This is a genomic window from Streptomyces sp. NPDC034086, assembly GCF_055575515.1.
The window spans coordinates 166,981-279,134 of sequence record NZ_JBVISM010000001.1 but is presented as its reverse complement, the minus strand read 5'-3'; the positions used below and the strand labels follow the sequence as shown (position 1 = coordinate 279,134).

Genomic DNA, 112,154 nt, shown 5'->3' with positions numbered 1-112,154 from the left:
ACGAAGCCGCCGAGGCCGATCAGCACGGCCCAGCCGGCCGCGAAGGCCCAGACGTGCGGCGGGAGGTTCTCCGGGCCGTATCCGTCGATCAGCGCGAAGCGGATCAGGTCCATGTAGATCGCGGCGGGGTTCCACTGGAGCACGTCCGCGATCCAGGCCGGCCTGTCCTTCAGCATCTCGTTGATCGAGAACATCACGCCGGAGGCGTACATCCACGTACGGGTGAGGAAGGGCATCAGCTGCGCGAGGTCGGGGGTCTTGGACCCCATCCGCGCGAAGACCAGCGCGAGCCCGGTGTTGAAGACGAACTGCAGGGCCAGCGCCGGGATCACCAGCAGCCACGACAGACGCGGGTAGTTCCCGAAGGCGACGGCGACGACGAGCACCACGATCATCGAGTACATGAGCTGCTGGAGCTGCTGCATCGAGAAGGAGATCGGCAGGGAGGCGCGCGGGAAGTGCAGCGCCCGGACCAGGCCGAGGTTGGAGGGGATCGCCCGGACGCCCGCCATCAGCGAGTTCTGGGTGAAGGTGAAGACGAAGATGCCCACCACCAGGAAGGGGATGTAGACCCCCTTCTCCATGCCGCGGCCCGCGTTCAGGATGAGGCCGAAGATCAGGTAGTAGACCAGCGCGTTGAGCAGCGGGGTCGCCACCTGCCAGAGCTGGCCGAGCTTGGCCTGGCTGTACTGCGCCACCAGCTTGGCCCGGGAGAAGGCCATGATGAAGTGGCGCCGCCCCCAGAGCTGCCGCACGTATCCGCCCAGGCTGGGCCGCGCGCCGCTGACCGACAGGCCGTACTTCCTGGCGAGCTCCTCGGGACTGAGCCCCGCGTCGTCGGACGGCGGCTTGCTCGTGGCGAGGGCGCCGTCGTGGGTTGTGTCACTCACAAGTTGAAACTTTCCGTCTTCAAGATGCGGCAGGAGGGGCATCGGGGGCTGGAACGCCGGACCCGTGGTGGGGCCCATGGTCCCAGACCCGAGCTTGTCAGATCACGGGCGGCCGGCCCAGCCGCGTCAGCCGCCAGACCGTGCGCCACCTCATCGGACGCCGGGGACCGCAGGGTGTGGTCCAGCCCTCCTTGAACCCGCCGAACCAGGCCTTGAGCGCGGGCCCGGAGGGCCGGCGCACGAGCGTCAGCGCGAGCCAGACGCCCAGGTAGACCGGGACCAGCGGGGCGGGCAGGTTCCGGCGGGCGAGCCACACCCGGTTACGGGCCACCATACGGTGGTAGACCGCGTGCCGGGAGGGAGCGGTCGCCGGGTGCAGCAGCACCATGTCCGCCCGGTAGTCGATCAGCCACCCGGCGTCGAGCGCCCGCCAGGCGAGGTCGGTCTCCTCGTGGGCGTAGAAGAACTCCCCGGGCAGCGTGCCGACCTGCTGGAACACCTTCGTGCGGACGGCGTTGGCGCCGCCCAGGAACGTGGTCACCCGGGAGGAGCGCATCGGGTCCGAGGCACGCAGCCGGGGCACGTGGCGCCGCTGGGTGGTGCCGGTCTCAGGGTCGGCGATGCGGAAGCTGACGATGCCCAGCCGCGGGTCCTCGGCGAAGGCCTGCCGGCACAGCTCGGCGGTGTCGGTGCGCTCCAGCAGCCCGTCGTCGTCGAGGAAGAGCAGGGCGTCGACCTCGGCGCCGCCGGGGCCGAAGGCCTCGATGCCGACGTTGCGGCCGCCGGGGATCCCCAGGTTCTCCGGGAGGGAGACGGTGCGCACGCCCTCCGGGAGCCCGGTGACCTCGACGCCCTGGCCGACGACGACCACCTCGACGGGGTCGCCCTCCTGCCGGGCGACCGAGTCGAGGAGCGCCTTCAGCTCGTCGGGACGGTTGCCCATGGTGATGATCACGGCGCCCAGCCGCATCGGGGCCGTCACTTGAGCCTGCTGGAGGCCAGGACCGACACCAGGTGCAGCAGGGTCTGGAGCAGGGCGATGCCGGCGAGTACGGCGACACCGAGCCGGGAGAAGAACAGGTCGCCCCGGACCTGGTCGGCGACGGCCAGGACCAGGATCAGCAGCGAGGCCTCGATGCCGAGGATCAGCCGGTGGAACTTGAGCGCGGCGGCGGCCCGGCGGGCGAGCGCCATGCCGGACGAGCGCGGCTCGGCGGCGGACTCCTGGACCACGGGCTTCCCGGCCTGGTGCCGGGCGACGCCGACCAGGTCGGTCTCGGCCTTGATCAGGATCGCGCCGAGCGCGGCGAGGGTGCCGAGGAAGGCCCAGAGCCAGTCGGTCCGCCCGCCGCCCCACAGGTCGGCGGCGCGCAGGCCGAAACCGACGAGGACGGCCGCGTCGCACAGGTAGGCGCCGACCCGGTCCAGGTAGACGCCGGAGAGCGAGTACTGCTTCTTCCAGCGGGCGACCTCGCCGTCGACGCAGTCGAGCAGCAGGTACAGCTGGACCGCGACCACGCCGAGGGCGGCGCCGAGCACGCCCGGCACCAGCAGGGCCGGGGCGGCGAGGACACCGGCGAGGGTCATCACGTAGGTCAGCTGGTTGGGCGTGACCTTGGTGGTGACCAGCAGGCGGGTGATGCGCAGGGAGACCTCGCGCATGTACAGGCGACCGCCCCAGTGCTCGCCACTGCGCCGGTCCTTGACGCCCGGCGGGTGAACGACGGGCCGGAGTTCAGCTACGGATGGTCTGGGCATAGTCGGCGTAAGCGTCCCTGATCTCGGCTGCGGACAGGTTGAGGTGCTCCAGGATGGTGAAGCGTCCCGGGCGGGTCTGGGGGGCGTACTCGACGGCGGCGACGAACTCGTCCACGCTGAACCCGATCTCCTCGGGCAGCACGGGCAGGCCGTGGCGGCGCAGGACCTCCGTGAACAGGCCGGACTGCTCGGCGGCCCCGCGCAGGTGCATGGCGAAGGCGGCGCCGATGCCGACCTGCTCTCCGTGGAGCGCGGAGCGCCCGGGGTGGAGCAGGTCGAAGGCGTGGCTGATCTCGTGGCAGGCCCCGGAGGAGGGGCGGCTGTCCCCGCTGATCGACATGGCGATGCCGGAGAGCACGAGGGCCTCGGAGAGCACGGTGAGGAACTCGTCGTCGCCGCATCCGCCGGGATGCCGCAGCACCGACTCGCCGGCGGTACGGGCCATGGCGGCGGCCAGGCCGTCCACGGACTCGCCGGTGACGCGGTGCGAGAGCTCCCAGTCGGCGATGGCGGAGATGTTGGAGATCGCGTCGCCGACGCCGGCACGGATGAAGCGGGTGGGGGCCTCGCGGATCACGTCGAGGTCGATCACCATGGCGATCGGCGTGGGCACGCCGTAGGAGCCCCGGCCGTTGTCGTTGTCCAGGATGGACACGGGGGAGCAGATGCCGTCGTGGGAGAGGTTGGTGGCGACGGCCACCATGGGCAGGCCGACCCGCGCCGCGGCGTACTTCGCCACGTCGATGATCTTCCCGCCGCCCAGCCCCACGACGGCGTCGTAGCGGCGGCCCTTTATGTCGTCGGCCAGTTTGACCGCCGAGTCGATGGTGCCGTCGACGACCGGGTACCAGTCGGCGTGCGGCAGGGCCGGCTCCAGGCGGGCGCGCAGCGCCTGTCCGGAGCCCCCGCTGATCGCGATCGCGAGCCGGCCGGACGCGGAGATCCGCTGGTCGGCGAGGATGCCGTCCAGCTTGTCCATCGCCCCGCGGCTGATGTCGACGACGACCGGCGAGGGGATCAGCCGCGTCAGTACTGGCATGCGATCGTCCGGCCCTTGGCGAGGTCGTCGTGGTTGTCGATCTCCACCCACTTGACGTCCCCGATGGGGGCGACGTCGATGGTGAAGCCGTCGTTGACGAGCTGCTGGTACCCGTCCTCGTAGTAGAGGTCGGGGTCGCGCTCGAAGGTGGTCTTCAGCGCCTCGGCGAGCTGCTCGGCGGCCTCGGGCTCGATGAGGGTGACGCCGATGTACTCGCCGGTCGCGTCGGCCGGGTCCATCAGCTTGGTGATCTTCCGCACGCCCTGTCCGTCGGCGGTGACGACCTTCATCTCCTCCTCGGCCAGGCTCTTGACCGTGTCGAGGGCGAGGATGATCTTCTGGCCGTTGCCGCGGGCGGCGAGCAGGGTCTTCTCGACCGAGACGGGGTGGACGGTGTCGCCGTTGGCGAGGATCACGCCCTGCTTGAGGACGTCACGCGCGCACCACAGGGAGTAGGCGTTGTTCCACTCCTCGGCCTTGTCGTTGTCGATCAGCGTGATCCTGACGCCGTACTTGGCCTCCAGGGCCTCCCGGCGCTCGTAGACGGCTTCCTTGCGGTAGCCGACGACGATGGCGACCTCGGTGAGGCCCACCTCGGCGAAGTTGCCCAGGGTGAGGTCGAGGACGGTGAGGCTGTCCTCCCGGCCCTCCGGGCCGACCGGCACGAGGGCCTTGGGCAGGGTGTCGGTGTAGGGACGCAGGCGGCGTCCGGCACCGGCAGCGAGGACGAGGCCGATCATGCTGGTTCTCCTTCGTCATGTACGGCGGGTGCCCCGGAGGAGACCCAGAAGCGGATGCTCTCGACGAGCACCACGAGTGCCACGAACACGGCCATGGCCGTGAGCGCGACGGGGAACGCGTCACGGGCGAGGACGGCGGCGAGGACCACGGTCAGCAGGACCCGGCCCTCGTGGCCGCCGGTCGTCCGCACCAGCCAGTGCGGCGGGGCGCCCGAGCCGCCACGGATCCGGTAGACCGTGTCGTAGTGATGGTAGGCGACCGCCGCGACCAGTCCGAATGCGGCCGGGAGGGCCCCGGGGACGTCCGCCCGGGCGGCCAGCGCCAGGACCGTCACGTACTCGGCGAACCGGAAGAGCGGCGGGACCAGCCAGTCGAGGGGGCCCTTGAGCGGGCGGGACACCGCCGCGCCGGCGAGGACCGCGTACGCGACGGCGGCCGCGATCAGCCAGGGGTCCCCGAAGCCGCGGGTCACGGCACCGCCGGCCATCAGCACCGAGCCGGCCAGTGCCCACCACAGCGCGGCGCGGCCCGGCCGCTTCCCGGGGCGCGGGGAGGTCCACGCGAGCACGCCCGAGTCGGCCAGGTCCGCGAGGGCCCGCGCGGCCCGGTCGGTACGGGTGGCCTTGCGGGTCACCGAGCGCAGCACCCGGCCGGCGGTGGTGTAGAGGGCGCCGAAGGCGCAGCCGATCAGCAGGGCGTGGAAGACGGTCCGCGGGGTGGTCACGGCGGTCAGCACCGCGATCATGGCCCAGCGCTCGCCGATCGGCAGGATGATCATCCTGCGGGCCCAGACGGTCCAGCCGACGCTGTCGAGCCGGTCCGAGAGGGCGGCCGTCGGACTGCCCGTGACGGACTTCCCGGCGGCGGTGGCGTCGTGGTTGGCCTCGTTGAACGAGAAGTCCACCACGTGCCGGCAGGTCATGAGGATCATCGCGCCGAGCGCGAGGGCCCAGACGTCGTCGCCGTTCCTGGCCGCGCCGAGCGCGAGGCCGGCGTAGAAGGAGTACTCCTTCGCCCGGTCGAAGGTCGCGTCCAGCCAGGCGCCCATCGTCGAGTACTGGAGCGAGTACCGGGCCAGCTGCCCGTCGGTGCAGTCCAGGACGAAGGAGACGAGCAGCAGCACGCCGGCGGCGACGTAGCCCCAGCGCTCTCCCGTGGCGGCGCAGCCGGCCGCGATCAGCGCGGTGATCAGGGAGGCGGTGGTCACCTGGTTCGGGGTCAGCCCCCGGCGGGCGCACCAGCGGGCGATGTAGCGCGAGTACGGGCTGATGAAGAAGGTGGTGAAGAAGCCGTCGCGGGACTTCACGGCCGTGCGCAGGCGCACCGCCTCGTCGTCCACGGCGGCGACGGCCGCGAGGGCCTGCGCGCGTTCCGCCTCCCCGTCGGGCACGGCCGCGACCAGGCTGCCGAGCTCGGGCCGCTGGACGGCGGTCCCGGCGGCCTCCACGGTCGCGGCGAGGCGGTCCGCGTACGGGCCGGGGCCCGCGGGGGCGAGGCCTGCGGCCTCGTCGAGGGCCGCGCGGGCCCCCGCCTGGACGGCGAAGGCGCCGGTCACCGCGCAGGCGTCGAAGCGCGGGTCGGTCAGCGCGAGGCGCAGGGCGTGCGGATGCCCGACGAAGGCGCTGTCGACGACCGCCACCCGCTCCCGCGCCGGGACTGCGGCGAGGGCGGCGGCGGTGTCTTCGGGACCGGTGGCCGGGCGGACGTCGAACCCGAGCGACCGGAGATCGTCCTCGAGCGGTGATCCGGGTACCGGCGGGCCGGTGAGGATGACGGTCGGCAGACGAACTCACTCCTTGCGACGGACATTCCCGACGGGCGGGCGCCCCGGGTGGGGGCGGCGGCAGCACGTCGGCAGGGCTGTCGGCAGAGGCTATCGGATGAATGGAAGGGCGCATTCACCAGCTCTTCCCGAGCGATCGGACCCCTTCGGAGGCGGGTGTTAGGCTGGACGGCGCCGCGCGCGTGATCAACCGGGCGCGCGTCGGAAGAACACCGGAAGCAGCATCGGAAGAACGTCAGAAGAGCGGCACGAGGGCCGGGTCCGCGGGAGGTGGGTCGATGACCGTCGCAGTGGTCGCCGCCGTGCGCGGCGAACTCCGGTACGCCCCCGTTTCCTTCCGGGTGTCCGGCCGGGTCTGACCCCTCACCGGTGAGCCCCGTCGGCCGGAACCCCCGTCTCCAAGGGTTCACGTTGACCGACCACGACGCTCCTCCTTCCCTCGCCTCCTCCACGGAGCCGCGCCGCGACCTGCCCCGGCGGTCCCCGGGCTCCGACGCCTCCACCCGGCGCCTCCTCTCCCTGTGCGGACCGCTGCCCGAGCGGCCCACCGTCCTCGTCCTGGGGCGCGCCCCGGGCCGCGACGCCCTGCTGCTCGCCGCCGAGGCGGGCGGGGCGGGCCTCGCCGAGGTGACCGCCGCCGGCCCCGACGGGCCCTTCCTCGACGAGCTGCGCGCGGCCGCCGCGGCGCGCGGGCTCGCCGGGCGGGTCCGCGCCGTACCGGCGGACCTCGGCGCACTCCCCCGCGCGGACTTCCAGGACGGCTCCTTCGACCTCGTGTGGGCGGAGGGTCCCGCCTTCCCGCCCGGCTCCCGCGGGGAGGCGGTCGCGGGCTTCGACCGGGCGCTCGCCGCGTGCGAGCGCCTCCTCGCCCCCGGGGGCCGCCTCGTGCTGGGCGCGTACGAGTGGACCGCCGAGGAGCCCCCGGCGGAGGCCCGGGCCCTCTGTGACCCGCGGCACTCGCCGCGCTCCGCCGCCCGCGACACCGCTGCCGCCCAGGCCGCCGGGTACCGGATCCTGGGTACTCTCGCGCAGCCCGGCGCCTCCCCGGCCGAGGAGCCCGCGCCGGGCCCCGAACGCGGGGAACCCGCCGTGCGGGAGCGGTACGGGCACGCGTACGGGTACACCGGCTACGTGCTGGCCCCGGTGACCGCCGGGGACGGGGGCCGCTGGCGGGCCCGCCCGGAGACCGCGGCCGACGTGGCGGCCGTACGGGCCGTCAACCTGGCGGCGTTCGGGACCCCGCTGGAGGCTGATCTCGTGGACGCGCTGCGCGCGGACCCGGACGCCTGGCTGCCGGGGCTCTCGTACGTGGCCGAGGGCCCGGACGGGTCGGTGGCGGCGCACGCCCTGCTGACCCGCTGCGCGGTGGACGGGGTGCCCGCGCTGGCCCTCGCGCCCGTGGCCGCCGATCCCGCCGTCCAGCGCTCGGGCGCCGGCGGTGCCGTCGTACGGGCGCTGCTCGCGGCGGCGCGGGCGCGCGGGGAGTCGCTGGTCCTGGTGCTGGGGCATCCGTCGTACTACCCGCGGTTCGGTTTCGTGCCCGCTTCGCGGTTCGGGATCGGGGCGCCCTTCGAGGTGCCCGACGAGGCGATGATGGCCCTGGTGCTGGACGATTCGGTTCCGGTGCCGGCGGGCACGATCTCCTATCCGGCCCCCTTCGGGATCTGATCCACCGGTGGACGTCCGCCCCCGCCGCCTACCACGCGGCGGGGGCGGACATGCGTGGATCGCCGAAGTGGGGACAAGCCGCTTTTGTACGGCAGACTGAAGGCCGAAGTCCGAAGCGAAGGATGGGTATGCCGACCACACCAGCCACCGACGCCACCAGCAGCGCGTCCGCCGGCACCGGAGCTCGAGAATCGATCATGCTCGAACTGGTCGACGAGTCCGGCAACACCATCGGCACGGCGGAGAAGCTCTCCGCACATCAGGCGCCCGGCCTGTTGCACCGTGCGTTCTCCGTGTTCCTCTTCGACGAGCAGGGGCGGCTGCTGATCCAGCGGCGCGCCCTCGGGAAGTACCACTCCCCCGGCGTCTGGTCGAACACCTGTTGCGGTCACCCCTATCCCGGGGAGTCGCCGTTCGCGGCGGCGGCCCGGCGCACCCATGAGGAGCTCGGGGTCTCGCCCTCGCTGCTCGCCGAGGCGGGGACGGTCCGCTACAACCATCCTGACCCGGCGTCCGGACTGGTGGAGCAGGAGTACAACCACCTGTTCGTGGGACTGGCCCAGGCCGCGCTGGAACCGGATCCGGAGGAGGTCGGCGACACCGCCTTCGTCACGGCCGAGGAGCTGGCGAAGCAGCACGCGGAGCAGCCGTTCTCCGCCTGGTTCATGACGGTGCTGGACGCGGCGCGCCCCGCGATCCGCGAGCTGACCGGCGACGCGGCCGGCTGGTAGCCGCTGCGCCGTTCAGGTGCGGACGCCCGGGTGCGGGCCGTCCGGGGCCGGTCCCCGGGGTTCAGGCCCCGGGCGTCCGGAGCGGCAGTGCCGCCCAGATCACCTTGCCGCCCGTCGCGGTGTGTTCGACGTCGCACACCCCGCCGGCCTCGCGGGTGATCTCCCGGACCAGCAGCAGGCCCCGGCCGCCGGTCTGGCCGAAGTCGGCCTCCAGTGCCTTGGGCCGGTACGGGTGGTCGTCCTCGACGGCCACCCGCACCCACTCCCGGCCCAGCGCCACCTCGACGGCGACCTCCGGGGAGAGCAGGGCCGCGTGCCGGACCGAGTTCGTCACCAGTTCGGAGACGATCAGCAGCAGGGAGTACACCAGGTCCTGCTGGGCCGGCACCCCCTGGCGGCCGAGCAGCTCGCGGACCGCGCGGCGGGCCTGCGGAACGGATTCTTCAACCGCTGGCGCGGTGAAGCGCCACACTCCCTCATAAGCGGGAGGGTCGGCCGGAGCCGACACCTCACCTCCCCCGGCCGGCGGGATGCTCCCGCTGTCGTTCATATTCCGGCCCCCGTCTTCACGCTCGATCGTCTCCACGCGTCCAGAGTGGAGAAGACGCCGGTGCCGACCGCGCTGCTGACCAGAAGTCAGCGTCAATCGGACGCTTTCTGACCACTGGCTTATGACGGAGTCAGTTGTTGGTCTGTTCCTGATCCGGCAGGCTCCGGTTGGCAGCGCCTGCCTCCTCTTCCCCGACCAGTCCGAGGATCCGGCGGGCTCCCAGACCCAGTCCCATCAGGCTGAGTCCGTCGAACAGCAGGGCGAGCGAGAAGAAGGTCCCGATCACGTACAGGCTGTTGCCCGGCCAGCCCGAGAGGATCAGGACGCCCAGCAGGAGACCGAAGGCGCCCTGGACCAGGGAGATCCCGAAGTTGGCGCCGCGCACCACCAGCGCCCCCACGAGGCGGAAGACGCCGCCGGTGAGGAAGAGCAGGGCCGCGAACATGGTCAGCGCCTCGGCGCTCGCCTCCGGACGGCGCAGGATCACGAAGCCCGCGGCCAGGTTGATCGCGGCGACGATGACGGCCAGCCAGAAGTAGCTCGTCCCGCGCGACTGCACGGCCTGCGCGAGGCCGACGACACCGCCGAGGAGCAGCAGCCAGCCGAAGAGGAACATCGAGGTCAGGGTGGCCACACCCGTGTAGACCAGGCCCACCAGGCCGGCCAGCACGAGGATCGTCCCGAGCAGGGCGAGCAGCCCGAAGCCGCGGTTCAGCTGCTTCTTCTGCTTCTGCCGCTGCTGCTGTGCGAACGGGTCGCTGCGGTCGGCGCCCATGGACGTGCCACCTCCTCGGCACCCCCCGGGGTCGTATTCCCCCCGATCATAGGATCGGCTGCCCGGGATAGCATCCGGCGCATGGACGCAGCCCTCCACCACACCGTCGCCGACGGGGTCGCCACCGTCGTCATCTCGCACCCCGCCAAGCGGAACGCCATGACCGCCGCGATGTGGCGGGCCCTGCCGGAGCTGCTGGAACCGCTCGCCGCCGACGAGGCCGTACGGGTGCTGGTGCTCACCGGGGCCGGCCCGACCTTCTGCGCGGGGGCCGACATCTCCTCGCTCACCGGCAAGGAGGACCCCCAGGCCCTGGCGGTGGCCGCGGAGGAGGCCCTGGCCGCCTTCCCGAGGCCGACGGTGGCCGCGATCCGGGGCTTCTGCGTGGGGGGCGGCAGCCAGCTGGCGGCGGCCTGCGACCTGCGGTTCGCGGAGGAGGGCGCGGCGTTCGGGGTGACCCCGGCGAAGCTGGGCGTCGTCTACCCGGCCTCCTCCACCCGGCGGCTGGCCTCGGTGGTCGGCCCGGCGTGGGCCAAGTACCTGCTGTTCTCGGCCGAGTTGATCGATGCCGGGACGGCCCTGCGGGCCGGGTTCCTGAACGAGCTGCTGCCGGCGGGCCGGCTGGACGAGCGGGTGGCCGAGTTCGCGGGGATCCTGGCCTCCCGCTCGCTGCTGACGCAGGCCGCCGCCAAGGAGTACGCGGACGGCCGCACCGGCCGGGAGGCGTACTGGGCGGGTCAGGCCGCGGCGAGCGGCGACACCGCCGAGGGTGTCGCCGCGTTCCTGGAGCGGCGTGCTCCGGAATTCAGCTGGCGTCCGTCAGGGGATTAGCGGCGCGCAGCCGGGCGACGAGCTCGGCCGGGGCCTTCTCCGGCGAACCGGCGTCGTAGGGCGGCTGGGGGTCGTACTCGCACAGCAGCTGCACCGCCTCGGCGTACGGGTCCCCGGCGATCCGGCCGAGCAGCCCGAGCCCCATGTCGATGCCGGAGGACACCCCGGCGGCGGTGACGTACTTGCCGTCGAAGACGACCCGCTCACCGGTGGGCTCGGCGCCGAAGGGGACCAGCCGGTCGAGGTAGAGCCAGTGGCTGGTCGCCCGCCGCCCGTCGAGCAGGCCGGCCGCGGCGAGGAGCAGCGAGCCGGTGCAGACGGAGGTGGTCCAGGTGGTGGTCGCGTCCACGGCCCGCAGCCACTCGAGCACGGCGGGGTTGTCCATCTCCGCTTCGGGGTTCGGCCCGCCGGGCACGATGACGACGTCCGGCCGGGTCACCTCCTCGAGCGCCTTGTCGGCGACGAGGGCGAGCGCCCCGTTGTCGGTGCGCACCGGGCCCGGGCGCTCCGCGACGAACACGGTCTCGGCGTCGGGCACCCTGCTGAGGGTCTCGTAGGGCCCGACGGCGTCGAGCGCGGTGAAGCGGTCGTAGAGCAGTACGGCGATCTGCATGGCTCCTCCGGAGCGGTGGGCCGCCCCCGGTCGTGGGGCGGGGGGTCGAGGTTGCGGGGCGCTGTGACAACGCCCGTGCGGGGCCGGGCGGCACGCCTTCCGACGCGCCGCGCGTCCTGCCGCGCCGCCGCGCGGAGCCGGAGCGCGCGGCGGCGGCTGAGCGGTGCGAGGACGCGCACCGGCAGGGGGCGGCGCCAGGAGGGGCAGCGGCCGGGGCCGCCGCGCCGGGCGGAACCGCGGGGCGCCGCGTCAGGAGGGGCGGCCGCGGCCGAAGCGGCGGCGGTACTCGGCCGGGGGCTGGCCCAGGGTTTTGACGAAGGCGCGGCGCAGTGCCTCCGGCGTCCCGTAGCCGCAGGACTGGGCGATCTGCGCGACGCCCTCGCAGCTGTCCTCCAGCAGCCGGCGCGCGTGTTCCACCCGTACCCGCTCCACGTACCGGCCCGGAGTCACCCCGGTCTCCGCCTGGAAGGCCCGCGCGAAGTGCCTCGGCGAGAGCGCCGCCCGTGCCGCCAGGGCCTCCACGCTCAGGTCCCCGCCCGGGTGCTCGTTGATCCACTGCTGGACGTCCCGCAGCGGCGCCCGCCGCGCCGTCTGCGCCGCCAGCTGCGCGCTGAACTGCGCCTGGTTGCCGGGTCTGCGCAGGAACACCACCAGGTGCCGGGCGATCAGCAGGGCCGCGTCCCGTCCCAGGTCCTCCTCCACCAGCGCCAGGGCCAGGTCGATCCCGGCGGTGACCCCGGCCGAGGTGGAGACGGGGCCGTCCCGGACGTAGATGGGGTCCGGTTCCACCGACACCCTGGGGTAGTCCCGTGCCATCCGCGCGCAGACCGACCAGTGCGAGGTGGCCCGGCGTCCGTCCAGCAGCCCCGCCTCCGCCAGCAGCAGTCCCCCGGTGCAGACCGACACCAGCCTGCCCGCACGGCGCCCGTGCGCGCGCAGCCAGTCGGTGAGCCTCGGCTCGAAGTCCGCCGTGCGGCGGCCGCCGGGTACCAGCAGCGTGGTCCCGGGGCCGGGGCGGGCGCTCTCCAGGTCCCCGTCGGACAGCAGGGTCAGTCCGCTGCTGGTCCGTACCGGCGCGCCTCCCGGGGAGACGGTGCGGATGGCGTACCCCTTCCGCCCCGGAAGGCGGCCGGCTCCGTCGAAGACCTCGACCGGGCCGGTCACGTCCAGGCTCTGCACCCCGTCGTAGAGGACGACGAGCACGTTTCGCGGTGACATGCCTCCATCCTGTGACCACGCTGGTCGTGGCCGCAATGACGGGTGTCCCACCTATCCGGACGGGCGGCGGCGGGGTGCGATCCTTGGGCGTTCCCCGTCCCGCCGTCCGGAGCGCCGCCCTGAACACCGTCCTCGCCGAGTCCCTGTCCGTCGTCCTGCTGCTCGCCGTGCTGGCCTTCGCCGTGCTGCGGCCACGGGGGCTGCCCGAGGCGGCGGCCGCCGTGCCGGCCGCCGGGCTGCTCGTCGCCCTGGGGGTGGTGTCCCCGGCCGATGCCTGGGAGCAGACGCGGGAGCTGCTGCCCGTGGTCGGGTTCCTGGCCGTGATCCTGGCCCTCGCCCAGCTGTGCGCGGACGAGGGGCTGTTCCGGGCGGCCGGGGCGGCCGTGGCCCGCCGGGCCGCCGGGCGCGGGGCGGCCGGGCTGCTGGGCGGGGTGTTCCTGGTCGCCTCGGCGGTCACCGCCGCGCTGAGCCTGGACGCCACGGTGGTGCTGCTGACGCCGGTGGTCCTGGCGACGTCCGCCCGGCTGGGCGCCCGGCCCCGCCCGCACGTGTTCGCCACCGCGCACCTGGCGAACTCGGCGTCGCTGCTGCTGCCCGTGTCCAACCTGACGAACCTGCTGGCCTTCACCGCGAGCGGGCTGACCTTCACCCGGTTCGCGGCGCTGATGGCGCTGCCGTGGGCCGTCGCGATCGTGGTGGAGTACGCGGTCTTCCGCCGCTTCTTCCGGGCGGACCTGGCGGCCCCGCCCGAGCACCGGCCCGAGGCGGCGGAACCGGCTCCGGTGCCGCGTTTCGCCCTGGCCGTGCTGCTGCTGACGCTGGCGGGCTTCGCGCTGGCCTCCCTCCTGGGGGCCAGCCCCGCCTGGGCCGCGCTGGCCGGGGCCGTGGCGCTGGGGGTGCGGGCCCTGCGCCGCCGCGAGACCACCCCGCGGCGGCTGGTGGCCTCCACCGCGCCGGCGTTCTGCCTGTTCGTGCTGGCGCTGGGAGTGGTCGTACGGGCCGTGGTGGACCACGGGCTGGGTGACGGGCTCCAGTGGCTGCTGCCCGACGGGGACTCGCTGCCGGCGCTGCTGGCCGTGGCCGGGGTGGCCGCCCTACTGGCCAACCTGATCAACAACCTGCCCGCGGTGCTCGCGCTGCTGCCGCTGGCCGCGCCCGGCGGGGCGGGGGTGGTGCTGGCCGTGCTGATCGGCGTGAACATCGGTCCGAACCTCACGTACGTCGGCTCCCTGGCCACGCTGCTGTGGCGGCGGCTCCTGCACGCGCACGGCGAGGACGTCCGGCTGGGCGCGTTCACCCGGCTCGGGCTGCTCACCACGCTCCTGTCCCTCGCGGCGGCGGTGACGGCCCTGTGGGCGGGGCTGCGGCTGATCGGCCGGTAGGGCGGCGGCGCGCCGATAGGATCGGGGCATCATGACTGCAACCCTCGTCGCCAAGAACCTCACCGCCGCGCACGGTGAGCGCACGCTCTTCGCCGGTCTCGACCTCGTCGTCGCGCCCGGCGACGTCATCGGACTCGTCGGCGTCAACGGCGCCGGGAAGTCGACCCTGCTGCGCCTGCTCGCCGGGCTGGACACCCCCGAGACCGGTGAGCTGCGGCTCTCCCCGCCGGGCGCGGCCGTCGGCCACCTCCCGCAGGAGCCGGAGCGGCGCGACGGCGAGTCGGTGCGGGAGTTCCTCGCCCGCCGGACCGGAGTGGCCGCCGCCCAGGCGGCGCTGGACGAGGCCACGCAGGGCCTCGTGGACGGCACCCCCGGCGCCGACGACGCGTACGCGGAGACCCTCGACCGCTGGCTGGACCTCGGCGGTGCCGATCTCGACGAGCGCGCCCAGGAGGTGGCGGACGAGCTGGGCCTGGCGGTGAGCCTGGACCTGCCGATGTCGGCGCTGTCCGGCGGCCAGGCCGCCCGGGCGGGCCTCGCCTCGCTGCTCCTGTCCCGCTACGACGTGTTCCTCCTGGACGAGCCCACCAACGACCTCGACCTGGCGGGGCTGGAGCGGCTCGAGCGGTTCGTGACGGGGCTGCGCGCGGGCACGGTGGTCATCAGCCACGACCGCGAGTTCCTGACCCGCACCGTCACGAAGGTCCTCGAACTGGACCTGGCGCAGCAGCAGATCAACCTCTACGGCGGCGGCTACGCCTCGTACCTGGAGGAACGCGAACGCGCCCGCGACCACGCCCGCGAGGAGTTCGAGGAGTACGCGGGCAAGCGGTCCGCGCTCGAGGGCCGGGCCCAGATGCAGCGCAACTGGATGGACAAGGGCGTCCGCAACGCCCGCCGCAAGGCGAGCGACAACGACAAGATCGGCAAGAACCTGCGCGGCGAGTCCAGCGAGAAGCAGGCCGCCAAGGCCCGCCAGACGCAGCGGGCGATCGAGCGCCTGGAGGTCGTCGAGGAGCCCCGCAAGGAGTGGGAGCTGCGCATGGAGATCGCGGCGGCCCCGCGTTCCGGGTCGGTGGTGGCGACCCTGCGCGAGGCGGCCGTCGAGCGCGGCGACTTCTCCTTCGGCCCGGCGAGCCTCCAGATCGACTGGGCGGACCGGGTGGCGATCACCGGGGCCAACGGCGCGGGCAAGTCCACCCTGCTCGCGGTGCTGCTGGGCCGGCTGGCCCCGGATTCGGGTTCCGCCACCCTCGGCTCGGGCGTGCTGGTCGGCGAGGTGGACCAGGCGCGCGGCCTGTTCCTCGGCGGTGAGCCCCTGCTGGAGGCCTTCTGCGCGGCCGTCCCGGACACCGAGCCGGCGGAGGTGCGCACGCTGCTGGCCAAGTTCGGCCTGAAGGCGGCGCACGTGCTGCGCCCGGCGGCGACCCTGTCGCCCGGCGAACGCACCCGCGCGGCCCTCGCCCTGCTCCAGGGGCGCGGGGTGAACCTGCTGGTGCTGGACGAGCCGACGAACCACCTCGACCTGCCGGCGATCGAGCAGCTGGAGTCGGCCCTGGAGGCCTACGAGGGCACGCTGCTGCTGGTCACGCACGACCGCCGGATGCTGGAGGCGGTCCGCGTGACCCGCAGGCTGGAAGTGGCGGACGGCAAGGTCACCGAACTCTGAGCCCGGAACTCCGGGGCGGGCGCCCTAGAACTCCTTGGGGCCCTTGCCGTGGCTGCGGTGCTTGCGCGGCTCGTCCGGGTCCTGGCTGCCGGGGTGGTCGAGGCGGCTCGCCTCGTCCGTGTCCTCGGCCCGGACGGGGCCGGGCCCCGGCTTCGGCCCGGATCCCCGGGAGGTGTGCTGCCGCCCGGGGTGCGGTTTGCGCTGCTGCTGTCCTTCGTCCTCGCCGTGGAGCGGGACGCCTCCGGCGCCGCCTTGCTCGTCCATGGCACGTCCTCCTCTGCCGAGGGCCGCTGTCCCCCTCCCCCGGCGGCTGCCCGGACGGCGGCCCCGCAAACCGGCACGCTGCACGCCCGCACGCTCAGGCCGGCGGTGCGGCCGGGGGGCGCCGCTCGCGGGCCATCCTGCGGGCCACGAAGGTGCGCGGGAGGTGGCGGGCCGCGAAGGCGTACGCCTGGTAGTGGCGGCCCGTGACGCTGACGGGGCGGCGCCGGGCGAGGTCGCGCAGGGCCTTGGCGACCACCGCGTCCGGCTCCAGCCACACCGCGTCGCGCAGGGCGCTGACGTCCATGCCGGCGCGTTCCTGGAACTCGGTGCGGGTGAAGCCGGGGACCACCGCGAGCACCCGGACCCCGTAGGGCTCCATGTCGATCCGGAGGGACTCGCTGAAGGCGGTGATCCACGCCTTCGCCGCCCCGTACGTCCCGGTCGGGAGCAGGCCGGCGACCGAGGAGACGTTGAGCACGGCGCCCCGGCGGCGCTCCCGCAGGCCCGGGAGGAGCGCGTGGGTGAGCCGGAGCGGGACCTTCACCAGGAGGTCCAGCATCCGCTCCTCGTCCTCGACGGGGTTGTACGGGTAGGGCGCGGGCAGGCCGAATCCGGCGTTGTTGACCAGGACGTCCACGGGCCGCGCGGTGTCGGCGAGCCGGTCGGCGACGGTGGCGAGGGCGGCGGGGTCGAGCAGGTCGGCGGGCAGTACCTCGCAGGCGCTGCCGGTGCGGCGGGTGAGTCCGGCGGCCAGGGCCCGCAGGCGGTCCTCGTCCCGGGCGACGAGGACCAGGTCGCAGCCCTTGGCGGCGAAGGCCCGCGCGAAGGCGGCGCCGAGGCCGGCGCTGGCCCCGGTGATCAGTACGGTGGTGGGCACGTGGCGTTCGCTTCCTGCGGTCAGGCGGTTCAGGCGGTCCGGGTGGCGGGGGCGAAGGCGGCGGCCACGGGCGAGCGGTAGGCCCGGGCGACGTCCACGAGGAACCTGGCCTCGTCCTCCAGGTCCGGGCCGCCGCCCTCCATGGAGGTCCGCATCGCGGCCGGCAGTTCCAGCGCGGTGGCCCCGGACGGCTGCCCGGGCGGTCCGGCGAGCTTCGTCCGCCGGGCCTCCTTCAGTACGCAGGCCAGCGCGGCTGCCGCGCGCTGCCGCTCGGGGACGTCCGCACCCGCGACGTGGCCGCGCGCGAGCTCGGGCAGGCCCGGCGGGACGTACTCCCCCAGGATCAGGATCGCGTCGCGCGTCTCGATGACCTTGCGGTAGACGAGCAGGTCCCGCGGCACGGGCGGCCAGAGCAGTTCCAGCAGCCGTCCGGTCCGGGGCTCGGTGAGCGCCACGTACGGGACGGCCTGGACCAGGTCCCGCCACAGCGGCCACAGCAGCCAGGCGGTGGTGGTGTCGGCGAGGGCGCGGCGCAGCGTGAACAGGGTCGGCACGAGGATGGCGGCGGCGCGCAGCAGGCCGTGCAGGCTCATCAGCAGCGGCAGCGCGGGCAGCGCCCAGGTGCTGCCGAAGAGGGCCTTGAGCAGGTACACGAACCAGAACACCCAGGCCAGCGCGGTGCCGAGGCCGAACAGGCGCAGTCCGAGGGCGAGTGCGCGGCTCTCGGAGCGGCGGCCGTAGCGCCAGCAGACGCGGACGCAGACGGTGTTGGCGATCAGGTGGGCGGAGATCAGCACGAGCCAGTACGCGAGGGAGGGCAGCGGGCTCCCGGAGGGCGGGATGGTGTGCGTGCCGTGCCCGGGCGCGGCGGCGTCCAGGGTGAGGAGGACGGCGATCCAGAGCACGGTGCCCGCCCAGGAGGCGAGGGGCAGCCTGCGGCCGCGGGTGGCGGCGGCGACGAAGTAGAGCACGGCACCCGCCGACAGGACGCCGATCAGGTTGCGGGCGAGGGCGACCGTGTGCGCGTACGAGGGCCCGGCGGTCATGGCGTACCGGACGACGGCGGGCAGGTTCAGGGTCATCGCGGCGGCCGCGGTCGCGACCGCGAGCCACAGTCCGCGCTGTTCCGGGGAGCGCAGGGCGCCGGGGGCCCGGAGCAGGACGGCGATCCACAGGATGACGACGCCGGGCACGGCGAGCCAGTCGCCGAGGGCGGCGAGTTCAGCTGCCATCGCGGTGACCCCGTGCGTAACCCATGGCGGATTCCAGCCGGTCGAGGGCGCCCCGGGGGGCGGTGGCGCGGCAGGGGCGGCCCGCGGCGGAGGCGTGGACGCGAATCATGCTCGCGAGCATCTCCGCCTCCTGCTCCTGGCGGGTGGTGTAGTCGGTGCGGCCGCGGACGACGGGGGCCCGGCCGTCGGTCTCCTCCCCTGCCGTGGAGTGGTGGCCGAAGAGGATGTGCCCGAGCTCGTGGAGCACGATGTGCTCGCGGTGCAGGGGGGTGGTGTGGGCCTCGTAGAAGACGTAGTCGACGGTGTCGGTGCCGACCCACAGCCCGCAGACGCCTGATCCGGCGGCCTCGCTGGGCAGGGGGTGCAGCCGGATGGGCCGGCCGCGCCGGTCGGCCATGTGCGCGCACAGGCCTTCCAGGGAGAACGGGGGCGTCAGGTCCAGATGACCGAGAATCGTCGCGCAGCGTTTGCGCAGGCCGAGGTCGCGGTAGGGCATGCGTTCCCTCTTCGGACCTTTTCTCGGGCAGCGTCGGTAGGCGTGGGGGGTGGGCATCGGCATGGGGTCCTGTGCCTGGAGGGGGCCTCGGGGGGGCGGTCCCGGAGGGAGGAGCGGGAACGCCCGTCCGCGCGGGCGAACGGGCGAACGGACGTTCCACCATGCCTACCGATCATCCGGGGGAGTTGGCAAGCGGGCCCCCCGGCAGGGGTGGCTATTCGGCCACCCCTGCCGGTGCCCGCCGCCGGCCGGGCCGTGGCCCGGTGTACCGCTAGCGGCGCCCCCGGCCTTCGCCGGGTCCGGTCAGGCCGGCCCGGCGGAGGGCGTCCGCCATGGCGCTGTTGGCGGGGGCCGGGGCGCCGGAGCGCTGTCCTCCGCCGCCCTGCCGCTGTCCTCCGCCGCCCTGACCGCCTTGACCGCCCTGCCGCCTGCCGTCGCCGCCGCGCTGGGTCTGGCCTTGCCCCTGCCCCTGCCCCTGGCCGCCGCCGCGCTGCCGCGGGGGGCGGCCGCCGCCGCGGCGGTCGCCCTGGCGCTCGTCCCGCTGCCCGGGGGCCCCGGCGCCGCGCTCGGCGCCCGCCTCGTCCTCCAGCCGCAGGGTCAGCGAGATCCGCTTGCGCGGGATGTCCACGTCCATGACCTTGACGCGGACGATGTCACCCGGCTTGACCACGTCGCGGGGGTCCTTGACGAAGGTCTTCGACAGGGCGGACACGTGCGCCAGCCCGTCCTGGTGGACGCCGATGTCGATGAAGGCGCCGAAGGCGGCCACGTTGGTGACCACCCCTTCCAGGATCATGCCGGGCGCCAGGTCGCCGATCTTCTCGACGCCCTCCTTGAAGGTGGCCGTCTTGAAGGCGGGGCGCGGGTCGCGGCCCGGCTTCTCCAGCTCGCGCAGGATGTCGGTGACGGTCGGCAGGCCGAAGGCCTCGGTGACGAACTGCTCGGGCCGCAGGGAGGTCAGGACGGAGGTGTTGCCGATGAGCGCCGCCACCTCGGTACCCGCCGCCTTGCCCATGGCCCGGACCACGGGGTAGGCCTCGGGGTGCACGCTGGAGAAGTCCAGCGGGTCGTCCCCGCCGCGGATGCGCAGGAAGCCCGCGCACTGCTCGTACGCCTTCGGGCCCAGGCGGGCCACGTCCTTGAGGCCCTTGCGGCTGCGGAAGGGGCCGTGGGCGTCGCGGTGGGCGACGATGTTCTCGGCGAGGGTGCCGCTGATGCCGGACACCCGGGAGAGCAGCGGGGCGGAGGCGGTGTTGACGTCCACGCCGACGCCGTTCACGCAGTCCTCGACGACCGCGTCGAGCGAGCGGGACAGCTTCACCTCGGACAGGTCGTGCTGGTACTGGCCGACGCCGATGGACTTCGGGTCGATCTTGACCAGCTCGGCCAGGGGGTCCTGGAGGCGGCGGGCGATGGAGACCGCGCCGCGCAGCGACACGTCCATGTCCGGGAGTTCCTGCGAGGCGAAGGCCGAGGCGGAGTACACGGAGGCGCCGGCCTCCGAGACCATCACCTTGGTGAGTCCCAGCTCGGGGTGGCGGCCGATGAGGTCCCCGGCGAGCTTGTCGGTCTCGCGGGAGGCCGTGCCGTTGCCGATGGCGACCAGCTCGACCGCGTGCTCCTTCGCGAGGCGGGCGAGCTTGGCGAGGGACTCGTCCCACCTGTTGGCGGGGACGTGCGGGTGGATCACGTCGGTGGCCACGACCTTGCCGGTCGCGTCGACGACGGCCACCTTGACGCCGGTGCGGAAGCCGGGGTCCAGGCCGAGCGTGGCGCGGGTGCCGGCGGGGGCGGCGAGCAGCAGGTCGCGCAGGTTGGCGGCGAAGACCCGTACGGCCTCGTCCTCGGCGGCGGCGCGCAGCCGCGTCCGCAGGTCGATGCCGAGGTGCACCTGGATCTTCGTGCGCCAGGCCCAGCGGACGGTGTCGGCGAGCCACTTGTCGCCGGGGCGGTCGCGGTCGGCGATGCCGAAGCGGCGGGCGATGAGCCCCTCGTACGTGGAGGGGCCGGGCGTGTCGGAGGGCTCCTCGGGCTCCAGGTCGAGGGAGAGGACGTCCTCCTTCTCGCCGCGCAGCATGGCGAGGACCCGGTGGGAGGGGAGGGCGGTGAACGGCTCGGCGAAGTCGAAGTAGTCGGAGAACTTCGCGCCCGCCTCCTCCTTGCCCTCGCGGACCTTCGAGGCGAGCCGGCCGCGGCTCCACATGCGCTCGCGGAGGTCGCCGATCAGGTCGGCGTCCTCGGCGAACTTCTCGGTGAGGATGGCGCGGGCGCCCTCCAGGGCGGCGGCCGCGTCGGCGACGCCCTTGTCCGCGTCCACGAACGCGGCCGCGGCGGCGGCCGGTTCCACCGACGGGTCGGCCAGCAGCCCTTCGGCGAGGGGTTCCAGGCCGGCCTCGCGGGCGATCTGCGCCTTGGTGCGGCGCTTGGGCTTGAAGGGGAGGTAGATGTCCTCCAGCCTTGCCTTGGTGTCGGCCTGGTGGATCCGGGCCTCCAGCGCGGCGTCGAGCTTGCCCTGCTCGCGTACGGAGTCGAGGATCGCGGCGCGGCGGTCCTCCAGCTCGCGCAGGTACCGCAGCCGCTCCTCGAGGGTGCGGAGCTGGGCGTCGTCGAGCATCTCGGTCGCTTCCTTGCGGTAGCGCGCGATGAACGGCACGGTGGAGCCGCCGTCGAGCAGCTCGACGGCGGCCCTGACCTGCCGCTCCCGTACGCCGAGCTCCTCGGCGATCCTGCCTTCGATGGACATGGTCACAGTGCGGTCCCGCCTGCCTTCGTGCGTGTGCGTGGAAGGCTGTCAATTGTGGCAGGTGCCGCGGGCGGACCCGGGGAGCCCCTCAGCCCTTTCCGAAGAGGTCGCGGGGGAAGGCGCCGGCACCGATGGCCCGCGCGACGAACGCGCCGCCGAGCTCGCCGAGCCGGGCGAGGCCGGCCGCGCCGAGGTGTTCGTACGGGGCGGCGTCGAGGCGGTCGGTCTCCGTCTCCAGGCGCTCGCGCAGCGCGCGGCCCTCCTGCGTGAGTTCGCCGTCGGCGTCGAGGACGCCCCGGTCGCGGAGCCGTTCCGCGGCGGCATCGAGGTCGGCCTGGTCCCAGCCGCGGATGCTCTTGATCCACTTCGGGGTCATGCCGCGGCCGGTGGCGGTGTGGCTGACCAGGGCCTCCAGCGGGTCCAGTCCGGTCAGCAGCAGCGCGGCGAGGTGCCCGTCGCCGCGGTGCTCGCGCAGCAGGGTGGTGGCGTGCCACAGCCGCAGGTGCGGTTCCTCGGGGACGGGCAGGTCGGCGTGGGCGGCGTACAGGGCCCGGCCGTGGCGGGTGCAGGCCTCGGTGGCGCGCAGGGCGAGACCGGCGGCCTCGGCGAGTTCGGGTGAGGCGATGGCCTCGTCCCCGAGGAGGCGGCGCAGGGTGCTGTCGGCGGCGCGCAGCCGGGCGGCGAGGACCTGTTCGGGCGTGGCGGTGTCCCAGACGGCGGGGAGGTGGGCGGCGACGAGGTCGTGCCGGTAGTTGTAGAAGGCGGCGGTGACCACGCCGGGGCCGACGGCGCCCATGGCGGCGGAGCGGCTGGCGAGGTTGACGGCGACCCGGTGGGTGATGCCGAGGGCGCCGAGCTCGGCGGCCAGGTCCGGGGAGAAGTAGCTGGTGGCGTGGAGGGGGTTGATGGCGGCGTGCCAGACGCGGCGCGCGGCGTGCTGGGGGAGCGTCATGCGTCGCAGGTTACCGACTGCTCAGTATGTGGCGGACGCCGGCCCCTCCCCCGTCCCTCGGCGTCCGGCGACCGTGCCGTTCCGGCCACTCTGGTCCCTGCCGTCACTCGCGCATCGGTGCAGCTCGGACGGTACGGACGGTCGCCGGCGGGCGGGCTGGTCCGGGTTCGTGACGTCCGAATGGCGATCGTGTGACAGCAGGGGCCATGGACATGACGTGAGCGATCACGGGTGAATACCGTCGGACGACGAACAGCGAACGACGAACGACGAACCTCGGGCGTCGACCACGAACCGACCTGCCTCCCCTACCCCTTGGAGCATCGCGTGCACCGCAAAGTCATCGCCCCGAGCGTCCTGGCCGCTTCCCTCCTGCTGGTGATCCCGGCGTCGGCGGCCGGCGCGGGTCCGGGCGCCCCGGGCATAGGCGACAGCTACTACCCGGCGAGCGGGAACGGCGGCTACGACGTCTCCCACTACGACCTGCGCCTGAAGTACCAGCCCGGGACGGACCTGCTGGAGGGCACGGCCACCCTGCTGACCACCGCGAAGCAGGACCTGTCCCGGTTCAACCTCGACTTCGGCCTCAAGGTCAGCGAGGTGCGGGTCAACGGGGCCAAGGCGAAGTTCGCCGCCTCCGGCGCGCACGAACTCGAAGTGACGCCCGCGGAGCCGCTCCGGAAGGACAGTCAGGCGACGGTCGTCGTCAAGTACGCGGGCAAGCCCTCGGAGTTCAAGGTCGACGGCTGGTCGGCCTGGCAGCGCACCCCCGACGGCGGTGTGGCGGCCCAGGAGCCCGACGCGGCCGCCTGGTGGTTCCCCAGCAACGACCACCCCCTGGACAAGGCCACCTTCGACGTGTCGGTCAGCGTCCCGGACGGCACCCAGGCCATCAGCAACGGCGTCCTCCAGTCGCAGAGTTCGCGGCTCGGCTGGACCCGCTACAACTGGCGCTCCAACAAGCCGCAGGCGACCTACCTGGCCACGCTCGCGATCGGCAGGTTCGACATCACCACCGGCAAGACGGCGAACGGCCTGCCGATCCTGAACGCGTACAGCAAGGACCTCGGCGACAACGCCGGCGCGGCGCGCGCCAGCGTGGAGCGGACCGGCGAGGTCGCGGAGTGGCTGGAGGGGGTCTTCGGCCCCTACCCGTTCAACGCGCTCGGCGGCTACGTCCCGAACGTGCCCAGCGGCTTCGCGCTGGAGACCCAGACGCGGCCGTTCTACAGCCCGCGCCAGTTCGCGAACGGCGCCAACACCTCCGTCGTCGTGCACGAGCTCGCCCACCAGTGGTACGGCGACAGCGTGTCCGTCGACAACTGGAAGGACATCTGGGTCAACGAGGGCTTCGCCCGCTACAGCCAGTGGCTCTGGTCGGAGAAGGAGGGCGAGGGCACCGCCCAGGAGCTCGCCGAGTGGACGTACGCCTCCCGCCCGGCCGAGGACCCGTTCTGGCAGGTCAAGCCCGGTGACCCGGGCCCGGACAACCAGTTCCACGGGGCCGTGTACGACCGTGGGGCGCTCGCGCTCCAGGCACTGCGCAACGAGATCGGCGACGAGAAGTTCTTCGCCGTCCTCAAGGGCTGGCCGACCGAGCGGGCCTACGGCAACGCCAAGGTCGGGGACTTCGTCCGGTACGCGGAGAAGGTCTCGGGCAAGCCGCTCGCGCAGCTCTTCGAGACCTGGCTGTACACCCCGGGCAAGCCGGCCTTCGCCCCGCCGGCCGCCAAGACCGGCGCCCGCGCCCTCGCGTCCCCGGCCGGGCCGGTGACCGAGCCCAGGTCCTGGAAGAAGATCGCCGCGACGAACTCCGTCCACGACCACTGACCCACGGCGGTACGCGGACCCGCGCGCCGGCGCCTCACACGGCGCCGGCGCGCCACCGCGCCCGCGCGGCGCGGGCCCTCGGCAGGTAGCGCAGCCGCTCGGGCAGCACCGGCACGAGGAGCCGTACGGCGGTGCTGAACCGGCGGAGCCGGCGTTCCTGGGCGGGGGTCCACTCCAGGCCGATGGCGGCCCGGGCGTCGGGCGGCATGTACCCGACGGTGACGAAGGCCCGGAAGCGCAGGTAGCCGACGCGCAGGACCGGCCAGGTCATCCGCAGCAGCAGCCGGAGGACCGGGGAGGCCACCTCGGGGCGGGGCAGGTCCACCTCGGTGGAGAGCAGTTCGCGGGCGACCGCGGTCGGCTCGATCTCCTCGGCCAGCATCCGGCGGTAGTACGGCCAGAACTCCTCGACGCTCTGCGGCATGTCCCGGTCGCGGAGCCCGAGGATCCGGCCCACCCGGAGCCACTCCGCGTACAGCTGCCGCTCCTGGTCGGGGGTGATGCGGCGGAAGAGGTAGCGCCCGGAGTACACGGCGACGGGGAAGCCGGTGGCGTGCACCCAGGCGTAGCAGGCGGGGTCGAGGGCGTGGTAGCGCCGGCCCCGGGTGTCGGTGCCCCGGATCCCCTGGTGCAGGCGGCGCACCCGGCGCCCTTCGGCGGCGGCCCCGGCCCCGCCGTAGACCCACAGCATCACGGACCGCAGGGAGCGCTCGCCCCGCCCCCAGGGGTCGGTGCGGAAGACCGAGTACTGGTCGACGCCGGCCCCGACGGCGGGGTGGGCGACCTGGAGGGTGAAGGCGGCGGGCAGGGTCAGCAGGGAGCGGATGTCGCCGGCGGTGGTCCACAGCACCCCGCCGGGCGGCGGCGGCTCGGGGTCGGGGCGCCCGGGGGTGCGGGCCGTGTCGTTCATGGGTCGATTATGCGAGCGCGAGAAGTCCTCGGTCCGGACAGAAAGTCTTGTCATGGGTGTTACCCAGAGGTAACCGCGGCTGCTTGGATGACGGCGTCGATCTTCCCCCGCAGGAATGACGGAGACCTCCATGCCGCAGATCTCGCACCGCCCGCGCCGCGCCGCCGCCACGGCCGTGGCCGCGACCGCCGCCGCAGCGCTCGTCCTCACCGGCGCGCCCGCCGCCACCGCCGCCGAGGGCACCGCCACGGCGCCGCGGCTGAGCGTCCTCACGTACAACGTGTTCCTGATGAGCAAGAGCCTGTACCCGAACTGGGGCCAGGACCACCGGGCCGCCGAGATCCCCAGGACCTCCTTCTACCAGGGCCACGACGTGGTGGTGCTCCAGGAGGCCTTCGACAACGGCACCTCGGACGCGCTGCAGGCCAACTCCGCGGCCCAGTACCCGTACCAGACCCCGGTCGTGGGCCGCGCCAAGACCGGCTGGGACGCCACGGGCGGCTCGTACTCCGCCACCACCCCGGAGGACGGCGGCGTCACGATCCTGAGCAAGTGGCCCATCCTGCGCAAGGAGCAGGTCGTCTACAAGGACGCCTGCGGCGCCGACTGGTGGTCCAACAAGGGCTTCGCGTACGTGGTGCTGAACGTGAACGGGGCCAGGGTGCACGTGGTCGGCACCCACGCCCAGTCCACCGACCCGGGCTGCGGCGCGGGCGAGGCGGCGCAGATGCGCAGCCGCCAGTTCAAGAACATAGACGCCTTCCTCGACGCCAAGAACATCCCGGCGGACGAGCAGGTCATCGTCGCGGGCGACATGAACGTGGACTCCCGCACCCCCGAGTACGCCTCCATGCTCGCGGACGCCGACCTGGCCGGCGCCGACTCGCGCACGGGCCACCCGTACTCCTTCGACACGGCGCTGAACACGATCGCGAACTACCGCTACCCGACGGACCCGCGCGAGGACCTGGACTACGTCCTGTACCGCAAGGGCAACGCCCGCCCGGCGGGCTGGGAGAACAACGTGGTCAAGGAGGAGTCGGCCCCCTGGACGGTCTCCAGCTGGGGCAAGTCCTACACGTACGGCAACCTCTCGGACCACTACCCGGTCATCGGCCGCTAGCCACCGGTCCCCCACCGCGCCGCCTCGTCAGGCGGCGCGGTCACATCTTTTGCGGGCGGGGCGCAACCGTCGCGCCGTCCTGCGTGTCACACCATGCAGGGAGCGACCAACTCCCGTGACCAGCAGGGGGAAACATGAGGTTCAGCCGTTCCGTCGTGACCACCACCGCGTTCGCCGCCCTGGCGCTGGGGGCGACGACCGCGCTGGCGGCGCCCGCCACCGCCGCGCCCAACACCACGCCGCAGAAGGTCTGCGGAAGCGCCTACAAGACCGTGAACTCGGCGGCCATCGGCTCGCTGGGCACCGTCTACCTGACGTACAACGCCGCGAACGGCAAGAACTGCGTCGCGACCATCCGCAACAACCCGGGTACGGCCGTGGACATGGCCCTGTGGATCGAGGTTCCCGAAACCTGGGAGCGGGGCGAGGACTTCGGCCGGTACACGTCCTACGCGGGTCCGGCCTACGTGTACGGCAAGGGCCACTGCGTCGACTGGGGCGGCGGCATCAGCAACGTGCACGTGCAGGTGTACAACTCCAACTGCGGCGCGCGCAAGGAGCACCGGGTCACCGAGGTCCGCTGACCCGGGCACCTCCTGACCGCGGCGTCCTGTGCCGTCGTGCGGTCGCCGGGGCGGGTCCCACGCCCCGGCGACCGCACGGGAGCCGCCGTGGTCCGGCCCCGCCCCGGCCCCAGCCCCGGCCCCGGCCTCGTCGCCGAGGGGCCCGTCGGGTGCGTCAGGCCCCGTACAGCCCCTCGATCACCGGCCCGTACTTCTCCCGGACCACCCGGCGGCGCAGTTTCAGCGACGGGGTGAGTTCTCCCGTCTCCGGGCCCCACTCCTCGGCCAGCAGCCGGTAGCGCTTGATCTGCTCGGTGCGGTTGAGGCGGGCGTTCGCGGCGGCCACCGCACGGTCGGTCTCCTCCAGGACGGCCGGGTGCCCGGCCAGTTCGGCGAGGGAGCCGGCCCGGATGCCGCGGGCGGCCGCCCAGGCGGGGGCCAGTTCGGGGTCCAGGACCAGCAGCGCGACCAGGTAGGAGCGGCCGTCCCCGTGCACCAGGGCCTGGCCGACCAGCGGGTGTTCCTTGACGGTGTTCTCCACCAGGGCCGGCGAGACGTTCTTGCCGTTCGAGGTGATGATCAGCTCCTTCTTGCGGTCCGTCAGCCAGAGGAAGCCGTCCTCGTCGAGCCGCCCGATGTCCCCGGTGGGGAACCAGCCCTCGGCGTCGGCCGCGCCCTCCACCGATCCGTCGGGGCGCAGGTAGCCGTCGAAGACGGTCGCACCGCGCGTGAGGATCTCCCCGTCCGCCGCCACCTTCAGCTCCAGCCCCTCGATGGGCCGGCCCACCGAGCCCAGCCGGAAGCCGCCGGGGGTGTCGCTGTTGACGGTGCACACACCGGCGGTCTCGGTCAGCCCCCAGGCGTCCATGACGGTGATCCCCCAGCCGGCCCAGAACCGCACCACGTCGAGCGGCATCGGCGCGGTGGCGCTGGCCGTCCAGACGAGCCGGTCCAGCCCCGCCGGCCGCAGCACCGGGTCCAGCACCCGCTCCTTCGCCTCGGCGTACGAGGCTTCGAGCGCGGCCGGAACCTCCTCGCCGCGCTCCCGGTGGCCGGCGCGGGCGCGCGCCACGTCCCCGGCGGCCCCGATGGCGCGCCGCTGCTCCTCGGGGAGGCCGGCCAGGGCGGCCCGCAGGCCCGCGGCGAGCTTCTCCCAGACCCGGGGCACCCCGAAGAACTGCACCGGGCGCAGCTCGCGGACGGCGGCCGCCACGCCGGTCGGGTCGGCGACCAGCCGGACGTGTGCGGCGCGCAGCAGGGGCAGGTAGATGCCGAGGATCCGCTCGGCGATGTGCGCGAAGGGCAGGTAGCAGACGTGCTCGGCGTGCTCGGGGAGCTGGACGTGGCGGTCGAGGCGGACGGACTGGAGCAGGATGTTGCGGTGGGTCAGGCGGACGCCCTTGGGGTCGCCCGTGGTGCCGGAGGTGTAGACGACCGTGAGGGGGTCCTGGGGGCGGGTCTCCTGCCAGGCCTTCTCGAAGTCGTCGGCGCGGTGCAGGCGGGCGCCGCTCGCGTACACGGAGGCGTAGGCGGTGTGCGGGCCGGCCTCGGCGGTCTCCGCGACGACGAGGCGTTCCAGCGGTGTCCCGGGGTCGTCGAGCGCCGGCGTCCACCGGTCGCGTTCGCGGGCGCCTTCGACGACGGCGAGCCGGGCCCGGCTGTGACGGGCGATGTGGGCTATCTGTTCGGGCGCGGAGGTTCCGTAGACGGTGACGGGGACGGCGCCGAGGTGGACGAGGGCGAGGTCGCTGAGCCAGTGCTCGGGGCGGTTGCCCATCATCAGCAGGACGTGTTCGCCGCGCTCGACCCCGAGGGCGGCGTAGCCGGCGGCGAGGACGGCGATCCGGCGGCGGGCCTCGCCCCAGGTGAGGGTCGTCCAGCCGTCCCCCTCACGCCAGGAGAGGGCGGGCAGGTCCGCGTGTTCGGCGGCGTTGCGGGCCAGCAGGGCGGGGACGGTGAGGTCGTCGGGTTGTCCGGGCAGACGCAGGTTCGTGGTCACGGGCAGCTCCTGGACGTTTCACATCGTTGGTGCGACAGCAATACTGTTGAACCAAGCCGTGGAGCAGAGAGCGAGGCGCAGACGATGGCCGACCGGGCGACCGAGCCGATGCTCACCGTGGACGAACTGGCGTCCAGGGCCGGTGTCACCGTCCGCACCGTACGGTTCTACAGCACGCGCGGGCTTTTGCCCCCTCCCGTGATCGGACCGCGTCGTGTGGGGCACTACGGACCGGAGCACCTGTCCCGGCTCGCGCTGATCGAGGAACTCCAGCACCAGGGGATGACCCTGTCGGCGATCCAGCGCTATCTGGACGCCCTGCCGGACGACCTGAGCGCGCACGACCTGGCGATCCACCGGGCGCTGGTGGCCACCTGGGCGCCGGACGCGGCGCAGGAGGTGTCGCGGGCGGATCTGGAGAAGCGGGCGGGCCGGAGCCTGTCGGACGGGGACCTGCGCCGGCTGGCCGCGATGAACGTGGTCTCGCCCTCCGGGGAGGGCTTCCGGGTGGACGTGGGCCTGCTGCGGCTGGGAGTCGCGCTGCTGGACGTACCGATCGCCCACGAGACGCTGCTCGTGGCGCGGGGCGTCCTGCTGGAGCACGCACGCACGGCGGCGCACCAGCTCACGGCGCTGTTCCGGGACGAGGTGTGGGGGCCGTTCACGCAGGACGAGGACGACCCGGAGCGGGTGGAGTCGATGAAGGCGCTGTCCGCGCACATGCAGCCGATGGTGGTGCAGGCCCTGGTGACGGCCTTCCAGCGGTCGCTGAAGGAGGAATTGCGGGCGGCGTTCACCTCGGAGGGAGGGTAGGTTCGGCCGTATGGCGATCATCCACCACACCACGCTGTCACCGACCAAACTCGAACTCCTCGCCGGCTGGCTGCCGTCGAGGCCCTGGTACCGCGGCGCGGAGAAGGCCGCACCGCCGGCCCGGGCGGGCGGCTTCCGGCTCGACGACCCCGAGGGCGAGGTGGGCGTCGAGTTCATGGTGGTCGCCGTCCCCTCGGGCGGCGGAGCCGGCACCGGCTCCGGGCCCGTCGCCCACCTGGTGCCGCTCACCTACCGGGGTGCCCCGCTGGAGGGCGCGGAGGCGGGTCTGATCGGCACCCTGGAGCACGGGGTGCTGGGCAGGCGCTGGGTGTACGACGGCGCCCACGACCCGGTGATGGTCGAGCAGTTGCTGGCGCTGCTGGCGGGCCGGGTGACGGCCCAGGCCCAGAGCGAGAGCGACACCCCCGACCCGACGGTCGAGGTCCGCTCCGGGGGTTCCGGCGCACCGGCGGGCCTGACCGGTCCCGGGACGGTGACGGACACCGCCGGGCACACCGAGGTCGTGGTGGGCCCGGCGGGGATGGACGCCCCGACCCTGACCCTGGTCCTGAACCGGGTGCTGGCTCCCGGCACCGCCCCTGCGGACGGCCTCCTCGCGCAGGTGGTGGCCGGCTGGTCCGCCCCGGACGGCTCCGGGTTGCGCGGGGCGTTCGCGTACCTCCGGCCGTAGGCCCGCTTCCCGGGCCCGCCTCCGCGGGCCCGGGCGGGGAGCGCCGGCGAGGGGCGTCAGTCGGTGTACGTCTCGCCGCGCTCCGCCTTGGCCACGAGGGAGGCCGGCGGGGTGAAGCGCTCGCCGTAGGTGGCGGCCAGCTCGCGGGCGCGGGCGACGAAGCCGGGCAGGCCTCCTTCGTAGCCGTTGATGTACTGGATCACGCCGCCCGTCCAGGCGGGGAAGCCGATGCCCATGACGGAACCGATGTTGGCGTCGGCGACGGAGGTGAGCACGCCCTCGTCGAGGCAGCGGACGGTGTCCAGGGCCTCGGAGAAGAGCATGCGCTCCTTCATGTCCTCGAAGGGGATCCGGGCGTCCGGCTTGGCGAAGTGCTCGCGCAGCCCGGGCCAGATGCGGACGCGCTTGCCCGTCCCGTCGTACTCGTAGAAGCCGGCCCCGCCGCTGCGGCCCGGCCGGCCGAACTCCTCGACCATGCGGTCGATGACCCGGTCGGCGGGGTGCTCGGTCCACTCGCGGCCCTCGGCCTCGAAGGCCTTGCGGGTCTCGTTGCGGATCTTGCGCGGCAGGGTGAGGGTGAGCTCGTCCATCAGCGAGAGCACCTTGGCGGGGTAGCCGGCCTGCGCCGCGGCCTGCTCGACGGAGGCCGGCTCGATTCCCTCGCCGACCATCGCCACGCCCTCGTTGATGAACTGGCCGATGACGCGCGAGGTGAAGAAGCCGCGCGAGTCGTTGACCACGATCGGGGTCTTGTTGATCTGGCGGACCAGGTCGAAGGCGCGGGCGACGGCCTCGTCACCGGTGCGCTCGCCCTTGATGATCTCCACCAGCGGCATCTTGTCGACGGGCGAGAAGAAGTGCAGGCCGATGAAGTCGGCGGGACGCGCGACCCCCTCGGCGAGTCCGGTGATGGGGAGGGTGGAGGTGTTGGAGCAGAGCAGCGCGTCGGGGGCGACGACGTCCTGGACCTCCTGGAACACCCTGTGCTTGAGGGCGGTGTCCTCGAAGACCGCCTCGATGACGGCGTCGCAGCCGGCCAGGTCGGCGGCGTCGGCGGTCGGGGTGATCCGGGCGAGCAGCTCGTCCCGCTTGGCCTGGGTGGTGCGGCCCTTGGCGAGGGCCTTGTCGAGGAGCTTCTCGGAGTACGCCTTGCCCTTGGCGGCGGCCTCGGGGGTGACGTCCTTGAGCACGACCTCGATGCCCGCGCGGGCGCAGGAGTAGGCGATGCCCGCGCCCATCATCCCGGCGCCGAGGACCGCGACCTTGGTGACCTCGCGCGGTGCGGTGCCCTGCGGGCGGCTGCGGCCGGCGTTGACGGCCTGGAGGTCGAAGAAGAACGCCTGGATCATGTTCTTGGCGGTCTGCCCGGTGACCAGCTCGGTGAAGTACCGGGCCTCGATGGTCTGGGCGGTCTCGAAGTCGACCTGGGAGCCCTCGACGGCGCAGGCCAGGATGTTGCGCGGCGCCGGGTACGGGGCCCCGTTCAGCTGCTTCTTCAGGTTGGCGGGGAAGGCCGGGAGGTTCGCGGCGAAGCGCGGGCTGGACGGCGTACCGCCCGGGATCCTGTAGCCGGGGACGTCCCAGGGCTGCTTCGACTCGGGGTTGGCGTCGATGAAGGCGCGGGCCTTGGCCAGCATCTCTTCGGGGGTGGAGGCCAGTTCGTGGACCAGACCGTTCTCCAGGGCGCGCCGCGGGTCGTACTGGGTGCCCTGGAGCAGCACCTTGAGCAGCGCGTCGGCGATGCCCATGAGGCGCACGGTGCGGGTGACGCCGCCGCCGGCGGGGAGCAGGCCGAGGGTGACCTCGGGCAGGCCGATCTTGGAGCCAGGGGCGTCGAGGGCGACGCGGTGGTGGGAGGCGAGGCAGATCTCGTAACCGCCGCCGAGGGCCGTGCCGTTGACGGCGGCGACCACGGGCTTGCCGAGGGTCTCGATGCGTCGCAGCGAGCGCTTGATGGCGTTCCCGGTCTCGAAGGCGAGTCCGGCGTCCTCGGGGCGCAGCCGGATCATGTCCTTGAGGTCGCCGCCCGCGAAGAAGGTCTTCTTGGCGGAGGTGTAGATGATGCCGCGGATGGAGTCCTTCTCGGCCTCCGCGCGGTCGGCGACCGCCGCGATGGAGTCCTTGAAGGCCTGGTTCATGGTGTTGGCGGACTGGTCCGGGTCGTCGAGGACCAGGGTGACGACGCCGGTCTCGTCCTGTTCCCAGCGGATCGTGGTGGACTCGCTCATGTTCGCTACTTCCGTGTGAGGGGCGGATCGGGGATCAGGACGGGTCAGACGCGTTCGACGATGGTGGCGACGCCCATGCCGCCGCCGACGCAGAGGGTGACGAGGCCGTAGCGCTTGTCCTGGCGCTCCAGTTCGTCGACGACGGTGCCGAGCAGCATGGCGCCGGTGGCGCCGAGCGGGTGGCCGAGCGCGATGGCGCCGCCGTTGACGTTGACCTTGTCCAGGGAGACGCCCATGTCCTTGACGAAGCGCAGCACGACGCCGGCGAAGGCCTCGTTCATCTCGATCAGGTCGATGTCGTCGATGGTGAGCCCGGCCTTGGCGAGGGCCTTGCGGGTCGCCGGGGCGGGGCCGGTGAGCATGATGGTGGGCTCGGAGCCGGAGACGGCGGCCGAGACGATCCGGGCGCGCGGGCGCAGCCCGCAACGCTCTCCCGCCTCGCGGGTGCCGATGGCGACGAGCGAGGCGCCGTCGACGATGCCGGAGGAGTTGCCGGCGTGGTGGACGTGGTCGATCTTCTCGATCCAGTGGTACTTCTGGAGCGCGACGGCGTCGAACCCGCCGAGGTCGCCGATGTCGGCGAAGGACGGCTTCAGCGTGGCCAGGGTGTCGGCGGTGGTCCCGGGGCGGACGAACTCCTCGTGGTCCAGGACGATCAGGCCGTTGCGGTCGGTGACCGGGACCACGGACCTGGCGAAGCGGCCCTCCTTGATGGCGGTGGCGGCCCGCTCCTGGGACAGGGCCGCGTACTCGTCCACGTCGCGCCGGGAGAAGCCCTCGATGGTGGCGATGAGGTCGGCGCCGATGCCCTGCGGGACGAAGCCGGTGTCCCAGTTGGTCATGGGGTCGGCGAACCAGGCGCCGCCGTCGGAGGCCATCGGGACGCGGGACATGGACTCCACGCCGCCGGCGAGGACCAGGTCCTCCCAGCCGGAGCGGACCTTGGCGGCGGCCAGGTTGACGGCTTCCAGGCCGGAGGCGCAGAAGCGGTTCTCCTGTACGCCGGCCACCGTGTCCGGCAGGCCCGCGGCGATGGCCGCGATACGGGCGATGTCGGAGCCCTGGTCGCCGACGGGGCCGACGACGCCGAGCACGATGTCGTCGATGGCGGCCGGGTCCAGGTCCGGGTTGCGCTCGCGCAGGGCGTGGATGAGGCCGACGACCAGGTCGATCGGCTTGGTGCCGTGCAGGGCGCCGTTGGCCTTGCCGCGGCCGCGCGGGGTGCGGATCGCGTCGTATACGTAAGCTTCGGTGCTCACTGGTCAAGCCTTTCGGAGGTGTCCAAGGGGTGGTCCGGGGGGAGCCGGGGGGCCCGGGGGGCCGGGGGGTGGTCAGCCGAGGAGGGAGCGGCCGATGATCTCCTTCATGATCTCGGTCGTGCCGCCGTAGATGGTCTGGATGCGGCCGTCGGTGAACGCCCGCGCGACCCGGTACTCGGTCATGTAGCCGTATCCGCCGTGCAGCTGGAGGCAGCGGTCGGCGACCCGCTTCTGGAGTTCGGTGGCCCACCACTTGGCCATCGAGGCGTCGACGTGGTCCAGTCCGCCGTTGGCGTGGTCGGTGATGCAGCGGTCGAGGAAGGTACGGGTGACCGCGCACTCGGTGGCCATCTCGGCCACCTCGAAGCGGACGTGCTGGAGCTTGGAGAGCGGCCGGCCGAAGGCCTCGCGCTCCTTGACGTACGTGGTGGTGATCTCCAGCAGGTGTTCGGCGGCGGCGATGGCGGCCATCGCGATGCCGAGCCGTTCCTGCGCCAGGTTGGTCATCAGGTGGAGGAAGGCGCCGTTCTGCTCGCCGAGCAGGTTCTCCTTGGGGACGCGTACGTCGTTGAAGAACAGCTCGGCGGTGTCTTGGGCCTTCTGGCCGATCTTGTCGAGGTTGCGGCCGCGTTCGAAGCCCTCCGCGCCGCGCTCGACGACGAGGAGGGACAGTCCGTGCGCCCCGCCCTCGGGGGTGGTCTTCGCGACGACGATCACCAGGTCGGCGAGGATGCCGTTGGAGATGAAGGTCTTGGACCCGTTGAGCAGCCAGTGGTCGCCCCGGTCCTCGGCGCTGGTGCGGATCCCCTGGAGGTCGGAACCCGCGCCCGGCTCGGTCATCGCGATCGCGGTGACGGTCTCGCCGGAGCAGAAGCCGGGCAGCCAGCGGCGCTTCTGCTCCTCGGTGCCGAGCGAGGTCAGGTAGGGGCCGATGACGTCGTTGTGCAGGCCGATCGCCAGCCCCGGGGTCCCGGCCCGGGTGAACTCCTCGGCGAGCACCGCCGCGTAGCGGAAGTCCGGGTTCCCACCGCCTCCGTACTCCTCGGGGACGGCCAGGCCCAGCAGGCCCTGCCGGCCGGCGGCCCGCCAGGCGTCCCGGCTGACGATGCCGTCCTTCTCCCACTGCTCGTAGTGCGGCAGCACCTCCTTGTGCAGGAAGGTGCGCACGGTCTCGCGGAACGCCTCGTGGTCGGCGTCGTAGATGCGTCGTCGCATCGGGGCCCCCTACAGCCAGCTCTTGACGGTTTCGATCAGCCGGGCCGGATCCGGGCCGACCGGCGTGACGTTGAGCATGGTGACCCCGGCCTCCCGGAAGGCCTCGACGCGCTCGCGCACGTACCCCTCGGGGCCGCAGAGGGTCATCAGCTCGCAGAACTCGTCCGGCACGGCCGCCGCCGCGTCGCGCTTGCGGCCGGCGAGGTACAGCTCCTGGATCCGGCGGGCCTGCTCCCCGTACCCGTAGGCCACGGCGAGGTCGTTGTAGAAGTTCTTGCCGACCGCCCCCATCCCGCCGACGTACAGGGCGATCTGGGGCCGCGCGAGGTCCCGGACGGCGGCCGCGTCCTCGCCGATGGCCAGCAGGCCGCCCGCGACGGTCCGCAGCGGGCCGAGCTCCGGCGGCCGCTTGGCGGTGCCCTCGGCGAGGGCGCCTCCCCACACGGCGCGGGCCTTCTCCGGGATGAAGAGGGTGGGGAGCCAGCCGTCGGCGATCTCGGCGGTCAGTGCCACGTTCGCCGGGCCGAGGGAGGCGATGTAGACGGGGATGGCGTCCCTGACCGGGCGGGTGAGGATCTTCAGGGGCTTGCCGTGCCGGCCGCCCCTGGCGGCGGGCAGCGGCATGTCCGTGATGCCGTGGTGGTCGATGGTCTCGCGGCGCCAGATCCGCCGGCACAGCTCGACGGTCTCGCGGGTCCGGCCGAGCGGCTTGTCGTACGGCTTCCCGTGCCACCCCTCGATCACCTGCGGGCCTGAGGCTCCCAGGCCGAGCAGGGCCCGTCCGCCCGACACCGCGTCCAGGCCGGCGGCGGTCTGCGCGATGAGGGCGGGGGTGCGGGAGTAGACGTTCACGATGGCCGAGCCGATCCTCATCCGCTCGGTGCGGGCCGCCAGGTAGCCCATGATCGTCGGGGAGTCGAAGCCCCAGGCCTCGGCGACCCACACGGCGTCGAGGCCGGCGGACTCCAGCGCGGCCGCCTCGTCGGCGGCCCGGCGCGGGTCACCGGCGTAGTCGAGCAGCATGGACAGTTCCATCAGGCCTCTTTCGGCAGCAGCGCGGGCACGCCCCAGTCGGCGGCCACCGACTCGGTGTCCGCGCCGGGCAGGGCGGGACCGGAGGCGACGCGGGTCGGGGTCGCGGAGAAGCGCGGGGCGGGGGCGGGCTGGGTGATCCCGCCGTACTCGGTGAAGGTCCCCCGGGAGACGAGGTGGGGGTGGTGCGGGGCCTCGCGCAGCGAGAGCACGGGCGCCACACAGGCGTCGGTTCCCTCGAAGAGGGCCGTCCACTCCTCGCGCGTACGGGACTTGAAGCGGGCGGCGACGGCCTCGCGCAGCTCGCCCCAGCGGGCGAGGTCCTTGCGGGCGGGTGCCCGGTCCCCGATGCCGAGCAGTTCCACGAAGGTGTCGTAGAACTGCTGCTCCAGCGCGCCGACCGCCATGTACCCGCCGTCGGAGGTCTCGTAGGTGCCGTAGAAGGGGCAGCCGCCGTCGAGCAGGTTGGCCCCGCGCCGGTCCTGCCAGCCGCCGGCCGCGACCATGCCGTGGATCATGGCGGTGAGGTGGGCGGTGCCGTCGACGATCGCGGCGTCCACGACCTGGCCGGTGCCCTGCGGGGTGCGGGCGTGCTGGAGGGCGGCGAGGATCCCGATGACGAGGTAGAGGGAGCCGCCCGCGTAGTCGCCGACCAGGTTGGCGGGGACGGCCGGGGGCTCGCCGGGGCTGCCGATCATGCCGAGCGCGCCGGTGACGGCGATGTACGCGATGTCGTGCCCGGCGGTGCGGGCCAGCGGCCCCTCCTGGCCCCAGCCGGTCATCCGGCCGTAGACCAGCTTCGGGTTGCGGGCGAGGCAGTGGTCCGGGCCGACGCCGAGCCGCTCGGCGACCCCGGGGCGGAACCCCTCGATCAGTACGTCGGCGCGCTCCGCCAGGTCCAGCACCCGGGCGGGGCCTCCGGCGGCCTTCAGGTCGACCAGCACGGAGCGCTTGTTGCGGTTGGTGACGTCGTAGGCCGGGTCGACGGCGAGACCGCCGCCGCCCGGCCGGTCCACGCGGACGACGTCGGCGCCGAGGTCGGCGAGGAGCATGGCGGCGAACGGGCCGGGGCCGATGCCCGCCAGTTCGACGACGCGTACTCCCGCGAGCGGGCCTGCTGTCACTGCCATCGGGCCCCCGGCATCCTGGTGTGAGGTGAGGGTGGGTGTGTGCGCGTGTGTGACACAACTGATGTAACACCAGCGATGCTAGGAACACGTTCCACTCAGCACAAGAGCGAGCGCCCGGCCGGTTTCGCCTTCGGCCCGCTCGCCCCGGAGCGCGGGCGCCGTTCCCGGCCGGGAGTCCCCGTACCGCCGCCGTCTTCCGTATCCGTATCCGTATCCGTCTGTGCCTCCGCCTCCGCCTCGCCATCCGTGCCCTGCGCCCCCGTCAGGCGCCCTCCGCGGTCCGGGCGTCGAGGACCGCGACGTGCCGTTTGAGGGCGACGGCCCGGTAGCTCTCCTCCACCCACTCGCACAGCACCTCCACCGACGGCGCCCCCTTCTCCCCCAGCGGCACGGAGACCCAGCCCGCCCGGCCCAGGCCGTACCCCGTGGGTTCGGCGCCGGGGGCGGTCATCGCGTGCCCGTGCAGGGCCTCGTCCTTCAGCTTGACGGACAGGCCGGGCGGCCGGGGGCCGTCCGCGTTCCCCAGGAAGACGAAGATCTTCTTGTTGACCTTCACGACGCCGTCCTCCGGCCCCCAGGGATGTTCCTCCACCGCCTCCGGAAGCCCCAGCGCGAACTCGCGCACCGCCTCCCACTTGCGCACCGCAGCCCTCATCGACGCCTCCGGTTCCCGCCGGTCACACCTGCTCGCACGGACAGTCCGCTCCAACGCTAACCTCAGCCACCGACACCAGCTGGGAGGAGCGGTCCATGACCGAGCACGTCCACGAGGAGCCCGTCCGCGGGGGCCGTCCGGAGCGGGGTTTCGACCTCGTGCTCTTCGGCGCGACCGGGTTCGTCGGCGCGCTGACCGCCGAGTACCTCGCCGAGCACGCGCCCGCCGGCTGCCGGTGGGCCCTGGCCGGCCGCGACCCCGGCAAGCTGGAGCGGCTGCGCGAGCAGCTGGCCGCACTGAACCCGGCCTGCGCGGACCTGCCGCTGCTGCGGGCGGACGCCGGGGACGCGAGGGCCCTGCGCGAACTGGCCGCCAGCACCCGGGTGCTGGCCACCACGGTCGGGCCGTACGTCTGGTACGGGGCGGAGCTGGTCGCGGCATGCGCCGGGGCGGGCACCGACTACGTGGACCTCACCGGCGAGCCGGAGTTCGTGGACCGGATGTACGTCGAGCACGACGCGCGGGCCCGGGAGACGGGGGCGCGGCTCGTGCACGCGTGCGGGTTCGACTCGATCCCCGCCGACCTCGGGGCGTACTTCACGGTGGGCCTGCTGCCCTCCGGGGTGCCGCTGCGGGTGGACGGGTTCCTGCGGGCCGGGGCGCTGGCCTCCGGCGGCACCCTGACCTCCGCCGTCACGGCGCTGGGCCGGGGGCCCCAGACCCTGGCGGCCGCCCGGGCCCGCCGGCTGCACGAGCCCCGGCTGCCGGGGCGCCGGGTACGCGGGCCCGTGGGAGCCCCGCGGTTCAGCCGCGAGACCGGGACGTGGGCGCTGCCGCTGCCCGTGCTGGACCCTCGGATCGTGACCCGGTCGGCGGCCGCGCTGGAGCGGTACGGGCCGGACTTCCGCTACCGCCACTACGCCTCCGTACGGCACCTGCCCGTCGCCGTGGGCCTGACGGCGGCGGTGGGCGCGACGGCGGCGCTGGCGCAGGTCCCGGCCGCCCGGCGGTGGCTGCTGAGCCACTGGGAACCGGGCCGCGGCCCGGACGCCGAGCGGCGCGCCCGCAGCTGGTTCACCGTCCGCTTCGTCGGGGAGGGCGGCGGCCGCCGCGTGTTCACCGAGGTCTCGGGCGGCGACCCGGGCTACGGGGAGACGGCGAAGATGCTGGCGGAGTCCGCGCTGTGCCTGGCCCACGACTCCCTTCCGGACCGCTCCGGCCAGCTGACCACGGCGGTGGCGATGGGCGACGCCCTGCTGTCCCGGCTCCAGAAGGCCGGCATCCGCTTCCGGGTGGCGGCGGAGCGGTAGGGCACGCGACGGCGGGGCCGCGGGCCGGCACCGGCCCGGTGGTCCGCCGGCCGGCGGCCGCTGGCCGGTGGCCGCTGGCCGGTGGCCGCCCCGGCCGCCCGTCCGGAGCCGGAACCGTCCGGCCCGGGACCGGTGTGGCCGCCGACGGTCACTCCACGGCGTCGACCGCCTCGCGCAGGGCCCGCCGGCACAGGGAGTCGGCGTGGCGGGTGGTTTCGGGGAGGCGGAAGCGGGGGCTCAGCGCGAGGGCGTGGGCGCAGGCGTTGTCCAGGGAGATCCGGTGGCCGACGGACACGTACACCGGCTTGATCCCGTGCTGGGTGCGCAGGGCCCGGCCGACGACGGTGCCGTCGGGCGCGAGCAGCGGGGAGGCCTCGCCGCGCGGGGTGCCCGGCTCCTCGTGGGTGAAGGTGAAGGGGTTCTTGGCGACGCCCATGCTGGGCAGGCCGGTGACCACCCCGAGGTGGCAGGCCAGGCCGAAGCCGCGCGGGTGGGCGAGGCCGTAGCCGTCGCAGACGACGAGGCCGGGGGTGACGGGGAGGGCCTCCAGGGCGGCCAGCAGGGTCGGCAGCTCACGGAAGGCGAGCAGGCCGGGCACGTAGGGGAAGCTGACGTGCCCGACGGCGGTGGACTCGGCGACGACCTCCAGGGTCGCGGCGTCGAGCACGACGGCGGCGGCCGCGACCAGGTCGCGTTCGTCGTCGTACGCCACGTCCACCCCGGCGACCAGCCCCCGCCCGGGCGGGGGCCCGGCCTCGTCGAGGACGACGAGGTCACGCAGTTCATCCTGTATCGCCCGGGCCTCGGCCTCGTCGGCGGGGGTCTTCACAGTCGTCATGGGGTGCGAGAGTAGCCTGGCGATCATGTTCGTCATGGAGCTCACCTACACCGCGCCCATCGAAGCCGTCGAAGCGCGCATGGACGCGCACGTCGCCTGGCTGGAGGGTCACTACGCCTCCGGCGTCTTCCTCGCCTCGGGCCGCAAGGTCCCGCGCGAGGGCGGCATGATCCTGGCCCGCGGCGTCTCCCGGGCCGAGATAGAGAAGATCGCGTCGGAGGACCCCTTCGCGGTGGCGGGCGTCTGCGCGTACCGCATCACGGAGTTCATCGCCTCCAGGACCTCGTCCTGCCTCGACCCGGTCCGCGAGACCCTGCCGTCGTGACCCGCTTCAGCGCCGCTCCAGCCGTGCCACCCGCCCCTTCTCCCCCGCGGCCCAGCAGCCGCCGTCGGGCGCGCAGTCGACGGTGTCGAACGACCCCGTCTCCAGCGGCCGCCAGGTGCGTCCCGCGTCCGTGGTGACGTCCGTGCCGGTCGGTCCTACCGCCAGGGCCGTGGCGTGCCCGTACGGGTACCAGGCCGCGCCCGAGCGGTAGGCCGGCGGCGGGGCCGCCGCCTGGGTCCAGCTCCCGCCCGCGTCAGCGGAGCGGGCCGCGGCCCGGGGCGAGGCCTGGCCGGTCCGGTAGTCGCCGCCGACCGCGAGGCCGGTCGTACGGTCGCGGAAGGCCAGGGCGAACACCCCGCGCGCCGGGTCGCCGCCCGGCACCGTGGAATCGGCCACCCGCCAGGTCAGTCCCCGGTCGGCGGAGTGCAGCACCCGCGCGGCGGCACCGCCGCCGGTGGCCAGCCACACGTCACGCGGCCCGGCAGCCGTCAGGCACTGGCCGCTCGCCGCGAATCCGGCCTCGCCCGGGAGCGCCGGCGGCATCCCGGCGTCCGGGAGCACCCGCCAGCTGCGGCCGCCGTCGTCGGTGGCCAGCAGCCGGAACCTGCCGTCGACGGGGTCGCTCACGGCGAGCCCGTGACGGGAGTCGAAGAAGGTCAGGCAGTCGTAGAAGGCACGCGGATCGGGGTTGCGGAAGGTCTCGGTCCAGGTGGCGCCGCCGTCCTCGGTGCGCAGGATCCGGGAGGCCTCTCCCTCACCGATGGACAGGGCGACGGCGCGCCGGCCGTCGAAGGCCTCGATGTCGCGCAGTTCCAGCCCCTCGGCCACCGCCCCGGGCGGCGAGACGTCCCGCCAGCTGCGGCCGCCGTCGCCGGTGCGCAGGACCCTGCCCCTGGATCCCGCCAGCCAGGCCGTGCTGCGGCCGACCGCCGCCAGGCCGCGGAAGCGGACGTCCTCGGCGCCCTCCTGACCGGTCTCCTTGACCGCCCAGCCGGCGCCGCGCAGCCCGGGCCCGGTCATCGCCGGGGACGGGTCCGCACCGGTGTCCGCCCACGCCGGCGCCACGGCCACACCGACCAGCAGGGCTGCCGCGCACATGCCAACTCGCAGAAGTCTCATGGCGCCGGAAGCTAACGCACCCCGCATGCCCCGTCCAGGGCACCTCTCCGGCCCCCGGGGCCCCTTCCGGCATCCGCTTAGGCCTGTGGAGCGATCGAATACCGGACGTATTGACATCGCCGTGCGGGTCTCGGCCCTTGACATGGGCCCTTTACCCAGACGGCACGCACCCTCACTCTGTGCGATCAGACAAGCGGGATCCCGCCATTCGGTGACCCAGCTCACGTCATCCACCATGCACGGATGTGCCGATTCCGGCGTCTATCCGGTTGCCGGGCCCCACCCCAGGGCCCGGCAGCAGATCCGCCGCAAGGGAGCGAGCCTTGATCACTGTCATCGAGCAGGCCGTGCAGGCCCGACTGATCGCCACCGCACCGAAGGTCGAGACCGTCCCCGTCACCCTCTGCTACGACCGCTCGGATCCCTTCGCCGTCCGCATGGCCTTCCCCGCCCTGGCCACGCTGGAAGGCGTCGAGGTCTCCTGGACCTTCGCCCGGGAGCTGCTGATGTCCGGGCTCCGCCATCCGGCCGGCTGCGGCGACGTACGGGTGCGGCCGTACGACGGGGACCGGACGACGGTCGAGTTCCACGCGCCGGAGGGGGTGGCGATCGTGCTGATGACCACGGGCGAGCTCCAGCGGTTCCTCGAACGCACCTCCGCGCTGGTGCCACCGGGGCTGGAACACCGCTACCTCGACATGGACCACAGCCTCGCCGAGCTGATGCGCGGCTCCTGCTGAATTATTCGCTTGCGGGCGGCCCCCGGCCGTCCGTACCTTCGTGAAGGCCCTGCAGTCGCCGAAACGGAGTAGGACATTGCTCTTCTGAGGTCCGAGACACCGACCACCACCGCATCCCCGCGATCCCCGTGACAGTCGGCTGTCTCCCCGCGTTGCACGCACTTCTCACGCAACCTGGAGGCCTCCATGAGTCATGCCCCTGTTTTCGCCACCTGCTCCGACCTCTCCTTCGACTGGCCCGACGGCACTCCCGTCTTCGACGGGTTCCACCTGTCCGTCGGGCCGGGCCGGACCGGCCTGGTGGGACTCAACGGCTGTGGCAAGTCCACCCTGTTGAAGCTCCTCGCCGGTGAACTGACCCCGTCCTCGGGACAGGTGTCGGTGGCCGGGAGCATCGGCTACCTGCCGCAGAACGCCACCCTCGACACCGCACTGCGGGTGGACGAGGCGCTCGGCATCCGCACCGCCCGCACCGCCCTGCACGCCATCGAGGCGGGCGAGGCCACCGAGGCCAACTTCACCGCCGTCGGCGACGACTGGGACGTGGAAGAACGCGCCCTGGCCGTGCTCGACGAGCTCGGCCTCGCCGGGACCGGCCTGGACCGGACCGTCGGCGAGCTGTCGGGCGGCCAGTGCGTCCTGCTGCGGCTGGCGGCGCTGCTGCTCGCCCGGCCGGACGTCCTGTTCCTCGACGAGCCCACCAACAACCTGGACCTGCGGGCCCGGCGCCGCCTCTACGCGGCCGTGGAGTCCTGGTCCGGGGTGATGGTGCTGGTCAGTCACGACCGCGAGCTGCTGGAGCGGGTCGACCAGATCGCGGACCTCCGCGACGGCGAAGTCCGCTGGTACGGCGGCAACTTCACGGAGTACGAGCGGCTGCTCGCGGCCGAGCAGGAGTCGGCCGAGCGGATGGTCCGGGTCGCCGAGGCCGACGTACAGCGCCAGAAGCGCGAACTGGCGGATGCCCAGGTCAAGTTGGCCCGGCGCAAGCGGTACGGCCAGAAGATGAACGAGAACAAGCGCGAGCCGAAGATCGTCATGGGTGCCCGCAAGCGCGCCGCGCAGGAGTCGGCGGGCAAGCACCGCATCATGCACGCCGAGAAACTGGCGGACGCCCGGGAGCGGCTGGACCAGGCCGTCGACGCGGTGCGCGACGACGCCGAGATCCGGATCAAGCTGCCGGCCACCCAGGTCCCACCGGGCCGACGGGTGCTGACCCTGAGCGGTCTGCGCCTGGCGCACGGCGCGGGGGCGGCGGGCGAGTGGGAGGTGCGCGGTCCGGAGCGGATCGCCCTGGTCGGCGCGAACGGCTCGGGCAAGACGACCCTGCTGCGGACCATCGCCGGGCTGCTGCCGCCCGCGTCCGGGGAGGCGGTGGCGCACGTTCCGGCCCGCTTCCTGCCGCAGCGGCTCGACGTCCTGGACGACGAACGCTCGGTGGTGGAGAACGTGGCGCGGTTCGCCCCCCACGCCACGAACAACGTGATCCGGGCGCGGCTCGCGCACTTCCTGTTCCGGGGCGCGCGGGCGGACCGGACGGCCGGGACCCTGTCGGGCGGCGAGCGCTTCCGGGCCACGCTGGCGGCACTGCTGCTGGCCGAGCCGGCTCCCCAGCTGCTGATGCTGGACGAGCCGACGAACAACCTGGACCTGGCGAGCGTACGGCAGCTCGCCGGGGCGCTGGAGTCCTACGAGGGCGCGCTGCTGGTGGCCAGCCACGACGTGCCGTTCCTGGAGTCGATCGGCATCACGCGGTGGCTGTCGCTCGACGGCGGGCTCCGGCCGACCACGGCCGAGGAGGTACGTGCCGCCATGGGGCGGTAGTGCCCGGTTCCTCCGTGGCTTCCGCCGTCAAGGCGGGAGCCACGGACCACCTTCTTGCGTGATTCTCACCGCTGTGGAGCCGCCCAGGACCCCTTCCAACTGCATAGATAACCGGATGTAGCCGGGCAGAACGATGCCTGGGGCTTGGCGCTCCTTGATGTCGCGCTTAACCTACGACTCCGTAGGCTACGGAACCGTAGGTAATTCGCTTTGTCCCCAGGAGTACCCGTGACGATCACCTCTCCCCACCTCGGCAGCTCGGAGGCGTGGACCGACGCCAAGCTGCTGTACGCGCTGGAAGAGGTGGTCGAGAAGGAACTGAACCGCCATCTGAAGGTCACCAAGGACTGGATGCCCCACGAGTACGTCCCGTGGAGCGACGGCCGGAACTTCCCCGGCTTCTTCGAGGACGGGGAGGCCTGGGACCCGCAGCAGTCCAAGGTCACCGACATCGGCAAGATCGCGCTCGTCGTGAACCTGCTGACCGAGGACAACCTCCCCAGCTACCACCACGAGATCGCGACCCTTTTCGGCCGCAACGGCGCCTGGGGCACCTGGGTGCACCGCTGGACCGCCGAGGAGGGCCGCCACGGCATCGTGATGCGCGACTACCTGCTGGCCTCGCGCGCCGTGGACCCGGACAAGCTGGAAGCATTCCGGATGCAGCACATGTCCGAGGGCTTCGAGTCCGACAACAGCCACTCGATGCTGCACTCGGTCGCGTACGTCGCCTTCCAGGAGCTCGCGACCCGCATCTCGCACCGCAACACCGGCCACCAGTCCGGTGACCCGGTCTGCGACCGGATGCTGGCCCGCATCGCGCAGGACGAGAACCTGCACATGATCTTCTACCGCAACCTGCTCTCCGCGGCCTTCGAGCTCGCCCCCGACCAGACGATGCAGGCCGTGCGGGACGTCGTCGTCAACTTCCGCATGCCGGGCCACGGCATGCCCGGCTTCGAGCGGATGGCCGCGCAGATGGCGATCGGCGGGGTCTACAACCTGCGGATCCACCACGACGACGTACTGAGCCCCGTGATCCGTTTCCTCAAGATCATGGACATCCAGGACCTGGGTCCGGAGGGGCAGAAGGCTCAGGAGGAGCTCGGGCTCTTCATGAACGGCCTGGACGGTGAGGCCCGCAAGTTCGACGAGCGCCTGGCCGCGCGCGCCGCGCGCCTGGCCGCCCGCAAGGGCTGACCGGCCGGCCGCAAGGGCTGAGCCGCGCCACCGTGAGCCCCCGGCCGAGCCGGGGGCTCCGCCGCGCCCGGAAGGGCTTGCGCCAGGTGCCGGGTTTCCAGCCGCGCCCGGGGGGGCCGTTCTGGCTCAGCCGCGCGGGCGCAGGGCGAACCGCTCCGCTTCCGACAGCCCGCCCCACACCCCGAAGCGCTCGTCGTTCGCCAACGCGTACTCCAGACACGCCGCCCTGCCCTCGCACGCCCCGCAGAGCCGCTTCGCGTCGCGGAGTGAGGACCCCGGCTCCGGAAAGAAGAAGCTCGGGCCGGTCTGGGCACACAGGGCCTGGTCGTACCAAGCGGGGGCGGCAGTGGAGTTCATCGACATGTGCCGATCGTGGACGGGCCGGATGGACGTCCGATCAACACCTCATCAACACCGGGTCACTGCTCCGGTCCCGCTCCGGCCGGCCCGCGTGCCGCCGCCTACGCGATCGAGAACGCGGCGCCCGGGGCGGCGTAGGACACGGGGCCCTCGAAGCGCGTGGCGGCCCGGGCCACCGCCTGTGCGGGGGTGAGGGCGTGGCCGACGTGGGTGACGATCAGCCGGGCCGCCCGGGCGGCGGTCGCCGTGTCGCCCGCGTCCTCCGGGGTGTGGTGCACCTGTTCGCCGTCGGTGGGCGGCCGCTCGCTCTCCGCCTCGCACAACAGGACGTCGCAGCCCTCGGCCAGCCGGGTCAGGGCGGGGCAGGGCGCCGTGTCCCCGGAATAGACCAGCGACCCGCCGGCGGCGTCGACCCGCAGCGCGAAGGCCGGGATGCCGTGCGCGACGGCCGCGCTGGTCAGGGTGAGGGCGCCGATCCGGGCCCGGTGCCCGTCGTGCAGTTCGTGGACGGCGAAGGCGGCCTCGACGGGGCTCCGGGTCGGGCCGTTGGTGAGGAAGTGGGCCAGCCGGTCGGCGGTCCCCGGAGGGCCGTACAGGGGGACGGGAGCGGTCAGCCGTATGTCCGCGTACAGCGCGGCGTAGTACGCGGTGAGCAGGTCCGCGCTGTGGTCGGCGTGCAGGTGGGAGATCCAGATGGCGTCCAGGCCGTCCAGCCGCACGTGGCGCTGCAACTGCGCCAGCGTTCCGCTGCCCGCGTCCACCCACACCCGTGCGCCGCCGCCGGTCACCAGGTAGCCGGAGCACGGGTTGTCCACGCGGGCGTAGGGCGTCGCGGAGCCCAGTACGGTGAGCCGGAGGAAGTCGCTGGTCATCCGTGGAGTCTAGACCGCGGGGACTAGGCTGACGATCATGGAAGACACTCAGGACGGACCCGGCGGTGCCTCCGTGTGGGGCGAGGCCGAGCGCCGGGCCGCGCTGGGCGACGTCGCGTACCTGCGGGAGCTGGGGGCGCGGCTCAGCGACCGCCACCGGGACGCCACGGAACGGGCACGGACGTACGCGCACCAGCTCGGGCACGTCATACGGGTACTGGCCCTCACCCCGGGCCGGGAGAGCCTCGTGGAGCTGCTGCGGCTCGTCGACGAGAAGCGGCCTCCGTCCCCTCACCGCGAGCTCGCCTCGCTCCTCGCGGAGCACCACCGGCCCGCCGACCTCGCCGCGACCGTCTTCGACCGGGCCGGCGCCGGGGCGGCCGACGAGCTGGGCGCGTGCCTCTTCCACGAGCTGCTGCTCCGGGGCGCGGACATGCGGGGGATCCCGCAGCCGCGTTCTTCGCACACCCTGGCCTGGCTGCCGTCGCGGCCGCGCGACTTCGAGGCCGGCGCCCCCTTCCCGCGCCGCACGGTCAACGGCTCCGCCGGCGGGTTCGGGGCCGTGATGCCCGCCGAGGGACGCCTCGACCCGCCGGTGCCCCGCACCACCGAGCGGGCCGCCCTGTGGAACACGGCCACCGTGGACGTCCACGAGAGCATCGTCTCCGCTCCGCAGGCCGGCGACTGGGGGCACTTCGACGCCTGGGTCTTCCGGCTGGACGAGGACCTCCCGCCGGAAGCGGTGCCCCCTCTGCTGCCCGTTCTGCCCATGCCCTGCGCCGACGTCGGGCCGACGGGCCGCTTCGAGGTCGCGCTCAGCCCGCTCGGCGAGGTGTGGCGGCTGCTCTTCGCCGCCGCCTCGATGGGCGGGGTGTACGGAGGCGGCGTGGGCGGAGCCTACGGGCGCATGTGGGCGTGGCGCTCGATGGCGGGCCTGGCCGGCGCCCCGGCGGGAGCCGACGCCGACGAGGTGGAGCGCCTCGCCCGCGCAACCACCTGGTTCCGCTTCGAGGCCGACTCGGAGTGGTTCCACAACGAGATCGGCTGCGACTTCGGCATCGCCGCCCTCTCCCCGGACCGCCGCCGCCTCGCGGTCCTCGCGGCCACGGACACGGACTGACGGGCCGGCGCCGCCATCCGCCCGAGCCAGCCGGCGAGGACGTCGAAGTCCGCGTCCGTCAGACCCGTGCGCGGGTCGACGCGGTGGAGGAGGACGGGGGCCGGGTGACAGGCCTGCGCCCAGGCCCGGTCGGCGGGGGTGATCTCGTCGTCCGCCCAGGCGAACGGGCGCCCGGCCGCCCGGGCCAGGAGCGTCCGGGTCTTCCAGTGAAGGCCGCCCCGCCCCTCGTCGTCGGAGGGCTCGGGCCAGTCGGCCACCGGCAGGCGCGGCAGGCCCAGGCGCGGGCAGAGCGTCTCGTTGGCCTCGTCCGCCCAGGTCGTGGCCCACACCAGCTCGCACGGCAGGGCGAGCAGCCGGGGCCCGAGGGCGGGGTCGAGCCGGGCGAGCAGGGGATTGCCGGACCCCTCCCAGGGGCCGGCGGCCGCACGGTAGCCCGTCCCGCCGAAGGGAATCAGCGGGCCGTCCGCATCGAGGAAGAGCAAGGGGCGCGGGACGGGGGCGGGCATGCCGTCAGTCCTCGTGCTTCGCCCGGCTCGGCTGGACGCGTTTGGGTTCGCCCGGCATCTTCGGGTAGTCCGGCGGATACGGCATGTCGCTCAGGCCGTGCTCGTGCTCGTCCCGGGCCGCGAGTTCCAGTACGGCGTCCAGGCTGAAGGCGTGCTCGTCCATGTCGGCGTGCACGTCGCCGAGTTCGGCGAAACGGGCCGGCATCGTCACGATGTCGAAATCGCGCGGCTCCGCGTCGTCCACCTCGTCCCAGCGCAGCGGCGCCGAGACCGGGGCGTGCGGGCGGGGGCGGACCGAGTACGCCGAGGCGATGGTCCGGTCACGCGCCGTCTGGTTGTAGTCGACGAAGATCCGCTCGCCGCGTTCCTCCTTCCACCACGCCGTGGTCACCTTGCCGGGCATCCGCCGCTCCAGCTCCCGGCCCAGGGCGATCGCGCAGCGGCGGACCTCGGTGAAGGTCCAGCGCGGTGCGATCGGGACGAAGACGTGCAGGCCCCGGCCACCGGAGGTCTTGGGCCAGCCGCGCAGCCCCAGCTCGTCCAGCAGCGCCCGCAGTTCGTGCGCGGCCGCCACCGCGTGGTGGTAGTCGGTGCCCGGCTGCGGGTCGAGGTCGATGCGCAGTTCGTCCGGCCGGTCGGTGTCCTCCCGGCGCACCGGCCAGGGGTGGAAGGTCAGGCAGCCCAGGTTGGCGGCCCACAGGACGGCGGCCGGCTCGGTCGGGCAGATCTCGTCGGCCGTACGGCCGCTGGGGAAGGCGATGTGCGCGGTGGGAATCCAGTCGGGCAGGTTCTTCGGGGCCCGCTTCTGGAAGAAGGACTCCCCCTCCACTCCGTCCGGATACCGCTCCAGGGTGGTGGGACGGTCGCGCAGGGCGCGGGTGATCCCGTCCGCGACGGCCAGGTAGTACTCGGCGACGTCCCGCTTGGTGAGGCCCCGCTCCGGGAAGTACACCTTGTCCGGGCTGGACAGCCGTACCGTCCGCCCGCCCGCCTCCAGCTCGATCGCACCAGCCGCAGCACCCATGTGCGCCACGGTAGGCGGGCGAGGCCGGCCGCGCACACCGGGCGGGACCGGACGTAGCACCGCAGAATCCTGTGTATGGATCTGCCGGTGATGCCGCCCGTGAAGCCGATGCTCGCCAAGTCGGTGAGCACGATCCCGCCGGGCATGCAATACGAGGCCAAATGGGACGGCTTCCGGGCGATCGTGTACCGCGACGGGGCGGAGGTCGAGATCGGGAGCCGTACCGGCAAGAGCCTGGTCCGGTACTTCCCCGAGCTGGTGGCGGCGCTGAAGGAGAGCCTGCCGCCCCGCTGCGTGGTCGACGGGGAGATCGTGATCGTCCACGGCGGACGGCTCGACTTCGACCGGCTCAGCGAGCGGATCCACCCCGCGGCCTCCCGGGTGAACCTGCTCGCCGAGACCACTCCGGCCAGCTTCGTCGCCTTCGATCTGCTCGCCCTCGGCGACGACTCCCTCCTCGCCACCCCGCTCGGCGAACGCCGCAGCGCCCTGGTCCGCGTCCTCTCCACAGCTCGGCCCCCCGTGCACGTCGCGCCCGCGACCACGGACGCCGCGCTCGCGCGGGAGTGGTTCGAGCGGTTCGAAGGCGCCGGACTCGACGGGGTCGTCGCGAAACCCCTCGATCTCCCCTACCGGCCCGACGCCCGTCTGATGTTCAAGGTCAAACACGAGCGTACGGCCGACGTCGTCCTCGCCGGTTTCCGTTTCCACAAGAGCGGTCCGATTGTCGGATCGCTGCTGCTCGGCCTGTACGACGCCCACGGCGCCCTCCAGCACGTGGGCGTCTGCGCCGCCTTCCCGATGAAGCGCCGGGCCGAACTGGTCACGGAACTCGAACCCCTGCGGATGCCGGACGTCACGGGCCACCCGTGGGCGTCCTGGACCGAGGAGTCCGCGCACGAGAGCGCCCGGCTGCCGGGCGCCCAGAGCCGCTGGACCGGGAAGAAGGACCTGTCCTGGGTGCCGCTGCGCCCCGAGCGGGTCTGCGAGGTGCGGTACGACCACATGGAGGGCGACCGCTTCCGGCACACCGCCCAGTTCGCCCGCTGGCGCCCCGACCGCACCCCCGAGAGCTGCACGTACGCCCAGCTGGAGGAGGTCGTCGGCTACGACCTCGCCGAGGTGCTGGGCATTACCGGCCGAGGGGCCGGTGCCGGGGCCGGGTGAGCCGGCTGCGGACCGGCCGTCGGCGCGGCGCGGGGTGGCGCGGTCAGCTCCTCCCATTCGGCCCGGCCCGGCCCCACCGCGTGCGGCACCCAGCCGGGCCGGGCCGCGAGCCAGCGCGCCACCCGTGCCCGGACCCCGGGGTCCGCGTAGGCCCGCCCGGGAGCCTCGGCCAGGTGCCGCACCCTGGCCCGCGCCCGCATCACCTCCGGATCCTCCAGCGCGCACTCGAACAGCGCGGCCGCCTCCCGGGCCCTGGCCGCCGCCCCGGCCCGCGGCCCGGCCCCGCCCGCGAGCCGCTCCCCGACCGCCGCGTCGGCCCCGACCTGGAGGTCGAACCAGGGCTTCAGCGTGCGCAGCGCCCAGCCGTGGTATCCGGCGGCGAACTCCGCGGACCCCGGGTCCCGGTGCGCCGTCCGGGCCACCCGGTCGGCCGCCCACAGTGCGAGCGACGCCCCCTGCCCCAGGGTCGGGTTGGTGTGGGTGAGCGCGTCCCCGACGGGCACCATCCCGGTCACCACCGGCCCCCGCCCGTCGGCCAGGGGGCTCCACCGGTTGTCCAGGCCCGCGGTGGCCAGTACCCCCGACAGCGGCTCGGCGCCCAGCCCCAGCCAGGCCGCGCCGGGCGGGAAGGTCCGGGCGGCGGCCTCGAAGACGGCCGGGTCGCGCAGGGCGGCTCGGGTGGGGTCCCCGGTGTGCGCGAACACGGTGACGGCGAAGACCCGGTTGTCGGACGGGAAGACCGCGCAGCCCGCGAAGGCCCCGCCGGTGACCGTCCACGGCCGCCGCGGCCCCTCCTCCATCCCCTCGGGCAGCCGGTACCAGCGGCAGAAGTACGCGAGGCCCGTGCGGTGCCGCTCGACGGGGGCCGGGCGGCAGCCGGTCCCGGCCAGCAGGGCGCGGGAGCCTCCGCGCCGGCCGGCCGCGTCCACCACGAGGTCACCCGTGTAGGCGCCGCCCGGGGTGGTGACGCCGGTGACCCTGACCCACGGCTCCGCGCGGGTCCCCCGGTCCCTGGTCAGGCCGGCGACCGGCTCCCCGTACCGCACCACCACTCCGGGCTCCGCGCGCAGGGCCCCCGCCAGCGCGCTCTCCAGCACGATGCGGCGGGCCTGGACCGTGACCAGGTCCTCGTCGCCCGGCCGCGCGGGGGGCCGTGCGTCGAACCAGTCGAGTTCGTGCCGCTCGCGGGCGCCGAGCCGGAGCATCGCGGCGTGTACGTCGGGCAGTTCGGCGCGCAGCAGCTTGCGGGCGGCGCCGAGCAGGACGTGCGGCTGGGCCGCCTGGGGTACGGACGGCCGGCTCCAGCCGAAGAAGTCGCGGTCGAGGGCGGTGCCGGGAGCGCGGGTGTCGCGTTCGAAGACCTCGGCGGTGTGTCCCCGGCGGGCCGAGAGGAGGGCGGTCGCCAGCCCCGCGATGCCCCCGCCGATGACCAGCACATGTGCCATGGCGTCCCCCGAACCGGCGTACCGTACGACGATCTGACCGCCCAGAGCTTGCACGAGCGCGGCCCGGCCGAAACTCGCACACGCGTCCGGGACCCGCCGGAGGGGCCGCCGCGCCGGGCAGCCCCGCCGTCCCCGACCGGAGAAGATGACCCCATGGCCAGCCCACACGAACCCGCTCCCGGCACCGCACCCCGCACCGAAGCCGGCCCATCGCCCCAGCGGGCCGCGCCCCAGCCCCACGCGATCGTCGGTGTGGGCCTGATCGTGCTCGGCCCCGACGGCCGCGTACTGCTCGGCCAGGCCCACGACGGCACCTGGGAACTGCCCGGCGGCAAGGTCGACCCCGGGGAGGACTTCGAGCGGACCGCCGCCCGGGAACTCGCCGAGGAGACCTCCCTGCGGGCCGACCCCGCGGACATCGAGCTGCTGGCCGTCCAGATCCACGCGCACCCCACGCCGCCGACCCGGCTGACGGTGGCCGCGCTCACCCGCTCGGCCCGGGGCGTCCCCGCCGTCACCGAACCGCACAAGATCGCCCGCTGGCGGTGGTTCGTCCCGGAGGAGATCCCCGGCAGCCTCTACCCGCCCTCGGCGGCGGTCCTGCGCGCCTGGCGCCCCGACCTCGCGACCCTCCCCCACGTACCCTCGCACGACTACCCCACCCGCCGGCCTTAGAGCCTGTCGCGAAAGTGGATCTTGTTCGTCGGTGACCACGTCGTGGGGGACGTGGGGACCTGACGAACGGCCAGTGGGCCCGGCTTGAGCCGCTGCCGCCGCCGGGCCACCAAGCCGGGCCGGCCGCAGGTGTGGACGAGACGCCAGCCGATGGACGGCATACGGTGGCCGACCCGGACCGGTGTTCCCTGACGGGACGTGCCCGAACGCTACGGGCCCCAGGCACCGTCTCGCTGCCGGCGCCGGAACAGGCCGCCCTGGACGCTCCCGAGGCGGGCTGACCAGCAAGTTCCACCTCGCCGTCGAGCAGGGACGGAAGGTCCCGGCCGGGCAGCGGGGCGACTCCCCGCAGTTCGAGCCCGTCCTCGAGGCGATCAGGTGCCGCGGCTCGGCCTGGGCAGGCCGCGCAAGCGCCCGGTCCGGATGCGCGCCGACACGGCGTACGAGTCCGCGCCAACCCCTCCCACCTGCGCAGACGCGGGACCAAGGCCACCACCCGGGTCCTGCCGACCGGGTCCGCAGCCGGCTCGAGCACGGATCACGTGGCGGTCCGCCGTCCCGGGCTCCGCGGAATTCCTCTTGCCTAATGGTCAAGAAACGTTGACCATTGCTCGCATGTCTACCGACGATCTTCCCGAGACGCTCCACGTCACCACCGAGGAGCAACTGCGCGCCGTCTCCAGCCTCACCCGCCACCGGATCATGGCCGTGCTCCGCTTCGAGCCGGCGACGATCACGCAGATCGCCGAGCGGGTGGGGCTCGCCAAGGGGAGTTCCAGCTATCACGTGCGGCTGCTGGAGCGGGCCGGCCTGGTGAAGGTGGTGCGGACGCGGAAGGTGCGGGGTGTCACCGAGCGGTACTACGCGATGGCCGCGCGGTCGCTCGTGCTGCCCGATCCGGGCGAGGGGGGCCCGGACGTGCTGATGCGCCACGCGGTGGCGGACCTGGAGGCGGCGCGGCCGGATGCCGGGCGGCACGTGCGGATGGCGCACCTGCGGCTCACCGACGAGCAGTTCGCGCGGTTGGGGGCGCGGCTGGAGGCGTTGGCGGACGAGTTCCGGGAGCTGTCCGATCCGGACCTGCCGGACGCGTCGCTCGTCTTCGCGCTGTTCCGCCCGGCGCCGCGCGAGCGGGCCGAGGGGGACGCCAAGTGACGTCCCGGGAAGCAAAGTTGCCGCCGGGTTTCGGGCGGCTGTGGACCGCGCAGACGGTGTCCTCGCTCGGTGACGGGGTGTCGCATGCCGCGCTTCCGCTGCTCGCGTTGTCCTTGACGCGGGATCCGATGGCGCTCGCCGTCGTCACGGCCGCCGGGACGCTGCCGTGGCTGCTGTTCGGGGTGCTCGGCGGTGCGCTGGTGGACCGCTGGGACCGCCGGCGCACGATGTGGGTCGTGGACGCGGCCCGTGCGGCGCTGCTCGTGATACCGGCGGTGGCGGCCGTGCTCGGCGTACTGAGCATTCCGCTGCTCGCGGCCGTCGCCTTCCTGCTCGGTCTCGGCGGACTCTTCTTCGACACGGCCGCCACGGCCTATCTGCCGGATCTGCTCGGCCGCGACCCGGCCCTCCTGGAGCGGGCCAACTCCCGCCTGCGCGGAGCCCAGACCGCCATGTCCGGCTTCGCGGGGCCGCCCGCGGGCAGTGCGCTGCTCGCCCTGGGGCGGGCGGTTCCGCTGCTCGCCGACGCGGTGTCGTTCCTGCTCTGCGCCCTGCTCGTACGGACGCTGCCCGCCGTGCCCCGGCCCGTGCCGGAGGCCCGCGAGTCGCTGCTCCGGCAGGCGCGGGCCGGGGCCTCGTACGTCTTCCGGGACCGGTTGCTGCTCGGGCTGGCGCTGCGGCCGGCGGTCGGGAACGTCGCCTTCCTGGCGGTGGAGACCGTCCTCGCCCTCTTCGCGCACGACCGTCTCGGCATCGACACCTTCGGTTTCGGCCTGCTCCTGACGGCGGAGGCCACCGGCGGACTGGTCGGTGCGGGCATCGCCTCCCGCCTCGGCCGACGGCTCGGCACCGGTACCGCGCTGACCTGCACGGCCGTCGTCGAGGGGCTTGCCATCCTGGGCCTCGCCGCTGCCCCGGACCCGTACGTGGCCGGGCTGGCGCTCGCCGTCTGCGGGGCGGGCATGGGCGCCACGATGGTGCTCGGACCCTCCCTCCGCCAGGCGGTCGTCCCGGCCCGCCTCATGGGCCGGGTCGCCTCCACCTCCCGCATGCTGGCCATGTGCGCGGCCCCGGCCGGGGCCGTCCTCGGCGGCTGGCTGGCCACTGCCTACGACGTCCGCACCCCGCTCTACGCCGCCGCGGGCCTCCTCCTGGCCATGACGGCGGTCACGGCGTCCATGACCGGCAACCGCCGGGTCGAAGCGGCGCTGCGTGCCGCCGCCCCGGCCGGGGGTACGCTCGCCCCTTGACCTGGTGCCGAAGGAAGTGGTGGACGTCGTGACCCGGCCGCGTGTGGGTGTCGCCGTGCTGACCATGGGCGACCGGATGCCGGAGCTGCTGGCGCTGCTGGCGTCGGTGGCCGGGCAGGACGAGGGCGCCGCCCGGGTCGTGGTCGTCGGCAACGGCACGCCGTTGCCGGGCCTCCCCGAGGGGGTGACCGGGGTGGAGCTGGCGGAGAACCTCGGGGTGTCGGGCGGCCGGAACGCCGCCTGGCGCCGGCTGCGGGAGTTCGGGGACGTCGATGTCCTGGTGGACCTGGACGACGACGGCCTGCTCGTCGGGACGGACGTGTTCCGGCGGATCGCCGATCTGTACGAGGCCGGCCCCCGTCTGGGCATCGTCTCCTTCCGGATCGCGGACGAGACGGGTGCCACCCAGCGCCGCCACGTTCCCCGCCTGCGCGCCGGCGACCCCATGCGAGGGGGCCTGGTGACGACGTTCCTGGGCGGCGGCCACGCGCTGTCGATGCCGATGCTGGAGGAGACCGGGGGCTGGCCGGACGCCTTCTTCTTCACCCACGAGGAGACCGACCTGACCTGGCGTGCCATCGACCGGGGGTGGGACGTCCTGTACGAGCCGCGGCTGGTGCTCCAGCACCCGAGGACGTCCCCGGCCCGGCACGCCGTCTACTACCGGATGACGGCCCGCAACCGGGTCTGGCTGGCCAAGCGGCACCTGCCCGCACCGCTCGTCCCCGTCTACCTGGGCGTGTGGGTGGCCTTGACGGTGGCCCGCACGCGTTCCCTGACGGGCCTGCGGGCCTGGTCCGCCGGTTTCGCCGAGGGCCTGCGGACCTCCGGCGGCCCCCGGCACCCCATTCGATGGCGGACGGTGTGGCGCATGGCCCGGCTGGGCCGGCCACCGGTCGTCTAGTGATCTGAGTCGGAGATTCACTGTTAGTCGGGCATGAGTCGTCCAGGTCCGACTAACAGTGAATCTCCGACTCAGATCACTAGTGCCGCATCGGGCGACGTGGGCCAGGGAGAAAACCGGTGCCGTTGGTGCCGAGCCCTGGCAGGATCCCCCCATGGAGATTCGCCGCATCACTCGGGCCGAGGATGTCCAGGACGCCCGGCATCTCTTCGATGTGCCCCCTCTGCCGGAGGCGACTGAGAGGTTTCTGGCGGACGAGCGCCACCACCTCCTGGTCGCCTACGCCGATGACGCCCCGGCGGGGATGGTCACCGGCGTCGAGATGACACACCCGGACAAGGGCACCGAGATGTTCCTGTACGAGCTGGGCGTGGACCAGTTGTTCCGCGGGCGCGGTGTTGGCCGGGCCCTGGTGTCCGCGCTCGCGGACCTGGCGCGCCAACGGAACTGCTACGGCATGTGGGTGATCACGGACGAGGACAACGCGGCGGCGCGGGCGACTTACCGGCGTGCCGGAGGCATCCCGGAAGAGGAGCAGGTGGTGCTCGTCTGGACCTTCGACCAGGCGTAGATCCACAGAGTGGAGCGACCAGCCGCACAAGGCAGTTGTGACGCGGGCTTCCCGGTTCCCACGCCGTGACCGCCAGTCAACAGGGCGAACGTTGCCTGACGCGGCACTGGTTCACGCGGCGCCCGTTGTCCCCCGCGTCCCCGGCCGGGGTGCGAAGCCGCCCTCGCGCAGGTCCTCCGCCAGCAGGCGTTTCGCGATGGCGTCCGCCGCCGCCCGCAGTTCCTCGCTCCGCGGCCGGCCGCGGTCCTGTTCCAGCCGGTCGCCCAGCCAGTCCGCCCACGCCCGCGAGATCACCGCCGCTTCCCGTTCGCCCGCCCGGGTGTGGGCGAAGAAGCCGTTCTGCCGGGTCAGGAAGCCCTCCTCCACCATCCGGTCGAAGACCGGCAGCAGCACTTCCGGCGGCAGTGACAGCCGCGACGCGATCAGCCCCAGGCCGGCGTGCCCCACGGTCCGGGTCATCAGGTCGACCTGCATCACCGCCCACGCCCCCGCCATGTCCAGCCGGGTGTCGGAGGCGTGGACGATCGCCCGTGCCGTGTCGGGCCCCATGTTCCGTACGAGCTTGCCCACAGCCAGTTCCAGCAGCTTGGCCGAGTCCCCCGAGGCCGTGGCCGGGGACGCGAAGCCGTCGCCGATGTCCGTGGAGCCCGCCCGGGCGCTGTCGCGCAGCCGGACCTGCTTGAGGAAGAGCGCGACGACGAAGCCGACGGCCGCCACCGGGACCGTCCACAGGAACACGGTGTGCAGGGCGTCGGCGTACGCGTCGATGACCGGGCCCGCCCCGGCCGGGGGCAGTCCGTGGACGCCCTGCGGGCTCCGCGCGGCGCCGGCGAGGGCGGCCGGATCGGCGCCGGTGGCGCGGGCGGCCTCGGCGACCCCGGCCCTCAGCTCGGGCTCCAGGCGGTTGGCGTAGATGGTCCCGAAGACGGCCGTGCCGAAGGAGCTGCCGAGGGTACGGAAGAAGGTGACGCCGGAGGTCGCCGTGCCGAGGTCGGCGTAGTCCACGGTGTTCTGCACCGCGATGGTCAGCACCTGCATGCACAGCCCGATGCCGGTGCCGAGGACGAACATGTACGCCGACTCGAGCCACCCGCCGGTGCCGGGTTCCATGAGCGACAGCAGGTACAGGCCGGCGCCCATCACCGCGCAGCCGGCGATCGGGTAGATCCGGTAGCGGCCGGTCCGGGCGGTGGCGTTGCCGCTGAGGACGGACGCGATCAGCAGGCCGATGACCAGCGGCAGGGTGCGTACGCCGGACAGGGTGGCCGAGTCGCCGTCCACGTACTGGAGGTAGGTCGGCAGGAAGGTCATCGCGCCGAGCATGGCGAAGCCGACGACGAAGCTGAGGACCGAGCACACCGTGAAGACGGGGTTGCGGAAGAGCCGCATGGGCAGCATCGGTTCGGCCGCCCGGGTCTCGGCCACGCAGAACAGGGCGAGGGCCAGCGCGCCGCCCGCGAAGAGACCGGTGATGACCGGTGAGTTCCAGGCGTACTCGTTGCCGCCCCAGCTGGTGGCCAGGATCAGCGCGCTCGCACCGGCGGCGATCAGGGTGATGCCCGGGTAGTCGATGGCGGGCCGGCCGGCGGCGCGTACCGAGGGGATGGTGCGGGCGGCCGCGAGGACGACGAGCACGGCGATCGGGACGTTGACGTAGAAGGCCCAGCGCCAGCTGAGGTGGTCGGTGAACAGGCCGCCCAGCAGTGGTCCGATGACGGTGGCGATGCCGAAGACGGCGCCGATGGCGCCCTGGTACTTGCCCCGTTCGCGCAGGGGCACCACGTCGGCGATCAGTGCCATCGAGGTGACCATGAGGCCGCCGGCGCCGATGCCCTGGAGCCCGCGCCACAGGATGAGCAGGGTCATGTCGCCAGCGAGGCCGCACAGGAAGGAGCCGCTGATGAAAATGACGGCGGAGATCTGGAAGATGACCTTCCGGCCGAAGAGGTCACCGAACTTGCCCACCAGGACCGTCGCGACGGTTTCCGCCAGCAGGTACGCGGTCACCACCCAGGCCATGTGCGCCGCGCCGCCGAGGTCCGCCACGATGGTGGGCAGGGCCGTGCCCACGATCGTCTGGTCGAGCGCGGCCAGCAGCACGCCCAGCATGATCGTGCCGAAGACGACGTTGCGGCGCCGCCGGTCGAGCACGGGCGGCGGCGCGGCGACGGCGGGGGCACTGGTCACATCCGCACTCTCACAGCACCCCCGTCCCACCGCCTCCCGCAAGCCGCCGTACGGGTGAGGCCCCGCGGCCGGGGGGCCGGGGAGGGAGGTCAGCGCAGGTAGGCCAGGCCCGGGTGCTCCGCCGCGTACCCGTCCAGCAGCCGCCGGGCCACCGTCACCGAGTCCACCAGGGGGTGCAGCGCGAATGCCTTCACGGCGTCGGCCCGCGAGCCGCTCGAAGCGGCGGCCAGCACCGCCCGCTCCGCCGCCTTCACCGAGGTGACCAGCCCCACCGCGTGCAGCGGCAGCGGCGCCACGGAGACCGGGTGGGCGCCGTTCGCGTCGACCAGGCACGGCACCTCGACGACCGCGTGCGCGTCGAGCACGGAGAGGGTGGCGCCGTTGCGGACGTTGAGGATGAGGGTGGCCCGCTCGTCCCGGGCGATGGCCCGCATCAGCGCGAGGGCGACCTTCTCGTAGCCGCCGGACTCCAGGTCGCTCTCCTCGCGCTCCCCGACGCCCGCCACCTCGCGGTTCTCCGCCATGTACGTGGCCTCGCGCTCGGCCCGGGTGCGGTCCCAGGCGGCCAGCGCCGCCCCGGCGGGGCGTCCCGGCCGGCCGGCCTCGGCGTAGAAGGCGCGCTGCTGGTCGCGCAGGAAGGCGCCGCGGGTCTGCTTCGCCTCCTGGTAGGCCCGAACCGTGTCACGGTTGAAGTAGTAGTAGTGCAGGTACTCGTTCGGGACCGCGCCGAGCGAGCGCAGCCAGTCGGCGCCGAAGAGCCGTCCCTCCTCGAAGGACTCCAGCGCCCGCGTGTCGGCCAGCAGCCGGGGCAGTTCGTCGCGTCCGCCGATCCGCAGGCCGCGCACCCAGCCCAGGTGGTTGAGGCCGACGTAGTCGATCCAGGCCTCGCCGGGCCGGGCGCCGAGCAGCCGGGCGATCCGCCGGCCGAGGCCCACGGGAGAGTCGCAGATGCCGATGACCCGGTCGCCCAGTTCCTCGGCCATGGCCTCGGTGACCACTCCGGCGGGGTTGGTGAAGTTGATGACCCAGGCGCCGGGGGCGGTACGGGCGATCCGGCGCGCGATCTCGCGGGCCACGGGCACCGTCCGCAGGCCGTACGCGATACCCCCCGCGCCGACCGTCTCCTGGCCCAGCACGCCCTCGGCCAGCGCGATCCGCTCGTCCGCCGCGCGCCCCTCCAGGCCGCCGACGCGGATGGCGGAGAAGACGAAGTCGGCTCCGCGCAGGGCCTCGTCCAGGTCACCGGTGGCGGTGACGGCCGGGGCGTCCGCCACCCCGGCGGCCGCGGCCTGGTCCGCGAGGACCCGGGCCATGGCGGCGAGCCGGGCGGGGTCCTCGTCGTAGAGGGTCACGCGGGACACCCGGCCCTCGGCGTGGTCGCCCAGCAGTGCCCCGTAGACCAGCGGGACGCGGAATCCGCCCCCGCCGAGGATGGTCAACCGCATGCCCTGTTCCGCCCTTCCGCCATCGTGGCCGCGGCCACGGCCCGGGCGTTCCGGGCGCGGGCGGTGCCACGCCGCCGGCGACGCCGCCGGCATGCCGCGGTCCGCGGCATCCGCGCGATGTCGCGGATCGTGGCACCGCACGGACACCGAACCAGGCGGTCGGTACGGCTCGGTGCCGCCGACCCCGCCCCGGCACGGGCCGTGGCACGCGCTTCAGGGGGCCAGTCTCCCCCGCGGGGTCATTCCCCGAGCGACGGCACGGCCCGCAGGCGCGCGCCCTGCTGCTGCGGAGAGCCCGTTCCGCCGCGCACCGGACCGGCCGGCAGGCCCTGCGGGGCCGAGAGCACCAGGGTGATCCGGGTCAGGCCCATCCCCTCCAGCATGCGGCTGGTTTCCGCCACCATCCGGCACCGCACCAGGCCCCAGCCCGGGTCCGGATGGCGCACCGTCCGCACCGCGCCGTCCTGTTCGGCGGCGCCCTCCCCGTGGGTGGTCAGCCAGTGCGGGACCCCGTAGCGGTAGGCGGCCTCCATGAACGGGTCACGGGCCACCTCCTGACGGATGCTCCGCAGCCCCTCGTCGTCCGGGGCCCCGGCCAGGGCGGTGGCGAACTGGGCCAGCAGCGGTACGCACCAGGCCGGTTCGTGGTCCTCCAGCACGGCCGCGGCATCCGGGTGGAAGAGCACGAAGCGCAGGAAGTTGTCGTCGGGCAGGGCCGTGGGATGGGGGCGGACCGACTGGAACAGCCGGTCGAAGGCCGAATTGGTGAGGGCCACGTCCCACCGGTGGTCCACCAGGAAGCTCGGGTAGGGCACGGCCTCCATGAGGGCCGCGTAGTCCACGAGGTAGTCGCGCTGGGCCGGGTCCTGGGGCAGCCGGTTCTCCTCGGCCGCGCGCCAGGTGGGCGGCGGATCGCGGTCGACCATGACCCTGAACAGCCAGAAGCACTGCCGCTCGCTCATCTCCAAGGCCTCGGCCAGGGCGAGGAGTTTGCGGTCCGTCCACTCTTTGACGAGCCCGCGTTCCCAGTTTCCGTACGCGCGCACGCTGATGTGCAGCCGCGACGCGACGTCCTCCTGGCTCAGGCCCAGTTCTTCGCGGCGCTGGCGCAAAATCTCCTTGCGCCGCTCCGACCGCACTGCGCCGCGGGCGGATTCCTCACCCGCCAGGCGCTCCTCACCGGCTCGGACGAGGCCATCAGACGGGCCCACCGCTGCGAGATGTGGCACCGAGAGCTCCCCCTCCTCAACGGTCTGGATCTTCATTTCCGTGTGGCGATCCTGCTACCGACTTCATTCGAGTGTCAACTATTGTGGCAATTCCAGCCGAGCGACAGCTCATTCCCGCCACAGCTGTGGCAAGTTCTGGCTCTCCCAAAACAAACCGGATAGATTCCCTGAGGCCGACACGTGCCCACTGACCTCGCGCGATCTAGGAGAACCACTGGTGACAGACGGCTTCCCGGCTCCCGTCGCGGTGGCCAACGCGCCCCTGGCAGCGACCGTCACGCGGGTCGCTGAACTGGCGAACAAAATGGGCCGCGACCCGAACCAGGTCTTCGACCTCCGCCGGCTCTCGGAGGCGTCGGGGGTTCCCGCGGATGTGATCAGGACCCTGCTCGACGGCCGGCGGGCCGGCGAACCCGACCTGCAGGCGCGCTTCCTCCAGCGCCTGGACCTGCTGCGGCGGACCCGCGTGAAACCCAACGGCCGCCGCTACACGCAGCAGGAGATCGCCGACGGCGCCGGCATGTCCCGGCAGCAGGCGGGCGCCCTGATCAACGGCGACCGGCGGCCCACGATGGAGCACTGCGACGCCATCCAGCGCTTCTTCGGCGTACACGCGGGCTTCCTCACCGCCCATGACGCCGACGCCCTCACGGACGCCCTCCAACGCACCGAGCAGCAGCTGCTCCAGGACTTCGCGGGGCGCGAGCGGCAGACCGTACCGGCCGAGGCGGCTTCGACCGGCGATCCGCTGGCAAGACTCCTGCAGAACCACGGTGTGCGGGGCATCGCCTGGCGCGCCGCACAACTGCCCAGCGACAAGCACCGGGACAAGGTGACCGAATGGCTGGACATGCTTCTCGAAAGCGTCAAACCGAACGAATCATGACCCAGTCGAAAGTCTGGATCTGATCCTTGAGTCCTGATCCGGATCCGCGCCGACGGGGAGAACGGTGAGCATAGGCAGAGCGCAGCGGCGGTTGTGCGCGGAGCTGGTGTCCGGCATCAAGCTGGCCGCCCCCGTGGAGCCGGTGGACCTCTACGCCGCCCTCTGCGAGGGCATGAGCAGGCACCGCGGCCGCCCGGTGGAGTTCCGGATGGCCGCGTTCCCGCAGGGGACCGCCAGCGGTCTGTGGCTCGACATGGCGGACCGCGACCTGGTGGTCATCGAGGAGCGCACGGCACCCGACCACCAGCTGGTGATCCTGGGCCACGAGCTGTGGCACATGAAGGCCGGCCACTGCAGCCACCACGTCGACGGGGCCGCCGTCGCCGCCCGGCTGCTGACCGACGGCGCCGACCTCGGCGAGACGGTCCGCAGCGTCGCCGCCCGCACCCGGGCCGACGTCCGGGAGGAGACCGAGGCCGAGAGCTTCGGGCTCCTGCTGGGCAGCCGCTGCCGCACCTGGCTGGCCGGGTCGGCGGGCCCCCGGCCACCGGCCCGCCGCGACGAGCTGGCGGGCCGGATTGAGACCTCTCTCGGCTACCGGGGGCACAGGAACGACCGTTGAGCGGACCGGACTACTACATCCCGGCGGCCGCGATGGCGGTGGCCCTCGTGTGCAAGCTGCCGGCGCTGCGCAGCAACGGCCGCGATCCGCTGCTGCGGTCCGTCTTCGTCCTGCTCCTCCTGGGCGGCGCGGTGTTCACCTTCGCCGCCCCGCCCACCATCGCGGCCGTCAACCGCTGGACCGGCGTCCCCAACTTCTCCGCCCCGCTCGTCTACTGCCTGATGACGGCCTTCAGCGCCTCCTGCCTCGTCCTGGTCTTCAACTGGCGCGGCGGCGCGAGGCAGGAGATCCGGCGCACCTCCCAGCGCTGGATCGCCGGCTACGCCGTGGTCGTGGTGGCCATCGTCGTCCTGTTCGCCCTCGGTGAGGCCCCGGTCGAGCGGCTGCGCGACTTCGACACCTACTACGCGAACACCCCGTACATCCGGCTGATGATCGCCGCCTACCTGCTGGCGCACAACGCCGCCGTGCTGATGATGGTCTCGATGTGCTGGCGCTGGTCGCTGCGGGTCAGCGGCTGGCTCCGGGCCGGTCTGGTGATCATCGTCGCGGGGTACACCATCAGCCTGGCCTACGACGCCGCCAAGATGTCCGCCGTCGCCGCCCGCTGGCTGGGCCACGACCTGGACGACCTGAGCACCTACCTCGCCCCGCCGCTGGCCGCCTTCGCCGCCCTGGTCAGCTCGGTGGGCTTCGTCCTGCCCCTGGTGTACCAGCGCGTGTCGGACAGCTGGCGCACCTGGAGCACCTACCGGCACCTCGGCGCGCTGTGGCACGAGGTCCACAGCACCGCGCCCCGCGGCGCGCCCTGCGTGCGGATGTCCTGGTGGTCCCCGGCCTCGATCCGGGTGATCCAGCGGGAGTCCGACATCCACGACGGGTTCCTGCGGCTCGGCCCCTCCTTCGACCGGCGCCACCGCGACACCGCCTACGAGCGGGCCCGCTCGGCCGGGGCGGACGAGGAGACGGCCCGCGCCGTCGCGGACGCGGCGATGGTGGTGGCGGCCGTCCGGGCCAGCGCCGCCGCCCCGGAGGGCGGCGGGGACGGTGACGAGGAGCGGGTGCCGCTCCTGGCCGACGGGCCGCGCGACCTCGTACGGATCTCCCACGCCCTGCGGCACTCGCCGCTGGTGGCCGCCGTCCGGCGGCAGGCGGCCCCGGCGGGGGGCTGAACCGGCCCTGACCGCGCCCGCCGGCGCCGTCGCGTGGGTCAGCGGGAGGCCGTCACCGACAGGGCGGGGAACAGTTCCTGGAAGGGCTCGGCGGAGTCGGTCCCGTCGCGCCCGTACGGCGCGTCGAAGCTCCACACCATGAACAGCAGGAACACGATCAGCGCGCTGAACAGCCCGGCCAGCAGCAGCTCGCGCCCCGAACGCCGGATCTGCAGGGTGAAGATCAGCCCGATCGTGACGATGCCGCCGACCACCAGCCCGAACCACACCACCCCCGGCAGGGTGGACTCGTCGCTCTGGGTCCGCGAGTGCCGGGCGTCGTCGGCGGCGGCGATGTGGTCCAGGAGCGGCTGGTAGGCCTGGGCCTGCAGCTCGTTGGCGGGGCTCTGGTGGGTGACGTCGGTACGCAGCCTGCCGAGCAGCTGCGCGCCCTCGGCCGAGGCGTCCCGGCCGGAGACCAGGCGCGGCCAGTCCACGCTGACGGTGTGCGAGACGTACGCGTCCACCTCGCCGCGGATCCGGTCGCGGACGGGCGCGGGGTAGACGTCGGCGCGCTGGGTGACCTCGTACAGCGACTGGGCCTCGCGGCGCACGCTGTCCTCGGCCGCGCCGCGCGCCTCCCAGACACCGGCGATGGCCAGGCCCAGGACGATCGCGTAGACCACGCCGACCATCATCGTCATGTACTCGATGACGTCGGGGGTTTCGCTGGTGTCCTCGTCGTCCGCGACCCGGCGGTGCCGGACCACGGTGATGGCGAGGACGAGGGCGCAGACGAGCGCCATGGCGATGGCCAGGACCAGCCATTCGGACACGAGGGATCTCCCGTTCGGTGGGTCAGTGGATGCGTGGTGCGCGGGCGCGGGGACGCGCGGGCGGGACGCGGGCGCTCGGGGGCGCGGGCATCAGCTGCGGCCCTTGGAGCGGGGGCGCAGCGCGGCGGCCGCCAGCACGGCCGGGGTGGTCACGACGACCATCAGCATCATGGTGCTCAGTCCGTCCGGGCCGCGCCGCTCCAGGGCCGCGGAGTGGTACGGGCGCACCTGGAACCTCCGCGTCTGCCCGGCGGCGGCCCGGGCCGCGGGCGGGGCGGAGGCACCGGCCGGAGCCGGCTCGGGCGCCGCGTCCGCGGCCGGCGCGGCTCCCGGCGGCGGCGCCGGCCCGTCCGGCGCCGCCCCCGGCACGGGCGCCCCCGGCAGCCCCGGCGCGTGGCCGGGGTGGCGCACGGTGGGCCGGACGGCGTCGGGCCCCGTGACCCGTACGGCCGGCGGCACCGGCGACGGGCTGCCGGGCCGCGCCACGGGCGGCGGCGGCACTGCGGGCGGCCGCGTCTTGGGCGGCTTGGGCGGCCCGCCCGGCACGCACACGTCGACCCGCGCCCCGTGGCCGTGGCCGTCGCCCGCGACCGCCACGTGGCCGTGCAACGGGCAGAGCGCGGCCACCAGCCCCGCCCCGGCGAAGTACTGCCAAGCCGTCACCGCGGTCCTCCCGATCCGGCAGCCGATATGAGGGTTACGGCTGAAGAAACGATCACGGCGGGGCTTCGGACACGCGCCGGACAGGTCGAGATCCCCGCCCGGGCGGGCTGCCCGGGCGGCCGGTCGGCCCGTCGGCCCGGCGGACCCCCGGGCGCCGCGAGTCCGTGGCGGGAAAGGGACCGTGACGGCACGTGAGGGACGGGACCGGCTCACCTAGGCTTGCCGCATGTCCACCGCCACGCCCTCCCCCGCCCAGCCCGTCACCGCGTGGCGCGTCATGCGGCGGCCCGGGCGGTTCCTCGGATCGGGGTGGCCCTGGCGGTGCTGGGCGTACCTGGGCAGCGGGGCTCCGCTCGGGTACGGGGTGCTGCTCGCCCTGGTGCTGCTCGTCGGGCTCGGGGTGCTGCTGGCGGTGGCCGGGATCGGGCTGGTGCTGCTGGCCGCCGCCCTGGCGGGTGCGGTGCCGCTCGGGGAACTGGAGCGGCACCGGCTGCGGTGGGTGGAGCCGGAGCCGGTGGCGGACCCGCACACCTCGCTCGCCGGGGCCGGTCCCGCCGCCTGGCTGCGCACGCGGCTGCGCGAACGCGCCACCTGGCGGGAGTTCGGGTACGCCGCCCTGCTCGGGCCGGCCTTCGGGGCGGCCGGCTTCGCGGTGCTCGCGCTGGTGGCGTTCTCGCTGCTGCTGGTGGCGGCCCCCGTCATCGTGTGGGCCCTCGCCCCGGAGCCGGTGATGCTGGTACCCGGCGAGGCGGTGGCGGGCCCGCTGGAGGCGCTGGGCGGGACGGCCGTGGGGCTGGCCGGGCTGGTGCTGGCCGCGTACGCGGGCGCGCTGGTCGCCGGGGCGCAGGTCGCGTGCGCCCGGCTGCTGCTCGGGCCGCGCGGGGACGACGACCGGGTGCTGGAGCTGACCCGGTCGCGGGTGCGGCTGGTCGAGGCCTTCGAAGCCGAACGCCGGCGCATCGAGCGGGACCTGCACGACGGGGCCCAGCAGCAGCTGGTGGCCCTCAGCATGACGCTCGGCCTCGCCGAACTGCGGCTGCGCGAGCACCCGGAGGCCGCGGAGGCGGCGGCGCTCGTGGGCCGGGGCCGCGAGGAGGCCAAGCTGGCCCTGGCGCAACTGCGGGACCTGGTACGGGGGATCCATCCGCAGGTGCTCACCGATCACGGGCTGGCGGCGGCGGTCGCGGAGGTGGCGCTGCGGCATCCCGTGCCGGTCAGGGTGGACCTGGAGCTGCCCCGGCTGCCCGAACCGGTCGAGGTGACCGCGTACTTCACCGTCGCCGAGGCCCTCGCCAACGCGGCCAAGCACAGCGGGGCCTCGCGGGTCGGCGTCGCCGGTAGGGTCGAGGGCGGCCGGCTCACCCTCACCGTCACCGACGACGGCCGCGGCGGGGCCGATCCCGGCGCGGGGGCGGGCCTGGCGGGTCTGGCGGACAGGGTGGCGATGTTGCGGGGCAGGCTGACGGTGTCCAGTCCGGTGGGCGGGCCGACGGAACTGAGGATGGAGGTGCCGTGCTCCGGGTGATCCTGGCGGAGGACTCCGTCCTGCTGCGGGCGGGACTGGCGGAACTGCTGGCCCTGGGCGGCCACCGGGTCCTCGCCTCGGTCGGCGACGCCCCCGCCCTGCTGCGGGCCGTCGCGGCCGAGCGGCCCGACGTGGTCGTCACGGACGTGCGGATGCCTCCCGGGCTGCGCGACGAGGGACTGCGCGCCGCGCTGGAACTGCGTGCCGCGGACCCGTCCCTGCCGGTGCTGGTGCTCTCCCAGTACGTGGCCACGGCCTACGCGACCCAGCTCTTCACCGGCGGCTCGGCGGCCGGGCTGGGTTACCTGCTCAAGGAACGGGTCGGGGAGGTGACCGAGTTCCTCGACGCGCTCCGGCGGGTCCACGAGGGCCAGACGGTCATCGACCCCGAGGTGGTCCGCGTCCTGCTCGCGCCGAGGCCGGCGAACGAGCCGCTGGCCCGCCTCACCCCGCGCGAGCGGGAAGTGCTGGCGCTGATGGCGGAGGGGCTCAACAACCAGGCCCTGGCGGCGCGGCTGTTCATCACCGAGGCCTCCGTCGTCAAGCACGCGGGCAACATCTTCACGAAGCTGGACCTGGACCCGACGGAGGGCAACCGCCGCGTCCTGGCCGTCCTGGCCCACCTGCGCGCCCCGGACGCCGCCACCGGCTGACCGCGCCCCGGCCTTCCCTTCCCCCGGTGGCCCGGGGCCCCGGTGGTCCCGCCCGACCTGGGCCGCCCCCGGTCAGCCGGCCGGAGCCGTCCGCCGGGTCCGGGAGCGCGCCACGACACGGGAGACGGCCGGGCCCGCGGGGGCCGCCGACCGCGCCCAGGCCACCAGCAGCAGCGGCAGCGCCAGGTAGCCGAAGCGGCTCGCCGGAGCCAGCAGGAACGCCAGGGTCAGCCCGAGCGCGAGCCGGTCGGCCGCGGCCACCACGGTGCGCGGCGGACGCACCAGCAGGGACATCGCCACCCCCAGCCCGGCCAGCACCAGCAGGCCCACCGTCAGGTACCAGCCCCACGGCCCGAGGTCCGCGAGCAGGCGGCCCGGCAGGGGGCTGCTCGCCGGAGTCGCCACCTCGGCCCGGCCGGTCGGGAAGGCGAACACCTGCCGCCACAGCTCCGCCGGCTGGAGCAGCAGGCCCGGCCCCACCAGGGCGGCCGTGCCCAGCAGCGTCACCAGCGCGCAGCGCCCCGCCGTCCGCCCGCCCCGCCGGACCGCGAGGAGCGCCAGGACCACCGCCACGGCGGGCAGCGCCGTCCACTTGAGGGCGCACGCCCCGGCCAGGGCCACCCCGGAGACCGCCGGGCGGCCCGACGCGGCCGCCGCGAGGGCCAGGCAGCACAGCCCCGCCAGCGGCAGGTCCACGCCGCTCACGGCCAGCGGGAGCGCCACGACCGGCGAGGCCACCAGCGGCGCGAGCAGCGGGGAGGGGGCGGTGCCCAGGAGGCGGCGGCCGGCCCGCATCCCGCAGAAGAGCGCGGCGGCGCACCAGAGCCGGGCGTCGCCCAGCAGCCGTACCGCCCAGCTCCCGCCCCCGCCGGAACCGGAGCCGCCGCCGTCGCCGCCGAGCAGGGCGCGCGGGATGCCGAGGAGCGCCGTCCCGGGGAGGTACGGGGTGTACTCCTCGACCCCGGCGGGCCGGTCCGCGTAGAACCTTCCGGTCGCGAGGAGGCGCCGCGCGGACCGTTCGATCACGCCGACCTCGGACTGCCCCTGTCCGGTGAGCACCAGGTACAGCAGCGGCACGGCCACCGCGCCCAGCAGGGCGACGGCGAGGGCCTCGCGGCGCCGGCCCAGGGCGGTGGCGGCCGCGGCGGCGAGGTAGCCGGCGGCCGCGCACCAGCCCCACAGCCGGTGCGGGGCGAGTGCGGAGAACAGCGGGAAGGACAGCGCCCAGGCGGCCGCGAGCAGCCAGCCGGCGGTCCACCGGGCGGTGGGGGAAGGGGTCATGGACCCATTCCAGCGGCGCGGCCCCCTCCGGGTCCGCACACCCAGGCGGAGTCGTCGTGGTGGGGTTTTGCCTACCCCGCCCCCGCCGTCCGCCGGGGACGCCGGGGACGCCGGGGACGCCGAAGGGGCGCGGCCCGGGCGGGCCGCGCCCCTTCCAGGACGGTCACGGGGGCGCTCAGGCCTCCGGGTCGCCGCCGAAGCGCTCGCGGTAGGACTCCAGGTCCTCCTCGGTGATCCGCGCGAAGAGCACCGGCGGCACGGTGAACGGCGTCCCGGCCGGGACCGCGTCCAGCGCCCTGGCCCGCTCCGGGGTCACCCAGGTCGCGGTGTCGCCGGCCAGCTCGAAGGAGGAGCGCATGGCGCGGGCGGAGGCCGGGATGAACGGCTCAGAGACCACCGAGTAGAGGTGGATGAGGTTCATCGCGGTGCGCAGGGTGAGCGCGGCGCCGTCGAGGTCGGTCTTGACCTCCAGCCACGGGGCCTTCTCGTCGAGGTACGCGTTGCCGGCCGACCACAGGGCGCGCAGCGCGGCGGCGGCCTTGCGGTACTGGAGGGTCTCCATGTGGCCCTCGTACTCGGCCAGCAGCTCGGCGATCTGCTCGCCGAGCTTCGCCTCCGCCTCGCCGGCCGGGCTGCCCGCGGGGACCTCGTCGCCGAACTTCTTCCGGGAGAAGGTGAGGACCCGGTTGACGAAGTTGCCGAGGGTGCCGCCGAGGTCCTTGTTGACCGTGGCGGCGAAGTGCTCCCACGTGAAGGACGAGTCGTCGGACTCGGGGGCGTTGGCGATGAGGAAGTAGCGCCAGAAGTCGGCGGGCAGGATGTCCAGCGCCTGGTCGGTGAAGACGCCGCGCTTCTGCGAGGTGGAGAACTTGCCGCCGTAGTACGTCAGCCAGTTGAAGGCCTTGACGTAGTCGACCATCTTCCACGGCTCGCGGGTGCCGAGTTCGGTGGCGGGGAACATCACCGTGTGGAACGGGACGTTGTCCTTGGCCATGAACTGGGTGTAGCGGACGTCCTCGGCCTCGTACCACCAGGACTTGTAGTCGCGGCCGGCCGGGTCGGCGTCGGCCCACTCCTTGGTGGAGGCGATGTACTCGATCGGCGCGTCGAACCAGACGTAGAAGACCTTGCCCTCGGCGGCCAGCTCGGGCCAGGTGTCGGCCGGGACCGGGACGCCCCACTCGAGGTCGCGGGTGATGGCGCGGTCGTGCAGGCCCTCGGTCAGCCACTTGCGGGCGATGGAGGAGGCCAGCTGCGGCCATTCGTCCTCGTGCCGCGCGACCCAGGCCTCGACCTCGTGCTGGAGCTTGGACTGGAGGAGGAAGAGGTGCTTGGTCTCGCGGACCTCGAGCTCCGTGGAGCCGGAGATGGCCGAGCGGGGCTCGATGAGGTCGGTGGGGTCGAGCACGCGGGTGCAGTTCTCGCACTGGTCGCCGCGCGCCTTGTCGTAGCCGCAGTGCGGGCAGGTGCCCTCGACGTAGCGGTCCGGCAGGAAGCGGCCGTCGGCGGGCGAGTACACCTGCCGGATCGCGCGCTCCTCGATGAAGCCGTTGGCCTGGAGCTGCCGCGCGAAGTGCTGGGTGATCTCGGCGTTCTGCTGCGAGGAGCTGCGGCCGAAGTAGTCGAAGGACAGCTCGAAGCCGTCGTAGACCGCCTTCTGGGCGTCATGCGCCTGCGCGCAGAACTCGGCGACCGAGATCCCGGCCTCCTTGGCGGCGAGTTCGGCGGGGGTGCCGTGCTCGTCGGTGGCGCAGATGTACAGGACGTCGTGGCCGCGCTGGCGGAGGTACCGGGAGTACACATCCGCCGGAAGCATCGACCCGACCATGTTGCCCAGGTGCTTGATCCCGTTGATGTAGGGAAGCGCGCTGGTGATCAGGTGTCGAGCCATCCTCGGATGCTCCATTCGTTTCATTTGTACGGATCTACGCGTGACGACGCGCGGTTCATCGTATCGAACCGCCCAAAGGCCACGCGTCGGCTTTCCCCGGGGCTCCGGGGAGGGCGGGACGCAACGCAAAAGCGAGGACTGTGACCTCTCCGTCACGGCCCTCGCGTCGGGCCCATGCTACAGCGGGCCCGCCGCCGCCCCGACCGGCGTCCGCGCTCCGGACCCCGGCCGGCCACGCCCCGGTGCACGGCCCGGCGCGCGGCCCGGTACGCCGGGCGTGACCCGGCGCGGCCCGGGGGCGTGGGGGCGGGACGAGCCGGCTCGGGCCGGGCATATGCGTTCGGCCTCGCCGGCTCCTCGCATGATCGGCATCAGTCAAGAAACGATCAGCACTCGGCCTAATCCCCTCATGTTGCTCCTCCACCCCCTCGAGGGGCGTACGCGCTGCTCTCATGGACCCCGCACAGGGGATGAGGTGGGGAACGGTGAACGATGGCGGACCGGAGGAGTCCGGTGGGGCCGTGGGACTGCCCAGCCGGCGGCGGCAGCCCACGCCCATGAGTCAGTGGGGGTCGACCGCGCGCCTGTCGTACTGGGCGTTCCACGCGAACCGGCGGCCCGCGTACATGCGCTTCGCGTACCTGCAGCTGGGCTCCGACGCCGCCGCCGAGGACGCGGTGGACGCCACCTTCGAGTCGATCATGAGCGAGTGGCTGCGCATGCTGCACATGGACCGCCTCGACGCCTACGCCTGGACCGTGCTCAAGCAGCGGATCGTCGACTGGCAGCGGCGCCGCGACCCGCGCATGCACCGCCCCGAGCCGATGGACACCAGCGCGTTCGAGGCGGCGCTCAAGGAGGCGCACGCCGACCAGTACGAGGTGCTGACCGACACCATCCGCTTCTACTCGGCGGTCTCCCGCCTCGCCGAGCGCCAGCGGGACGCCGTGCTCCTGCGCTACGGGCTCCAGTGCAGCCCCGGCGAGGCCGCCGCCGTGATGGGCGTCGACGAGGCCACCGTCCGCTCGCAGCTCGGCCAGGCCCACCGGCGCCTCGCACGGCTGCTCGACGCGTCCGCCGAATCATGAGGCCCGGCGAGGATCCCGGCTCCGGCGACGGCCGTGCGGCGGCGGCCCCCCGCCCCCTGGCGGAGTTCCTGGCCCGCGCGGGCGTGCGCGACCGGTACCCGCACTACGACCTGGGCGCCGCCGAGGCCCGCCTGCTGCGGGTCCCCCGTGCCCCGGGCGTCCCCGGCGTCCCCGCCTCCCCCGCGTCCCGCGGCCGTCGCCGGTCCTTCGGCTGGAGCGACCCCGCCCGGGACCTGCCGCTCGATTCGGAGCGGGCCCGGCGGGACCTGAAGGCCGCCTGTCTGGCCGTGGTCGGAGACCCGCGCGCCGGTGCCGACCTGGGGCGCTTCGTACAGGACCGGCACAGCGACCTGCCGGGGGCGGTGGTCTTCGGCTGCCTGCTGCACCTGTCCGGGCTGCGCGAGGGCTCCCGCTTCTGGTGGCAGTTCGCCGCGGGCTCCGGCAGTCCGCGCACCGCCCCGGCCGCCTACTGCCTGTTCCTGGACCACTCCCGGCGCGGCGAGCACCACGACGCCCTGCTCTGGGCGCGGGAGCTGGGCCGCCGGGGCTTCCGGCCCGGCGGCCGCCGCGAGCTGCGCGAGGTGCGGCTGTGCGCCCAGGCCGCCGTCCTGCGGTACGTCGACCAGTGCGACGACCCCGATCTGGGCCCGGTGCCGCTGCCCAGGCCGGGGCTGCCCTCCGTGCTGGCCGCGTTCCTGCCGCCGGCCCCGCCGCCGCCCGCCCGGCCGCGCCCCGGACCGGGCCCGCTGCGCCACCCCGCGCTGACGTCGGCCGCGCGGGGGACGGCGGTCCGGGCCGACACGGGCGAGGCCCTGGCGCAGGCGCGGCGCGCGCTGGCCGTCGTACGGGTCCTGGAGCGCCACCCGCTCGGGGTGCGGGCGGCCGGGATCGTCCGGGACTCGGGCCTGGCGGCGGCGGAGCTGCGCCCGCTCCTGGCGATGCTGCGCGAGGAGGAGTACGCGTACTGCCCGGCCGCCGGGGTGTACGCGCCCGGCCCGGCCCTGGACCGGCTCGCCGCCCCGGGCGGCACCGGCCTGGCCGGGCAGCTCCAGCGCACCCTGGCGCTGGCCCGCGACAGCGCGGGGGCCGCCGTGTACCTCAGCCGGTACGCGGAGGGCGAGGTCCGGATCACGCAGATGGCCGACGGGCCGGGGGCTCCGCCGGTGCGGGAGTGGGTGGACTTCCGGGCCGCCGCGCACGCCAGCGCGGTCGGCAAGTGCCTGCTGACGCAGCTCGACCACGACGGCCGGGCCGACCACGTGGCCCGCCACCGCCCGGCCCGGCTCACCCCGCGGACCATCACGGACAGCCGGGCCCTGTTCAGCGCCCTGGACGCGGTGGCACCGGGCGCCCCCGTCTTCGACCTGCGCGAGTACTCCCCCGGGGTGGTCTGCTCGGCGGTGCCCCTCGCGACGGGCCACGCCGCCGGAAGCCTCGCCCTGTCCCTGCCGGCGGCGCACGCGCACCGGCTGCACTCCGCCACCGAGGCCCTGCGCCGCAAGGCGGTCCCGGTGCTGCTGGCGCTGCTGCTGTCGGGGGCGATCCCGCCGGACACCCCCGCGGGCGCCCCGGCCCCGGCTCCCGCCGCGACGCCGGAGACGCTGCGCCACCTGGGGCGGCTCTTCCGGACCCCGCTGACCCGCTTCGCGGCGTCGGCGGGCGGCCCGCACCTGGTGCGCGACCCGGCGTCGGGGGCGGCGTACCTGTTCGACGCCCCGCCGGACGGGGGCCTCGCGCTCCCTCAGACCCTCGGCCCGCTCGCCCCGGGCAACTCCCCGCCCCCGGACGGCCTGATGGTCCTGGGCACCTGACGGGAGTTCCGGCCGGCGCTCGGCCTAGCCGACCGGGACGAAGGAGTCCAGCGCCGCGTCGAAATGGCCCCGGGCCTGGGTGAGACGGCCGAGGGGCGCCGACACCCAGACGTCGTACATCCGGCCGTTCTCGTCCCAGCAGAGGTCGAAGGTGTGCCGTGGCCCCTCGGCGGCGCTGAAACCGTTCCAGGTGAACTCCCAGAGGGCGGCGGGCAGTCCGTCGTGCGTGGTCGGGACGATGGAGTTGTCGCGGTAGCCGGGGTTGTTGGACGGTCCGTTCGCGTCGGACTGCCGCATCGCGGCGAGCGGTCCCGCCGACGCGGGCTTCACCTTGATGCCGATCCGGATGGCGCCGTCCGCGGAGACGTAGAAGACCCGCTGGTCGTCGGTGGTGCGCTGGAAGCCCTGCGGTACGGCGAGGCCGAAGCCCTCCGGGTCGGAGACGAAGCGGTACCCGGCGGGCGCGGGCTTGCCGGAGACCGTCCGCGCGGGCGCCGCCGGGGCGGGCGCCGTCACCGTCGCCGTCGCCGTCACCGGGCCCTGACCCGTGGGGGGCCGGGGAACGGAGGAGGCGGCGGTGCCGGGGGCCGGGGAGGCGGGACCGCCCTGGGCGCCGACCCGGCCCTTGTCCCCGGTCCGCTCCGAGATCAGGGAGGTCACGACCACGGCACCGAGGACGGCCACCACGACGAGCGCGGCGACCAGCCCGGCGCGCGGACCCGCGGCGCGGGCTCCGGGCTCCCGCGCCGTGACCCGCTCGGTCGGCGAGTACCCGGGCGGGGCGGCGGGCGGCGCCGGCCGTCCCGGGCCGGGGGCGCGGTCGAGGAGGGGGAGGCTGCCGGTGGTGACGTACGCGGACAGCAGCCGCTGCGCCTCCGCCACGCCCAGCCGGCGCTCGGGGTCGCGTTCCAGCAGGCCCCGGATCAGCGGGGTCAGGGGCCCCGCCTGCACGGGCGGCCGGATCTCGTCGTAGACGACGGCGTGCAGGACCCCGCCCAGCGAATCCCGGTGGAAGGGCGACTCACCCGTCAGCGCGGCGCACAGCAGGGCGCCGAGGGACCACAGGTCGGACGCCGGTCCGGCGGCGGCCCCCTGCATCCGCTCGGGGGAGGTGTACTCGGGCGAGCCGACGAAGGCACCGGTCTCGCTGATGGTGGTGGAACCCGCGAGGCGGGCGATGCCGAAGTCGGTGAGCACGACGCGCCCGGTGCCGGCCTCCATGAGGACGTTGGCGGGCTTGACGTCCCGGTGGAGCACCCCGCGGTCATGGGCCGCGCTCAGCGCGCCGAGCAGGGCGAGCCCGATGCGGGCGGTCTCGCCGGCGCCGAGGGGCCCGGCGGAGCCGAGGCGGTCGGCGAGCGAGCCGCCCTCGACGAGTTCCATGACGATGTAGGGGCGCCCGCCGTCCTCGACGACGTCGTGCACGACGACCACGTGCGGATGCTTGATCTGTGCGACGGTACGCGCCTCGCGCAGGGCTCCGACTGCTTCCTTACCGTCGCCGACGTGGAGTTCCTTCACGGCGACCGCGCGGCCGAGCAGCTCGTCCGAGGCCTGCCAGACGGTCCCCATACCGCCCCGTCCCAGCCTCTTCCCCAGGCGGTACCGCCCGGCGATCACGACATCGTTGCGCGGTTCGTCCTGCGACACGTTCCCCCCTCGACCCGGTCAGGCCCCATGATGCCGCACGGCGCGGAACCGGCCACCCCGTTCCACGACGGGGCCCCGGCGCTGCGTGCCGGAAGGGGCCCGGGCAGGGCCCGGAAACGCGGAAGAACCACACCGGAGCGGAATGCCGGGCCGCCTGCCGGCCGCGCCCCTGCCCCGGAGCGAGCCGGGAGCCTGCCCGTGTCCGGGGCGCCGTTCCGGGCCGGAAAAGCAAAAAACCCCACCGAGTGGGGTTCCTGCTGGTGTCCGAGGGGGGACTTGAACTCTCCACTCGGGCACCAGCCCGTAGGCGTTATGACCTGCGGGAATGCCTGTCGTGGCAGGGGTTCGGCAGTCCTGCGCTTCCTGTCTTTTCCTGCTGTTTCAGGCCGTCTCCGGACGCTGTTGGTCACCCGTTGGTCACGTGCCCAACCTGACCAGGACGGGCGATCTCGCCCGCTCGATCAGGCCTTTTCGATGGCCTCGAAGATGTCGGCGTCGGTCTCCTGCTGCCACTTCGGCAGGTCGGGCCAGTCGGCCACGTACCCCGGCTTGGGGTCCTCGAAGTGCTTGAACATCTGAGCGGTCCAGCACGTCGCGACGAACCGACTCTTCTGCTCGCGGGACAGCCTCGATGCGTGCCCGCCGCTGATCTCGATGAACTGCCGGACCTGCTCGTAGACCGAACCCGCGGCCTCGCGCTCCCACTGCGGGGTGTCGTCCCAGGGCGTCACGTACCCGGCCTTCGGTTCCCCCGGGAAGTGCTGGTGCACTCCCGCGATCCAGGCTTCCCGGAACACTCGTGCACCTTCGGTCTGCGACATGCCAACCCCTCTCGTCATGGCGTGCTGAGCGCGGCGATCTCCGCCCCCAGCTCCGCTACGCGGTGGTCCCTGCTCAGGGGGCCGAACTCGTCGCACAGGGTCTGGAGTCTACGGGCGACGTATCCGGAGGAAGAGGCTCGGGCCAGGAGCAGGGCTTCCCGGCCGTACGCGACGACGTGTTCGGGGTCGCGCCGCTTGGCCCCGATGGCGGCGAGATCAGTCAGGACGGCGCCGCGCCGCCGGTAGGACTGCCCGGATGCAAGGGCGGTCTGCTCCAGTGCCCGCCGCAACGCCTCCTCCGCCAGGTCGAGCCGTCCGAGCTGGACGTAGCGGGCTCCCCGTTCCTCGGCCAGCCGCGTCCCGTCGAATCGCAGCCACCCGCCGTTGGTACTGCCCGCGCTCAGGTCCATGACGTGCTCCGCCTGGTCCAAGGCGCGCTCGCATGCGGCGAGGTCGCCCAGGCCGGCGTACGCCTCCGCCTGGACGGCGGCGACCCAGTGCCGCGTGGCGAGGTTGCTGTCACCTCGCCCGGCCAGCCGCTCAGCGGCTCCCAGGATCTGGGCCGCCTGCCGGTAGCGCTGCTCCGACATGTCCACGTAGGCGTGCCGGACGAGTGCGCACGCCCACAGGTCGTAGGCTCCGGCGTCCCTGCTGACAGATGCTGCGAGGGCGTAGGAGGTTGCCGCGTCGGTGTACCGGTTCGCGTCGAAGGCAACTTCCCCGGCCAGCTGGAAGAGGTCGGCTGCCGCGCTGAGGAGCGGGCGGGAGTTGCCTCGGGTGTCGGCCGCGAGGGCTTCGTTCAGGGTGGTCAGTTGGTCGCGGACGATGGGGTAAACGGACCCCTTGGACCGGGCCAGTTGGTAGACCTGCCAAAGGTGACTGTTCATCCTCGCGAAGTCACCGGGTGCTCCCCTGAGGACCCCGTCGGAGAGGGCTTCCGCCTCGTCCAGCGGCAAGGCGGTCAGCGCCCCGCTGACGGTGAGGATGCGGAGGAATTCGCGGCGGATCACTTCGTCTGGGTCTCCCGCACTCGGGTGGTCACTGGGCTGCTGGCATCTGGTCGTCCGGCCTACGGCTCGTGGCTGTGTCAGAAGGGCGTCCAGCTCTTGAAGGCTCACTTCGAGGGCGGCTGCCAAGCCTGGCCGCTGAGGCGGCTGCGGTGCGATCTTGCCGCTCTCCCAGCGTCCGACCGTTGTGCGGTCCGTCCCATGACGCCCCTCTTCCCGTGACCTGAACCCACGGCGTTCCCGTGCACGGATGTGCATCAAGAGTGCCGCATGGATGCCGTGGAGGGCTCGGACTCCTCGCGCTTTCCTTGGTGTTGGCGCAAACGGGCACGGGGGCAAACCTGCGGAAGGGTGCGGACATGGCAACGGAGAACGGCATGGCGCGCGATGGTTTCGGTTCCGCCCAGTCTCGGGGCCTCGGAGCTGACCGCCGCGTTCTCATGACCCTTCGGGTATCCCGCGACTCGGGTCGCACCTGGCAGCAGAGCACCAGCGTCCAGGAGGGTGACGCGTTCGTCATCCTGTCCGATCCGGGGCGATACCCGCCCTGCGGGTGTACCCGCTGCACGGGCCACCAGGCGCTGTCCGCCACGTCGCTCCGCCCGGCTGACATCGAGCCGAGGACGGCGTGAGGTTTGGCTTACGGAACTGGGTGCTGCGCCGCTTCGGCCGGTACGCAGGTCCGCTCTACCTGGCCATGGTCCTCGGCGGCTCGGCTGTGTTCCTCGCCGGAGCCCTTGCGACGCGGTAGCCGCCTCGAAGGCTGCTGCCCTCCCGTTCCTCCCGCCGGATTCCCGGCGGGTGTTTCCGAGTAGAGAGGTAAGTCCGATGGTGAAAGAGAACACCGGTTCGGCGGCCCCCGAGGGGGGTGGCCTGCTCGTCGCGAAGCGGAAGATCGTCGCCGCGCGCACCCGCGCCGAGCAGGAGTCCGACGTCAGTAGCGGCCGTTCCGACGGCAACGACTAACGGGGCTGCCCACGATGCTTGATGCAGCCTCGTGGGCGGGGCGTCTGGGCGGGGACACGTTCCTCGCCCAGACGTACCACCGCTCCTACGCGCACTTTCCCGGCACCGCCAACACGGCGGGCCTGTTCTCCTGGGACGACCTCAACCGGATCATCGCCACGCAGCGACTGGAGCCGCCCCGGCTGCGCCTGTCGGCCGACGGCGAGATGGTCCCCCTTCACCGCTACGCGATCCCGACCACGAACCGCCGGGCGGTCACCTGGTCGCGCATCCAGCCGGCCGATTTCCACGCCCAGCTCAAGGACGGGGCGTCGCTGGTCCTCGATGCGGTCGAGAAGATCCACCCGGCGGTGGGTGCGGCTGCCGAAGGTCTTGAACGGTTCCTTGGCACGCCCGTGCAGGCCAACGCGTACGCGTCCTGGACCGATAGGGAGGGCTTCGGCCTGCACTGGGACGACCACGACGTGGTCGTGGTGCAGGTTCACGGCTCGAAGCGGTGGCGCTTGTACGGCTCCACCCGTGAGGCTCCGACCTTCCGGGACGTGGAGTCACCGGAGAGGCCCAAGGGTGGCCCGGTGGCGGACATCGTTCTCGCCCCCGGTGATGTGCTCTACCTGCCGCGCGGCTGGTGGCACGCGGTCACGGCTGACCAGGGGACGGAGTCGCTGCACCTGACGTTCGGCATGGTCCCGCACACGGGCGCGGACCTCATGCTCTGGGTCGTGGATCAGCTCCGGTCGTCCCCCGCACTGCGCAAGGACATCCCTCGGTTCGCTTCCCTGGTGGAGCAGTCGGACTTCATCGAGGCCGTGCGCCGTGAGGTGCTGGGCATGATGGCGGACACCCGGTTGGTGGAACGGTGGGCGCAGTCCATCGACACGACCGACCTGGGGCACGCGATTCCCTCGCTGCCCTACGTGGACGGGCTGCCCGCACGGCCGGAAATCACGGTCAAGCTGACCGCCCCTCGGGGCCGTCTGACAGCGAACCCCGCCCACAGCACGGTCACGTTCTCGGCGGCCGGTACCGCCTGGGACTTCGCCGAGTCGGCCGCGCCCGTACTGGGCACGCTGCTGACCGGTCAGCCGACCACGCTCGGAGAGATGGCCGACTCCGCCGGACTGGAGATCAAGGACGTGGCCGAACTGGTATCCGCCCTCATCGAGGGCCATGCCGTCGCAGTCGTGGGGACCGCGCTGTGACCGCCGCTCTCTCGCTAGGGACGTACCGCGTGCGTGCCGTCAGTCAGGCGGCACGCACCGCCCTGGCTGCCGGTAGCGCCTGGGTGGACACAGCACCCAACTACGCCCACGGTCGGGCGCATGAGGAGCTGCGCCCGGTTCTCGGGGAGTACCCGAGCGTGCGGGTAGCTACGAAGACGGGGTTCTTCACGGAAGAGCAAGGCCGCACCGCCCTGGCTGAGGGCGTGCTCACCAGGGAAGAGATGGCCAGCCGGCACAGCCTTGAACCGGGCTTCGTTCGCTGGCAGACGAAGCGTTCGTTAGGCTCACTCGGCCGCGTGGACCTGGTGTTCGTGCACAACCCTGAGCACCACGGGCATGGCCTTGACCGTGCCGCTCTGCACTGGCGTGTACGGGAAGCCTTCACGGCGTTGGAAGAATTCGCTCATGCGGGCAAGATCGGCGGGTACGGGGTCGCCACCTGGACGGGCCTGACCTCCGAAGCATTCACGGTTCCCGAGTTGCTCGCGCTCGCGCGACAGGCGGCGGGCTCCGCCGAGCACCACTTCACGGCGTTGCAGGTGCCCGTCAGCCTGATCATGGACGACCTGATCAGACAGGCGCTCGACGGCGGCGGACCGCTGGTGCAGGCGAAGGACGCGGGGCTTATCACGTTCGGCTCCGCACCTCTGCACGGCGGTGAACTGCTGGATGCCATGACGCCTGAACTGGTGAACTTCATCCGCCCTGGTCTGTCGGCCGCAGCCGCTGCCCTGCTGGCTGCTGGCTCGTGCCCCGGCCTCGATGTCGTCCTGACTTCCGCGAGCACCCGCGCACACTGGGACGATGCGGCGAAGGCTCTGGCTGCACCCCTGACGGCCGATGAACTGAGGAGGGTGACCGATGAACTCGCCGCCGAGTGAGGACGTACAGACCCTGATGGAGGCCGCGCACGACAGGGCGGCGAAGGCTCTGGGTCTCATGTGTACGGGTCCGCTGGCCTGGGGGTTCCAGGGTGTGACCCTCGGTCGGCAGGCAGGGGAGCGGTGGCTACGGGTAGGCCGGACGGCCAGGAGGAACGCGGGCAGGAAGGAGGGGGAGGGCATCGTGGGGGCTTCCCTGCTGGTGCCTGACGCGGTCCCGCGCCCGCGCCTGTACGAGGTGCACGACTGGACTGACGGGGAGTGGGCCTTCGAGGCCGAAGTCCTCGATTACGTGACGCACCCCGTCGTGTCCCCGGAGCGGGCCGACCTGGACCGCGACCCCGGCTTGCCTGCCGAGTGGTGGGCCGACCTGCGCCGAGCTCTGGCCCTGCTCGCTGGGGCGGAGGGAGTGAAGGTCACTGTCCGGGATGGGTGGATCGAACGCGCCTTCCCTCAGTTCCTCGGCATCCCTGCCCCGGCCAAGGTGGAGCGGGCGACCGGTCATGGTGACCTGCACTGGGGCAACCTCACGACCATGCCCCTGACCCTGCTGGACTGGGAGCGGTGGGGTCTGGTGCCCTACGGCTACGACGCGGGTCTTCTCCACGCCAACAGCCTGCTCGTTCCCGACGTGGCGGACCGTATCCGGCTGGAGTTCGCTTCGGTCCTGGACACCCCAGCCGGCCGAGTCGGAGAACTCGCGGCCCTGGCAGAGATGCTGCAAGCCGTCGCCCGTGGCTGGTATCCGGACCTGGCCCCGCGCCTACTCGCTCGCGCGGAATCGCTCACGGGCGTTCGGCCACCGGTCCCGGTGCACTCGGAGGTCAGCGCCTGACAGGCCCGTGCATGACAGCGGCCCCCGACTGATGCCGGGGCCCGCCTGTGTCCGTGTGCGCCTGTCTCAGGCGCTCTCTCCGAGGTGGCGGTCAAGGTGGCACGACCGATTCCCAGGGTCTTAGCGATGGACGTGACGCTCTCTCCCTTGGCATGCCGGGCACGGGCGACGGCTAGCTTGTCGTCGTCCACGACGGACGGACGCCCACCGACGTTGCCGTTGCGGGCCGCAGCGTCCAGCCCTTCCAACGTCTTCTCCCGGATGCCTTCCCGCTCCACCTCGGCACTCACGGCGAGCACGGCGAACACGATGGCACCTGCCCCGTTCGGCTCGTACACGCCCTGAAGGGACCGGACAGGAGCTGCTTTCGGGCGTGGAGCGCCCCACTTGGCCAGCTCCACTGATGTCGGCCCCTGCGGGGCCGCACCGTCGAAGCCGGCTTCGAAACTCGGCATGCCCGATGCGGTTTGCCCATCCCATGGAGGCAGGTGGCCCGCAGGACCCCGAGAAGGTGTCCGCACGATGGCGCACCATGCGCACCGGCTGCACCTGCCGGAGGACTTCCGCATTCACGACTGGCGGCACAGCATGGTCACGAACGATCTGGAGGCCGGGGAGAACCCCGTAGAGGTCTCCGCGAACGTCCGGCACCACTCGCCGGGCTACACGATGGCCCGGTACGGGCACTCACGTAAGGACGGAGCGCGGAAGCTCGCCGCCTCCGGTGCGGGCCGACTCGGCCTGTCATCCCTGGTCTGACCTGGGGAATCTCTGGGCCGTGGGTCACGTGGTTGGTCACGCCACTGCCCAGAAAAGCAAAAAACCCCACCGAGTGGGGTTCCTGCTGGTGTCCGAGGGGGGACTTGAACCCCCACGCCCGATAAAGGGCACTAGCACCTCAAGCTAGCGCGTCTGCCATTCCGCCACCCGGACCGGTGGTCGGCCCCGGTTTCCCGCGGCGACATGGACAACCATAGCAAAGGTTCGACGGGCTTCCGACCACGTTTACGAGCGGCCGCCGGTCCGCCACGCCGTGCTGACCTGCGGGCATGTCGGGCGCCCGGCGGCGCCGGGCCCGTGGGCCCGGCCGCCGTGGGCCGCCCTAGGGGCAGTGGATGACCTGGCCGGCGTAGGAGAGGTTGCCGCCGAAGCCGAAGAGGAGGACCGGGGCGCCGGAGGGGATCTCGCCGCGTTCCACCAGCTTCGAGAGGGCCATGGGGATGCTCGCGGCGGAGGTGTTCCCGGAGTCGACCACGTCGCGGGCGACGACGGCGTTGACGGCACCGATCCTGGCGGCGAGCGGCTCGATGATCCGCAGGTTGGCCTGGTGCAGGACGACCCCGGCGAGTTCCTCGGGGGTCACCCCTGCCTTCTCGCAGACCTTGCGGGCCAGGGCCGGGAGCCGGCTGGTGGTCCAGCGGTAGACGGCCTGGCCCTCCTGGGCGAAGACGGGGGGCGTGCCCTCGATCCGCACGGCGTGTCCCATGTCCGGGACGGAGCCCCACAGGACGGGGCCGATGCCGGGCTCCTCGCAGGCCTCGACGACGGCCGCGCCCGCGCCGTCGCCGGTCAGCACGCAGGTGCTGCGGTCGGTCCAGTCGGTGATCTCGGTCATCTTGTCGGAGCCGATGACCAGTGCACGGGTGGCGGCGCCGGCCCGGATCGCGTGGTCGGCGGTGGCCAGGGCGTGGGTGAAGCCGGAGCAGACGACGTTGATGTCCATCACGGCGGGCGCGCCGCGCATGCCGAGCTTGGCGGCGACCCGGGCGGCCATGTTGGGGGAACGGTCGATGGCGGTGGAGGTGGCCACCAGGACGAGGTCGATGTCGTCGGGGGTCAGGCCGGCGTGCGCGAGGGCCTTGCCCGCGGCCTGCTGGGCGAGCTCGTCGACGGGCTCGTCGGCGCCGGCGATGTGGCGGGTGCGGATGCCCACCCGGGACCGGATCCACTCGTCGTTGGTGTCGACCATGGCCGCGAGGTCCTCGTTGGTGAGCACTTTCGCGGGCTGGTAGTGCCCTAGCGCCACCACGCGTGAACCGGTCATGGGCGGGGTCCCCCTCTTTACGGCAGGCAGTCGGTTGACCAGCTTGGCCTGCTACTGGCCGGTACGGGTGCGCGTGACCCAACAGGATTCCGCCTCCTGAATTTGGAGCATTCCGAGCAACTTCCTGTCGGAACGTCCTGCGCGGCGGATCCGGGACAATGTCCTCGTCAGGTGTGCGCGAGAACGGAACGGGTGGGCTGATCACGATGGGACGGGTCACCGAGCGGCGCCGTGTCGTACGCATCCGGGGCGGGGCGGCCGGGGTCCGGCCCGACACGCTGGTCACGGAGGAGCCGCTGGAGATACGGCTCAACGGCAAGCCGCTGGCCATCACCATGCGCACCCCGGGGGACGACTTCGCGCTGGCGGTGGGCTTCCTGGCCAGCGAGGGCGTCCTCGCCGACGCCGCCGACGTGCGGGCCGTGACGTACTGCGAGGGCGCCACCGAGGACGGTTCCAACACCTACAACGTGGTCAACGTACAGCTGGCCCCCTCGGTGCCCGTTCCGGACATCACGCTGGAGCGGAACGTGTACACCACCTCGTCCTGCGGGCTGTGCGGCAAGGCCAGCCTGGACGCGGTCCGTACGGCGACCCGTTTCCCGGGGCTGGCCTCCGATCCGGTACGGGTGCCCGCGGAGTTGCTCGCGGAGCTGCCGGGCCGGCTGCGCGCGGCGCAGAAGGTCTTCGACCGGACGGGCGGGCTGCACGCGGCCGGGCTGTTCTCGGCGGAGGGCGAGCTGCTCGACGTACGGGAGGACGTGGGGCGGCACAACGCCGTGGACAAGATCGTCGGACGGGCGCTCCGGGCGGGGCGGCTGCCGCTGGCGGGGTCGGTGCTGCTGGTGTCGGGGAGGGCGTCCTTCGAGCTGGCGCAGAAGGCGGTGATGGCCGGGATCCCGGTGCTGGCGGCGGTGTCGGCGCCGTCCTCGCTGGCGGTCGACCTGGCCCTGGAGTCGGGGCTGACGCTGGTCGGCTTCCTGCGGGGCCCGGACATGAACGTGTACGCGGGCGAGGAGCGGATCCTGCTGCCCGGCACCGCCCGGGCCGTGTCGCCGGAACCGCGCGGATAGGACACCGGGCCGACGGCGGGCCGGGCGCCGGCGCGGGCCTGACGCCGGGCCGACGGCGCGGTGGGGGCCCGCGTACAGTCCGAGCGTGCATGACCAGAACCCGCAGCCGCCCCACCGCCCCGGCTCGCCCGTCCGCTCCGGCATCCCCGAGCACGGCCGCGTCCCCAAGTACTACGCCGTCAAGGCCCGCATCGCCGGCCTCCTCGACGAGCTCGGCGAAGGCGGCCCGCTGCCCACCGAGCGCGATCTCGCCGAGCGGTACGGGGTGGCCCGCGAGACCGTACGGCAGGCCTTGCGCGAGCTGCTCCTCGAGGGCCGGCTGCGCCGCTCCGGGCGCGGCACCGTGGTCGCCGGCCCCAAGCTGGAGCAGCCCCTCTCCCTCGCCAGCTACACCGAGGGCGTGCGCCGCCAGGGCCGCCGCCCCGGCCGCACCCTCATCGGCCTGGAGCGCTTCCCCTGCCCGTCCGGCCTCGCGCCCGGCATCGGCGCCGGGGCGGGCGAGCCGGTGTGGCACCTGGAGCGGGTCCTGCTCGCCGACGACGAGCGCGTCGGGCTGGAGAGCACGTACATCCGCGTGGCCCGGGCCCCGCACCTCGACGTCGACTTCCGGCCGGACTCCTCCTTCTACGGCTACCTCCGCGACAGCCTCGGCATCTCCTTCGGGGAGGCGGACGAGAAGCTGGAGACCGTCCTGGCCACCCCCCGCGAGGCCCTGCTGATCGGCACCCCGCCCGCGCTCCCGATGCTGCTCATCCACCGCTTCTCGCGGGACCAGGACGGCCGGCCGCTGGAGCGGGTGCGTTCGCTCTACCGTGGCGACCGGTTCAGCTTCACGACCCGCCTGCGGCCCGAGTAGCCCCCGGACGGTCGGCCGAACCAGCCCGGAACGCCCTGATCCAGGAGCAATCCACATCACGGAATGATAACGGGTCTAGTCCAAGCGTCGAGGGCTGTTCACTGCCCGGTCGTCCCCGCGATCCCCCCGGGTCACGGGCCCCGCCCACCGTGGACGCCGTGAGAGTCATAGTCGTCGGAGGCGGCGTGGTCGGCACCATGCACGCCTGGCAAGCAGTCCAACGCGGCCACGAGGTCGTCCAGATCGAGCGCGAGGCCGAGGCGCGCGGCGCCTCGCTGCGCAATTTCGGCCAGATATGGGTCAGCGGCCGGGCCGGGGGCGAGGAGCTCGACACCGCCCTGCGCGCCCGTGAGCTGTGGGAGCGGATCGGCGCGGAGGTGCCCGGCCTGGGCTTCCGCGCCATCGGTTCCCTCACCCCGGTGCGCAACGCCCGCGAGTACGCGGTCGCCGAGGCGGCCGCCGCCCGCCCCGACGCCGCCGCCCGCGGCTACGAACTGGTCACCGCCGCCCGGGCCCGGCGGATCAACCCGGCCCTGCGCGGTTCCTTCGAGGCCGCCCTGTGGTGCGAGCGCGACGCCGCCGTGGAACCGCGGACCGCCCAGCTCCACCTCCGCGAGGCCCTCCGCGCCTCCGGCCGCTACACCTTCGTCCCCGGCCGCGAGGTCCGCGGCCTGGCCGGTCCCGGAGCCGTCCGCGACGACCACGGCGACGTCCACCGCGGCGACGCCGTCGTCCTCGCCACCGGCGCCTGGCTGTCCGGCCTGGTCCGGGAACTCGCCCCGGAACTGCCCGTCCGCCGCGTCCGGCTCCAGATGATGCAGACCGCCCCGCTGGGCGAGCCGCTCACCACCTCCGTCGCCGACGCCGACAGCTTCCGCTACTACCCCGCCTACCGGAGCGCCGCCCTGGACGAGCTGAACGCCGCCCAGGCGCAGACCCCCGTCGCCGCCGCGCACGGGATGCAGCTGCTGATGGTCCAGCGCCAGGACGGCGGACTGACCATCGGCGACACCCACGAGTACGAGCACCCCTTCGCGTTCGACACCCTCGAAGACCCCTACGACCACCTCGCCGGGGTCGTCGAGTCCTTCCTGGGCCGCCCCCTGCCGAAGATCAGGCGCCGCTGGGCGGGCGTGTACGCGCAGTGCACCGACACCACCCGCGTCGTCCACCGCCAGCAGGTGGCCGACGGCGTCTGGCTGGTGACCGGACCTGGCGGCCGCGGCATGACCTGCTCGCCCGCCATAGCCGAGACCACCGCGAACGAACTGGGCTGGTGAGCCGCATGACCGAAACCCCCACGGGTACGAACGCCCCCGCCGGACTCCCCGTCGAACGGCCCGCCGCACTCCCCGCCGGCACGGGCCGCCGGCTGGTCGTCCTCGACATGGCCGGCACCACCGTCGCCGACGGCGGCCTCGTCGAGCGCGCCTTCGAGCACGCCGCCGCCCGCCTCGGCGTCGAACCGGGCACCCCCGCCCACGCCGAGAAGCTGCGGTACGTCCGCGACACCATGGGCGAGTCGAAGATCTCCGTCTTCCGCCACCTCTTCGGCACGGAGGAACGCGCCCGGCTCGCCAACTCCGCCTTCGAGGAGGCGTACGCGGAACTCGTCGACGGCGGCCTCGTCGCCCCCCTCCCCGGCGCCCGCGCCACCCTCGAGGAACTCCGCGCCGCCGGCCACACCGTCGTCCTGACCACGGGCTTCGCCCGCGTCACCCAGGACGCCATCCTCGACGCCCTCGGCTGGCGGGACCTCGCCGACCTCACCCTGTGCCCCGCCGACGCGGGCGGCCGCGGCCGCCCCTACCCGGACATGGTGCTGGCCGCGTTCCTGCGCACCGGCGCCGTGGCCGACGTGCGCGAGACCGTCGTCGCCGGCGACACTGCGTACGACATGCTCAGCGGCCGCCGCGCCGGCGCCGGGACCGTCGCCGGAGTCCTCACCGGCGCCCACGACCGCGCCACGCTGACCGGACACGGCGCGACCCACGTCCTCGGCTCCGTCGCCGGGCTCCCCGCCCTCCTCGGCCTGCCCGCCCCCGGGGAGTCCTCGTGAGCGGCATCCGCTTCGACTCCGTCTCGGTCGCCTACCACGGCACCACCGTCCTGGACTCCCTCGACCTGACCGTCGAGCCCGGCGAGTTCATGGCCCTCCTCGGCCCCTCCGGCTCCGGCAAGACCACCGCCCTGCGCGCGGTCGCCGGTTTCGTCCGGCCCGCCTCCGGGCGGGTGCTGATCGGCGGCCGCGACGTCACCGCGCTCCCGCCGCACCAACGCGGCATCGGGATGGTCGTCCAGCAGTACGCCCTCTTCCCGCACATGCGCGTCGAGGACAACGTGGCCTTCGGGCTCAGGGCGCAGAAGGCCCCCAAGGCCGGTATCCCCGCCCGGGTGACCGAGGCCCTGGAGATGACGGGGATGGCCGGCTACGCCCGCCGCTACCCGCGCGAACTGTCCGGCGGACAGCAGCAGCGCGTGGCCATCGCCCGGGCCCTCGCCATCCGCCCCGGCGTCCTCCTGCTGGACGAGCCCCTCTCGGCCCTCGACGCCCAGCTGCGCTCCGGGATGCTGGCGGAACTGGCCCGGCTGCACCGCGAACTGCCCGGGGTATCCCTTCTGTACGTCACCCACGACCAGGTCGAGGCACTGACCCTGGCCGACCGGATCGCCGTCATGGACCGGGCCCGTCTCCAGGACTGCGGCACGCCGCGGCAGCTGTACCGGGCGCCGCGCGGCGAGTTCACGGCCTCCTTCGTCGGCAACGCCAACCTGCTGCCGGTGACGGTGGGCGACGGCGGCGCGGTCTTCGAGGGACGCCCGCTGGCCCTCGACTGCGGGCGCGCGGCACCCGGTTCGGCCGCCACCCTGTGCGTACGTCCGCACCTGCTCCGGCTCGGCGAGGGGCCGAACGCCCTGCGCGGCACGATCACCGAGGTGCAGTGGCGCGGCTCGACGCACCGGCTGTACGTGGACGTGGGCGGGCACCGGGTGAAGGCGGACCTGCCCGAGCTGAGGGAGACCCCGGCACTGGGTGACGAGGTGACCCTGCACTTCGAGCCCCGTGACGCGGTGCTGCTGGCCGCGGGGGTGTCCGATGCCTGAGGCCGCTCCGCCGGTGCCCGAGACCGCTCCCCCGCCTCGGACCGCTCCCCCGGTGCCGGCCGCTCCGGCGCGCGCGGCCGTACCGGCGCCGGCGCCGGACGCCGTACCCGGCACCGGAGCCGGCCCGCGGCGCGCGGTCCCGCGCGCGGTGTGGGCGCTGCCGCCGGTGGCGGTGCTCGCGCTGGTGTTCCTCTACCCCCTGGCGCTGGTCGTCCGGCAGTCCTTCACCCCCGACGTCGGCGGCCCCCTCGACGCGTACTCCGCCGTCTTCGCCTCGCACGCCTTCCGCGAGGCCCTCGGCACCACCGTGTGGCTGGCGGTCGGCGTCACCGCCGGCTGCCTCCTCCTCGGCTTCACCCTCGCCCTGGTCATCGCCTTCGTGCCGTTCCCCGGGGCCAGGGCCGTCGCGAAGTTCATCGACGTCTTCCTCTCCTTCCCCTCCTTCCTCATCACCCTCGCCCTGCTCTTCATCTACGGCACGGTGGGCATGGCCAACGGCGTGTGGACCGACGTCCTCGGCGTCGCCGACGGCCCCTTCCACTTCCTCACCACCCCGTGGGGCGTGCTCCTCGCCGAGATCACGTACTTCACCCCGTTCGTGATGCGCCCGCTGCTCGCCGCCTTCTCCCAGCTGGACACCGCGCAGCTGGAGGTCGCCGCGGGACTCGGCGCCGGCCCGGCACGGATCGTCCGGCAGGTGATCCTCCCCGAGGCGCTGCCCGCCCTGGCGGCCGGCGGCAGCCTGGTCCTGGTCATGTGCCTCAACGAGTTCGGGATCGTCCTGTTCACCGGCGCCAAGGGCGTCACGACCCTGCCGATGCTCGTCTACGGCAAGGCGATCCTCGAATCCGACTACGCGGCCGCCTGCGCGGTCGCCGTCGTCAACATCGCGATGTCCGTCGGCCTGTTCGGCCTCTACCGGGTGGTGGGCAAGCGTGCTGGTGCATAGCAAGCGCGGCCGCTGGGCCGCCTGGGGTCTGTTCGGGGTCCTCTTCCTGCCCCTCTTCGCGCTGCCCCTCCTCGTGGTGGTGGCCGCCTCCTTCGCCACCCACTGGTCCGGTGCCTTCCCCTCCGGCCCGACGACCGGGCACTACGCCGCCGCCGTCCGCGGGGAGTCCCTGCGGGCCCTGACCACGTCCCTGGTCACCGCCCTGGCCGCGAGCCTGCTCGCGCTGACCCTGGGCACCTGGGCCGCGCTGGCCGCCGCGTCCCTCGGCAGGCGCGGGAAGCGGTGCGTGGACGCCCTGTTCGTGCTGCCGGTCGCCGTGCCGTCCGTGGCCGTCGGCCTGGCCGTACTGGTCGCCTTCAGCCGGCCGCCCGTCCTCCTCAACGGCACCGGCTCCATCGTCGTCCTGGCGCACACGGTCCTCGTCACCGCGTTCGCCCACCAGTCGGTCTCCGCCGCCCTCGCCCGTCTCGACCCCGCGTACGAGCAGGCCGCGGCCTCCCTCGGCGCCCGTCCCGGCTACGTGCTGTGGCGGGTCCGCCTCCCGCTCCTGCTGCCGTCGCTCACCGCGGCCGCGGGACTGTGCTTCGCCCTGTCCATGGGCGAGCTGAGCGCCACGATGATGCTCTACCCGCCGGACTGGATGCCCCTCCCGGTCCGGGTCTTCACCGCCACCGACCGCGGTGCGCTCTTCGGCGGCTCCGCCGTGGCCGTGGTCCTGATGGCCGCCACCCTGCTGGTGCTGCTGGCCGTCTCCCGCGTCCGCACCCGCGCCTCGTACCGCTGATCCCCGCCGGCTCCGTCCGTCGTCGTCCCAGCAGACTCCTTCCCCCTCGTAAGGAAGCTCCATGACCGGCAAGCTCGTCCTCCGTGCCGCGGCCCTCACCGGCGGCCTCGCCCTCGTCTCCTCCCTCACCGCCTGCGGCGGCTCCACCCCGGCCGACGGCCCCGGCGCCGGCGAGAAGGTGGTCACCGTCTACAGTGCCGACGGCCTCAAGGGCACCCAGGGCGACGGCTGGTACGACAAGGTCTTCGCCGAGTTCACCGAGAAGACCGGCATCGAGGTCAAGTACGTCGAGGGCGGATCCGGCGAGATGGTGCAGCGCGCCGTCCGCGAGAGGACCAACACCCAGGCCGACGTGCTGATCACGCTGCCCCCCTTCATCCAGCAGGCCGACGGCAAGGGGCTGCTCCAGGCGTACGCCCCGCAGGGCTCCGACAAGGTCAACGGGGCCGACAAGGCCGCCGACGGCAAGTGGACCTCCGTCGTCAACAACTACTTCGGCTTCGTCTACAACAAGAAGGAGCTCGGCCGGGCCCCCGGAACCTGGGAGGAGCTGCTCGACGCCACGTACAAGGGGAAGCTCCAGTACTCCACCCCCGGTGTCGCGGGTGACGGCACGGCCGTCCTCATCAAGGCGATGCACGACTTCGGCGGCAGGGAGCCGGCGATGGAGTACCTCAGGAAGCTCCAGGCCAACAACGTCGGCCCCTCCTCCTCCACCAGCAAGCTCGCGCCGAAGACCGACAAGGGCGAACTGCTCGTCGCCAACGGTGACGTCCAGATGAACTTCGCCCAGTCCAAGTCCATGCCCAACCTCGGCATCTGGTTCCCCGCGAAGGACGGCGGCAGGCCCACCACCTTCGCCCTGCCCTACGCCGCCGGCCTGCTCGCCAAGGCCCCGCACGCCGACAACGGCAGGAAGCTCCTCGACTTCATGCTCGGCGAGGAGGCGCAGAAGCAGGTCAGCGAGATCGGCGGCGGCTTCCCGGCGCGCTCCGACATCAAGCCGACCGACGCCAACGCCATCGAACTCACCAAGCTGATGAGCGGGGTCGAGGTCTTCCAGCCGGACTGGGCCGACATCGACCAGAACCTCACCGCTCACGTCGACGCGTGGAAGTCCGCGACCGGAAGCTGAGCTTTGACCCCGCGGCCACCCGCGGCCGCAATAGTCTCCCGTGCGCAACGGGTCCGGACCGCAGGCCGCTCCCCTCCGGTCGGGACCCGCCGCAGGTCCCCGCAGGTACCCGCAGGTCCCCCGCGGATTCCGCGGGTCCGCACGTCCCCGCACGTCCGCACGTCCCCGCACGTCCGCACGCATCCCGCTCGGTCCGCCGCGCCTTCCCCGACGCTCCTGGAGGAGCACGTGTCCACTGTCCTGTCCGGACGCACCCTCGCCGTGGCCGCCACCACCGCCACGGCCCTGATCGCCACCGGCCTCGGCCTCGGCACCACGGCCTCCGCCGCCCCCGGCCCCACCGACCCGGCCAGGGCGGCGGCCGAGGCCGCGGCCAAGGCGGCCGCCTCCGCCCCCGCCCCATCGGCGGCGCGGGCCACCACCGGCAAGGTCCTCGTCATCGGCCTCGACGGCGTGGTCCTCGACCGCGTCAAGGCCGCCAACGCCCCCCATCTCAACGGCCTGATGGCCGAAGGCCTCACCGCCCGCAGCACCCTCTACGCGAACCCGATGGCCGCCACCTCCTCCGGCCCCGGCTGGTCCACCATCGCCACCGGCGTCTGGCCCGACAAGCACGGGGTGAGGGACAACTCCTTCACCGGCAAGGACTACGGCGCCCACCCCGACTTCCTGACCCGCGCCGAGAACGCCAAGCCCTCCCTCAACACCTACGCGGCCGCCGACTGGGAGCCCATCACCTCCACCGACCAGAACGGCCCGGTCTTCTCCGCCAAGGTCGACAAGCGGCTCTCCCTCAAGGGCGACCGCGACGGCTACGGCAACGAGGACCCGAAGATCGCCGCCGCGGCCGCCGCCGAACTCCGCGACCAGAACCCGGACGCCGCCTTCGTCTACCTCGGCCAGGTCGACTCCGCCGGCCACTCCTACGGTGCCGCGAGCCGGCAGTACCTCGACGCCATCAACCGGGTCGACGCGCTGGTCGGCCAGCTCCTCACCGCCGTCAAGGCCCGCCCCGCCTACGCCCAGGAGAACTGGAAGATCCTGGTCACCACCGACCACGGCCACACCGACGGCGGCGGCCACGGCGGCTCCACCATCCAGGAGCGCGGCACCTTCGTCATCGCCAAGGGCGCGGGCATCCCGGCCGGTTCGGTACGCGAGGACGTACGCCTCACCGACGTCGCCGCGATCGCGCTCGCCCAGGTCGGCGTCACCACGGCCGCCCTGGACGGCGTACCGCTGGACACCCCCGACAGCGACCCCTTCGACACCCTGCGCCCGAACCTCCAGGCCCGCGTGGACGAGACCGGGATCCCCGCCGCCACCAAGGGCTTCACGCACACCCCGCCCGCCGGCTGGTCCGTCGACAACTCGAGGATGGGCACGGGCGGAGTCACCGAATGGGCCGGGTGGGCCTTCGCCACCGACGAGTTCTGGAGCCAGGCGCAGCGCGACCAGTGGCGCGAGCTCAACGTCCGCTCCCGCGACGTGTTCGCCGTCGCCGACTCCGACGAGTGGGACGACAAGGCCCACACCGGCACCTTCGACTCCACCCTCGTCACCCCCACGTGGGCGGTCACCGGCGGCACCACGCGCACCCTGGACTTCCGGACGCACTACCGCCACGAGACCGGCCAGACCGCCCAGGTCCTCGTCTCGTACAACGGCGGCACCCCGGCGGTGGTGAAGACGTACACCGCCGACGCCGTCGCCAAGGCCGAGTCCCTCGTCCTCCAGGTCCCGGCGGGCGCCACCAACGTCCAGGTCCGTTTCCGCTACAGCGGCAGCAACAACTGGTACTGGACCGTCGACGACGTCCGTCTCGGCTGAGCGGCGCCGCGCAGGGGACGGTGCCGGCTAGCGGCGCCGGCCCCTGCGCGGGGACGCGGCCGGCTTCGGCTCCGGGGGGTCGATGCGGTGCAGGTCGAGGGTGGCCGGGAGCGGGGTGCTTCCGGGGCCACCGGAGGCGGCCCAGGCGATGATCTCGTCCGTCGCGGTGTCGTCCAGGGCCCAGCCGAACCACACGGCCCGCGCGCCACGGCGCCGGGCCTCCGTCGTGGGCTGCACCACGATCACGTTGGCCTGGGCGCACGGCCCGAGGCAGTCGCTCGTCCGGACCGCGAGGCGCCCGCCGGACGCGGCGGCGGCCTCCCGCAGCCGGGCGAGCTGCCCGGCGTGGTCGGAGCCGGGGTTCTTGCGGGGGTCTCCGCAGCAGCAGCCGCGGCAGACCACGAGGGTGCAGGGGCGCGGGGCGGTGGCGGAGAGCGGGCGTATCCAGGTCACCGACGCACGTTACCGGCCCTGTCCGGCGGGGGGTTGGACCTCGGGCGAGACCTCCACCACACGTCGAGCGCCGGGCCGGTCCCGGCGGAGCGCCTCGGGGTCCCGGGCGCGGCGGCGGGCCAGGACCGCGCAGACCATCAGCTGCATCTGGTGGAACAGCATCAGCGGCAGCACCGCGAGGGAGGCCTGCGCGCCGAACAGGACACTGGCCATGGGCAGTCCGGCGGCGAGGCTCTTGTTCGACCCGGCGAACTGGATGGCGACGCGGTCCGCGCGGCCGAAGCCGAGGCGGGGAGCCCCGTACCAGGTGACGAGGAGCATGACGGCGAGGAGTACGGCCTCCACGGCGATCAGCGCGCCGAGGCGCGGGAGCCCGACCCGCTCCCAGACGCCGGCGGTGACGCCCGCGCTGAAGGCCGCGTAGACGACGAGGAGGATGGAGCCCCGGTCGACGCGGCCGAGCACCTTCTTGTGGCGGACCAGGAAGCCGCCCACCCAGCGGCGCAGGACCTGGCCGAGGAGGAAGGGCAGCAGCAGCTGGAGGGCGATCCGCAGGAGCGAGTCGGGGGAGAAACCGCCCGCGTCCTTGCCGAGGAGGGCCGCGGCGAGCAGCGGGGTGAGGAGGATGCCGGCGAGGGAGGAGAAGGAGCCGGCGCAGATCGCGGCGGGGACGTTGCCCTGGGCGATCGAGGTGAAGGCGATGGAGGACTGGACGGTCGAGGGGACCAGGCAGAGGAAGAGCAGGCCGGTGTGGAGCGGCTGGGTGAGCAGGCCGGGCACCAGCAGGCGGGCCGCCAGACCGAGCAGCGGGAAGAGGACGAAGGTGCAGGCCAGGACGGTGAGGTGGAGCCGCCAGTGGCGCAGGCCGTCGAGGGCCTCCCGGGTGGAGAGACGGGCCCCGTAGAGGAAGAACAGCAGGGCCACGGCGGCGGTGGAGGCGCCTCCGGCGAGGGCGGCGCCGGTACCCCGGGCGGGGAGCAGCGCGGCGAGGCCCACGGTGGCGAGCAGGGCCAGTACGTACGGATCCAGGGGCAGCCGGGCGGGGAGGCGGGGGCGTCGCATGGGTGCTCACTTGCTGTCGTGCGGCGTCGGAACGGGGGTACGGCCCCATCGTGGCGGCTCGGCGGTCATCGGGAAACACGCACACCGCTCTGACTGTCATCACGGAACGCAATAGGGTGGGGCCATGTACGACCCGGTGCAGCTGCGTACCTTCCTCACGGTGGCCCAGACCCTGAGCTTCACGCAGGCGGCGGCCCGGCTGGGGGTGCGCCAGTCCACGGTCAGCCAGCACGTGCGGCGGCTGGAGGAGGCCACGGGGCGCCCGCTCTTCGTGCGGGACACGCACAGCGTCGGTCTGACGGAGGACGGCGAGGCGCTGCTGGGCTTCGCGCGGACCATCCTGGAGGCGCACGAGCGGGCGGCGGCCTTCTTCACGGGGACCCGGCTGCGCGGGCGGCTGCGGTTCGGGGCGTCGGAGGACTTCGTGCTGACCCGGCTGCCGGAGATCCTCGAGGGCTTCCGGCACGAGCATCCGGAGGTGGACCTGGAGCTGTCGGTGGAGCTGTCGGGGACGCTGCACGAGCGGCTGGACGCGGGGCGCCTGGACCTGGTGCTGGCGAAGCGGCGCGGGCCGGGGGACGAGCGGGGGCGGCTGGTGTGGCGGGACCGGATGGTGTGGATCGGGGCCGAGGGGCTGCGGGTGGACCCGGAGCGTCCGGTGCCGCTGATCGTGTTCCCGCCGCCGGGGATCACCCGGGCGCGGGCCCTGGAGGTGCTGGAGCGGGACGGGCGGGCCTGGCGGATCGCCTGCACGAGCGGCAGCCTCAGCGGCCTGATCGCGGCGGCCCGTGCCGGACTGGGCGTGATGGCGCACACCCGGGGGCTGATCCCGCCGGGGCTGGTGCGGGTGGGCGGACTGCCGGAGCTGGGGCCGGTGGAGTTCGCCCTGCTCCAGGGGCGGCGCCCGACGCCGGCGGCGGAGGCGCTGGCGGCCGCGGTGCTGGCGGGCGGCGACCGCCTGAGCCGGCCGGCGTAGCGGCCGTCCGGGCGGGGCTCGGGCCGCGTGGCGGCCGTGCGGGGCCCTTGCCCTCCGGGGAGCGGGCGGACCGGCCCTGATCACCCGTTCGGGGGACCGTAGCGGTGACCGCGCCGCAGGTGGCGGGGGTCGGGGCGGCGGGGGGATCTCGTGGAGGTTTCCTCGGGGGTGCCGGGCGGGGGCGCGGGTGAGGTAGCGTCTCGGCGCCCTGCACGCAGAGGAGCGGAACGTGCGCGAGTTCACCGTGCCACCCCTGGTCACCGGCGCGCCGGCCGGAGGCCTGGCCGACACCGTCTTCCAGCGTGCCGGACGGGACCCGGACCACGTCGTGCTCGGGCGCAAGACGGACGGTGTGTGGCGGGACGTGACCGCCCGCCGGCTGGCCGGGGAGGTCCTCGCGCTCGCCAAGGGGCTGCTGGCGCAGGGGGTCCGCTTCGGTGACCGGGTCGCCGTGATGTCCCGTACCCGCTACGAGTGGACGCTGTTCGACTTCGCGCTGTGGGCGATCGGGGCGCAGCCCGTGCCCGTGTACCCGACGTCGTCGGCGGAGCAGGTGCACTGGATCCTGTACGACTCCGCGTGCACGGCCTGCCTGGTGGAGAACGAGGACCAGGCGATGACGGTCGGGTCGGTGATCGAACGGCTGCCGGGGCTGCGGCTGCTGTGGCAGCTGGACGCGGGGGCGGTGGACGAACTGGTGGCGGCCGGGCGGGGGGTGGCCGAGGACGTGGTGCACCGCCACCGCGGGGCGGTGACTCCGGACGCCGTCGCGACCGTCATCTACACCTCGGGGACCACGGGCCGGCCGAAGGGCTGTGTGCTCACCCACGGCAACTTCATGTTCGAGGCCGACACGCTGGTGGAACGGTGGGAGCCGGTCTTCCGGGCCGGGCCGGACGGGCGGCGGCCGTCGACGCTGCTCTTCCTTCCGCTGGCGCACGTGTTCGGGCGGATGGTGGAGGTGGCCGCCGTACGGGCCGGGGTGAAGCTGGGGCACCAGCCGGCGGTGGCCGCCGCCGAACTCCTGCCGGACCTCGCCGCCTTCGGGCCGACCTTCGTGCTGGGCGTCCCGTACGTCTTCGAGAAGATCTTCGCGGCGGCGCGGCGCGCGGCGGAGACGCAGGGGCGCGGGGGGTCCTTCGACCGGGCGGTGGAGACGGCGGTGCGGTACGCGCGGGCGCGGGAGCAGAAGGCGTTCGGGAACGGCCCGGGGCCTTCGGCGGCGCTGCGGATGGAGCACCAGGTCTTCGAGAGGCTGGTGTACGGGAAGCTCCGCGCGGCCCTCGGGGGCAGGCTGCGGTACGCGATGTCGGGCGGTTCGGCGATGTCACGGCGGCTGGGGCTGTTCTTCGAGGGGGCCGGGATCACGGTCTTCGAGGGGTACGGGCTGACGGAGTCCTGCGCGGCCGCGACCGCCAATCCGCCGGGAGCGGTCAAGTACGGGACGGTGGGCCCGCCGATCCCGGGGACCACGGTCCACATCGCCGGCGACGGGGAGGTGTGGCTGCGCGGCGGTCACGTCTTCTCGGGGTACCTGGGCGACCCGGGCTCCACGGCGGAGGTGCTGCGCGGCGGCTGGCTGGCGACCGGGGACCTGGGCCGGCTGGACGAGGACGGGTACCTGGTCATCACCGGGCGCAAGAAGGAGATCCTGGTGACCTCGAACGGCAAGAGCGTGGCGCCGGCGGCCCTCGAGGAGCGGGTGCGTTCGCATCCGCTGGTGTCGCAGTGCGTGCTGGTGGGCAACGACCGGCCGTTCGTCGCCGCGCTGGTGACCCTGGACATGGAGGGGGTCGCGCACTGGCTGTCCCTGCGCAAGCTCCCCCAGCGGACGGCCGAGCAGGTGGCGGACGACCCGGACCTGACGGCGGAGGTCCGGCGGGCGGTGGTGGCGGCGAACACCCTGGTCTCGCAGGCCGAGGGGATCCGCGCCTTCCGGGTGCTGGCCGGGCAGTTCACGGAGGAGCGCGGGCTGCTGACGCCTTCGCTGAAGCTGAGGCGGTCGGCCATCGAGAAGGCGTACGCGCGCGAGGTCGCCGCCCTGTACCCGTCCCGTGAACCGTCCCGCGAGGGGATCTGACGCCTGCGCGGCGGGCCGGCCGCGGAACGCGGGGACCGCCGGTACCGCCGCGCCCTGGACGCGGCGGACGGACGGCGGGAATAGGCTGGGCGCGGGGCACGTTGCCGCCCGGCGTACGCCGTGGCACGGCGCGGCCGCACCGCACCGCACCACCGACCCGAGGGAACGACCGACGTGAACCAGGTGCCCGCCGTCCGGCTCAACAACGGCACGTCCATGCCCCAGCTCGGCTACGGAGTCTGGCAGGTGCCGGACTCCGAGGCGGAGAAGGCCGTCGCCACCGCGCTGGAGGCCGGCTACCGCAGCGTCGACACGGCGGCGGCGTACGGGAACGAGCGGGGCACCGGCAAGGCCCTCGCCGCCTCGGGGATCCCGCGCGGGGAACTGTTCGTCACCACGAAGCTGTGGAACAGCTCCCGGCACCGGTGGGGCCGGGACGAGACGCTGCGCGCCTTCGACGACTCGCTCGGCAAGCTGGGCCTGGACCACGTCGACCTGTACCTGATCCACTGGCCGCGCCCGATGCGCGACGACTTCGTGACCATCTGGAAGACCTTCGAGGAGATCGCGGCGAGCGGCCGGGCCCGGGCGGTCGGCGTGTCGAACTTCCGTGCGGAGGACCTGGAGCGGCTGCGCGCCGAGAGCCCGCTGGTCCCGGCGGTGAACCAGATCGAGCTGCACCCGCTGTTCCCGCAGCCCGCACTGCGCACCCTGCACGCCTCCCTGGGCATCGCCACCGAGGCCTGGTCCCCGCTCGGCCAGGGCAAGGAGCTCCTCGGTCTTCCGGCGGTCGCCTCGGTCGCCTCCCGGCACGGCCGCAGCGCCGCGCAGGTGGTGCTGCGCTGGCACCTGCAGCTGGGCAACATCGTGATCCCGAAGTCGGTGACCCCGTCCCGGATCCACGAGAACCTGGACGTCTTCGGCTTCGAGCTGGACGCCGACGACCTGGCGGCGCTGGACGCGCTGGGGGCGGACGGGCACCGGATCGGGCCGGATCCGGCCGTCTTCGACAACTGAGGCGCGCGTGAACCTTCCGGACGGGATCTACCGGATCCGCAACGTGGACAGCGGGCTGGTGCTCCAGCTCGAGGGTGCCTCCCGGGTACGGGTGGGCCCCGACGGGCCGCCCGCCCCGGCGGCGGCCCGGCGGTGGCGGATCTCCGCCGTGCACAGCGGCGGCGGGGTCTTCCACGTGGTGAGCGAGGACAACGGCCGGCGCCTGGACGTGGCGAACGCCTCGACCGAGAGCGGAGCCCGCGTACAGGTCTGGCGCGCCAACGCCTTCGGCGCGCAGGAGTGGCTGGTGGAGGAGCACCTGGACGATCCGGGCGTGGTGTCCCTGATCGCGTGCATCAGCGGGCTGCCGCTGGAGGCCGGCGGTGACGGCCGGACCCGGCAGGGCGAGGACACCGACTCGCCCTCCCAGTGGTGGCGGCTGGAACCGGTATGACGGGCCGTGGGGCGTGGGGCGGCGCCGGTCAGCTCGCGCCGTGGGCCGGGGCGAGGGCCTCGACGCGTTCGGCGAGGCCGAAGTCCTTCTCCGTGACCACGCCCCCGGCGTCGTGGCTGTTCACGGAGAGGCGGACGGTGTTGTAGCCGAGGGTGAGCTCGGAGTGGTGGTTCAGCTCGTCCTGGACCGCGGTGATGTGGACGACGAGGGCGGTCGCGGCCCGGTGCGTGTCCACGCGGTACGTGCGCTCGATCCGGTCGTCCTCGAAGGACCAGCCGGGGAGTTCCCGGAGGCGGTCCTCGATCTCCTTCTGCGAAAGCGGCTCGCTCGGCATCCGCTGTCCCCTTCCCGGTCGTCCTGGCCGTTTTCCCGTGATGTGCAGTCAGCTTTCCACGGTGCGCGCCGTGGTGAACCTTTCCCGCCATAGTGCGCCCGGGTGCTTCCGTACGCTTCCGCGCCCGGGCCGGCCACCCTATGCTCCAGCGCCGGACCGAGCATTACCACCGGTAACAAGGAGGCGGGGCATGGGCGGCACGGACGGCGCGGACGGCACGGGCAGCAGGGAAGGCGCGGACGGCACGGGGAGCTCCAGGCGTACGTTCATCGCGGGCGCGGCGGCCGCCGCGGGCACCCTCCCGGCCCTCGGGGCCCTCGCGGCACCGGCCGCCGCGGCTCCCGGCCCGCCGGCGGCGCACCGGCGCACGGTCGCCGTCCTCGGCGGCGGGGTGGCCGGGCTGACGGCCGCGCACGAGCTGGCGGAACGCGGCTACGCCGTCACGGTGTACGAGCGCCGGGCCCTGGGCGGCAAGGCCCGCAGCATGGACGTCCCCGGCAGCGCCCGGGGCGGCCGCAGACCCCTGCCGGCCGAACACGGCTTCCGCTTCATCCCGGGGATCTACCACAACCTCCCGGACACCATGCGGCGCATCCCCTTCCCCGGCAACGCCAACGGCGTGTGGGACAACCTGGTGGCCCCGCCCGAGATGATGTTCGCCCGGGCCGCCGGACGCGAGGACCTGCGCGCGCCCATCCCCTGGCCCGGCCACTCCGCCGCCGAACTGACGCCGGAGGAGCTGCGGCGCGCCCTGACCGGCATCCTGGAGACCCTGGTACGGCTGCCCGCGCACGAGACGGCGTACTTCGTCAACCGGGTGCTGGTCTTCCTCACCAGCTGCGACGAGCGCCGTGACGAGGTGTGGGAACGCACCCCCTGGTGGGAGTTCACCCGGGCCGCGCGCATGTCGGCCGAGTACCAGCGCATCCTGGCCGTCGGCGTCACCCGCAACATCGTGGCCACCAAGGCCGAGGAGGCCTCGACCCGCACCGTCGGCACCCTCGGGGAGGCCTTCGTCTGCAACGCGCTCGGCCGGGGCGCGGACGGCCCGCCGGACCGGATCCTGAACCTCCCCACCAACGAGGCGTGGATCGACCCCTGGGAGCGGCACCTGCGCTCCCTCGGCGTGGAGTTCCGGATCGGCTGGACCGTCCAGGAGGTCCGGTACGGGGACGGCCGCGTGAGCGGCGTCGCGGTCCTGGACCCCGACGGGGCCCGGCGGACCGTCACCGCCGACCACTACGTCAGCGCCCTGCCCGTGGAGCACGCCCGCCGCACCTGGAGCGCCGCGCTGCGGGCCGCCGACCCGATGCTGGGGCGCTGCGACCGGCTGCGGACCGACTGGATGACCGGCATCCAGTTCTACCTGACGGAGCGCGCCCCGCTGGTGCACGGGCACTTCAACTGCGTCGACTCGCCCTGGTCGTTGACGGCGATCCAGCAGGCCGCGCACTGGCCGGCCCGCGACTTCCCGGCCGACTACGGCGACGGCGCGGCCGTGGACTGCCTGTCGGTGGACATATCGGAGTGGGACAAACCCGGGATCCTGTACGGGAAGACGGCCAAGCAGTGCACCCGGGAGGAGGTGGCGCGGGAGGTGTGGGCACAGCTGAAGGCCTCCCTCAACGACAGCGGCCGGACCCTGCTGGCCGACCGCACCCTGCACTCGTGGTTCCTGGACCCGGGCGTGGACGGCCTGGGCACCCCGGAGCCCACGAACCAGGACGAGCTGCTGATCCACCCGACCGGCACCTTCCACGACCGGCCGAGCGCGCACACCCGCGTCCCCAACTTCTTCCTCAGCGGCGACTACGTGGCCGTCGACATCGACCTGGCGACGATGGAGGGCGCGAACGCCTCGGCCCGCGCGGCGGTCAACGCCCTGCTGGACCGGGACGCCTCGACGGCCGCGCGCTGCGCCGTCATCCCGCGCTACCGCCCCCCGGAACTGGAGTCCGCGAAACGGCACGACCAGTGGCGCTACCGTCTCGGCCTGCGGAACGTCTTCGACCTGGGCTGACGGCAGGACCGCCGGCCGGGTTACCGTCGTGGGCATGAGCATCACGGCCTCCACCACGCCCACGCTCGGCGCCCTGCTGCGGACATGGCGGGAGCGGCGCGGGGTCAGCCAGCTGGAGCTGGCGGGCCGCGCCGGCTCCTCGTCCCGGCACATCAGCTTCATCGAGACCGGGCGGTCGCGGCCGAGCGAGGAGATGGTGCTGCGGCTCGCCGACCGGCTCGACGTACCCGTGCGCGAGCGCAACGCGCTGCTGCTCGCCGCGGGTTACGCCCCGCACTACCCGCACACCGCGCTGGACGACCCTGCCATGGATACCCTGCGCGAGGGCGTCCAGCGGCTGCTGACCGGCTACGAGCCCTACCCGGCGCTGGTCGTCGACGCCGTGTACGACGTGGTCGCCGCCAACCGGGGCATCGGAATGCTGCTGGACGGGCTGCCGGAGCACCTGCTGACCCCGCCGTTGAACGCCATGCGGATCACCCTGCACCCGGAGGGCCTCGCCCCGCGGATCCACAACCTCGTCCAGTGGCGCGCGCACCTGCTGGCACAGATGGAGCGGCAGATCGCCCTGGCCCGCTCCGCGCCGCTGCGCGCGCTGTACGAGGAGGTGTCCGCCTACCCGGTGCCGGACCGCCCGGACGGCGGAGAACCGGACGAGCCCGTCCCGTACATCGCGCTCCCGATGGTGATCGAGCACGACGGGCACCGGCTGTCGTTCGTGTCGTCGATCGCGACCTTCAACACGCCGATGGACGTGACCGTCGCCGAACTGGCGATCGAGACCTTCCTCCCGGCCGACCCGGCGACGGTGAAGTACCTGCGCTCACTGGGTCCCTGAGCCGGCCGAGCGCAGCGCCAGCTGCTGGAGGAGCGCGAAGGAGGCGACGGTGAGGGCCTGCGCCGGGATCCACACCGCGCCGGCCGCGGTCGGCGAGAACCAGGCGGCGAGCGAGACCAGGCTGAGGGCGGCCCAGGCGTAGTTGGCCTCGATGACGGACTTCACCGGGAGGACCGGCGGACGGCGGCGCGAGGCCAGCCAGGCGACGCCGGCGCCGAAGGCGGTGAGGAAGAGGCCGAGCCCGAGGAGGGCGTCCTGGCCGACGCCGAGGAGCCGGCCGAGCGGGGCCGGGAAGACGGCGTAGGCGAGGCCGTTGGCGGTGGTGACGACCGCGTCGAGGGCGAGGAAGCGGCGCAGCGCGGTCTGCGGGACGGTGGTGCGGGCGATGCTGCCGAGCAGGGTCGCGGACATGGCGGATCAGCCTCCATCGGGGGTCATGCGTGCGGGTGGGGACGGGTCCCGGAGCCGAGTGCGCGGCCCCGGAACCCGATGACCCCACTGTGCCGCCGGCTCCGGCCGGGGTCGATTACCTCCGGGGTCATGGCGGTGCCCGCCCCGCCCGCGCCCCGGCGCACCTCGCCCGCACCTCACCCACGCGGAACGCGGGCCGTGCCGGTGGCGCGTGCGGGGCGGGCGGTTAGGCTTCACCGCACCGAGCCACACCGAGTCACACCGGAGTCACACCGGGGTCACACCGGCCGCACCGGGCCGCACGGGTCACGCCGGGCCGGCCACCGCTCCGCACGCGCCGCCGCGCCGCGGAGGACCTCCCGGTGCGGGCCGCCGCGCGGCGGTACCGGCGGGCCCGACCGGTGGTCCCGGACCGGAGCCGCGGGCCGTGCGCCCGACCGTACCGCCGAGGGGGAAGCGCCATGAGGACCACACGGAGCATGCGGAAGCTCGGCGCCGAGCTGCTGGCGGAAGCCCGGCTCACGCCCCCCGCCGGGGCCGCCGAGATCATCGGGGGCCTGTGCGCGGCCTTCGGGCGGCGGCGCCGCGGCGGCCGGCCGGTGGACTTCCGCTTCGCCCCCTTCCCGCCGGAAACGGCCAGCGGGCTGTGGCTGGAGCTGGAGGAACGCGATCTGGTCGTCGTGGAGGCCCGCACCCGGCCCGAGCACCAACTGGTCATCGCCTGCCACGAGCTGTGGCACATCGAGGAGGGCGCCTGCGGCGGCCACGGCCCGGGCATGGCCGTGGCCGCCCGCCTGACGGGCCCCCGCGGCAGCCTCACGGACCTGTTGCGTCCGGACTCCGCACTGGACTCGGTGGTCCGTCAGGCGGCCGCCCGCGCCGACCGGGAGGACCCGGCCGAGATCCGGGCCGAGACCTTCGGCCTGCACCTCGGCAAGATCCTGAAGCCCTTCCTGCCCCCGCCCCGGCAACAGCCCTCCTCCGAGGAGATCGAACGCATCAAGTCCTCACTCGGCTGGGGCCGTTGACCGCGTCCGCCGACACCCGGAGCCCACCGGCTCCGCCCTCCCCACACCCTCCGAAGGAAAGCACCGCGCATGCCCCCCACTTCCTCCCGCGGCCGTGCCACCGCCCCCGCCTCCGCCCCCGCTCGCGTGCCGGCCGCCGGTACCGGGACCCGAGGCCGCTCGCGGTGAAGGACGGCCTGCCCCTCTACCTGGCGGGGACGGTGATGGCGCTGGCCCTGCTGATCAAGGCCCCCGCCCTGCGCCGGGGCTGGGACCAGCCGCTGATGCGGGCCGTGTGCGCGCTGCTGGTGGCCGGCTGCCTGCTCACCTTCCTGGCGGCCCCGCCGTCCCTCGCCGCGGTCAACCGGATCACCGGCGTCGTCAACTTCGCCGCCCCGCTGGTGTACGGCGTGCTGACCGCCTTCTCGGGGGCCTCCATCGTGCTGATCCTGCACTGGTCGGGAGGGCCGGCGGCGGAGCTGCGGCGCGCGACCCGGGTGACGGTGGCGGTGTTCGGCGCGGTCACCGTGCTGATCACGGCCCTGTTCGTGATCGGGGACGCGCCCGTGGAGCGGCTGCGGGACCTGGACACGTACTACGCGAACACCCCGTGGCTGCGCGAGATGATCGTCTGCTACCTGCTGGCGCACACCGCCGGCAGCGCCGCGCTGAGCGTGCTGTGCCTGAAGTGGATGCTGCGGGTCGATCCCGCGCTGCGGCCGCTGCGGACCGGGCTGGCGCTGCTCACCCTGGGCGGGGTGCTGGACCTCGGGTACCTCGTCGCGAAGTGGGCGGCGGTGGGGGCCCGCTGGGCGGGCCGCGACTGGGACGGCCTGTCCACGTACGTGGCCCCGCCGCTCGCCTCGGCGGCGGCGCTGCTGGTGGGCACCGGGTTCATCGTGCCGATGGCGGGCGGTTCGGCCGTCTGGCGGGACTTCAGCCAGTACCGGCGGCTGCGTCCGCTGTGGAGGGCCCTGCGCGGGTTCGCGCACCGCGGCGTGACGCCGGTCCCGCTGACCTGGTGGTCGCCGGTCGGGATCCGGCTGATCCACCGGGAGTCGGTGATCGACGACGGGCTGCTGGCCCTCGCCGGCTGGTTCGACCCCGCCGTACGGTCGGCCGCGTACGGGGCCGCGCGCGGCCGGGGCATGACGGAGGCGGAAGCCTCCGTGGTGGCGGACGCGGCCATGCTCGCCGCCGCCTGCCGGGTACGGGCCGCCGCCGAGCGGGCGGGCGCCCCCGCTCCGGGCTCCGCGGAACCGGCCCCGTACCGCCTCGACGGCCAGCCCCTGGCCGCGCTGGCCCGGGAGTTCCGCGGCTCCCCGATCGTGGAGGCGGCCCGCCGGGGGGCGCTCGGTTAGGCCGTCTCTTCCGGATCTTGCCTGACCCGCGTCGCCCGGCACCGCACCTCGCCGCGTTGTCGCGGCACCCGAGGACGTCCAGTAATCGGGAGCCTCTCCGCCTTGCGACGCACGGCACCGGACGACGCGGGCTCAACCGGCAAGATCCGAAAGAGACCGCCTAAGCCGTCCCCCGTGGTGTGCCGTACGCCGGCTCGCGCGCGAGCCAGTCCCCGTACGCGCGGACCCTGCGGCGGTGGCGGAGGTTGTCGGCCGTGAGGATCCAGCGGGGGGAGACCCGTGCGCGGGGTTCGCGCCCGTGGGCCAGCCGGTCCAGCTGGAAGCGGACGAGGGCCAGTGTGCCTGCGGCGGCCAGGCTCCGGTCGCGCCATTCGAGCCGGGGCACCTCCACCCGCGCGTCCTCGCCCGCGCGCCAGCGCCGGGGCAGGTCGGGGCACAGCGCGAGGGCGGAGGCCATGCCGACGACGGCGACGCCGCGGGCCAGGGCCTTCTCGGCCGTGGCGCGGCGGGTGATGCCGCCGGTCAGCATCAGCGGCACGGCCGCCGTTCCCAGCAGGTGTTCCGCGAGGGAGAGGAAGTACGCCTCCCGTTCCAGGGTCCGCTGGTCGGTGGTGTGGCCCATGCTGGCGGGGCTCTCGACGGTCCCGCCCGAGAGCTCGACCAGGTCGACGCCGAGGCCGTCGAGGGCCGCGATGACCTGGGCGGCCTCGTCGGTGTCGAAGCCGCCGCGCTGGAAGTCGGCGGCGTTCAGCTTCACCCCGATCGCGAAGCCCGTCGAGACGCGGGCGCGGACGGCGCCGACGGTTTCCGTGAGCATCCGTACGCGGTTGTCGAGGCTGCCGCCCCAGCGGTCGGTGCGCCGGTTGACGAGCGGGGAGAGGAACTGGCTCAGCAGGTAGCCGTGCGCGGCGTGGATCTGCACCCCGTGGAAGCCCGCCTCCTCGGCCCGCCGGGCGGTGAGCGCGAAGCGGGCGACCGTCGCGCCGATGTCGGCCTCGGTCATGGCGGTGGGGTGGGCGAAGCGCTTGGTGTGCCTGCCGAGGCGGACGGGGACGGCGGAGGGCGCCCACGCGGTGCCGGGCATGTCGGAGCCGACCTGGCGTCCGGGGTGGTTGATCTGCATCCAGACCCGGGCGTCGCCGGACGTCGCGGCCTCGGCCCAGCGGCGGAACGGCTCCAGCGGGGAACGCGCGTCGAGGACGACGGTGCCCGGGGAGGTCAGGGCGCGCCGGTCGACCATCACGTTGCCGGTGATGACCAGTCCGGCGCCGCCGCGCGCCCAGCGGGCGTACAGCCGCTCCAGGCGGGTGTCGGGGAGCTGCCCGGGCTGGGCGGCGAAGCTCTCCTCCATGGCGGCCTTGGCGAGACGGTTGGGGAGGGTGGTGCCGCCGGGAAGGTCCAGCGGTGCGAACAGGTCCATCCGGGTCCCCCCAAGCTCGTGGCGCGGCCGTCACGCGGGGCCGCGCCACAAGATGATCGCCTCAGAGGTCCGCGAGGTCCAGTCCGGCCTGGGCCGCGGCGGCCCGGACGGTCTGCTCCAGCAGCACCGCGATGGTCATCGGGCCGACGCCGCCGGGGACCGGGGTGATCAGGGAGGCGCGGGCGGCGGCCGACTCGAAGTGGACGTCGCCGACGTTGCCCTCGTTGTACCCGGCGTCGAGGACGACCGCCCCGGGCTTGATGTCCTCGCCCCGGATGAACTCGGCCTTGCCGACGGCCGCGACCAGGACGTCCGCCTGCCGCACGATCGAGGACAGGTCGCGGGTGCGGGAGTGGCAGTAGGTGACGGTGGCGTTCTTCTCCAGCAGCAGCATTCCGGCGGGCTTGCCCAGGATCGCGCTGCGGCCGACGACGACGGCGTGCTTGCCGGTGAGGTCCACCCCGTACTCCTCCAGCAGGCGCATGATGCCGCCGGGGGTGCAGGAGACGAAGCCGGGCAGGCCGAAGCCCATGGCGGCGAAGGAGTGCATCGTCACACCGTCGACGTCCTTGCCGGGGGCGATGGCCTCGAAGGCGGCGCGCTCGTCGATGTGGTGCGGGACGGGGTGCTGGAGCAGGATGCCGCTGATCTCCGGGTCCTCGGAGAGGGCGGTGATCGTGGCGACGAGTTCCTCGGTGGTGGTCGCGGCCGGCAGTTCCACGTGGCGGGAGGTGATCCCGGCCTTGGCGCAACGGTTCTGCTTCATCCGTACGTAGGTGACGGACGCGGGGTCCTCGCCGACGAGGACGGTGGCCAGGCAGGGGGCGGTACCGGTGCGCTCGGTGATCTTCGCGGCGAGGGCGGCGGTCCGCTCCGAGACGCGGCGGGCGAGGGCGGTGCCGTCCATGAGCTGGGCGGTGGCGGTGGGGGCAGTCGTCACGGGGTCTCCTGAACGTCGCTGCGGATCGCGGTTCGCCCAGGCGCGCGGCAGACGGCGTACGGCCCCGCGGGCCCACACCGGGCCGCTCCCCGGTGGTGATCCACCCGAACGCCAGTCACGGCCCGGTGCCCACTGTAGTCGACATATGCGGTGGAAGGACGGGGGACGACCTGGGACGATCGGGACATGACGCGCACGTTCGACCATCTGGTCGCCGAGGCCGGGTCCGTCCCGGTCGACGGCTGGGACTTCTCCTGGCTCGACGGCCGGGCCACCGAGCAGCGGCCCTCCTGGGGCTACCAGCGCCTGCTGCGCGAGCGCCTGGGACGGGCCGGCTCGGTCCTGGACGTCCAGACCGGCGGCGGCGAGGTCCTCGCCGGGGCGGGCCCGCTGCCCCCGCTGACCGCGGCCACGGAGTCCTGGCCGCCGAACGTCCGGAAGGCGACCCGGCTGCTGCACCCGCTGGGCGCGGTGGTGGTGGCGGACACCGACGAGCCGCCGCTGCCCTTCGGTGACGAGGCCTTCGAGCTGGTCGTCAGCCGGCACCCGGTGACCGTCTGGTGGGACGAGATCGCCCGGGTGCTGGTGCCGGGCGGTACCTACCTCTCGCAGCAGGTGGGTCCGGCCAGCGTCTTCGAGCTCGTCGAGTACTTCCTCGGTCCGCAGCCGGAGGAGGTCCGCCGCGCCCGCCACCCCGACGACGCGGCCGCCGGCGCCGCGAAGGCGGGCCTGGAGGTGGTCGATCTGCGCTCCGAGCGGCTGCGGACGGAGTTCCACGACATCGGGGCCGTGGTCTACTTCCTGCGGAAGGTGATCTGGATGGTGCCCGGCTTCACGGTCGGGCAGTACCGGGAGCGGCTGCGCGAGCTCCACGAACGGATCGAACGCGAAGGTCCGTTCGTCGCGCACACCGCCCGTTTCCTCATCGAGGCCCGCAAGAAGGGGTGACCGGGAGGGCCGACGGATCCCCGCCGGTTCGGTTGCGCGGGCACAGCGTGGCGCAGGTCACTCAATTCAGCGCGTAACGAATCGACTCGGGCAGGCGATGAACCGACAGGTGTCCTCGCGCGGCCCCGGAATACAGACCCGCTTCGGTCTGTTTCCCGAGTCCGCGCGATGATGTCCCGCCCACTCCTTATCTGTTCGCAACGAGAGGCTCCTTGTGTCGCTCAGCCCGTCCCGTACGTTCCCTCCGGAGATCGCCGAATCCGAGGCCCTGGTCGCGCTCGTCGAGCGCGGCCGCGAGCAGGGTCACATCAACGGTGACGATGTCCGCCAGGCCTTCGAGGCCGGCCGCATCCCGGTGGACCAGTGGAAGCGGGTCCTGCGCAGCCTGAACCAGGTCCTGGACGAGGAGGGTGTCGCCCTCCACGTCAGCGCCGCCCCCGCCACGAAGGCTGCTGCCAAGAAGCCCCGCAAGGCAGCCGCCGCCCCGGCCCGCACCGTGACGAAGAAGGCGGTGGCCGCACCGCGTCCCATCGGCGCGCGCAAGGCCTCCGCCACCGCTCCCGCCCCGGCCGCCGCCGCGGCGATATCCGCTCCGTCGGCCACCGCTTCGCAGGAGGTGCCGGCCGAGGCCGCCGCCGAGCCCAAGAAGCGGGCGGTCAAGAAGACCGCCGCCAAGAAGGCCACCGCCACCAAGAAGACCGCGGCCTCGAAGAAGGCCGGCGCCAAGGACGCCGACGACGCCGAGACCCCGGTCGTCGAGGGTGAGGACTGGGCCGTCGAGGACCTCGCCGACGACACCGAGGAGGAGGCGCCCAAGGCGGCCGGCCAGGGCTTCGTGCTGTCCGACGACGACGAGGACGACGCCCCGGCGCAGACCGTCATGGTGGCCGGTGCCACCGCCGACCCGGTCAAGGACTACCTGAAGCTGATCGGCAAGGTGCCGCTCCTCAACGCCGAGCAGGAGGTCGAGCTCGCCAAGCGCATCGAGGCGGGTCTCTTCTCCGAGTACAAGCTCGAAGAGGAGGACGACCACAAGCCCGCCTTCAAGCGCGAGCTGGAGATCCTCGTCGAGGACGGCCGCCGTGCCAAGAACCACCTGCTGGAGGCCAACCTCCGTCTCGTGGTCTCGCTGGCCAAGCGCTACACCGGCCGCGGCATGCTCTTCCTGGACCTGATCCAGGAGGGCAACGTCGGTCTGATCCGCGCGGTGGAGAAGTTCGACTACACCAAGGGCTTCAAGTTCTCCACGTACGCGACCTGGTGGATCCGGCAGGCGATCACGCGCGCCATGGCCGACCAGTCGCGCACCATCCGCATCCCCGTCCACATGGTCGAGATCATCAACAAGCTCGCCCGTGTGCAGCGCCAGATGCTCCAGGACCTGGGCCGCGAGCCCACCCCGGAGGAGCTGGGCAAGGAACTCGACATGACCCCCGAGAAGGTCATCGAGGTCCAGAAGTACGGCCGCGAGCCGATCTCCCTGCACACCCCGCTGGGTGAGGAGGGCGACAGCGAGTTCGGTGACCTCATCGAGGACTCCGAGGCGGTCGTCCCGGCCGACGCCGTGTCCTTCACCTTCCTCCAGGAGCAGCTCCAGTCGATCCTGGGCACGCTCTCGGAGCGCGAGGCGGGCGTGGTCTCCATGCGCTACGGCCTCAACGACGGCCAGCCGAAGACGCTGGACGAGATCGGCCGCGTGTACGGGGTCACCCGTGAGCGCATCCGCCAGATCGAGTCGAAGACGATGTCGAAGCTGCGCCACCCGTCGCGTTCGCAGGTGCTGCGCGACTACCTGGACTGATCCTCCCGGTACCGGCACACACCGCAGGCCCGCGCCGTACGGCGCGGGCCTCCGCGTTTTCCCTGGTGCCGGGGCCGTCCGCCGCCGTCAGCGGCCGTCAGCGGCCGTCAGACCGTGGTCAGTGCTCGAGCAGGTGCTTGAGCTTCTCCTCGCTGCGGGGCATCTCCTTGCGGACCCTGGGCTTCACCACGAAGGGGACGAGGCCCCTGCCCAGGCCGTGGCCCTCGAAGTCGACGGAGAGGGTGACCCGCGAGCGGGTGCCGTTGTCGAGGGGCTCGATCCTGCCGCGCACGTCCGGCCTGACCGGGCCGTCGACCCCGTGGACGTGCCAGCTCCTGGGCGGGTCCAGCTCGGTGAACTCCAGGGTCGTGGGGATCCTCCGCCTGCCGTACCGCCGGGTGACGGAGACCCTCGAACCGACGTGCACGGGCAGGTCGCCCATGGGGACGGCGGACACGGCGCTGTCCTGCCACTCCGGCAGGTGCGTGGGGTCCGTCACGTACGCGAAGACCTCCTCGGGCCTCCGGTCGATGTCGATGGTGTTGCTGATCGCTGACATGGCGACCCCTTGACGCCCCCCTGGCCGGCCTTTCCTTCCACCCTAGTCCCCGGCCGCAACGGCCGCGCGCCGCTTGCGCGCGGCCATCAGCGCGTACACGAGGACGCCCGCGAACAGGAACAGCACGCCCTGGTAGACGGCCGCGTAGCCGGAACCGGCGACCAGCCACATGGAGAAGCCGAAGGCCACGCCGGCGAGGACGGCGTCACGGACCAGCTGCCCGCGCCGGACCCGCTCCGACTGGCCCGACGCCAGGAAGTAGAGCTGGGCCGCAGTGGAGAGGAGGTACGGGACGGTCGCGGTGAAGGTGGTGACCAGGACGAGGATCTCGAAGACCCGTGCGGAGCCGGCGGTGTAGTTGTAGACGGTCAGGCAGGAGGCCAGGACGACCGTGACCAGCACTCCGACGACCGGGACCCCGCGCTGCTTCTTCTCGAAGACCTTGGGGAAGAGCCCGTCCCTGGCGGCGGCGTACGGGGTCTGCGCGCTGAGCAGGGTCCAGCCGTTGAGCGCGCCGACCATCGAGACCACGGCCGCGCCGGCCACCACGGTGCCGCCCCAGGTGCCGCCGAAGACGGCGTTGACGGCGTCGGTGAAGGGCGCCTGGGAGGAGACCAGCTTCTCGTGGGCGACCAGTCCGAAGACGGACAGGGTGCCGAGCAGGTACACGACGGCGGCGCCGGCCGTGCCGAGGACGGTGGCCCGGCCCACGTTGCGGGCGGGGTCGCGGACCTCGCCGGCGCTGACGGCGGCGGACTCGACGCCGATGTAGCTGAAGAGCAAAATCGCGGCGGAGGCGGAGACGGCCCCGACGGTGCTCTGCCCGGCGGCCTGGAAGGGGCCGAGGTTCGCCGGGTCGAAGAAGAACAGGCCGCCCACGGCCACCAGCAGCAGCGGGACCAGCTTCAGGACGGTCGACACCACCTGGACGGCGCCCACGTAGCGGGTGCCGGCCAGGTTGGCGAGGGCGGGCAGCCACTGCACGGCCAGCGCGGCCAGGCACATCGACCACCGGTGCTCGCCCACGGCCGGGAAGAGCACGGCGAGGTAGCCGACGGAGGCCACCGCGAGGGCGGCGTTCGAGACCCAGGCGGTGATCCAGTAGCTGTAGGCGGCGAGGAAGCCCGCGAAGTCGCCGAAGGCGGCGCGGACGTACACGTAGGGGCCGCCGGTCCGCGGGTGGCGTTCGGCGAGGCGGCCGAAGACGAGGGCGAGGGCTATCGCGCCGACGGTCAGGACGCCGAAGGCCAGCAGGCTGATGGTGCCGAAGGGGGCGACGGAGGCCGGGAGCAGGAAGATCCCGCCGCCGATGATGTTGCCCATGACCAGGCAGCACGCCACCGGCAGCCCGAAGCGGCGGGTGTGCCGGTCGTCCCGGGACGCGGCCGCCGGGGGTGTCCGTACGGCGGTCCCCGGGGCGGTGCTGTCCTCGACGGGCGGGGCTTCGGTGCTGGTCATCGGTGGTGCGCCTCTGGGTGTCTCACATGGTGGGCGGGTCAGCACATGGTCGGCCACGGCGGAGTGCGCGACAAATCACCGGGTTTCGTCCGGCGCGGGCACCGTTGCGGAAGGAAGGGTTCCATCCGATCCGGCCCCGGGCCGCGAATCCTCCCGGGCGGCTGTCGGAGCCCGGTGCCCACCGGTCTCCCCGCGCTCCCGGTCCTCCCCCGGCCGGCCGTCCAGCGGGACCTGGGGGCCGTCGGCCTCGCGCAGCCAGCGGCGCAGCACCGCGTGCACGGCCTCGGCGCCCACCAGCTCACGGCCCGGCTCGGACAGTCCCGTGGGCCACATCAGGAAGGGGCGGGCCTGTTCCCCGCCCAGCCCGCCGTGCGAGCCGATCTGCTCCTCGAAGGCGTGCACGGCACCGGTCGCCGGGTCGTACGCCGAGTTGACCATGATGTCGGCCACGTGCGGGAAGGAGTCCGTCCGGCGCACGGCGCGCGCCGCGCCCGGGCCGAACGGGGCCAGCAGTTCCTCCGCCTCCCCCGGTACGTCCAGCCGC

General features: G+C 73.6%; 102 protein-coding genes, 1 tRNA gene, 3 pseudogenes and 1 riboswitch (2 of these 107 only partly in view). Of the genes and pseudogenes, 53 read left to right on the top strand and 53 right to left on the bottom strand.

Annotated elements, in window-relative coordinates; genetic code table 11:
* The 6 genes from ACZ514_RS01300 to ACZ514_RS01275 all read right to left on the bottom strand — a co-directional run.
* On the bottom strand, nt 1-890 hold the 5' portion of the coding sequence (locus tag ACZ514_RS01300) for an ABC transporter permease (protein WP_468174494.1). It extends 40 nt beyond the left edge of the window; the window shows 890 of its 930 coding nt (coding positions 1-890); its start codon is at nt 888-890; the stop codon falls past the left edge of the window.
* A gap of 97 nt (nt 891-987) precedes the next feature.
* Nucleotides 988-1,860: a glycosyltransferase family 2 protein gene (locus tag ACZ514_RS01295; RefSeq protein WP_468698374.1), complete on the bottom strand. Its 873-nt coding sequence runs from the start codon at nt 1,858-1,860 to the stop codon at nt 988-990.
* Nucleotides 1,861-1,868: 8 nt separating this feature from the next.
* Nucleotides 1,869-2,648: a CDP-alcohol phosphatidyltransferase family protein gene (locus ACZ514_RS01290; RefSeq protein ID WP_469123771.1), complete on the bottom strand. Its 780-nt coding sequence runs from the start codon at nt 2,646-2,648 to the stop codon at nt 1,869-1,871.
* A complete protein-coding gene (locus ACZ514_RS01285; protein ID WP_468174498.1) occupies nt 2,626-3,687 on the bottom strand; it encodes an iron-containing alcohol dehydrogenase family protein in 1,062 nt (353 codons plus the stop codon). Before ACZ514_RS01285 ends, ACZ514_RS01290 begins: the two co-directional genes overlap by 23 nt.
* A complete protein-coding gene (locus ACZ514_RS01280; RefSeq protein ID WP_468698007.1) occupies nt 3,675-4,427 on the bottom strand; it encodes a phosphocholine cytidylyltransferase family protein in 753 nt (250 codons plus the stop codon). Before ACZ514_RS01280 ends, ACZ514_RS01285 begins: the two co-directional genes overlap by 13 nt.
* On the bottom strand, nt 4,424-6,211 hold the full coding sequence (locus ACZ514_RS01275; protein WP_468174556.1) for a DUF5941 domain-containing protein: 1,788 nt from the start codon (nt 6,209-6,211) through the stop codon (nt 4,424-4,426). Before ACZ514_RS01275 ends, ACZ514_RS01280 begins: the two co-directional genes overlap by 4 nt.
* Nucleotides 6,212-6,622: 411 nt before the next feature.
* On the opposite strand from ACZ514_RS01275, the gene ACZ514_RS01270 reads away from it, so the two are divergent.
* Together ACZ514_RS01270 and idi are read left to right on the top strand one after the other, a co-directional pair.
* A complete protein-coding gene (locus ACZ514_RS01270) occupies nt 6,623-7,879 on the top strand; it encodes a methyltransferase domain-containing protein (RefSeq protein ID WP_468174500.1) in 1,257 nt (418 codons plus the stop codon).
* A 128-nt stretch (nt 7,880-8,007) separates the two neighbouring features.
* Nucleotides 8,008-8,610: an isopentenyl-diphosphate Delta-isomerase gene (gene idi / locus ACZ514_RS01265; protein ID WP_468174502.1), complete on the top strand. Its 603-nt coding sequence runs from the start codon at nt 8,008-8,010 to the stop codon at nt 8,608-8,610.
* Nucleotides 8,611-8,671: 61 nt separating this feature from the next.
* On the opposite strand, the gene ACZ514_RS01260 is transcribed toward idi, so the two are convergent.
* Nucleotides 8,672-9,160, bottom strand: a complete 489-nt coding sequence (locus tag ACZ514_RS01260; RefSeq protein WP_468174504.1) for an ATP-binding protein — start codon at nt 9,158-9,160, stop codon at nt 8,672-8,674.
* 130 nt (nt 9,161-9,290) lie between these two features.
* The gene (locus ACZ514_RS01255) at nt 9,291-9,935 is read right to left on the bottom strand and encodes an HdeD family acid-resistance protein (RefSeq protein ID WP_469123770.1); all 645 of its coding nucleotides are present in this window, start codon (nt 9,933-9,935) and stop codon (nt 9,291-9,293) included.
* 81 nt (nt 9,936-10,016) lie between these two features.
* Between ACZ514_RS01255 and ACZ514_RS01250 the strand changes: the two genes are divergently transcribed.
* A complete protein-coding gene (locus ACZ514_RS01250) occupies nt 10,017-10,766 on the top strand; it encodes an enoyl-CoA hydratase/isomerase family protein (protein ID WP_468174508.1) in 750 nt (249 codons plus the stop codon).
* On the opposite strand, the gene ACZ514_RS01245 is transcribed toward ACZ514_RS01250, so the two are convergent.
* Both ACZ514_RS01245 and ACZ514_RS01240 read right to left on the bottom strand, forming a co-directional pair.
* Complete coding sequence (locus ACZ514_RS01245) at nt 10,741-11,379, bottom strand: DJ-1/PfpI family protein (RefSeq protein WP_468698013.1); 639 nt, start codon at nt 11,377-11,379, stop codon at nt 10,741-10,743. The two genes, ACZ514_RS01250 and ACZ514_RS01245, sit on opposite strands and share 26 nt — an antisense overlap.
* Nucleotides 11,380-11,628: 249 nt before the next feature.
* Nucleotides 11,629-12,597: a GlxA family transcriptional regulator gene (locus tag ACZ514_RS01240; RefSeq protein ID WP_468174513.1), complete on the bottom strand. Its 969-nt coding sequence runs from the start codon at nt 12,595-12,597 to the stop codon at nt 11,629-11,631.
* Between the two features lie 143 nt (nt 12,598-12,740).
* On the opposite strand from ACZ514_RS01240, the gene ACZ514_RS01235 reads away from it, so the two are divergent.
* Complete coding sequence (locus tag ACZ514_RS01235; RefSeq protein WP_469124174.1) at nt 12,741-13,979, top strand: SLC13 family permease; 1,239 nt, start codon at nt 12,741-12,743, stop codon at nt 13,977-13,979.
* 31 nt (nt 13,980-14,010) lie between these two features.
* Nucleotides 14,011-15,648, top strand: a complete 1,638-nt coding sequence (locus ACZ514_RS01230; protein WP_468174516.1) for an ABC-F family ATP-binding cassette domain-containing protein — start codon at nt 14,011-14,013, stop codon at nt 15,646-15,648.
* 24 nt (nt 15,649-15,672) lie between these two features.
* On the opposite strand, the gene ACZ514_RS01225 is transcribed toward ACZ514_RS01230, so the two are convergent.
* The 6 genes from ACZ514_RS01225 to ACZ514_RS01200 all read right to left on the bottom strand — a co-directional run bounded on the left by ACZ514_RS01225 (nt 15,673) and on the right by ACZ514_RS01200 (nt 22,212).
* Nucleotides 15,673-15,912 (bottom strand): hypothetical protein, encoded by a 240-nt coding sequence (locus ACZ514_RS01225; protein WP_468174519.1) that lies wholly within the window; start codon nt 15,910-15,912, stop codon nt 15,673-15,675.
* A 94-nt stretch (nt 15,913-16,006) separates the two neighbouring features.
* On the bottom strand, nt 16,007-16,789 hold the full coding sequence (locus tag ACZ514_RS01220) for an SDR family NAD(P)-dependent oxidoreductase (RefSeq protein ID WP_468174522.1): 783 nt from the start codon (nt 16,787-16,789) through the stop codon (nt 16,007-16,009).
* A gap of 29 nt (nt 16,790-16,818) precedes the next feature.
* Nucleotides 16,819-18,021 carry an MAB_1171c family putative transporter gene (locus ACZ514_RS01215; RefSeq protein ID WP_469123769.1) on the bottom strand — a complete coding sequence of 401 codons (1,203 nt, stop codon included), beginning with the start codon at nt 18,019-18,021 and terminating at the stop codon, nt 16,819-16,821.
* Nucleotides 18,011-18,517: a M78 family metallopeptidase domain-containing protein gene (locus ACZ514_RS01210; protein ID WP_469123768.1), complete on the bottom strand. Its 507-nt coding sequence runs from the start codon at nt 18,515-18,517 to the stop codon at nt 18,011-18,013. Before ACZ514_RS01210 ends, ACZ514_RS01215 begins: the two co-directional genes overlap by 11 nt.
* A 271-nt stretch (nt 18,518-18,788) precedes the next feature.
* Complete coding sequence (locus tag ACZ514_RS01205; protein WP_468174531.1) at nt 18,789-21,266, bottom strand: Tex family protein; 2,478 nt, start codon at nt 21,264-21,266, stop codon at nt 18,789-18,791.
* A gap of 82 nt (nt 21,267-21,348) precedes the next feature.
* Nucleotides 21,349-22,212, bottom strand: coding sequence for an SCO6745 family protein (locus ACZ514_RS01200; RefSeq protein ID WP_469123767.1), 864 nt, complete (start codon nt 22,210-22,212; stop codon nt 21,349-21,351).
* Between the two features lie 327 nt (nt 22,213-22,539).
* Here ACZ514_RS01200 and ACZ514_RS01195 point away from each other — a divergent pair, with 327 nt between their 5' ends.
* On the top strand, nt 22,540-24,042 hold the full coding sequence (locus ACZ514_RS01195) for a M1 family metallopeptidase (RefSeq protein ID WP_469123766.1): 1,503 nt from the start codon (nt 22,540-22,542) through the stop codon (nt 24,040-24,042).
* A 34-nt stretch (nt 24,043-24,076) separates the two neighbouring features.
* Here ACZ514_RS01195 and ACZ514_RS01190 read toward each other — a convergent pair whose 3' ends face one another.
* Complete coding sequence (locus tag ACZ514_RS01190; RefSeq protein WP_469123765.1) at nt 24,077-24,952, bottom strand: oxygenase MpaB family protein; 876 nt, start codon at nt 24,950-24,952, stop codon at nt 24,077-24,079.
* Nucleotides 24,953-25,082: 130 nt separating this feature from the next.
* On the opposite strand from ACZ514_RS01190, the gene sph reads away from it, so the two are divergent.
* Both sph and ACZ514_RS01180 read left to right on the top strand, forming a co-directional pair.
* Nucleotides 25,083-26,075, top strand: coding sequence for a sphingomyelin phosphodiesterase (gene sph, locus ACZ514_RS01185; protein ID WP_468173105.1), 993 nt, complete (start codon nt 25,083-25,085; stop codon nt 26,073-26,075).
* Between the two features lie 134 nt (nt 26,076-26,209).
* Nucleotides 26,210-26,659 carry a spore-associated protein gene (locus ACZ514_RS01180; protein WP_468173103.1) on the top strand — a complete coding sequence of 150 codons (450 nt, stop codon included), beginning with the start codon at nt 26,210-26,212 and terminating at the stop codon, nt 26,657-26,659.
* Nucleotides 26,660-26,813: 154 nt separating this feature from the next.
* Here ACZ514_RS01180 and ACZ514_RS01175 read toward each other — a convergent pair whose 3' ends face one another.
* The gene (locus tag ACZ514_RS01175; RefSeq protein ID WP_469123764.1) at nt 26,814-28,637 is read right to left on the bottom strand and encodes an AMP-dependent synthetase/ligase; all 1,824 of its coding nucleotides are present in this window, start codon (nt 28,635-28,637) and stop codon (nt 26,814-26,816) included.
* Between the two features lie 84 nt (nt 28,638-28,721).
* Here ACZ514_RS01175 and ACZ514_RS01170 point away from each other — a divergent pair, with 84 nt between their 5' ends.
* Together ACZ514_RS01170 and ACZ514_RS01165 are read left to right on the top strand one after the other, a co-directional pair.
* Nucleotides 28,722-29,450, top strand: coding sequence for a MerR family transcriptional regulator (locus ACZ514_RS01170; protein ID WP_469123763.1), 729 nt, complete (start codon nt 28,722-28,724; stop codon nt 29,448-29,450).
* Between the two features lie 10 nt (nt 29,451-29,460).
* Complete coding sequence (locus ACZ514_RS01165) at nt 29,461-30,141, top strand: maltokinase N-terminal cap-like domain-containing protein (RefSeq protein WP_469123762.1); 681 nt, start codon at nt 29,461-29,463, stop codon at nt 30,139-30,141.
* A gap of 56 nt (nt 30,142-30,197) precedes the next feature.
* On the opposite strand, the gene ACZ514_RS01160 is transcribed toward ACZ514_RS01165, so the two are convergent.
* The 6 genes from ACZ514_RS01160 to ACZ514_RS01135 form a co-directional block, all read right to left on the bottom strand.
* The gene (locus ACZ514_RS01160) at nt 30,198-32,369 is read right to left on the bottom strand and encodes a 3-hydroxyacyl-CoA dehydrogenase NAD-binding domain-containing protein (protein ID WP_469123761.1); all 2,172 of its coding nucleotides are present in this window, start codon (nt 32,367-32,369) and stop codon (nt 30,198-30,200) included.
* Nucleotides 32,370-32,413: 44 nt separating this feature from the next.
* A complete protein-coding gene (locus ACZ514_RS01155) occupies nt 32,414-33,628 on the bottom strand; it encodes an acetyl-CoA C-acetyltransferase (protein ID WP_468698038.1) in 1,215 nt (404 codons plus the stop codon).
* Between the two features lie 72 nt (nt 33,629-33,700).
* On the bottom strand, nt 33,701-34,843 hold the full coding sequence (locus ACZ514_RS01150) for an acyl-CoA dehydrogenase family protein (RefSeq protein WP_469123760.1): 1,143 nt from the start codon (nt 34,841-34,843) through the stop codon (nt 33,701-33,703).
* 9 nt (nt 34,844-34,852) lie between these two features.
* Entirely contained in the window at nt 34,853-35,878 is a 1,026-nt protein-coding gene (locus ACZ514_RS01145; protein WP_469123759.1) for an LLM class F420-dependent oxidoreductase, read from the bottom strand.
* On the bottom strand, nt 35,878-37,005 hold the full coding sequence (locus ACZ514_RS01140; protein ID WP_468173087.1) for a CaiB/BaiF CoA transferase family protein: 1,128 nt from the start codon (nt 37,003-37,005) through the stop codon (nt 35,878-35,880). The genes ACZ514_RS01145 and ACZ514_RS01140 overlap by 1 nt, the downstream gene beginning before the upstream one ends.
* 262 nt (nt 37,006-37,267) lie before the next feature.
* Nucleotides 37,268-37,660, bottom strand: a complete 393-nt coding sequence (locus tag ACZ514_RS01135; RefSeq protein ID WP_469123758.1) for an MmcQ/YjbR family DNA-binding protein — start codon at nt 37,658-37,660, stop codon at nt 37,268-37,270.
* Nucleotides 37,661-37,755: 95 nt separating this feature from the next.
* Between ACZ514_RS01135 and ACZ514_RS01130 the strand changes: the two genes are divergently transcribed.
* Complete coding sequence (locus ACZ514_RS01130; RefSeq protein WP_469123757.1) at nt 37,756-38,970, top strand: saccharopine dehydrogenase family protein; 1,215 nt, start codon at nt 37,756-37,758, stop codon at nt 38,968-38,970.
* Between the two features lie 148 nt (nt 38,971-39,118).
* Here ACZ514_RS01130 and ACZ514_RS01125 read toward each other — a convergent pair whose 3' ends face one another.
* Nucleotides 39,119-39,808, bottom strand: a complete 690-nt coding sequence (locus ACZ514_RS01125; protein WP_468173083.1) for an endonuclease V — start codon at nt 39,806-39,808, stop codon at nt 39,119-39,121.
* A 25-nt stretch (nt 39,809-39,833) separates the two neighbouring features.
* Between ACZ514_RS01125 and ACZ514_RS01120 the strand changes: the two genes are divergently transcribed.
* On the top strand, nt 39,834-40,133 hold the full coding sequence (locus ACZ514_RS01120; protein ID WP_468698052.1) for a YciI family protein: 300 nt from the start codon (nt 39,834-39,836) through the stop codon (nt 40,131-40,133).
* A 6-nt stretch (nt 40,134-40,139) separates the two neighbouring features.
* Here the strand turns inward: ACZ514_RS01120 and ACZ514_RS01115 are convergent, their stop codons facing one another.
* Nucleotides 40,140-41,231 (bottom strand): WD40/YVTN/BNR-like repeat-containing protein, encoded by a 1,092-nt coding sequence (locus ACZ514_RS01115; protein WP_468698381.1) that lies wholly within the window; start codon nt 41,229-41,231, stop codon nt 40,140-40,142.
* 344 nt (nt 41,232-41,575) lie between these two features.
* On the opposite strand from ACZ514_RS01115, the gene ssgD reads away from it, so the two are divergent.
* From ssgD to ACZ514_RS01100, 3 genes are all read left to right on the top strand, one after another.
* Nucleotides 41,576-41,992, top strand: coding sequence for a spore wall synthesis regulator SsgD (gene ssgD / locus ACZ514_RS01110; protein WP_388930890.1), 417 nt, complete (start codon nt 41,576-41,578; stop codon nt 41,990-41,992).
* Nucleotides 41,993-42,178: 186 nt separating this feature from the next.
* Nucleotides 42,179-43,816: an ABC-F family ATP-binding cassette domain-containing protein gene (locus ACZ514_RS01105; protein WP_468698055.1), complete on the top strand. Its 1,638-nt coding sequence runs from the start codon at nt 42,179-42,181 to the stop codon at nt 43,814-43,816.
* A gap of 228 nt (nt 43,817-44,044) precedes the next feature.
* On the top strand, nt 44,045-45,016 hold the full coding sequence (locus ACZ514_RS01100) for an acyl-ACP desaturase (protein WP_468173078.1): 972 nt from the start codon (nt 44,045-44,047) through the stop codon (nt 45,014-45,016).
* 126 nt (nt 45,017-45,142) lie between these two features.
* Here ACZ514_RS01100 and ACZ514_RS01095 read toward each other — a convergent pair whose 3' ends face one another.
* Both ACZ514_RS01095 and ACZ514_RS01090 read right to left on the bottom strand, forming a co-directional pair.
* Entirely contained in the window at nt 45,143-45,379 is a 237-nt protein-coding gene (locus ACZ514_RS01095) for a WhiB family transcriptional regulator (RefSeq protein ID WP_468173076.1), read from the bottom strand.
* 98 nt (nt 45,380-45,477) lie between these two features.
* Entirely contained in the window at nt 45,478-46,248 is a 771-nt protein-coding gene (locus ACZ514_RS01090) for an MBL fold metallo-hydrolase (protein WP_469123756.1), read from the bottom strand.
* Between the two features lie 37 nt (nt 46,249-46,285).
* Here ACZ514_RS01090 and ACZ514_RS01085 point away from each other — a divergent pair, with 37 nt between their 5' ends.
* A complete protein-coding gene (locus ACZ514_RS01085; RefSeq protein WP_468698060.1) occupies nt 46,286-47,368 on the top strand; it encodes a DUF6183 family protein in 1,083 nt (360 codons plus the stop codon).
* 17 nt (nt 47,369-47,385) lie between these two features.
* Here ACZ514_RS01085 and ACZ514_RS01080 read toward each other — a convergent pair.
* Nucleotides 47,386-47,874 (bottom strand): annotated as a pseudogene (locus ACZ514_RS01080) (HAD domain-containing protein); the annotation flags it as partial.
* Nucleotides 47,875-47,878: 4 nt separating this feature from the next.
* Nucleotides 47,879-48,898: a non-homologous end-joining DNA ligase gene (ligD, locus tag ACZ514_RS01075; protein WP_468173071.1), complete on the bottom strand. Its 1,020-nt coding sequence runs from the start codon at nt 48,896-48,898 to the stop codon at nt 47,879-47,881.
* A 75-nt stretch (nt 48,899-48,973) separates the two neighbouring features.
* Here ligD and ACZ514_RS01070 point away from each other — a divergent pair, with 75 nt between their 5' ends.
* Nucleotides 48,974-50,065 carry an ATP-dependent DNA ligase gene (locus ACZ514_RS01070; protein WP_469123755.1) on the top strand — a complete coding sequence of 364 codons (1,092 nt, stop codon included), beginning with the start codon at nt 48,974-48,976 and terminating at the stop codon, nt 50,063-50,065.
* On the opposite strand, the gene ACZ514_RS01065 is transcribed toward ACZ514_RS01070, so the two are convergent.
* Nucleotides 50,005-51,510 (bottom strand): FAD-dependent oxidoreductase, encoded by a 1,506-nt coding sequence (locus tag ACZ514_RS01065; protein WP_469123754.1) that lies wholly within the window; start codon nt 51,508-51,510, stop codon nt 50,005-50,007. The genes ACZ514_RS01070 and ACZ514_RS01065 overlap by 61 nt on opposite strands.
* 153 nt (nt 51,511-51,663) lie before the next feature.
* Between ACZ514_RS01065 and ACZ514_RS01060 the strand changes: the two genes are divergently transcribed.
* From ACZ514_RS01060 to ACZ514_RS01040, 5 genes are all read left to right on the top strand, one after another.
* Nucleotides 51,664-52,185, top strand: coding sequence for a nucleotide triphosphate diphosphatase NUDT15 (locus tag ACZ514_RS01060; protein ID WP_468698068.1), 522 nt, complete (start codon nt 51,664-51,666; stop codon nt 52,183-52,185).
* 615 nt (nt 52,186-52,800) lie between these two features.
* Entirely contained in the window at nt 52,801-53,340 is a 540-nt protein-coding gene (locus ACZ514_RS01055; RefSeq protein ID WP_469123753.1) for a helix-turn-helix domain-containing protein, read from the top strand.
* Nucleotides 53,341-53,357: 17 nt separating this feature from the next.
* Entirely contained in the window at nt 53,358-54,590 is a 1,233-nt protein-coding gene (locus tag ACZ514_RS01050; RefSeq protein ID WP_469123752.1) for an MFS transporter, read from the top strand.
* Between the two features lie 28 nt (nt 54,591-54,618).
* Nucleotides 54,619-55,494 (top strand): glycosyltransferase family 2 protein, encoded by an 876-nt coding sequence (locus ACZ514_RS01045; protein WP_469124173.1) that lies wholly within the window; start codon nt 54,619-54,621, stop codon nt 55,492-55,494.
* A 154-nt stretch (nt 55,495-55,648) separates the two neighbouring features.
* The gene (locus ACZ514_RS01040; RefSeq protein WP_469123751.1) at nt 55,649-56,065 is read left to right on the top strand and encodes a GNAT family N-acetyltransferase; all 417 of its coding nucleotides are present in this window, start codon (nt 55,649-55,651) and stop codon (nt 56,063-56,065) included.
* A gap of 111 nt (nt 56,066-56,176) precedes the next feature.
* Here the strand turns inward: ACZ514_RS01040 and ACZ514_RS01035 are convergent, their stop codons facing one another.
* The 3 genes from ACZ514_RS01035 to ACZ514_RS01025 all read right to left on the bottom strand — a co-directional run bounded on the left by ACZ514_RS01035 (nt 56,177) and on the right by ACZ514_RS01025 (nt 60,809).
* Nucleotides 56,177-58,252: an MDR family MFS transporter gene (locus tag ACZ514_RS01035; RefSeq protein WP_469123750.1), complete on the bottom strand. Its 2,076-nt coding sequence runs from the start codon at nt 58,250-58,252 to the stop codon at nt 56,177-56,179.
* An 89-nt stretch (nt 58,253-58,341) separates the two neighbouring features.
* Entirely contained in the window at nt 58,342-59,697 is a 1,356-nt protein-coding gene (locus tag ACZ514_RS01030) for a 6-phospho-beta-glucosidase (protein WP_469123749.1), read from the bottom strand.
* A gap of 239 nt (nt 59,698-59,936) precedes the next feature.
* Nucleotides 59,937-60,809 carry an MmyB family transcriptional regulator gene (locus ACZ514_RS01025; RefSeq protein ID WP_468173054.1) on the bottom strand — a complete coding sequence of 291 codons (873 nt, stop codon included), beginning with the start codon at nt 60,807-60,809 and terminating at the stop codon, nt 59,937-59,939.
* Between the two features lie 334 nt (nt 60,810-61,143).
* Between ACZ514_RS01025 and ACZ514_RS01020 the strand changes: the two genes are divergently transcribed.
* The 3 genes from ACZ514_RS01020 to ACZ514_RS01010 all read left to right on the top strand — a co-directional run bounded on the left by ACZ514_RS01020 (nt 61,144) and on the right by ACZ514_RS01010 (nt 63,606).
* Nucleotides 61,144-61,812 carry a helix-turn-helix domain-containing protein gene (locus tag ACZ514_RS01020; protein WP_467886871.1) on the top strand — a complete coding sequence of 223 codons (669 nt, stop codon included), beginning with the start codon at nt 61,144-61,146 and terminating at the stop codon, nt 61,810-61,812.
* Nucleotides 61,813-61,876: 64 nt separating this feature from the next.
* On the top strand, nt 61,877-62,434 hold the full coding sequence (locus tag ACZ514_RS01015; RefSeq protein ID WP_468173052.1) for a toxin-antitoxin system, toxin component: 558 nt from the start codon (nt 61,877-61,879) through the stop codon (nt 62,432-62,434).
* A complete protein-coding gene (locus ACZ514_RS01010) occupies nt 62,431-63,606 on the top strand; it encodes an MAB_1171c family putative transporter (RefSeq protein WP_468173050.1) in 1,176 nt (391 codons plus the stop codon). Before ACZ514_RS01015 ends, ACZ514_RS01010 begins: the two co-directional genes overlap by 4 nt.
* Before the next feature lie 38 nt (nt 63,607-63,644).
* Here ACZ514_RS01010 and ACZ514_RS01005 read toward each other — a convergent pair whose 3' ends face one another.
* Together ACZ514_RS01005 and ACZ514_RS01000 are read right to left on the bottom strand one after the other, a co-directional pair.
* Nucleotides 63,645-64,421: a bestrophin-like domain gene (locus ACZ514_RS01005; RefSeq protein WP_468698083.1), complete on the bottom strand. Its 777-nt coding sequence runs from the start codon at nt 64,419-64,421 to the stop codon at nt 63,645-63,647.
* Between the two features lie 90 nt (nt 64,422-64,511).
* Entirely contained in the window at nt 64,512-65,084 is a 573-nt protein-coding gene (locus ACZ514_RS01000; RefSeq protein WP_469123748.1) for a hypothetical protein, read from the bottom strand.
* A 226-nt stretch (nt 65,085-65,310) separates the two neighbouring features.
* Here ACZ514_RS01000 and ACZ514_RS00995 point away from each other — a divergent pair, with 226 nt between their 5' ends.
* Both ACZ514_RS00995 and ACZ514_RS00990 read left to right on the top strand, forming a co-directional pair.
* On the top strand, nt 65,311-66,609 hold the full coding sequence (locus ACZ514_RS00995) for a sensor histidine kinase (RefSeq protein WP_468173046.1): 1,299 nt from the start codon (nt 65,311-65,313) through the stop codon (nt 66,607-66,609).
* Entirely contained in the window at nt 66,597-67,262 is a 666-nt protein-coding gene (locus ACZ514_RS00990; RefSeq protein WP_469123747.1) for a response regulator transcription factor, read from the top strand. Before ACZ514_RS00995 ends, ACZ514_RS00990 begins: the two co-directional genes overlap by 13 nt.
* A gap of 72 nt (nt 67,263-67,334) precedes the next feature.
* Here ACZ514_RS00990 and ACZ514_RS00985 read toward each other — a convergent pair whose 3' ends face one another.
* Nucleotides 67,335-68,543 (bottom strand): glycosyltransferase 87 family protein, encoded by a 1,209-nt coding sequence (locus ACZ514_RS00985; RefSeq protein ID WP_469123746.1) that lies wholly within the window; start codon nt 68,541-68,543, stop codon nt 67,335-67,337.
* Nucleotides 68,544-68,718: 175 nt separating this feature from the next.
* Complete coding sequence (metG, locus tag ACZ514_RS00980) at nt 68,719-70,434, bottom strand: methionine--tRNA ligase (RefSeq protein WP_468173040.1); 1,716 nt, start codon at nt 70,432-70,434, stop codon at nt 68,719-68,721.
* A gap of 557 nt (nt 70,435-70,991) precedes the next feature.
* Between metG and ACZ514_RS00975 the strand changes: the two genes are divergently transcribed.
* Both ACZ514_RS00975 and ACZ514_RS00970 read left to right on the top strand, forming a co-directional pair.
* Nucleotides 70,992-71,522, top strand: a complete 531-nt coding sequence (locus ACZ514_RS00975; RefSeq protein WP_468173038.1) for a sigma-70 family RNA polymerase sigma factor — start codon at nt 70,992-70,994, stop codon at nt 71,520-71,522.
* A gap of 812 nt (nt 71,523-72,334) precedes the next feature.
* Nucleotides 72,335-73,054, top strand: a pseudogene (locus tag ACZ514_RS00970) (IclR family transcriptional regulator domain-containing protein); the annotation flags it as partial.
* A gap of 303 nt (nt 73,055-73,357) precedes the next feature.
* Here the strand turns inward: ACZ514_RS00970 and ACZ514_RS00965 are convergent.
* From ACZ514_RS00965 to ACZ514_RS00955, 3 genes are all read right to left on the bottom strand, one after another.
* Nucleotides 73,358-74,983 carry a serine/threonine-protein kinase gene (locus ACZ514_RS00965; protein ID WP_469123745.1) on the bottom strand — a complete coding sequence of 542 codons (1,626 nt, stop codon included), beginning with the start codon at nt 74,981-74,983 and terminating at the stop codon, nt 73,358-73,360.
* A gap of 461 nt (nt 74,984-75,444) precedes the next feature.
* A complete protein-coding gene (locus ACZ514_RS00960) occupies nt 75,445-75,804 on the bottom strand; it encodes a hypothetical protein (protein ID WP_468173033.1) in 360 nt (119 codons plus the stop codon).
* A 14-nt stretch (nt 75,805-75,818) separates the two neighbouring features.
* Nucleotides 75,819-77,069, bottom strand: a complete 1,251-nt coding sequence (locus ACZ514_RS00955) for a helix-turn-helix domain-containing protein (RefSeq protein WP_468173031.1) — start codon at nt 77,067-77,069, stop codon at nt 75,819-75,821.
* Nucleotides 77,070-77,639: 570 nt separating this feature from the next.
* Here ACZ514_RS00955 and ACZ514_RS00950 point away from each other — a divergent pair.
* From ACZ514_RS00950 to ACZ514_RS00935, 4 genes are all read left to right on the top strand, one after another.
* The gene (locus ACZ514_RS00950; RefSeq protein WP_468173025.1) at nt 77,640-77,777 is read left to right on the top strand and encodes a hypothetical protein; all 138 of its coding nucleotides are present in this window, start codon (nt 77,640-77,642) and stop codon (nt 77,775-77,777) included.
* A gap of 14 nt (nt 77,778-77,791) precedes the next feature.
* A complete protein-coding gene (locus tag ACZ514_RS00945; protein WP_468173023.1) occupies nt 77,792-78,979 on the top strand; it encodes a JmjC domain-containing protein in 1,188 nt (395 codons plus the stop codon).
* Nucleotides 78,980-79,008: 29 nt separating this feature from the next.
* Nucleotides 79,009-79,881, top strand: coding sequence for an aldo/keto reductase (locus tag ACZ514_RS00940; RefSeq protein WP_469123744.1), 873 nt, complete (start codon nt 79,009-79,011; stop codon nt 79,879-79,881).
* Between the two features lie 184 nt (nt 79,882-80,065).
* The gene (locus ACZ514_RS00935; RefSeq protein WP_359595372.1) at nt 80,066-80,716 is read left to right on the top strand and encodes a hypothetical protein; all 651 of its coding nucleotides are present in this window, start codon (nt 80,066-80,068) and stop codon (nt 80,714-80,716) included.
* Nucleotides 80,717-80,862: 146 nt separating this feature from the next.
* Here the strand turns inward: ACZ514_RS00935 and ACZ514_RS00930 are convergent.
* Nucleotides 80,863-81,171: pseudogene (locus ACZ514_RS00930) on the bottom strand (recombinase family protein); the annotation flags it as partial.
* Nucleotides 81,172-81,238: 67 nt separating this feature from the next.
* On the opposite strand from ACZ514_RS00930, the gene ACZ514_RS00925 reads away from it, so the two are divergent.
* Complete coding sequence (locus tag ACZ514_RS00925) at nt 81,239-81,475, top strand: hypothetical protein (protein WP_468173017.1); 237 nt, start codon at nt 81,239-81,241, stop codon at nt 81,473-81,475.
* 86 nt (nt 81,476-81,561) lie between these two features.
* Here ACZ514_RS00925 and ACZ514_RS00920 read toward each other — a convergent pair.
* Together ACZ514_RS00920 and ACZ514_RS00915 are read right to left on the bottom strand one after the other, a co-directional pair.
* Nucleotides 81,562-81,649, bottom strand: a tRNA-Leu gene (locus ACZ514_RS00920).
* Between the two features lie 169 nt (nt 81,650-81,818).
* Nucleotides 81,819-82,760: a beta-ketoacyl-ACP synthase III gene (locus tag ACZ514_RS00915; RefSeq protein WP_468698113.1), complete on the bottom strand. Its 942-nt coding sequence runs from the start codon at nt 82,758-82,760 to the stop codon at nt 81,819-81,821.
* A gap of 206 nt (nt 82,761-82,966) precedes the next feature.
* Here ACZ514_RS00915 and fdhD point away from each other — a divergent pair, with 206 nt between their 5' ends.
* The 9 genes from fdhD (at nt 82,967) to ACZ514_RS00870 (ending at nt 92,492) form a co-directional block, all read left to right on the top strand.
* Nucleotides 82,967-83,833, top strand: coding sequence for a formate dehydrogenase accessory sulfurtransferase FdhD (fdhD, locus tag ACZ514_RS00910; RefSeq protein ID WP_468698393.1), 867 nt, complete (start codon nt 82,967-82,969; stop codon nt 83,831-83,833).
* Nucleotides 83,834-83,918: 85 nt separating this feature from the next.
* Entirely contained in the window at nt 83,919-84,689 is a 771-nt protein-coding gene (locus tag ACZ514_RS00905; RefSeq protein ID WP_469123743.1) for a GntR family transcriptional regulator, read from the top strand.
* Between the two features lie 158 nt (nt 84,690-84,847).
* Nucleotides 84,848-85,969, top strand: coding sequence for a TIGR03364 family FAD-dependent oxidoreductase (locus tag ACZ514_RS00900; protein WP_469123742.1), 1,122 nt, complete (start codon nt 84,848-84,850; stop codon nt 85,967-85,969).
* A gap of 5 nt (nt 85,970-85,974) precedes the next feature.
* Nucleotides 85,975-86,748, top strand: a complete 774-nt coding sequence (locus ACZ514_RS00895) for a phosphonatase-like hydrolase (protein WP_468173007.1) — start codon at nt 85,975-85,977, stop codon at nt 86,746-86,748.
* Nucleotides 86,745-87,794, top strand: coding sequence for an ABC transporter ATP-binding protein (locus tag ACZ514_RS00890; protein WP_469123741.1), 1,050 nt, complete (start codon nt 86,745-86,747; stop codon nt 87,792-87,794). The genes ACZ514_RS00895 and ACZ514_RS00890 overlap by 4 nt, the downstream gene beginning before the upstream one ends.
* On the top strand, nt 87,787-88,743 hold the full coding sequence (locus tag ACZ514_RS00885) for a 2-aminoethylphosphonate ABC transporter permease subunit (RefSeq protein WP_469123740.1): 957 nt from the start codon (nt 87,787-87,789) through the stop codon (nt 88,741-88,743). Before ACZ514_RS00890 ends, ACZ514_RS00885 begins: the two co-directional genes overlap by 8 nt.
* Nucleotides 88,730-89,527, top strand: coding sequence for an ABC transporter permease (locus ACZ514_RS00880; protein WP_469123739.1), 798 nt, complete (start codon nt 88,730-88,732; stop codon nt 89,525-89,527). The genes ACZ514_RS00885 and ACZ514_RS00880 overlap by 14 nt, the downstream gene beginning before the upstream one ends.
* 61 nt (nt 89,528-89,588) lie before the next feature.
* On the top strand, nt 89,589-90,662 hold the full coding sequence (locus ACZ514_RS00875; protein ID WP_469123738.1) for a 2-aminoethylphosphonate ABC transporter substrate-binding protein: 1,074 nt from the start codon (nt 89,589-89,591) through the stop codon (nt 90,660-90,662).
* A 285-nt stretch (nt 90,663-90,947) separates the two neighbouring features.
* A complete protein-coding gene (locus tag ACZ514_RS00870) occupies nt 90,948-92,492 on the top strand; it encodes an alkaline phosphatase family protein (protein WP_469124172.1) in 1,545 nt (514 codons plus the stop codon).
* A 27-nt stretch (nt 92,493-92,519) separates the two neighbouring features.
* On the opposite strand, the gene ACZ514_RS00865 is transcribed toward ACZ514_RS00870, so the two are convergent.
* Both ACZ514_RS00865 and ACZ514_RS00860 read right to left on the bottom strand, forming a co-directional pair.
* The gene (locus ACZ514_RS00865; protein ID WP_468172991.1) at nt 92,520-92,945 is read right to left on the bottom strand and encodes a (2Fe-2S) ferredoxin domain-containing protein; all 426 of its coding nucleotides are present in this window, start codon (nt 92,943-92,945) and stop codon (nt 92,520-92,522) included.
* A gap of 9 nt (nt 92,946-92,954) precedes the next feature.
* Nucleotides 92,955-94,007: a bile acid:sodium symporter family protein gene (locus tag ACZ514_RS00860; RefSeq protein ID WP_469123737.1), complete on the bottom strand. Its 1,053-nt coding sequence runs from the start codon at nt 94,005-94,007 to the stop codon at nt 92,955-92,957.
* 124 nt (nt 94,008-94,131) lie between these two features.
* On the opposite strand from ACZ514_RS00860, the gene ACZ514_RS00855 reads away from it, so the two are divergent.
* The 4 genes from ACZ514_RS00855 (at nt 94,132) to ACZ514_RS00840 (ending at nt 98,513) form a co-directional block, all read left to right on the top strand.
* Nucleotides 94,132-94,983: a LysR substrate-binding domain-containing protein gene (locus tag ACZ514_RS00855; protein ID WP_401252993.1), complete on the top strand. Its 852-nt coding sequence runs from the start codon at nt 94,132-94,134 to the stop codon at nt 94,981-94,983.
* Nucleotides 94,984-95,212: 229 nt separating this feature from the next.
* Complete coding sequence (locus ACZ514_RS00850) at nt 95,213-97,063, top strand: AMP-dependent synthetase/ligase (RefSeq protein ID WP_468698126.1); 1,851 nt, start codon at nt 95,213-95,215, stop codon at nt 97,061-97,063.
* A gap of 174 nt (nt 97,064-97,237) precedes the next feature.
* On the top strand, nt 97,238-98,080 hold the full coding sequence (locus ACZ514_RS00845; protein ID WP_468698128.1) for an aldo/keto reductase: 843 nt from the start codon (nt 97,238-97,240) through the stop codon (nt 98,078-98,080).
* A 7-nt stretch (nt 98,081-98,087) separates the two neighbouring features.
* The gene (locus tag ACZ514_RS00840) at nt 98,088-98,513 is read left to right on the top strand and encodes an RICIN domain-containing protein (protein ID WP_468172978.1); all 426 of its coding nucleotides are present in this window, start codon (nt 98,088-98,090) and stop codon (nt 98,511-98,513) included.
* Between the two features lie 28 nt (nt 98,514-98,541).
* Here ACZ514_RS00840 and ACZ514_RS00835 read toward each other — a convergent pair whose 3' ends face one another.
* Nucleotides 98,542-98,847 (bottom strand): 4a-hydroxytetrahydrobiopterin dehydratase, encoded by a 306-nt coding sequence (locus tag ACZ514_RS00835; protein ID WP_468172976.1) that lies wholly within the window; start codon nt 98,845-98,847, stop codon nt 98,542-98,544.
* 190 nt (nt 98,848-99,037) lie between these two features.
* Here ACZ514_RS00835 and ACZ514_RS00830 point away from each other — a divergent pair, with 190 nt between their 5' ends.
* Nucleotides 99,038-100,867, top strand: coding sequence for a hydroxysqualene dehydroxylase (locus ACZ514_RS00830; protein ID WP_469123736.1), 1,830 nt, complete (start codon nt 99,038-99,040; stop codon nt 100,865-100,867).
* Nucleotides 100,868-100,901: 34 nt separating this feature from the next.
* Nucleotides 100,902-101,705 (top strand): helix-turn-helix domain-containing protein, encoded by an 804-nt coding sequence (locus ACZ514_RS00825; protein ID WP_468172970.1) that lies wholly within the window; start codon nt 100,902-100,904, stop codon nt 101,703-101,705.
* Here ACZ514_RS00825 and ACZ514_RS00820 read toward each other — a convergent pair.
* Nucleotides 101,691-102,116, bottom strand: a complete 426-nt coding sequence (locus tag ACZ514_RS00820; RefSeq protein WP_469123735.1) for a hypothetical protein — start codon at nt 102,114-102,116, stop codon at nt 101,691-101,693. The genes ACZ514_RS00825 and ACZ514_RS00820 overlap by 15 nt on opposite strands.
* Nucleotides 102,117-102,577: 461 nt before the next feature.
* On the opposite strand from ACZ514_RS00820, the gene ACZ514_RS00815 reads away from it, so the two are divergent.
* Nucleotides 102,578-103,144 (top strand): toxin-antitoxin system, toxin component, encoded by a 567-nt coding sequence (locus tag ACZ514_RS00815; protein ID WP_468172964.1) that lies wholly within the window; start codon nt 102,578-102,580, stop codon nt 103,142-103,144.
* A 164-nt stretch (nt 103,145-103,308) separates the two neighbouring features.
* A complete protein-coding gene (locus tag ACZ514_RS00810; protein WP_468172961.1) occupies nt 103,309-104,484 on the top strand; it encodes an MAB_1171c family putative transporter in 1,176 nt (391 codons plus the stop codon).
* Between the two features lie 160 nt (nt 104,485-104,644).
* Here ACZ514_RS00810 and ACZ514_RS00805 read toward each other — a convergent pair whose 3' ends face one another.
* Both ACZ514_RS00805 and ACZ514_RS00800 read right to left on the bottom strand, forming a co-directional pair.
* On the bottom strand, nt 104,645-105,904 hold the full coding sequence (locus tag ACZ514_RS00805; protein ID WP_469123734.1) for an NADH:flavin oxidoreductase/NADH oxidase family protein: 1,260 nt from the start codon (nt 105,902-105,904) through the stop codon (nt 104,645-104,647).
* Between the two features lie 61 nt (nt 105,905-105,965).
* Entirely contained in the window at nt 105,966-106,811 is an 846-nt protein-coding gene (locus ACZ514_RS00800; protein WP_468173116.1) for a bifunctional 5,10-methylenetetrahydrofolate dehydrogenase/5,10-methenyltetrahydrofolate cyclohydrolase, read from the bottom strand.
* Between the two features lie 60 nt (nt 106,812-106,871).
* A riboswitch (ZMP/ZTP riboswitch) is annotated at nt 106,872-106,973 on the bottom strand.
* A 57-nt stretch (nt 106,974-107,030) separates the two neighbouring features.
* Here ACZ514_RS00800 and ACZ514_RS00795 point away from each other — a divergent pair.
* Both ACZ514_RS00795 and ACZ514_RS00790 read left to right on the top strand, forming a co-directional pair.
* Nucleotides 107,031-107,792, top strand: a complete 762-nt coding sequence (locus ACZ514_RS00795) for a methyltransferase domain-containing protein (protein WP_468172955.1) — start codon at nt 107,031-107,033, stop codon at nt 107,790-107,792.
* A gap of 214 nt (nt 107,793-108,006) precedes the next feature.
* Nucleotides 108,007-109,593, top strand: coding sequence for an RNA polymerase sigma factor (locus tag ACZ514_RS00790; RefSeq protein WP_468172952.1), 1,587 nt, complete (start codon nt 108,007-108,009; stop codon nt 109,591-109,593).
* Nucleotides 109,594-109,711: 118 nt separating this feature from the next.
* Here the strand turns inward: ACZ514_RS00790 and ACZ514_RS00785 are convergent, their stop codons facing one another.
* The 3 genes from ACZ514_RS00785 to ACZ514_RS00775 form a co-directional block, all read right to left on the bottom strand.
* Entirely contained in the window at nt 109,712-110,152 is a 441-nt protein-coding gene (locus ACZ514_RS00785; RefSeq protein ID WP_468172949.1) for an SRPBCC family protein, read from the bottom strand.
* Nucleotides 110,153-110,194: 42 nt separating this feature from the next.
* Entirely contained in the window at nt 110,195-111,610 is a 1,416-nt protein-coding gene (locus tag ACZ514_RS00780; RefSeq protein ID WP_469123733.1) for an amino acid permease, read from the bottom strand.
* Nucleotides 111,611-111,685: 75 nt separating this feature from the next.
* Nucleotides 111,686-112,154, bottom strand: the 3' end of a protein-coding gene (locus tag ACZ514_RS00775; protein WP_468698396.1) for an alkaline phosphatase family protein. Its footprint extends 1,607 nt past the window's final position; the window shows 469 of its 2,076 coding nt (coding positions 1,608-2,076); the start codon falls outside the window, past its right edge; its stop codon occupies nt 111,686-111,688.

Excerpts from the sequence above, each read along its gene's own strand:
- ACZ514_RS01295 (WP_468698374.1), bottom strand. The coding sequence starts at position 1,860 with ATGCGGCTGGGCGCCGTGATCATCACCATGGGCAACCGTCCCGACGAG.
- ACZ514_RS01290 (WP_469123771.1), bottom strand. The coding sequence starts at position 2,648 with ATGCCCAGACCATCCGTAGCTGAACTCCGGCCCGTCGTTCACCCGCCG.
- ACZ514_RS01285 (WP_468174498.1), bottom strand. The coding sequence starts at position 3,687 with ATGCCAGTACTGACGCGGCTGATCCCCTCGCCGGTCGTCGTCGACATC.
- ACZ514_RS01280 (WP_468698007.1), bottom strand. The coding sequence starts at position 4,427 with ATGATCGGCCTCGTCCTCGCTGCCGGTGCCGGACGCCGCCTGCGTCCC.
- idi (WP_468174502.1), top strand. The coding sequence starts at position 8,008 with ATGCCGACCACACCAGCCACCGACGCCACCAGCAGCGCGTCCGCCGGC.
- ACZ514_RS01260 (WP_468174504.1), bottom strand. The coding sequence starts at position 9,160 with ATGAACGACAGCGGGAGCATCCCGCCGGCCGGGGGAGGTGAGGTGTCG.
- ACZ514_RS01255 (WP_469123770.1), bottom strand. The coding sequence starts at position 9,935 with ATGGGCGCCGACCGCAGCGACCCGTTCGCACAGCAGCAGCGGCAGAAG.
- ACZ514_RS01250 (WP_468174508.1), top strand. The coding sequence starts at position 10,017 with ATGGACGCAGCCCTCCACCACACCGTCGCCGACGGGGTCGCCACCGTC.
- ACZ514_RS01245 (WP_468698013.1), bottom strand. The coding sequence starts at position 11,379 with ATGCAGATCGCCGTACTGCTCTACGACCGCTTCACCGCGCTCGACGCC.
- ACZ514_RS01240 (WP_468174513.1), bottom strand. The coding sequence starts at position 12,597 with ATGTCACCGCGAAACGTGCTCGTCGTCCTCTACGACGGGGTGCAGAGC.
- ACZ514_RS01230 (WP_468174516.1), top strand. The coding sequence starts at position 14,011 with ATGACTGCAACCCTCGTCGCCAAGAACCTCACCGCCGCGCACGGTGAG.
- ACZ514_RS01225 (WP_468174519.1), bottom strand. The coding sequence starts at position 15,912 with ATGGACGAGCAAGGCGGCGCCGGAGGCGTCCCGCTCCACGGCGAGGAC.
- ACZ514_RS01215 (WP_469123769.1), bottom strand. The coding sequence starts at position 18,021 with ATGGCAGCTGAACTCGCCGCCCTCGGCGACTGGCTCGCCGTGCCCGGC.
- ACZ514_RS01210 (WP_469123768.1), bottom strand. The coding sequence starts at position 18,517 with ATGCCCTACCGCGACCTCGGCCTGCGCAAACGCTGCGCGACGATTCTC.
- ACZ514_RS01200 (WP_469123767.1), bottom strand. The coding sequence starts at position 22,212 with ATGACGCTCCCCCAGCACGCCGCGCGCCGCGTCTGGCACGCCGCCATC.
- ACZ514_RS01190 (WP_469123765.1), bottom strand. The coding sequence starts at position 24,952 with ATGAACGACACGGCCCGCACCCCCGGGCGCCCCGACCCCGAGCCGCCG.
- sph (WP_468173105.1), top strand. The coding sequence starts at position 25,083 with ATGCCGCAGATCTCGCACCGCCCGCGCCGCGCCGCCGCCACGGCCGTG.
- ACZ514_RS01180 (WP_468173103.1), top strand. The coding sequence starts at position 26,210 with ATGAGGTTCAGCCGTTCCGTCGTGACCACCACCGCGTTCGCCGCCCTG.
- ACZ514_RS01170 (WP_469123763.1), top strand. The coding sequence starts at position 28,722 with ATGGCCGACCGGGCGACCGAGCCGATGCTCACCGTGGACGAACTGGCG.
- ACZ514_RS01165 (WP_469123762.1), top strand. The coding sequence starts at position 29,461 with ATGGCGATCATCCACCACACCACGCTGTCACCGACCAAACTCGAACTC.
- ACZ514_RS01160 (WP_469123761.1), bottom strand. The coding sequence starts at position 32,369 with ATGAGCGAGTCCACCACGATCCGCTGGGAACAGGACGAGACCGGCGTC.
- ACZ514_RS01150 (WP_469123760.1), bottom strand. The coding sequence starts at position 34,843 with ATGCGACGACGCATCTACGACGCCGACCACGAGGCGTTCCGCGAGACC.
- ACZ514_RS01145 (WP_469123759.1), bottom strand. The coding sequence starts at position 35,878 with ATGGAACTGTCCATGCTGCTCGACTACGCCGGTGACCCGCGCCGGGCC.
- ACZ514_RS01140 (WP_468173087.1), bottom strand. The coding sequence starts at position 37,005 with ATGGCAGTGACAGCAGGCCCGCTCGCGGGAGTACGCGTCGTCGAACTG.
- ACZ514_RS01135 (WP_469123758.1), bottom strand. The coding sequence starts at position 37,660 with ATGAGGGCTGCGGTGCGCAAGTGGGAGGCGGTGCGCGAGTTCGCGCTG.
- ACZ514_RS01130 (WP_469123757.1), top strand. The coding sequence starts at position 37,756 with ATGACCGAGCACGTCCACGAGGAGCCCGTCCGCGGGGGCCGTCCGGAG.
- ACZ514_RS01125 (WP_468173083.1), bottom strand. The coding sequence starts at position 39,808 with ATGACGACTGTGAAGACCCCCGCCGACGAGGCCGAGGCCCGGGCGATA.
- ACZ514_RS01120 (WP_468698052.1), top strand. The coding sequence starts at position 39,834 with ATGTTCGTCATGGAGCTCACCTACACCGCGCCCATCGAAGCCGTCGAA.
- ACZ514_RS01115 (WP_468698381.1), bottom strand. The coding sequence starts at position 41,231 with ATGTGCGCGGCAGCCCTGCTGGTCGGTGTGGCCGTGGCGCCGGCGTGG.
- ACZ514_RS01105 (WP_468698055.1), top strand. The coding sequence starts at position 42,179 with ATGAGTCATGCCCCTGTTTTCGCCACCTGCTCCGACCTCTCCTTCGAC.
- ACZ514_RS01095 (WP_468173076.1), bottom strand. The coding sequence starts at position 45,379 with ATGTCGATGAACTCCACTGCCGCCCCCGCTTGGTACGACCAGGCCCTG.
- ACZ514_RS01090 (WP_469123756.1), bottom strand. The coding sequence starts at position 46,248 with ATGACCAGCGACTTCCTCCGGCTCACCGTACTGGGCTCCGCGACGCCC.
- ACZ514_RS01085 (WP_468698060.1), top strand. The coding sequence starts at position 46,286 with ATGGAAGACACTCAGGACGGACCCGGCGGTGCCTCCGTGTGGGGCGAG.
- ligD (WP_468173071.1), bottom strand. The coding sequence starts at position 48,898 with ATGGGTGCTGCGGCTGGTGCGATCGAGCTGGAGGCGGGCGGGCGGACG.
- ACZ514_RS01070 (WP_469123755.1), top strand. The coding sequence starts at position 48,974 with ATGGATCTGCCGGTGATGCCGCCCGTGAAGCCGATGCTCGCCAAGTCG.
- ACZ514_RS01065 (WP_469123754.1), bottom strand. The coding sequence starts at position 51,510 with ATGGCACATGTGCTGGTCATCGGCGGGGGCATCGCGGGGCTGGCGACC.
- ACZ514_RS01060 (WP_468698068.1), top strand. The coding sequence starts at position 51,664 with ATGGCCAGCCCACACGAACCCGCTCCCGGCACCGCACCCCGCACCGAA.
- ACZ514_RS01055 (WP_469123753.1), top strand. The coding sequence starts at position 52,801 with ATGTCTACCGACGATCTTCCCGAGACGCTCCACGTCACCACCGAGGAG.
- ACZ514_RS01040 (WP_469123751.1), top strand. The coding sequence starts at position 55,649 with ATGGAGATTCGCCGCATCACTCGGGCCGAGGATGTCCAGGACGCCCGG.
- ACZ514_RS01030 (WP_469123749.1), bottom strand. The coding sequence starts at position 59,697 with ATGCGGTTGACCATCCTCGGCGGGGGCGGATTCCGCGTCCCGCTGGTC.
- ACZ514_RS00995 (WP_468173046.1), top strand. The coding sequence starts at position 65,311 with ATGTCCACCGCCACGCCCTCCCCCGCCCAGCCCGTCACCGCGTGGCGC.
- ACZ514_RS00985 (WP_469123746.1), bottom strand. The coding sequence starts at position 68,543 with ATGACCCCTTCCCCCACCGCCCGGTGGACCGCCGGCTGGCTGCTCGCG.
- metG (WP_468173040.1), bottom strand. The coding sequence starts at position 70,434 with ATGGCTCGACACCTGATCACCAGCGCGCTTCCCTACATCAACGGGATC.
- ACZ514_RS00975 (WP_468173038.1), top strand. The coding sequence starts at position 70,992 with ATGAGTCAGTGGGGGTCGACCGCGCGCCTGTCGTACTGGGCGTTCCAC.
- ACZ514_RS00960 (WP_468173033.1), bottom strand. The coding sequence starts at position 75,804 with ATGTCGCAGACCGAAGGTGCACGAGTGTTCCGGGAAGCCTGGATCGCG.
- ACZ514_RS00955 (WP_468173031.1), bottom strand. The coding sequence starts at position 77,069 with ATGCACATCCGTGCACGGGAACGCCGTGGGTTCAGGTCACGGGAAGAG.
- ACZ514_RS00950 (WP_468173025.1), top strand. The coding sequence starts at position 77,640 with ATGGTGAAAGAGAACACCGGTTCGGCGGCCCCCGAGGGGGGTGGCCTG.
- ACZ514_RS00945 (WP_468173023.1), top strand. The coding sequence starts at position 77,792 with ATGCTTGATGCAGCCTCGTGGGCGGGGCGTCTGGGCGGGGACACGTTC.
- ACZ514_RS00925 (WP_468173017.1), top strand. The coding sequence starts at position 81,239 with ATGGCGCACCATGCGCACCGGCTGCACCTGCCGGAGGACTTCCGCATT.
- ACZ514_RS00915 (WP_468698113.1), bottom strand. The coding sequence starts at position 82,760 with ATGACCGGTTCACGCGTGGTGGCGCTAGGGCACTACCAGCCCGCGAAA.
- fdhD (WP_468698393.1), top strand. The coding sequence starts at position 82,967 with ATGGGACGGGTCACCGAGCGGCGCCGTGTCGTACGCATCCGGGGCGGG.
- ACZ514_RS00895 (WP_468173007.1), top strand. The coding sequence starts at position 85,975 with ATGACCGAAACCCCCACGGGTACGAACGCCCCCGCCGGACTCCCCGTC.
- ACZ514_RS00885 (WP_469123740.1), top strand. The coding sequence starts at position 87,787 with ATGCCTGAGGCCGCTCCGCCGGTGCCCGAGACCGCTCCCCCGCCTCGG.
- ACZ514_RS00875 (WP_469123738.1), top strand. The coding sequence starts at position 89,589 with ATGACCGGCAAGCTCGTCCTCCGTGCCGCGGCCCTCACCGGCGGCCTC.
- ACZ514_RS00860 (WP_469123737.1), bottom strand. The coding sequence starts at position 94,007 with ATGCGACGCCCCCGCCTCCCCGCCCGGCTGCCCCTGGATCCGTACGTA.
- ACZ514_RS00855 (WP_401252993.1), top strand. The coding sequence starts at position 94,132 with ATGTACGACCCGGTGCAGCTGCGTACCTTCCTCACGGTGGCCCAGACC.
- ACZ514_RS00835 (WP_468172976.1), bottom strand. The coding sequence starts at position 98,847 with ATGCCGAGCGAGCCGCTTTCGCAGAAGGAGATCGAGGACCGCCTCCGG.
- ACZ514_RS00830 (WP_469123736.1), top strand. The coding sequence starts at position 99,038 with ATGGGCGGCACGGACGGCGCGGACGGCACGGGCAGCAGGGAAGGCGCG.
- ACZ514_RS00825 (WP_468172970.1), top strand. The coding sequence starts at position 100,902 with ATGAGCATCACGGCCTCCACCACGCCCACGCTCGGCGCCCTGCTGCGG.
- ACZ514_RS00820 (WP_469123735.1), bottom strand. The coding sequence starts at position 102,116 with ATGTCCGCGACCCTGCTCGGCAGCATCGCCCGCACCACCGTCCCGCAG.
- ACZ514_RS00815 (WP_468172964.1), top strand. The coding sequence starts at position 102,578 with ATGAGGACCACACGGAGCATGCGGAAGCTCGGCGCCGAGCTGCTGGCG.
- ACZ514_RS00805 (WP_469123734.1), bottom strand. The coding sequence starts at position 105,904 with ATGGACCTGTTCGCACCGCTGGACCTTCCCGGCGGCACCACCCTCCCC.
- ACZ514_RS00800 (WP_468173116.1), bottom strand. The coding sequence starts at position 106,811 with ATGGACGGCACCGCCCTCGCCCGCCGCGTCTCGGAGCGGACCGCCGCC.
- ACZ514_RS00795 (WP_468172955.1), top strand. The coding sequence starts at position 107,031 with ATGACGCGCACGTTCGACCATCTGGTCGCCGAGGCCGGGTCCGTCCCG.
- ACZ514_RS00785 (WP_468172949.1), bottom strand. The coding sequence starts at position 110,152 with ATGTCAGCGATCAGCAACACCATCGACATCGACCGGAGGCCCGAGGAG.
- ACZ514_RS00780 (WP_469123733.1), bottom strand. The coding sequence starts at position 111,610 with ATGACCAGCACCGAAGCCCCGCCCGTCGAGGACAGCACCGCCCCGGGG.